Source organism: Labrenzia sp. THAF82 (assembly GCF_009363435.1).
Taxonomy (GTDB): Bacteria; Pseudomonadota; Alphaproteobacteria; order Rhizobiales; family Stappiaceae; genus Roseibium; species Roseibium porphyridii.
This window is the reverse complement of sequence record NZ_CP045354.1, coordinates 3,733,752-3,846,293: the sequence shown is the minus strand read 5'-3', so window position 1 is coordinate 3,846,293 and position 112,542 is coordinate 3,733,752. Positions and strand designations below refer to the sequence as shown.

The 112,542-nt window shown below is 53.5% G+C and carries 109 protein-coding genes and 3 tRNA genes (2 of these 112 running past the window's edge); 54 read left to right on the top strand and 58 right to left on the bottom strand.

Annotated features, from left to right (window positions below; all coding sequences use genetic code 11):
• A protein-coding gene (locus tag FIV00_RS17800; RefSeq protein ID WP_152502007.1) for a caspase family protein crosses the window boundary here: on the bottom strand, window positions 1–297 show its 5' portion. It extends 1,257 nt beyond the left edge of the window; the window shows 297 of its 1,554 coding nt (coding positions 1–297); it begins with the start codon at window positions 295–297; the stop codon falls past the left edge of the window.
• Between the two features lie 479 nt (window positions 298–776).
• Here FIV00_RS17800 and FIV00_RS17795 point away from each other — a divergent pair, with 479 nt between their 5' ends.
• Complete coding sequence (locus FIV00_RS17795) at window positions 777–1,631, top strand: hypothetical protein (RefSeq protein WP_152502006.1); 855 nt, start codon at window positions 777–779, stop codon at window positions 1,629–1,631.
• A 43-nt stretch (window positions 1,632–1,674) separates the two neighbouring features.
• Here FIV00_RS17795 and FIV00_RS17790 read toward each other — a convergent pair.
• Together FIV00_RS17790 and FIV00_RS17785 are read right to left on the bottom strand one after the other, a co-directional pair.
• Window positions 1,675–1,750 (bottom strand) — tRNA-Glu (locus tag FIV00_RS17790).
• 125 nt (window positions 1,751–1,875) lie between these two features.
• Window positions 1,876–2,316 carry a VOC family protein gene (locus tag FIV00_RS17785; RefSeq protein WP_152502005.1) on the bottom strand — a complete coding sequence of 147 codons (441 nt, stop codon included), beginning with the start codon at window positions 2,314–2,316 and terminating at the stop codon, window positions 1,876–1,878.
• A gap of 54 nt (window positions 2,317–2,370) precedes the next feature.
• Between FIV00_RS17785 and FIV00_RS17780 the strand changes: the two genes are divergently transcribed.
• The 3 genes from FIV00_RS17780 to FIV00_RS17770 all read left to right on the top strand — a co-directional run bounded on the left by FIV00_RS17780 (window position 2,371) and on the right by FIV00_RS17770 (window position 4,471).
• The gene (locus FIV00_RS17780) at window positions 2,371–3,135 is read left to right on the top strand and encodes a Sir2 family NAD-dependent protein deacetylase (RefSeq protein WP_152502004.1); all 765 of its coding nucleotides are present in this window, start codon (window positions 2,371–2,373) and stop codon (window positions 3,133–3,135) included.
• A gap of 151 nt (window positions 3,136–3,286) precedes the next feature.
• Window positions 3,287–3,868, top strand: coding sequence for a cold-shock protein (locus FIV00_RS17775; protein WP_152502003.1), 582 nt, complete (start codon window positions 3,287–3,289; stop codon window positions 3,866–3,868).
• A gap of 117 nt (window positions 3,869–3,985) precedes the next feature.
• The gene (locus FIV00_RS17770) at window positions 3,986–4,471 is read left to right on the top strand and encodes a DUF192 domain-containing protein (RefSeq protein ID WP_152502002.1); all 486 of its coding nucleotides are present in this window, start codon (window positions 3,986–3,988) and stop codon (window positions 4,469–4,471) included.
• A 134-nt stretch (window positions 4,472–4,605) separates the two neighbouring features.
• Here FIV00_RS17770 and FIV00_RS17765 read toward each other — a convergent pair whose 3' ends face one another.
• On the bottom strand, window positions 4,606–5,082 hold the full coding sequence (locus FIV00_RS17765) for a hypothetical protein (RefSeq protein WP_152502001.1): 477 nt from the start codon (window positions 5,080–5,082) through the stop codon (window positions 4,606–4,608).
• 256 nt (window positions 5,083–5,338) lie between these two features.
• On the opposite strand from FIV00_RS17765, the gene FIV00_RS17760 reads away from it, so the two are divergent.
• The 3 genes from FIV00_RS17760 to FIV00_RS17750 all read left to right on the top strand — a co-directional run bounded on the left by FIV00_RS17760 (window position 5,339) and on the right by FIV00_RS17750 (window position 7,276).
• On the top strand, window positions 5,339–5,896 hold the full coding sequence (locus FIV00_RS17760; RefSeq protein ID WP_152502000.1) for a hypothetical protein: 558 nt from the start codon (window positions 5,339–5,341) through the stop codon (window positions 5,894–5,896).
• 309 nt (window positions 5,897–6,205) lie between these two features.
• Window positions 6,206–6,282, top strand: a tRNA-Pro gene (locus tag FIV00_RS17755).
• 283 nt (window positions 6,283–6,565) lie between these two features.
• Window positions 6,566–7,276 (top strand): hypothetical protein, encoded by a 711-nt coding sequence (locus FIV00_RS17750; protein ID WP_152501999.1) that lies wholly within the window; start codon window positions 6,566–6,568, stop codon window positions 7,274–7,276.
• Here the strand turns inward: FIV00_RS17750 and FIV00_RS17745 are convergent.
• Together FIV00_RS17745 and FIV00_RS17740 are read right to left on the bottom strand one after the other, a co-directional pair.
• Window positions 7,248–7,754, bottom strand: coding sequence for a hypothetical protein (locus FIV00_RS17745; RefSeq protein WP_152501998.1), 507 nt, complete (start codon window positions 7,752–7,754; stop codon window positions 7,248–7,250). The genes FIV00_RS17750 and FIV00_RS17745 overlap by 29 nt on opposite strands.
• A 24-nt stretch (window positions 7,755–7,778) precedes the next feature.
• The gene (locus FIV00_RS17740; protein WP_152501997.1) at window positions 7,779–8,012 is read right to left on the bottom strand and encodes a hypothetical protein; all 234 of its coding nucleotides are present in this window, start codon (window positions 8,010–8,012) and stop codon (window positions 7,779–7,781) included.
• Window positions 8,013–8,343: 331 nt separating this feature from the next.
• On the opposite strand from FIV00_RS17740, the gene FIV00_RS17735 reads away from it, so the two are divergent.
• Complete coding sequence (locus FIV00_RS17735) at window positions 8,344–8,649, top strand: ETC complex I subunit (protein WP_152501996.1); 306 nt, start codon at window positions 8,344–8,346, stop codon at window positions 8,647–8,649.
• A gap of 136 nt (window positions 8,650–8,785) precedes the next feature.
• A tRNA-Arg gene (locus tag FIV00_RS17730) sits at window positions 8,786–8,862 on the top strand.
• Window positions 8,863–9,005: 143 nt separating this feature from the next.
• Here FIV00_RS17730 and FIV00_RS17725 read toward each other — a convergent pair.
• Entirely contained in the window at window positions 9,006–9,263 is a 258-nt protein-coding gene (locus FIV00_RS17725) for a hypothetical protein (protein ID WP_152501995.1), read from the bottom strand.
• A 228-nt stretch (window positions 9,264–9,491) separates the two neighbouring features.
• On the opposite strand from FIV00_RS17725, the gene FIV00_RS17720 reads away from it, so the two are divergent.
• Window positions 9,492–11,435, top strand: coding sequence for a BTAD domain-containing putative transcriptional regulator (locus FIV00_RS17720; protein ID WP_173006038.1), 1,944 nt, complete (start codon window positions 9,492–9,494; stop codon window positions 11,433–11,435).
• A gap of 6 nt (window positions 11,436–11,441) precedes the next feature.
• Here FIV00_RS17720 and FIV00_RS17715 read toward each other — a convergent pair whose 3' ends face one another.
• Both FIV00_RS17715 and FIV00_RS17710 read right to left on the bottom strand, forming a co-directional pair.
• Entirely contained in the window at window positions 11,442–11,723 is a 282-nt protein-coding gene (locus FIV00_RS17715; protein WP_152501993.1) for a hypothetical protein, read from the bottom strand.
• A 68-nt stretch (window positions 11,724–11,791) separates the two neighbouring features.
• Entirely contained in the window at window positions 11,792–12,082 is a 291-nt protein-coding gene (locus tag FIV00_RS17710) for a hypothetical protein (protein WP_152501992.1), read from the bottom strand.
• A gap of 255 nt (window positions 12,083–12,337) precedes the next feature.
• On the opposite strand from FIV00_RS17710, the gene FIV00_RS17705 reads away from it, so the two are divergent.
• A complete protein-coding gene (locus FIV00_RS17705; RefSeq protein WP_173006037.1) occupies window positions 12,338–13,741 on the top strand; it encodes a YcaO-like family protein in 1,404 nt (467 codons plus the stop codon).
• A 176-nt stretch (window positions 13,742–13,917) separates the two neighbouring features.
• On the opposite strand, the gene FIV00_RS17700 is transcribed toward FIV00_RS17705, so the two are convergent.
• Both FIV00_RS17700 and FIV00_RS17695 read right to left on the bottom strand, forming a co-directional pair.
• Complete coding sequence (locus FIV00_RS17700; RefSeq protein ID WP_152501990.1) at window positions 13,918–14,469, bottom strand: CAP domain-containing protein; 552 nt, start codon at window positions 14,467–14,469, stop codon at window positions 13,918–13,920.
• On the bottom strand, window positions 14,466–15,302 hold the full coding sequence (locus FIV00_RS17695; RefSeq protein WP_173006036.1) for a phosphodiesterase: 837 nt from the start codon (window positions 15,300–15,302) through the stop codon (window positions 14,466–14,468). The genes FIV00_RS17700 and FIV00_RS17695 overlap by 4 nt, the downstream gene beginning before the upstream one ends.
• A 163-nt stretch (window positions 15,303–15,465) precedes the next feature.
• On the opposite strand from FIV00_RS17695, the gene FIV00_RS17690 reads away from it, so the two are divergent.
• The 4 genes from FIV00_RS17690 to FIV00_RS17675 all read left to right on the top strand — a co-directional run bounded on the left by FIV00_RS17690 (window position 15,466) and on the right by FIV00_RS17675 (window position 19,353).
• The gene (locus FIV00_RS17690) at window positions 15,466–17,310 is read left to right on the top strand and encodes a glycosyltransferase family 39 protein (protein WP_152501989.1); all 1,845 of its coding nucleotides are present in this window, start codon (window positions 15,466–15,468) and stop codon (window positions 17,308–17,310) included.
• Window positions 17,294–18,205: a phosphatase PAP2 family protein gene (locus tag FIV00_RS17685; protein ID WP_152501988.1), complete on the top strand. Its 912-nt coding sequence runs from the start codon at window positions 17,294–17,296 to the stop codon at window positions 18,203–18,205. Before FIV00_RS17690 ends, FIV00_RS17685 begins: the two co-directional genes overlap by 17 nt.
• Window positions 18,202–18,963: a glycosyltransferase family 2 protein gene (locus FIV00_RS17680; RefSeq protein WP_152501987.1), complete on the top strand. Its 762-nt coding sequence runs from the start codon at window positions 18,202–18,204 to the stop codon at window positions 18,961–18,963. Before FIV00_RS17685 ends, FIV00_RS17680 begins: the two co-directional genes overlap by 4 nt.
• A gap of 75 nt (window positions 18,964–19,038) precedes the next feature.
• On the top strand, window positions 19,039–19,353 hold the full coding sequence (locus FIV00_RS17675; RefSeq protein ID WP_152501986.1) for a lipid-A-disaccharide synthase N-terminal domain-containing protein: 315 nt from the start codon (window positions 19,039–19,041) through the stop codon (window positions 19,351–19,353).
• A 114-nt stretch (window positions 19,354–19,467) separates the two neighbouring features.
• Here FIV00_RS17675 and metC read toward each other — a convergent pair whose 3' ends face one another.
• The gene (gene metC, locus FIV00_RS17670; protein ID WP_152501985.1) at window positions 19,468–20,646 is read right to left on the bottom strand and encodes a cystathionine beta-lyase; all 1,179 of its coding nucleotides are present in this window, start codon (window positions 20,644–20,646) and stop codon (window positions 19,468–19,470) included.
• Between the two features lie 461 nt (window positions 20,647–21,107).
• Between metC and FIV00_RS17665 the strand changes: the two genes are divergently transcribed.
• The 5 genes from FIV00_RS17665 (at window position 21,108) to FIV00_RS17645 (ending at window position 26,319) form a co-directional block, all read left to right on the top strand.
• Entirely contained in the window at window positions 21,108–22,127 is a 1,020-nt protein-coding gene (locus FIV00_RS17665) for an amino acid ABC transporter substrate-binding protein (protein ID WP_152501984.1), read from the top strand.
• 228 nt (window positions 22,128–22,355) lie between these two features.
• Window positions 22,356–23,561 carry an amino acid ABC transporter permease gene (locus FIV00_RS17660; RefSeq protein ID WP_173006246.1) on the top strand — a complete coding sequence of 402 codons (1,206 nt, stop codon included), beginning with the start codon at window positions 22,356–22,358 and terminating at the stop codon, window positions 23,559–23,561.
• Between the two features lie 13 nt (window positions 23,562–23,574).
• Complete coding sequence (locus FIV00_RS17655; RefSeq protein WP_152501982.1) at window positions 23,575–24,726, top strand: amino acid ABC transporter permease; 1,152 nt, start codon at window positions 23,575–23,577, stop codon at window positions 24,724–24,726.
• A gap of 69 nt (window positions 24,727–24,795) precedes the next feature.
• Window positions 24,796–25,599 carry an amino acid ABC transporter ATP-binding protein gene (locus FIV00_RS17650; RefSeq protein ID WP_152501981.1) on the top strand — a complete coding sequence of 268 codons (804 nt, stop codon included), beginning with the start codon at window positions 24,796–24,798 and terminating at the stop codon, window positions 25,597–25,599.
• Window positions 25,600–25,620: 21 nt separating this feature from the next.
• A complete protein-coding gene (locus FIV00_RS17645; protein ID WP_152501980.1) occupies window positions 25,621–26,319 on the top strand; it encodes a TIGR02117 family protein in 699 nt (232 codons plus the stop codon).
• 32 nt (window positions 26,320–26,351) lie between these two features.
• On the opposite strand, the gene FIV00_RS17640 is transcribed toward FIV00_RS17645, so the two are convergent.
• On the bottom strand, window positions 26,352–26,963 hold the full coding sequence (locus tag FIV00_RS17640; protein WP_152501979.1) for a TetR/AcrR family transcriptional regulator: 612 nt from the start codon (window positions 26,961–26,963) through the stop codon (window positions 26,352–26,354).
• Between the two features lie 72 nt (window positions 26,964–27,035).
• Between FIV00_RS17640 and FIV00_RS17635 the strand changes: the two genes are divergently transcribed.
• Both FIV00_RS17635 and FIV00_RS17630 read left to right on the top strand, forming a co-directional pair.
• On the top strand, window positions 27,036–27,848 hold the full coding sequence (locus tag FIV00_RS17635; protein ID WP_209006595.1) for an HD domain-containing protein: 813 nt from the start codon (window positions 27,036–27,038) through the stop codon (window positions 27,846–27,848).
• Between the two features lie 279 nt (window positions 27,849–28,127).
• Window positions 28,128–29,474, top strand: a complete 1,347-nt coding sequence (locus FIV00_RS17630) for a globin-coupled sensor protein (protein WP_152501978.1) — start codon at window positions 28,128–28,130, stop codon at window positions 29,472–29,474.
• A 19-nt stretch (window positions 29,475–29,493) separates the two neighbouring features.
• On the opposite strand, the gene sseA is transcribed toward FIV00_RS17630, so the two are convergent.
• The 8 genes from sseA to FIV00_RS17590 form a co-directional block, all read right to left on the bottom strand.
• Entirely contained in the window at window positions 29,494–30,339 is an 846-nt protein-coding gene (gene sseA, locus FIV00_RS17625; protein WP_152501977.1) for a 3-mercaptopyruvate sulfurtransferase, read from the bottom strand.
• Between the two features lie 9 nt (window positions 30,340–30,348).
• Window positions 30,349–30,822, bottom strand: a complete 474-nt coding sequence (locus tag FIV00_RS17620) for a GFA family protein (RefSeq protein ID WP_152501976.1) — start codon at window positions 30,820–30,822, stop codon at window positions 30,349–30,351.
• 21 nt (window positions 30,823–30,843) lie between these two features.
• The gene (locus FIV00_RS17615) at window positions 30,844–31,560 is read right to left on the bottom strand and encodes an alanyl-tRNA editing protein (protein WP_152501975.1); all 717 of its coding nucleotides are present in this window, start codon (window positions 31,558–31,560) and stop codon (window positions 30,844–30,846) included.
• Window positions 31,561–31,669: 109 nt separating this feature from the next.
• Window positions 31,670–32,587 (bottom strand): NAD(P)/FAD-dependent oxidoreductase, encoded by a 918-nt coding sequence (locus FIV00_RS17610; protein ID WP_152501974.1) that lies wholly within the window; start codon window positions 32,585–32,587, stop codon window positions 31,670–31,672.
• Complete coding sequence (locus FIV00_RS17605) at window positions 32,587–33,231, bottom strand: LysE family translocator (RefSeq protein WP_152501973.1); 645 nt, start codon at window positions 33,229–33,231, stop codon at window positions 32,587–32,589. Before FIV00_RS17605 ends, FIV00_RS17610 begins: the two co-directional genes overlap by 1 nt.
• A 127-nt stretch (window positions 33,232–33,358) precedes the next feature.
• Window positions 33,359–33,859: a hypothetical protein gene (locus tag FIV00_RS17600; RefSeq protein ID WP_152501972.1), complete on the bottom strand. Its 501-nt coding sequence runs from the start codon at window positions 33,857–33,859 to the stop codon at window positions 33,359–33,361.
• Between the two features lie 116 nt (window positions 33,860–33,975).
• The gene (gene cls / locus FIV00_RS17595; protein ID WP_152501971.1) at window positions 33,976–35,490 is read right to left on the bottom strand and encodes a cardiolipin synthase; all 1,515 of its coding nucleotides are present in this window, start codon (window positions 35,488–35,490) and stop codon (window positions 33,976–33,978) included.
• 29 nt (window positions 35,491–35,519) lie between these two features.
• Window positions 35,520–36,554 carry a cysteine synthase A gene (locus FIV00_RS17590; RefSeq protein WP_152501970.1) on the bottom strand — a complete coding sequence of 345 codons (1,035 nt, stop codon included), beginning with the start codon at window positions 36,552–36,554 and terminating at the stop codon, window positions 35,520–35,522.
• A 317-nt stretch (window positions 36,555–36,871) separates the two neighbouring features.
• Between FIV00_RS17590 and FIV00_RS17585 the strand changes: the two genes are divergently transcribed.
• Together FIV00_RS17585 and FIV00_RS17580 are read left to right on the top strand one after the other, a co-directional pair.
• Window positions 36,872–37,528: a ChrR family anti-sigma-E factor gene (locus FIV00_RS17585; protein WP_152501969.1), complete on the top strand. Its 657-nt coding sequence runs from the start codon at window positions 36,872–36,874 to the stop codon at window positions 37,526–37,528.
• 67 nt (window positions 37,529–37,595) lie between these two features.
• Window positions 37,596–38,402 carry an SDR family NAD(P)-dependent oxidoreductase gene (locus tag FIV00_RS17580; RefSeq protein ID WP_152501968.1) on the top strand — a complete coding sequence of 269 codons (807 nt, stop codon included), beginning with the start codon at window positions 37,596–37,598 and terminating at the stop codon, window positions 38,400–38,402.
• A gap of 34 nt (window positions 38,403–38,436) precedes the next feature.
• Here FIV00_RS17580 and FIV00_RS17575 read toward each other — a convergent pair whose 3' ends face one another.
• The 5 genes from FIV00_RS17575 to FIV00_RS17555 form a co-directional block, all read right to left on the bottom strand.
• Window positions 38,437–39,669: a cyclopropane-fatty-acyl-phospholipid synthase family protein gene (locus FIV00_RS17575; protein ID WP_152501967.1), complete on the bottom strand. Its 1,233-nt coding sequence runs from the start codon at window positions 39,667–39,669 to the stop codon at window positions 38,437–38,439.
• Between the two features lie 19 nt (window positions 39,670–39,688).
• Window positions 39,689–40,540 (bottom strand): DUF1365 domain-containing protein, encoded by an 852-nt coding sequence (locus tag FIV00_RS17570; protein ID WP_152501966.1) that lies wholly within the window; start codon window positions 40,538–40,540, stop codon window positions 39,689–39,691.
• On the bottom strand, window positions 40,537–41,832 hold the full coding sequence (locus FIV00_RS17565; RefSeq protein WP_152501965.1) for an NAD(P)/FAD-dependent oxidoreductase: 1,296 nt from the start codon (window positions 41,830–41,832) through the stop codon (window positions 40,537–40,539). The genes FIV00_RS17570 and FIV00_RS17565 overlap by 4 nt, the downstream gene beginning before the upstream one ends.
• Before the next feature lie 285 nt (window positions 41,833–42,117).
• Complete coding sequence (locus FIV00_RS17560; RefSeq protein ID WP_152501964.1) at window positions 42,118–42,717, bottom strand: hypothetical protein; 600 nt, start codon at window positions 42,715–42,717, stop codon at window positions 42,118–42,120.
• Between the two features lie 1,072 nt (window positions 42,718–43,789).
• Window positions 43,790–44,233, bottom strand: a complete 444-nt coding sequence (locus FIV00_RS17555; protein ID WP_173006035.1) for a MarR family winged helix-turn-helix transcriptional regulator — start codon at window positions 44,231–44,233, stop codon at window positions 43,790–43,792.
• Window positions 44,234–44,524: 291 nt separating this feature from the next.
• Between FIV00_RS17555 and FIV00_RS17550 the strand changes: the two genes are divergently transcribed.
• Window positions 44,525–44,752: a hexameric tyrosine-coordinated heme protein gene (locus FIV00_RS17550; RefSeq protein WP_152501963.1), complete on the top strand. Its 228-nt coding sequence runs from the start codon at window positions 44,525–44,527 to the stop codon at window positions 44,750–44,752.
• 180 nt (window positions 44,753–44,932) lie between these two features.
• Here FIV00_RS17550 and FIV00_RS17545 read toward each other — a convergent pair whose 3' ends face one another.
• From FIV00_RS17545 to FIV00_RS17525, 5 genes are read right to left on the bottom strand one after another with little or no spacing between them, the layout of a single operon-like run.
• Window positions 44,933–46,378, bottom strand: a complete 1,446-nt coding sequence (locus tag FIV00_RS17545) for a M81 family metallopeptidase (RefSeq protein ID WP_152501962.1) — start codon at window positions 46,376–46,378, stop codon at window positions 44,933–44,935.
• A gap of 19 nt (window positions 46,379–46,397) precedes the next feature.
• Complete coding sequence (locus FIV00_RS17540) at window positions 46,398–48,308, bottom strand: beta-N-acetylhexosaminidase (RefSeq protein WP_152501961.1); 1,911 nt, start codon at window positions 48,306–48,308, stop codon at window positions 46,398–46,400.
• A 4-nt stretch (window positions 48,309–48,312) separates the two neighbouring features.
• Window positions 48,313–49,113: an SDR family oxidoreductase gene (locus tag FIV00_RS17535; RefSeq protein ID WP_247649250.1), complete on the bottom strand. Its 801-nt coding sequence runs from the start codon at window positions 49,111–49,113 to the stop codon at window positions 48,313–48,315.
• Window positions 49,106–49,972: a MurR/RpiR family transcriptional regulator gene (locus FIV00_RS17530; protein WP_152501959.1), complete on the bottom strand. Its 867-nt coding sequence runs from the start codon at window positions 49,970–49,972 to the stop codon at window positions 49,106–49,108. The genes FIV00_RS17535 and FIV00_RS17530 overlap by 8 nt, the downstream gene beginning before the upstream one ends.
• 6 nt (window positions 49,973–49,978) lie before the next feature.
• A complete protein-coding gene (locus FIV00_RS17525; protein WP_152501958.1) occupies window positions 49,979–50,365 on the bottom strand; it encodes a RidA family protein in 387 nt (128 codons plus the stop codon).
• Between the two features lie 87 nt (window positions 50,366–50,452).
• Between FIV00_RS17525 and FIV00_RS17520 the strand changes: the two genes are divergently transcribed.
• The 3 genes from FIV00_RS17520 to FIV00_RS17510 are packed head-to-tail and all read left to right on the top strand — an operon-like array spanning window position 50,453 to window position 53,564.
• Window positions 50,453–50,974, top strand: a complete 522-nt coding sequence (locus FIV00_RS17520) for a hypothetical protein (protein WP_371419537.1) — start codon at window positions 50,453–50,455, stop codon at window positions 50,972–50,974.
• A 2-nt stretch (window positions 50,975–50,976) separates the two neighbouring features.
• Complete coding sequence (locus FIV00_RS17515; protein WP_152501956.1) at window positions 50,977–52,500, top strand: M81 family metallopeptidase; 1,524 nt, start codon at window positions 50,977–50,979, stop codon at window positions 52,498–52,500.
• Complete coding sequence (locus FIV00_RS17510; RefSeq protein WP_152501955.1) at window positions 52,497–53,564, top strand: D-TA family PLP-dependent enzyme; 1,068 nt, start codon at window positions 52,497–52,499, stop codon at window positions 53,562–53,564. The genes FIV00_RS17515 and FIV00_RS17510 overlap by 4 nt, the downstream gene beginning before the upstream one ends.
• 91 nt (window positions 53,565–53,655) lie before the next feature.
• Here the strand turns inward: FIV00_RS17510 and FIV00_RS17505 are convergent, their stop codons facing one another.
• The 8 genes from FIV00_RS17505 to FIV00_RS17470 all read right to left on the bottom strand — a co-directional run bounded on the left by FIV00_RS17505 (window position 53,656) and on the right by FIV00_RS17470 (window position 61,827).
• Window positions 53,656–54,783, bottom strand: coding sequence for an ABC transporter ATP-binding protein (locus tag FIV00_RS17505; RefSeq protein WP_152501954.1), 1,128 nt, complete (start codon window positions 54,781–54,783; stop codon window positions 53,656–53,658).
• Window positions 54,784–54,853: 70 nt separating this feature from the next.
• Complete coding sequence (locus FIV00_RS17500) at window positions 54,854–56,068, bottom strand: sugar ABC transporter substrate-binding protein (RefSeq protein ID WP_152501953.1); 1,215 nt, start codon at window positions 56,066–56,068, stop codon at window positions 54,854–54,856.
• Between the two features lie 41 nt (window positions 56,069–56,109).
• Window positions 56,110–56,952 (bottom strand): carbohydrate ABC transporter permease, encoded by an 843-nt coding sequence (locus tag FIV00_RS17495; protein WP_152501952.1) that lies wholly within the window; start codon window positions 56,950–56,952, stop codon window positions 56,110–56,112.
• The gene (locus tag FIV00_RS17490; protein WP_152501951.1) at window positions 56,949–57,839 is read right to left on the bottom strand and encodes a carbohydrate ABC transporter permease; all 891 of its coding nucleotides are present in this window, start codon (window positions 57,837–57,839) and stop codon (window positions 56,949–56,951) included. The genes FIV00_RS17495 and FIV00_RS17490 overlap by 4 nt, the downstream gene beginning before the upstream one ends.
• A gap of 8 nt (window positions 57,840–57,847) precedes the next feature.
• The gene (locus tag FIV00_RS17485) at window positions 57,848–59,014 is read right to left on the bottom strand and encodes a Gfo/Idh/MocA family protein (protein WP_152501950.1); all 1,167 of its coding nucleotides are present in this window, start codon (window positions 59,012–59,014) and stop codon (window positions 57,848–57,850) included.
• Entirely contained in the window at window positions 59,011–59,775 is a 765-nt protein-coding gene (locus FIV00_RS17480; RefSeq protein ID WP_152501949.1) for a copper homeostasis protein CutC, read from the bottom strand. The genes FIV00_RS17485 and FIV00_RS17480 overlap by 4 nt, the downstream gene beginning before the upstream one ends.
• Window positions 59,772–60,683 (bottom strand): ROK family protein, encoded by a 912-nt coding sequence (locus FIV00_RS17475; protein WP_152501948.1) that lies wholly within the window; start codon window positions 60,681–60,683, stop codon window positions 59,772–59,774. The genes FIV00_RS17480 and FIV00_RS17475 overlap by 4 nt, the downstream gene beginning before the upstream one ends.
• A gap of 262 nt (window positions 60,684–60,945) precedes the next feature.
• On the bottom strand, window positions 60,946–61,827 hold the full coding sequence (locus FIV00_RS17470; RefSeq protein ID WP_152501947.1) for an N-acetylmuramic acid 6-phosphate etherase: 882 nt from the start codon (window positions 61,825–61,827) through the stop codon (window positions 60,946–60,948).
• Between the two features lie 197 nt (window positions 61,828–62,024).
• Between FIV00_RS17470 and FIV00_RS17465 the strand changes: the two genes are divergently transcribed.
• From FIV00_RS17465 to FIV00_RS17430, 8 genes are all read left to right on the top strand, one after another.
• A complete protein-coding gene (locus FIV00_RS17465) occupies window positions 62,025–62,786 on the top strand; it encodes a GntR family transcriptional regulator (protein WP_152501946.1) in 762 nt (253 codons plus the stop codon).
• 4 nt (window positions 62,787–62,790) lie between these two features.
• Window positions 62,791–63,831, top strand: coding sequence for an SIS domain-containing protein (locus FIV00_RS17460; RefSeq protein ID WP_152501945.1), 1,041 nt, complete (start codon window positions 62,791–62,793; stop codon window positions 63,829–63,831).
• A complete protein-coding gene (gene nagA, locus FIV00_RS17455; protein WP_152501944.1) occupies window positions 63,828–64,979 on the top strand; it encodes an N-acetylglucosamine-6-phosphate deacetylase in 1,152 nt (383 codons plus the stop codon). Before FIV00_RS17460 ends, nagA begins: the two co-directional genes overlap by 4 nt.
• Window positions 64,980–65,201: 222 nt before the next feature.
• Window positions 65,202–65,759, top strand: coding sequence for a 2-oxoacid:acceptor oxidoreductase family protein (locus FIV00_RS17450; protein WP_152501943.1), 558 nt, complete (start codon window positions 65,202–65,204; stop codon window positions 65,757–65,759).
• 11 nt (window positions 65,760–65,770) lie between these two features.
• Complete coding sequence (gene porA / locus FIV00_RS17445; RefSeq protein WP_152501942.1) at window positions 65,771–67,036, top strand: pyruvate ferredoxin oxidoreductase; 1,266 nt, start codon at window positions 65,771–65,773, stop codon at window positions 67,034–67,036.
• Window positions 67,033–68,052, top strand: coding sequence for a thiamine pyrophosphate-dependent enzyme (locus tag FIV00_RS17440; protein ID WP_152501941.1), 1,020 nt, complete (start codon window positions 67,033–67,035; stop codon window positions 68,050–68,052). The genes porA and FIV00_RS17440 overlap by 4 nt, the downstream gene beginning before the upstream one ends.
• Window positions 68,049–69,686 carry an NAD(P)-binding protein gene (locus tag FIV00_RS17435; protein ID WP_152501940.1) on the top strand — a complete coding sequence of 546 codons (1,638 nt, stop codon included), beginning with the start codon at window positions 68,049–68,051 and terminating at the stop codon, window positions 69,684–69,686. Before FIV00_RS17440 ends, FIV00_RS17435 begins: the two co-directional genes overlap by 4 nt.
• A gap of 163 nt (window positions 69,687–69,849) precedes the next feature.
• Window positions 69,850–71,901: a trypsin-like peptidase domain-containing protein gene (locus tag FIV00_RS17430; RefSeq protein ID WP_173006034.1), complete on the top strand. Its 2,052-nt coding sequence runs from the start codon at window positions 69,850–69,852 to the stop codon at window positions 71,899–71,901.
• Window positions 71,902–71,903: 2 nt separating this feature from the next.
• Here the strand turns inward: FIV00_RS17430 and FIV00_RS17425 are convergent, their stop codons facing one another.
• From FIV00_RS17425 to FIV00_RS17395, 7 genes are all read right to left on the bottom strand, one after another.
• A complete protein-coding gene (locus tag FIV00_RS17425; RefSeq protein ID WP_173006033.1) occupies window positions 71,904–72,962 on the bottom strand; it encodes a S8 family serine peptidase in 1,059 nt (352 codons plus the stop codon).
• Between the two features lie 345 nt (window positions 72,963–73,307).
• The gene (locus FIV00_RS17420; RefSeq protein ID WP_152501937.1) at window positions 73,308–74,615 is read right to left on the bottom strand and encodes a TRAP transporter large permease subunit; all 1,308 of its coding nucleotides are present in this window, start codon (window positions 74,613–74,615) and stop codon (window positions 73,308–73,310) included.
• The gene (locus tag FIV00_RS17415; protein ID WP_152501936.1) at window positions 74,615–75,121 is read right to left on the bottom strand and encodes a TRAP transporter small permease; all 507 of its coding nucleotides are present in this window, start codon (window positions 75,119–75,121) and stop codon (window positions 74,615–74,617) included. The genes FIV00_RS17420 and FIV00_RS17415 overlap by 1 nt, the downstream gene beginning before the upstream one ends.
• 59 nt (window positions 75,122–75,180) lie before the next feature.
• Entirely contained in the window at window positions 75,181–76,194 is a 1,014-nt protein-coding gene (gene dctP / locus FIV00_RS17410) for a TRAP transporter substrate-binding protein DctP (protein WP_152501935.1), read from the bottom strand.
• 84 nt (window positions 76,195–76,278) lie between these two features.
• Window positions 76,279–76,902: a 3-isopropylmalate dehydratase small subunit gene (gene leuD / locus FIV00_RS17405; protein WP_152501934.1), complete on the bottom strand. Its 624-nt coding sequence runs from the start codon at window positions 76,900–76,902 to the stop codon at window positions 76,279–76,281.
• Window positions 76,899–78,305, bottom strand: a complete 1,407-nt coding sequence (leuC, locus tag FIV00_RS17400; RefSeq protein WP_152501933.1) for a 3-isopropylmalate dehydratase large subunit — start codon at window positions 78,303–78,305, stop codon at window positions 76,899–76,901. Before leuC ends, leuD begins: the two co-directional genes overlap by 4 nt.
• Window positions 78,302–79,105, bottom strand: coding sequence for a GntR family transcriptional regulator (locus FIV00_RS17395; RefSeq protein WP_152501932.1), 804 nt, complete (start codon window positions 79,103–79,105; stop codon window positions 78,302–78,304). Before FIV00_RS17395 ends, leuC begins: the two co-directional genes overlap by 4 nt.
• Window positions 79,106–79,250: 145 nt before the next feature.
• Here FIV00_RS17395 and FIV00_RS17390 point away from each other — a divergent pair, with 145 nt between their 5' ends.
• From FIV00_RS17390 to FIV00_RS17365, 6 genes are read left to right on the top strand one after another with little or no spacing between them, the layout of a single operon-like run.
• Entirely contained in the window at window positions 79,251–79,817 is a 567-nt protein-coding gene (locus FIV00_RS17390; protein WP_152501931.1) for a tautomerase family protein, read from the top strand.
• Window positions 79,814–81,508, top strand: coding sequence for a hydantoinase B/oxoprolinase family protein (locus FIV00_RS17385; protein ID WP_152501930.1), 1,695 nt, complete (start codon window positions 79,814–79,816; stop codon window positions 81,506–81,508). Before FIV00_RS17390 ends, FIV00_RS17385 begins: the two co-directional genes overlap by 4 nt.
• Window positions 81,505–83,568, top strand: a complete 2,064-nt coding sequence (locus tag FIV00_RS17380; protein ID WP_152501929.1) for a hydantoinase/oxoprolinase family protein — start codon at window positions 81,505–81,507, stop codon at window positions 83,566–83,568. Before FIV00_RS17385 ends, FIV00_RS17380 begins: the two co-directional genes overlap by 4 nt.
• Window positions 83,565–84,185 carry a cysteine hydrolase family protein gene (locus FIV00_RS17375; RefSeq protein WP_152501928.1) on the top strand — a complete coding sequence of 207 codons (621 nt, stop codon included), beginning with the start codon at window positions 83,565–83,567 and terminating at the stop codon, window positions 84,183–84,185. The genes FIV00_RS17380 and FIV00_RS17375 overlap by 4 nt, the downstream gene beginning before the upstream one ends.
• Entirely contained in the window at window positions 84,182–85,048 is an 867-nt protein-coding gene (locus FIV00_RS17370) for an oxaloacetate decarboxylase (protein WP_152501927.1), read from the top strand. Before FIV00_RS17375 ends, FIV00_RS17370 begins: the two co-directional genes overlap by 4 nt.
• On the top strand, window positions 85,029–86,414 hold the full coding sequence (locus FIV00_RS17365; protein ID WP_152501926.1) for an FAD-dependent oxidoreductase: 1,386 nt from the start codon (window positions 85,029–85,031) through the stop codon (window positions 86,412–86,414). Before FIV00_RS17370 ends, FIV00_RS17365 begins: the two co-directional genes overlap by 20 nt.
• Here FIV00_RS17365 and FIV00_RS17360 read toward each other — a convergent pair.
• Together FIV00_RS17360 and FIV00_RS17355 are read right to left on the bottom strand one after the other, a co-directional pair.
• On the bottom strand, window positions 86,394–87,875 hold the full coding sequence (locus tag FIV00_RS17360) for an aldo/keto reductase (RefSeq protein ID WP_152501925.1): 1,482 nt from the start codon (window positions 87,873–87,875) through the stop codon (window positions 86,394–86,396). The two genes, FIV00_RS17365 and FIV00_RS17360, sit on opposite strands and share 21 nt — an antisense overlap.
• 10 nt (window positions 87,876–87,885) lie before the next feature.
• Window positions 87,886–88,536 (bottom strand): GntR family transcriptional regulator, encoded by a 651-nt coding sequence (locus FIV00_RS17355; RefSeq protein WP_152501924.1) that lies wholly within the window; start codon window positions 88,534–88,536, stop codon window positions 87,886–87,888.
• A 114-nt stretch (window positions 88,537–88,650) separates the two neighbouring features.
• Here FIV00_RS17355 and FIV00_RS17350 point away from each other — a divergent pair, with 114 nt between their 5' ends.
• The 7 genes from FIV00_RS17350 to FIV00_RS17320 are packed head-to-tail and all read left to right on the top strand — an operon-like array spanning window position 88,651 to window position 94,762.
• A complete protein-coding gene (locus tag FIV00_RS17350) occupies window positions 88,651–89,058 on the top strand; it encodes a TIGR04076 family protein (RefSeq protein WP_152501923.1) in 408 nt (135 codons plus the stop codon).
• Complete coding sequence (locus tag FIV00_RS17345; protein ID WP_152501922.1) at window positions 89,055–90,137, top strand: aldo/keto reductase; 1,083 nt, start codon at window positions 89,055–89,057, stop codon at window positions 90,135–90,137. The genes FIV00_RS17350 and FIV00_RS17345 overlap by 4 nt, the downstream gene beginning before the upstream one ends.
• Window positions 90,130–90,903 carry an ABC transporter ATP-binding protein gene (locus FIV00_RS17340; protein WP_152501921.1) on the top strand — a complete coding sequence of 258 codons (774 nt, stop codon included), beginning with the start codon at window positions 90,130–90,132 and terminating at the stop codon, window positions 90,901–90,903. The genes FIV00_RS17345 and FIV00_RS17340 overlap by 8 nt, the downstream gene beginning before the upstream one ends.
• Window positions 90,896–91,624, top strand: coding sequence for an ABC transporter ATP-binding protein (locus FIV00_RS17335; protein WP_173006032.1), 729 nt, complete (start codon window positions 90,896–90,898; stop codon window positions 91,622–91,624). The genes FIV00_RS17340 and FIV00_RS17335 overlap by 8 nt, the downstream gene beginning before the upstream one ends.
• Window positions 91,621–92,535 carry a branched-chain amino acid ABC transporter permease gene (locus FIV00_RS17330; protein ID WP_152501920.1) on the top strand — a complete coding sequence of 305 codons (915 nt, stop codon included), beginning with the start codon at window positions 91,621–91,623 and terminating at the stop codon, window positions 92,533–92,535. The genes FIV00_RS17335 and FIV00_RS17330 overlap by 4 nt, the downstream gene beginning before the upstream one ends.
• The gene (locus tag FIV00_RS17325) at window positions 92,532–93,509 is read left to right on the top strand and encodes a branched-chain amino acid ABC transporter permease (RefSeq protein ID WP_152501919.1); all 978 of its coding nucleotides are present in this window, start codon (window positions 92,532–92,534) and stop codon (window positions 93,507–93,509) included. The genes FIV00_RS17330 and FIV00_RS17325 overlap by 4 nt, the downstream gene beginning before the upstream one ends.
• On the top strand, window positions 93,506–94,762 hold the full coding sequence (locus FIV00_RS17320; RefSeq protein WP_152501918.1) for an ABC transporter substrate-binding protein: 1,257 nt from the start codon (window positions 93,506–93,508) through the stop codon (window positions 94,760–94,762). The genes FIV00_RS17325 and FIV00_RS17320 overlap by 4 nt, the downstream gene beginning before the upstream one ends.
• A gap of 164 nt (window positions 94,763–94,926) precedes the next feature.
• Here FIV00_RS17320 and FIV00_RS17315 read toward each other — a convergent pair whose 3' ends face one another.
• From FIV00_RS17315 to FIV00_RS17285, 7 genes are read right to left on the bottom strand one after another with little or no spacing between them, the layout of a single operon-like run.
• Window positions 94,927–95,667, bottom strand: coding sequence for an amino acid ABC transporter ATP-binding protein (locus tag FIV00_RS17315; protein ID WP_152501917.1), 741 nt, complete (start codon window positions 95,665–95,667; stop codon window positions 94,927–94,929).
• Window position 95,668: 1 nt separating this feature from the next.
• Window positions 95,669–96,019 carry a RidA family protein gene (locus FIV00_RS17310; protein WP_152501916.1) on the bottom strand — a complete coding sequence of 117 codons (351 nt, stop codon included), beginning with the start codon at window positions 96,017–96,019 and terminating at the stop codon, window positions 95,669–95,671.
• Window positions 96,016–97,923: a propionyl-CoA synthetase gene (locus FIV00_RS17305; RefSeq protein WP_152501915.1), complete on the bottom strand. Its 1,908-nt coding sequence runs from the start codon at window positions 97,921–97,923 to the stop codon at window positions 96,016–96,018. Before FIV00_RS17305 ends, FIV00_RS17310 begins: the two co-directional genes overlap by 4 nt.
• Before the next feature lie 4 nt (window positions 97,924–97,927).
• On the bottom strand, window positions 97,928–98,668 hold the full coding sequence (locus FIV00_RS17300; protein ID WP_152501914.1) for an SDR family NAD(P)-dependent oxidoreductase: 741 nt from the start codon (window positions 98,666–98,668) through the stop codon (window positions 97,928–97,930).
• A complete protein-coding gene (locus FIV00_RS17295; RefSeq protein WP_152501913.1) occupies window positions 98,665–100,317 on the bottom strand; it encodes a hydantoinase B/oxoprolinase family protein in 1,653 nt (550 codons plus the stop codon). Before FIV00_RS17295 ends, FIV00_RS17300 begins: the two co-directional genes overlap by 4 nt.
• Entirely contained in the window at window positions 100,317–102,401 is a 2,085-nt protein-coding gene (locus FIV00_RS17290; protein ID WP_152501912.1) for a hydantoinase/oxoprolinase family protein, read from the bottom strand. Before FIV00_RS17290 ends, FIV00_RS17295 begins: the two co-directional genes overlap by 1 nt.
• A 5-nt stretch (window positions 102,402–102,406) precedes the next feature.
• Window positions 102,407–103,681: an FAD-binding oxidoreductase gene (locus FIV00_RS17285; RefSeq protein ID WP_247649249.1), complete on the bottom strand. Its 1,275-nt coding sequence runs from the start codon at window positions 103,679–103,681 to the stop codon at window positions 102,407–102,409.
• Window positions 103,682–103,800: 119 nt separating this feature from the next.
• On the opposite strand from FIV00_RS17285, the gene FIV00_RS17280 reads away from it, so the two are divergent.
• Complete coding sequence (locus FIV00_RS17280; protein ID WP_152501911.1) at window positions 103,801–104,202, top strand: rhodanese-like domain-containing protein; 402 nt, start codon at window positions 103,801–103,803, stop codon at window positions 104,200–104,202.
• A gap of 102 nt (window positions 104,203–104,304) precedes the next feature.
• On the opposite strand, the gene FIV00_RS17275 is transcribed toward FIV00_RS17280, so the two are convergent.
• Both FIV00_RS17275 and FIV00_RS17270 read right to left on the bottom strand, forming a co-directional pair.
• Window positions 104,305–105,075: an IclR family transcriptional regulator gene (locus FIV00_RS17275; protein WP_152501910.1), complete on the bottom strand. Its 771-nt coding sequence runs from the start codon at window positions 105,073–105,075 to the stop codon at window positions 104,305–104,307.
• 2 nt (window positions 105,076–105,077) lie between these two features.
• A complete protein-coding gene (locus FIV00_RS17270; RefSeq protein ID WP_152501909.1) occupies window positions 105,078–107,405 on the bottom strand; it encodes a molybdopterin-dependent oxidoreductase in 2,328 nt (775 codons plus the stop codon).
• Window positions 107,406–107,501: 96 nt separating this feature from the next.
• On the opposite strand from FIV00_RS17270, the gene FIV00_RS17265 reads away from it, so the two are divergent.
• Both FIV00_RS17265 and FIV00_RS17260 read left to right on the top strand, forming a co-directional pair.
• Window positions 107,502–108,659 carry a PLP-dependent aspartate aminotransferase family protein gene (locus FIV00_RS17265; RefSeq protein WP_152501908.1) on the top strand — a complete coding sequence of 386 codons (1,158 nt, stop codon included), beginning with the start codon at window positions 107,502–107,504 and terminating at the stop codon, window positions 108,657–108,659.
• Window positions 108,660–108,667: 8 nt separating this feature from the next.
• Window positions 108,668–109,303, top strand: a complete 636-nt coding sequence (locus tag FIV00_RS17260; RefSeq protein ID WP_152501907.1) for a VOC family protein — start codon at window positions 108,668–108,670, stop codon at window positions 109,301–109,303.
• 55 nt (window positions 109,304–109,358) lie between these two features.
• Here the strand turns inward: FIV00_RS17260 and FIV00_RS17255 are convergent, their stop codons facing one another.
• On the bottom strand, window positions 109,359–110,252 hold the full coding sequence (locus FIV00_RS17255; protein ID WP_152501906.1) for an MBL fold metallo-hydrolase: 894 nt from the start codon (window positions 110,250–110,252) through the stop codon (window positions 109,359–109,361).
• Window positions 110,253–110,599: 347 nt separating this feature from the next.
• On the opposite strand from FIV00_RS17255, the gene FIV00_RS17250 reads away from it, so the two are divergent.
• Together FIV00_RS17250 and FIV00_RS17245 are read left to right on the top strand one after the other, a co-directional pair.
• Window positions 110,600–111,640: an amino acid ABC transporter substrate-binding protein gene (locus FIV00_RS17250; protein WP_152501905.1), complete on the top strand. Its 1,041-nt coding sequence runs from the start codon at window positions 110,600–110,602 to the stop codon at window positions 111,638–111,640.
• 74 nt (window positions 111,641–111,714) lie between these two features.
• Window positions 111,715–112,542, top strand: the 5' portion of a protein-coding gene (locus tag FIV00_RS17245) for an ABC transporter permease subunit (protein WP_152501904.1). The gene runs 309 nt beyond the window's last position; only the first 828 of its 1,137 coding nucleotides appear in the window; its start codon is at window positions 111,715–111,717; its stop codon lies beyond the right edge, outside the window.

Genomic DNA, 112,542 nt, shown 5'->3' with positions numbered 1-112,542 from the left:
GACCTGGAGGCCATGCCCCGCGTAAAACAGAATCGCAATCTCTGCGCCATAAGCCTTCTTTGCGAAGTTCATGACGGATCTGCGCATGTCATTATAGGTCTGATCCTGACCTGCAACGACATCAAAACCCAGGCTACGCAGTTTGGTAGCCATCTGTTCTGCATCGTTGGCAGGATTGGGTAGCGGTACTGTGTGTTCGTATGCGCCGTTGCCGAGAACCAGGGCAACACGCTTCGCGAGCGCCGGAGCTGTCCCTGCGATCAGTATTGCCAGCACGGCGATCATTCGTGTGAACATTTCAATGTCCTCTCGTCGATCTTAGGTTGCCTGTCGGGTGAGCCGATCTTGTTTTCGAGGTCTTCGTCCTCTTGAAAGAAGACGTACCCCCTTTGGCAATTCAATTCTGTAATAAACGTCACAGGAACTGGAATTCCGAGTTCCCCAACCCCTGCACGCGGGAACCCGCTTGTCTCAAATGGCAAAGCTCCCTGGAATCCAGCCACGACTATAGACAATCAAGTATGAGAACGCCACGATTGCACGCACAATTTACCAGCAAATTTTGCAATGGGTTAAGCTGGGTGCCCCAAGGGCAGGGTGTTGCGACAAAGAGTGAGTACCTGAGCTGGGTTTTATGTCGCTGTTATGAGCGCTGACCACTGATTTGTGACAGCTGTCACGTTATTGGCCATGACAGCTCTGCTAGCCTAGCAGCATTGCAATTGATCTGTCCGGCAGGCTCTGACGATGAGCCCGCAAGATAGGGAGACCGTTAGATGGCTGGAAGTGCTGATATCCTCAAACACATGCTTGAAGAGCATGTCGAAGTGTTTCGCGAAGCAGCAATGCTCTATGAAGCAGCGATTTTGGTTCGGCGCACAAATACGGCAACGCTTCAACATATCGGCAAGGACTATGCGTTGCCAAAGCGTCTCGATTGTAAGGCGAAGACAGCAGATTTTGATGTCTTGCCATTGGGGAGCAAACCGTCGGCGACAAAACGCGGCTGCATTGCTGGTCTGGTCGTTGATCCCACACTTTTCGGTCCGTCCGCTTACAAGGAAGGGCGCTATCCCAAGGCTGTTGGAGAATGGAACAACTTCAAAGCTCGGCTGCGACCGGAAATGGATAGCTTCTTTCAACAGCAAACACTGACTTACATTCCCCATGGCGGGCTTTATTTCGTCGAACTCAATCCAAAGGATCCTTACTACGGCTGCGTGAAATTCGCCGCAAATTCTCTAATACGTGCAGGAAAATGCATTCACGGTGACTTTGACCTTTATGGCATCGTGGACATGAAAGAGCCCGAAAGGCTGCTGCGTGTGCGGGAGGAACGGCTGGGTATGGAGCACGCGCGATCGCCGAAATTCTTCGATGTGCAGCACTATGTGAACAACAAGATCGGCGTCACCATGGTTCTTCACGGTTCACAGGAAACATACGCCAGCGAACATGAAGACGATGAACTGGATATCTTCTTTCCAAACGGCCGGATCGCTTTTGCAGGGCCGACAGGGGCGGATATCGCCGAGTTTTACCAGACTGAATTTCCGGGAAGAACACTGTTCAGAAAAGATGATCCGGCCATTGAGATCAAAAGACGGTATGTTTCTCCGGGTGAGTTCTGACATCACACCGAGCAAAACGTCTCAAATTTCCCTGGAAGAAAAATGGCACGCCCAACGGGACTCGAACCCGTGTTTCCGCCGTGAAAGGGCGGCGTCCTAGACCGCTAGACGATGGGCGCGCGGTCGACACAGCTGCGTCGTGGGGAGGCTTATAGGCGGGAATGCTCACGCCCGCAAGAGCCTTGACGACAATTTTTTGCAAGCCCGGGAAACCGGGCTTGCAGATGTTGAAAACCGACGTGAATTACCACTCGCCCGTATTACCCATCGAGGCCCAAGGCTCTTTGATTTCAAGGGCTTCGCCTTTTTGCAGCAACTCAATTGAAATGTTGTCCGGCGAACGAACAAATGCCATGCGGCCATCGCGTGGTGGCCGGTTGATCGTGACGCCCTGTTTCTGGAGGTTGTCGCAGAAATCGTAAATATCATCGACTTCGAAAGCGAGGTGACCGAAGTTTCGCCCACCATCATATTCTTCCGGATCCCAATTGTAGGTCAGTTCCAAAAGTGGCGCGGCGTTGGCCTTGCCGGCGTCTACATCTTCAGAGCCGGCTAGAAAGATAAGGGTGAAACGACCCTTTTCACTTTCATGGCGGCGGAGTTCAGTCATGCCCATCTTGTTGCAGTAAAAATCAAGGGAATCGTCAACATTGGTGACCCGAACCATTGTGTGCAAATAACGCATATCCTACCCTTTTCCCAATCGAATGAGGTTGTCTGAAAGGCGAGTGACCGACCCATGAAGACCATCACAGGACTGGCCGAAGCTCGCAACTATGTCGCACAATTCAAGCGCGGTGCCTACCACCGGATCGTCGCTCTGACGGGTGCTGGCATTTCGACAGAATCCGGCATTCCGGATTTTCGTTCGCCTGGCGGGATATGGTCCAAACGACAACCGGTTCAATACCAGGATTTTGTAAGGTCGGAAGAAAGTCGTCTGGAAGACTGGGATCGACGCTTTGAAATGCAGGACTTTTTTCAAAAAGCTGAACCCAATGCAGCCCATTTGGCACTGACGTCGTTGGCCACAAATGGGTACATGAAGTGCTTGGTAACGCAAAACGTAGATGGGCTTCATCAGAAAGCTGGATTTCCTGACGACAGGCTGATTGAGATACATGGGAATTCAACCTTCGCAACATGCCTATCCTGCGGTGCGCGCGCGGAGCTGGAAGACCAAAGACAAACAGTTGAATCTGGGTTTAGTCCCAATTGTGTTAAATGTGGCGGGCTGTTGAAGGCCGCTGTCATCAGTTTTGGTCAGCAGATGCCGGAAGCAGCCTTGCAAAACGCTGCAGCGGCAGCACAGGAATGCGATCTCTTTCTGGTTCTCGGGTCGTCACTGGTCGTTCACCCGGCAGCTCAACTTCCCACTTTGGCGGCAGAGGCCGGTGCAGAATTGGTGATTCTCAATGGAGAAGAAACGCCACTCGATTCTTATGCTTCGACAGTCATACGCACACCCTTGGCACAGACTTTTGCCGAATTTCATGAAGAATAACGGAAAATCGAGCAAATGGTCTGTGGTTAGTCCGACAATTTCCCTTCTCGACACAAAGCACAATGTTATCCTTTTGTTAGGAATCAGCTAACGGGCGAGTCGAATTCTGCCTTTAGTTGAATGATGCGGACCAGAGACGGGACAAATGGCTATGGGGGTTAAAACCGCAGGGGAACCCCGCGCACTCGATACAATGACGGAAGATGTTGCCGTTGATGTTTTCGAGATCGCCGGAACGATTAAATGGTTCGATGTCGGTAAGGGCTACGGCTTCATTGTGCCGGACAGCGGTGAAAGCGACATCCTGCTTCACGTTACCTGCCTCAGGCGGGATGGATACCAAACCGCCTATGAAGGCGCACGCGTTGTGTGTGAGGTGCTTGATCGGCCTCGAGGACTGCAGGCGTTCCGCATCCTTTCCATGGATGAAACGTCGGCGACACATCCCTCGCAGCTGCCTCCGTCCAGAACACATGTTCAGGTGGTGCCGGAAGGCGGTTTTGAAAAAGCGACCGTCAAATGGTTCAACCGCGTGAAAGGATTCGGTTTCCTGACCCAGGGAGAGGGGTCTGAAGACATCTTCATTCATATGGAAACGCTGCGCCGGTTCGGAATCACGGAGTTGCGGCCTGGTCAGGACGTACTGGTCAGGTTCGGGACCGGACCTAAAGGGCGTATGGCGGCTGAAATCCGGCCGATGGGTGCTGGAACCCATATCCCGGCGTCTCATTGACGAATAGGCAGCTTATTTGATTTCAAGGGCCGGACATGTTCCGGCCTTTTTGTTTGGCAACGGTCTTTCTATGTATTCCAGTGTTGCAACAATTGCCGGTGAACGGAGCCCAAACGCATGATTTCCCACACTGTGGCTCACTCGGTCGTCTTGTCGTTTTTGTTGTTGTTTACTGCGACTGGCCTTTCACCAGCTACCGCTCAGGACGAGGTCGCGCCTCTGCCAAAAGAAACGCTGATCGTTCGCTCCGGCGACAAAGAGCACACATTCACGGTAGAAGTCGCCTCCACGGATCGGCAGAGAGCCCGGGGGCTTATGTTCCGTGAAGAGATGGCCACCGATCACGGCATGCTGTTCGTTTTCGAAGGCGAGGGGGACCGATTTTTCTGGATGAAGAACACACCGCTGCCACTCGATATCATCTACATCGATGCCAAGGGATGGATCGTGTCAATCGCGGCCGACACGACCCCGTTTTCTGAAGACGTCATTCCGTCGCGTGAGCCGGCAAAATACGTGCTTGAACTCAATTCCGGTGTCTCCGCTAAACTGGGCCTTGAGCCCGGTGACGGCGTTTCCAGCCCTTCTATGATGACTGAATAGTTTCTTCTGGATAATGCAGACGAGGCGTGTAGCGGAAACTTTGCGCGTATCGCTGCTTAAGCGTCACTTTCACGCTTACGGCGCGTATTGCCTTAGGCCGCTTTCCCTCGTGATTGTTACGAATTGGCACCAGCTCAGTCTTCGGGCCTCGGCATCAGGAAATTTGTGATTTCGATCACCATTTTATTCGACCTGGCAATGCTACGTTCGCCGTGTTGATCGACAGATTGTTGGTCACGCCGTTTGCGGCATCTTACCCATAGAACAATCATCGAATGCCAGCTTAAGCAGGCAAGTTTCTGGCTGGCAAAACACCTGGCTGTTCGCGCATGAATTGAAGCCGCGAAGCCATAGATGATTTTGAGAATCAGAGCTTCTTTCTGGTGCCGAGTTCGACCGACTTTTTTGTATTTGAGAGTAAGCAACATGAGTTCCATTTTTCCCGGTGCCGCCCGTAGCCCTGCACCCGGCGCGCCCAAGATGAAAAAACCGAAGTCCTTGATCTCAACCTGGCCGCCGAAAGACGCCGCTGCTGCCAGATGGGCAACCGACGGAAACTTCTGGACGCATGCACGCGCCGTTGGGCGCCAGAACCCCTGGGACTTGATCATTTTCAACTTCCAGACCCAGGACCCGCTCGAAGTGAATTGGTACTTACAAAACGCGGTCGGATGCTGGCGCCTTGACCCCAGCGGGAATTTCAAATTTGACAGTTCTCTAACGGCTGATGGCAAGGACGGAATAATATACGTCCCATCATCCAGTTGGGTCCCACCTGCACATTTCAGCAAAGGGTCCGGGGCTGCAACTTTCATGGCAGGTGTAAACAATTCTGCCGCAACAATTCTTAGGGATTTGTCCCGAAGAATGCCCACGATCAGTCATGGTGCGACGACCATGCGTGCGCAGGACTATCGGAAGATTGCCGAACTGATTGAAACCAATGCAATTACAATTGACGTCAATCCTGACCTGGGAGGACGCGGCGGATACCTGGACGACGAAAAAGCGATCAAGTTGCGATTCATGCCTAGGATAGGCAATGCGCGTCATGCCAGTACGCTCGCAAACGAAGCTGTCCACGCAGCGACCCATTTTTACGAAATACCGCACAACATGTTGAAAAACGAATACGTCTCAACTGTTGCCGGTGCGGTTGCAATGGGCGTGACGAGTGAGCGTGTCTTGCGGCGTTACATCAATCCTCGGCACTTCAAGAATTGGGGTTACTACTATTCAGGTTGGGTCTGGCTCAATGACTTTAAACCTCGTGGCGGCTGGTCGATTACCCTCGATGACCTGGACCATCAGTTCGAGCACCCATATTTGTCGACCACAGCGAACCCGGTGAGCGAGCTCAGGGTTTCGATGGCAGGCAGCTATGGCTGGAAGGGGAAGGTGGAAATCATACCTGAGTGGGACTGACCATCTGCCGAGGATAGCTGGACACTCATCGGTTGGGGGCTCTGGTGTGTTCAAACACAGAATTCGAATTGAATCGCGATCAAGTCCCAAGAAACTTGATCCTTGGTTGGTTATGAAGGCACCAGGCTAGAGCAGTTTCTTGCGCGGTCTCTCGGAATATTAGATCGAGAGGTGAGGGAACGAGCGTTCGATGCAGCCCTGAGTTCGATTGGCCTGTTGGACCTCTTTCCACAAGCCTTGGATTGCTCTTAAATTCTTCGCTCTTGACGCCAACGCCGAACGCGGATACACCCCTCGAAATCAACGGATCGGGGTATAGCGCAGCCTGGTAGCGCATCTGGTTTGGGACCAGAGGGTCGCAAGTTCGAATCTTGCTGCCCCGACCATTTTTCCCAAAATATTGGTTTGAACACAGGACTGCGCCATCGTGGTGTCGAGACTTCTGGCCTGTGTTTGCTGACGCGATTCTTTCTTTGGACGGGTTGGGAGCAACGGCGCATGCATTGCTGCTGCTAATCATAGGGCAATCATTGATTATGCCGGGATAACTTAGCGCGCTCACACAAGCGACCTTGTGCATCACGCCACAGAAGAACACTCTGGCACTCCGACGAATTTGATCCTTCAGGGGAGGTGCCTTCACAAGCTGGACGGCGCCAGGCAGGGCAGATGGGACCGGACCCGGACGAGCAGGGCACGCTGGAAATATCCGCGGCCATTGCCGCCATTCAAACCAGAATTCATAAAACCGGGCTGTCCTTGAAGGAGAGCGCGGATTTTGGGCTATTTGAAAAAACGATCCGATCCACCGAAGACAAATATCTGATGGAGGATTTCTCGCCCAGGTTCTTCGATCTTCATGGCGCGACTGCGTTCTGGATCGGCGCTTATAACAGCAGCGGCAATATTGTTTCCGTCCAGGCAGCCAAAGTGGAAGACCTTAAGGACAGGAGCCTCGCAGACCATTGGCAACAGCAGCAACGCAGAATGTTTGTCGACCCGAACCCACAGGTTCGTTTTGGCAGTGAGCATGCCCACGACGCCTATTTCATGCGTGGCAGGATCGTCTATCACGGAAATCTATGGCTGAGAGGTGACATTCGAGGCAAGGGACTGGCTGAACCGCTGACACAGCTTGGTTTCCTCGTTTCCTTGTTGAAATGGTCGCCCGATTATCTTTATGGCCTAATGGCGTCAAAGGCTGCAGAAAAGGGCTTTGGCGTCCGGGTTGGGTACCGCAGGTTTGTTCCGAGAGGTACGCACTGGCACATCGCGCCAGGCCACATCAGGCCGGATGACTGGCTCGTCTATTCGACCAGGAGCGACTTGTTCGGGCTGGCGAAATTGATCGTCAGGACGTTGGCTGAAGATCCTGAATGACGCCGAGATACGCACAGATCCGGTAGTTGGCTCTGATATGCGGACGTACGGCAATAATCAGTCGCTCGAAAGCAATCTCATATTCCTGTCCATCGACGGAAATAGGTGTCCTGGCATAGCCGTAATAGGGTCTGCCTGAGAGCGCACTGCGATAGCCTTCAGCTGACGCTCTTTCAAGGTCGGCATCAGGTGTGCGAAGTGCAGAGTTTGAGCCGGTCGAGGTTGCCCAATCGTCACCAAAAAGCTGACGTTGCCCACTTTCCTTGCCAACGTAAAAGATTGGCGGCGGTGCGAAATCGGTTACCTTGTCCGAACACAGGCTCAGGTGCGGCAAAAAAGGTTGCATTGTTTGCCTGAAACTACCGTCAGCGGACGTCATGACTGCCTCGTAAAAGCCAGCCAGCAACGGGTCAGCAAGGCCATTTTCAATGGCCTCGGTCCCGAGTTCCGTAAAAACTGTTTGTGGGCGGTTCAGCAAATAAATTCCGTGGTCAGTTCAGGGTTATCGATTGAAGGCTTTCAGAAGCAGGGACATGACATTTAAAAACTCATCCTGCTTTTCCGGGCTAAGTTCATCTACTTCGGACACACCATAATCCAGTGTCAGGATCATGTCCCACATTTCAGTCAGGTTTGCCTTGTCGATTGATGATTTCAGATTGACCGGTTTTGCGGCCGTTGGCTGAATGTGCTCCGGTATGGAGGCGCCCAGGTTTTTGAGAAACGGGTAATGCATAAGCCATCCTGTTGTGTTGTTCTTTTTGGTCCCGCCATACCCACATGAAAAGACCGGCTGTATCACGCATCTGTTTGTGCATTTGTCTAAGACGATCCCTTTTGATTGTTATTTTATTCAAAAGTTCACGTTAGGAGAGTTGATAGCACAAGTTGCAGCTTTCGTCATCTCACGTGATGTCACAATCCAACGAGTGGTAAACGCAAAATTTGCAATTTGGTTTGTTTTGGAGCGCCGTCAGAAGGCTAGGTGTTGACTTCCTTCCAAAAGGCAGGAAAAAGCTTGTGGAACAGAAGTGATACTCTGCGAAATCGTTTAAGGGCACAGGCACATGGTTGCGCGCATCTATCGTCCGGCAAAAACCGCCATGCAATCGGGCAAGGCAAAGACCCATCGCTGGGTGCTGGACTATGAGCCGGAGGCCGCGAAATCTGTTGAACCGCTTATGGGCTACACGTCTTCATCGGATATGAAGCAGCAGATCAGGCTCTATTTTGAGAGCCAGGAAGATGCGGTTGCTTACGCCAAACGCCACGGAATTCCGTATCGGGTGGAAAAAGCTCAGGAACGCAAGGTGCGCGGCGCGGCTTATGCGGACAACTTCAAGTTCAACCGGGTGGCACCCTGGACACATTGAGGTCTTTCAAGCTCTCGGACCGGTGCGAAATGTCGCGTAGGCGCCGATTGTTTGTTGAAAGAGGTTCTGCCTATTGCATTCCGACGTTGTTTTCAGCCGCTCAGTAAATTATCAGCAGCGTCAGAACAGCAAAAATGGCCCCGTAGCTCAGCTGGATAGAGCACTCGCCTTCTAAGCGAATGGTCGCAGGTTCGAATCCTGCCGGGGTCGCCACTTTTCCTTTTGTTTGTGTGGGACAATTTATGCGGGTTACTGCTCCATATCCCGATGTCCGGTCTTAAAAAAGTTTTGCTCAAAAAAATGCCGCACACCGGTAAGGCGCGCGGCAAGCTGTTGCTGCTTTAAGTGTGGAACCGTCAGGCGTTTTCTGACTTGGAGCTTTCCACACTTTGTTGCCCCACCATGAGCGGTGTGATCTTCGTCTTCAGGAGGCTGTCGAGATCCTCGGTTCCGTCTTCCAACGACTGCAGAGCCATGTCGAGGAAGTAGGAGCAGAAAGTCCGCCCGTCCTTGTCCGATTCCTTCTTGGTGTACCGGATCATGCGTTTAATCGCTTCAACTGCCGGTTCCTGTTGGGATTCGGTAAGGTCCGGTTTGCTGACTGTCTTTGACATTTTACTACCCACCAGTATTCGATTCGCCGTTTGCAGCTTCGCGCTGCGGTGACCATCCATTTAAATCATGCTGTTGCGGCGTGAAATAAGCGTGATAAGCTGTTGTTGTGTTTGCGGTTGCGTATTATCCGCGGTTGCGTGACCACGACAACACCGATGCTGATGTTCAAATACGGGGAATTGATGGCAAAGGCGTATTGTTTCGCTTGCCTAGGACGGCCCTTGCTGATGAGCAAGGACTTGGAGCCGGTCGCAGTCAAGACCCGTAAAGCCCTGGCAATCATGGCCTATCTGAGCCGGATGAGTGGACTTACTGCGCCGCGTGAGACACTGGCCGATCTGTTGTGGAGCGGTACGGACAGACACAAGGCGATGCAGTCGATGCGCCAAGCGCTGCGACAGCTCAAAACCGCAGAAGAAGCCGCGGGCATTGATGTTGTGCGCTCGTCGCCTGGTCATGTTCAACTTGGATCTTCCGCATTTTACACTGATTTGGACGAGGTGATGCGCCTGCTTGAAAACGGGCGCGCTTCCGATTTTCGTGAAGCCACAGATTTATGGCGCGGAGAGTTTCTGGCAGGCTTCGAAGATATTGACCCGGAGCTGAATGACTGGATCCAGGTTGAACGCGAACGCGTGCGTTCTGAAGTTTCAACAGCCGCCTTTCGGCATCTGGACGAGATATCTGTAGACGATGGCGGACAGCAGGTTGAGGCCGGAGGCAAGTTTCTTCTCACCATAGATCCTGCCTTTGAAGCCGCTCACCGTCTGCTTATCCGGCTCTACAAGAAGCTTGGCCAGCCCGAACGCGCTGAACAGCAGTTCAAGACCTGCGAGCGCGAAATGCGTCTTCATCTCGATGCGGAGCCTGATGAGGAAACACGGGCGCTTCTGATTGCGGAAGAAGCCGAAGGCAAAAGAGCTGGCGTTTCGCACCACCCTGGGGATATTGGTGCGACCCATAGTGTGCTTTCAAACAACGAAGAGGTCGTCAAGCTTCCTGAGATTTCAATTATCTCTTCATCGCTCCACAAGAAGGGTCTGAACGATGCAGTCCATCTTCGCGAAGAGATTGTCTCAGGCCTGTCTTCCTTCAAGTCTTTCGATCTTTATGAGTCGGAGTATTTCGGCGAAGAAAACTTTCCAAAACCGACACTGGTTCATGGTCATGAATTGGGCAGTTACCAATTGCGGTTCAGGCATGACGAACGCAGTGGAAAGATTGCGATCCAGTTTGAGGACCGCAGCAACGGGCAAATTGTCTTTAACGAAATCATTGACCTTGGTCTCTGGGACGGCATCGCTCCGGCAGCAAGTCAGGTCGTCAGCAGAATACATTCTTTTGCAACTTCAAGACTGAGAAATCCCTCCAACACCTCAATTTTCGCTCGTTGGTGCCAAGCCGAAGCATTGCTGTGGGATTTCACTCCACAGTCTGATGAAAAGGCAATGCGATTGCTCAATGACTTGGAGCGAACCAACGGTTCGTTTTCAATGATCTATTCTGGCAAAGCTTCAATCATCATGAAACAGGAACTTCATTTTCCGCTTCATGATAGGACAACGCAAGATGGCATGGGCGGTCTCTTGAATATGGCTGAGAAGGCTATAATTCTTGATCCTTGGCAAGCAACCAACCAACGTGTTTATGGTTGGGCTCTCATTTTGTCTAATCTACCGGACGAGGCACGGCGTGCCTTTCAGAATGCGGGTAGGCTAAGTTCATCAGACCCGGCAAATCTCATGTCTGTTGCCGAAGGTTTGGCGTTTTCCGGAGACGTGGAAGAAGCGCGCGCGACTGCCGAACGAGCCTTTAATCTATTCTCGTTTGTGCCGCGTGTATTCTATGAGTATCTCGCAAACATCTACTTCGCGTCGGATGACTATGAAAGCGCAATCACGCAAATCGAGCGCGGGGCAGGACTAAGTGTCGGGGGCTTAACGACTCGTGTCGCTGCGCTGATTTGTTCCGGAAGAGAAGACGAGGCGTTACAGACACTTCAGCGTTTTACGAACCAAAGAGCTGCTTTGTTGGATAGTGCACCAGAGTTCACAGCCGACCCTGTCACATGGCGTACAAGAGTGAATTTTTTCCAGGACAAAACTGTTCGTCAAAATTTCGACAAGGGGGCAGCTCTCGTCCAGAAATTCCTTTTTGAAGGAACAGGGTAGGTGAGCCTACTGCAGTAGCTGGCCCAGCTCTGACAGATATTGAGGATTGGATTGTGCCAGCTTCTTGCCATTTAATCTGAAAGGCAGGGCAATTGTTGATCGATCGGTTTCTGCTTCCACGACTTTGAATTTAAGAAGCTCTGTCGCTTGTTCTGGAAGACCAAGTTCTGACAGCACCTTATTCGGGTTCTCAACCAATTCTTTTTTGAGAACTGGGTCTAAGGAAGCCTTTGCAAGCAACTCACCCAAGGCTTTCGTATTTCTTTTGTAATGCGGGAACCGAGCCATTTTACCAACCTTTTGCCAGCAGCCACCCGGACACTATTGCCCGGGTAACAGCGCTGTTTCATCAAAAATTACTCAGGCAGATCTTCATAGAAGCAGCTTCCCAAGGCAGCTTTGCCGAGCTCTTCGAAGTATGTTTCGTCGCCTGCAGCAACTCGGGCTGTATCGATATTTGCCGGAATAACCAGATGAACCGTGTCGGCTGTGTCGGCGAGCAACTGAACATCTGAGGCAGCGCCAAGGTCGCCGAGAACTGCTTTCGGATCATCAATCAGTTTGGCGCGGTCATCAGCATTTTGAATGATTGCACCGAGTTTCGCGCCGAATTCCAGGTTTTTCTGTGAAGTAGTTTTGGCGTGCATAGTGAGCCTCCTGAAGTTAAAATTGCGCCGCGCCGTGTTAAATGTTGGGATGGTCACGCGGCTATTTGAAAATCAGTCAAACTTTAGTAAAAGTTGGTGGGTAATTTAACTTTACTAACGCTTGACTGACTTCGAGAATTACTAAATTCGATTTTAAATAGTGGCTCAATAGTAATTCAAATAATCTACAAGTGCTGCAATTATAGGATGAAGCAAAGTGTCCTATGGATACTTAAACTTGGTTGGCGGGTAGGTATGGCGGAGAAGTTGGACGGGTCGAAAATTCCGACTGAGTTGCGTGATGTGTCGACAGAAATTCTTTCCGATCTCCAGCGGGTCGGGTTGTTGCATCAAAGCCCGAATGATGGGCGCTCGGAAATTCAAATAGCCGATCAAAGCCTGCACCTCTTTCTTCCTTTTCTGACTTCGCACGACGTGAAACTGGTTCCTATGGAAGTTGAATTTTGTCCGGTTGCTTTCTGCACTGGTCTGTTGAACCTGGTTGAACATGTTGAAGATGAAGCGAAGAGGGCATCTCAAACTCTTCCCGGTGGAGGGCAAGGCTGGGAACGTCAAAATGCAGCTATAAGTTGTATTGGCGAGTTGGCTGAAAGAGTAAGCCTTTGGACTTGTGGGTATAAAGACGGAAGGGTTTTTTTAGGTAAGTCCGAACAACCAAAGGTAGCGTTTATGGACGTGATCGGGCTAAGTGATCGTCAGGAGCGCGCAGCAAGGACGCAGCTGCAGTTAGAGATGCGGAATGGAGCGCATGCCGCAGCGTTCTGGGAGGAGCTTTTTCAACGTCGAGTCTTCCTTAGAAACCTTATAAAAGACGAAGTATTGCCGTTTCCAAGTATCGGAATACTCTTCAAGGAATTGGAGCAGTTATCTGGTCGCGCCATGTCCTTCGCTTCCAGCGCAGGCTGTGCTGTTTGGTCGAGCCTGGAAGGTGCTCGAAACAGAGCCTTGAGGGAGTTGGTGGAAAGGGATGCCATCGCGCAAGCATGGTACAACCGCCTGGGGATAACTCTTCTGAGGGCGGGGTTTTTGAATGAAATCTTGCGCAATTCTCTGATCGAATTTTTAAACCAAAGATCGCGGCATTGGTGTGTCTTGTCGGTTGAAACTGACTTGGATATTCAGGTCGCCCTGGCGGTTTCGCATAATGGATCAGGTGGGCGCTGCGTTATTGGTTCGGCGGCAGCTGGTACGCTCGTTGAGGCGTGCGAAAGCGCTTTGCAGGAAATGCTCCAGGCTGAAAACTCTCTTGCCTTGATGGATCGGGCATATCCAGCCCAAACTGAAAGCGGCGGTTCGGCTGCACGTGTGCCGCGGCAACTGGCGTATGCTCGCAATAACTCGATCTTTGACGATTTGCCTCTGGAAAATGCAGCGACAGCAGATGAGAGGCAGGCGCTAGTGAGTTTTTCCAGCGACGACCTGTTGCAAAGCTGTTTTGACCGGAAATTGCGTATCTACGAGTTTGATGCCACGCGCCCGGACTTGAAAATTCCTTGCGTAAAACTCGTTTCACCGGACCTTTGCACTTGGGAACCGCGATTTGGCAAAAGACGCCTTTATGAGGGTGTTGTTGAGCGCGGTTTGAGAGCGACACCAGGAACAGAGGAAGAGTTCGCGTCGAGGCCATTTCCGTTCTAACAGGCTTTGAAATCGTCATTTGACAATGTAGCGCACGCGCGATACTAAAAACATGACTTTCGTACTCAGGTTTAGTGCGGCGTCCGGGTGGTCCTCGGATCACCCGATCTCTGGAAGAAACTCATGGTGGGGGCGACCCCGCCATTTTTTCGTTCATGGATCAGGGGTTTTGACAGCTAACGCGCCGTTGGCCGCCCGTCTTCATTAGGACGCGACAAGGTCATGACCCAGAAGTTTCGCCATTTTCCGGTGTTGCGATTGGTCCGCGCGATACCGACGCGGGTTACATAAGGGTTGAGCAGATTTTTGTTGTGCCCCTCAGAACCCTGCCACCCCTGAAAGGCAGCATTCAGATCGGCATATCCAGCGCCGAGATTTTCCGCCCCTGCATAGTTTGCGTATCCGGCTTTATCCAATCTTTGAGACAGACCGAAAGCGCTGTGTGCCCACGTGTCCATGCTGTCACGTTCGGCAATGTGACGTGCCATGTCCTGCGATACAGAATCAAGTTCCGGATCGTGACGTAGCGGCGGACGCCCGTTCTGTTGTCGATATGTGTTTATCATCGACAGCATTTGAGATTTATCGACGGTCTGATCTGTAAGGATGGTCTTGTCTTCAAGTTCACTGCCGCCCGGCAATGCTCCGCAGGCCGTGAGCACAAGAGCCAAAAAGATAAACATGCCTGGCCATAGGCCGAGCCTTTTCGCACGAGCGATTTCTATCATGCCTCGTCACCCGGCCATACAACACCTTCATCGGCAAAGAAATGATGGGGGCCAGGGAACGCCTCAACATATGCCATGTGAGAAACCACTCCCGTCGCCTCAGAATGGTAGTGAAGAAAATAGGCTGGGGGCTCGAAATTGAACAAGGCTGGCCCGTTTTCTGTCAGGTCGAGAACGACTTGATGACCGGTGCTGGGAGCAAGCGTCATCACCTTTCCGGCAAAACTGGCAATGATTGGCCTGTGAAGGTGACCACAAATGATCCTTTCAACATGGGCATGTGGCGCTATGACCTCCGCCAGAGCGTCCGCGTCAACCAGACCCATGTTGTCCATGTGAACGATGCCGGAGAGTGCCGGTGGATGGTGCAGGGCAAGCAGTGTTGGAACCTGCGTTTCCTTCAAACGGGAGTCCAGCCATGCCAGTTGCCAGGGACCCAGCTCACCCTTAGGACTTCCAGGCAAATGGCTGTCCAGTGCGATCAACTGTACATTGCCAATTTTTGCGGTGTAGCAGATCTTGCCGTCGCCCGTTTCGGAGATCCCCGGAAAACTGCTCATTTCACGCCGCATGCCGCTGGTGCTGTCGTGATTACCAGGCAGAAGGAAGACCGGCATGTCGAGACGGGAGAGCAGTTCTCGTGCAACGGCATATTCACGCGGGTCGCTTCGGTCGGTCAGATCCCCGGTTATGACAAGAGCATCCGGTTGTGGATCAAGAGACTTCAAAGACCTAATGGCTCGTTCGGCAAACATGTTCGTGTCTGAAACCCGATAGCACGCCAGGCCTCTTGGTCTCAGGTGCAGGTCGGTCATATGGGCAATCAAAGTCATGGGAAACCTTGGGACTCAAGTGAGGAAAAAACAAAATGGACGATAGCGAACACACCGCTCAGAGCAAGCTCTTGTTTCCCTTTTTGAAAAGCTCATGTAGGAGAAGCTCTGTGGCAACGGGCTGGCGGGCGTGGCTTGAGTGAGACATCGGAATTGAAACCAGATGGCAGATGAAACTGTAAAGCCGAAGGACCAGGTAGAGGTCTCTTCCGACGAGCAAGATGCGTCGTCTGAGCAAACGTCAGTAAACGACGGTCAAGAACAAGACACTCAAACGCCACTTCCAAAACCGAAGAAGCCGATTTGGCTGCACATTTTCGGTCACGATATCACCGCACCGTTTCTGCTTCTGCTGTTGTCTCTCGTGCTGTTTGTTCCTGGTCAATGGACAGTTCCACCCCTAGATCGTGACGAGCCGCGCTTTACTCAGGCAACAAAGCAAATGCTTGAGACGCAGGATTACATCGATATTCGCTTCCAGGAACAGGCCCGCCACAAGAAACCCGTCGGCATCTATTGGCTACAGGCTGCGGCAGCAAAGATATCCGGCAAGGATGCCGAGGCCCCGCTGTGGGTCTATCGGTTGCCGTCGATAATAGGTTCGACCATTAGCGTTCTCGCTGCATTTTGGCTCGCTCGTGCCTTTATGGGGCCAGCCGGCGCGTTGCTTGTGGGAGGGTTTACGGCGCTTGCTATCATTGTGGGTGTTGAAGCAAGGCTAGCGAAGACTGACGCCGTGCTACTGGCAACAATCATCATTGCGCAAGGGGCTCTGGCGCGGATTTGGCTGAAGCAGCAGAGCCAACGATTGTGGACGCTGAGTTTTGTTTTTTGGACAGCATTTGCCGCAAGTATCCTGATCAAGGGGCCTGTCGGCCCGATGGTCATCGGTCTTACAATTGTCGGTCTAATGGCCATGAAGCGTCAGTTCGCCTGGTTCAGGGCTGCTTCTCCGCTCGTCGGCCTTGTCTGGACTATCTTGCTTGTCTCACCCTGGTTGGTTGCCATCTGGATAGCAACAGACGGAGCCTTCTTCACCGAAGCGATCGGAAAGGACCTTCTTGGCAAGGTTCGAGAAGGGCAGGAAAGCCACGGAGCGCCGCCGCTAACACATCTTGGCGCGATGCTGGGCGTGTTCTGGCCGTTGCCGGCATTCTTCCTGATTGCGTTGCCTTTGATCTGGCGCGAGCGGAAAAGCCCGCTGGTGGTATTTGCAACAGCATGGTTTCTGCCGAGTTGGGTGATCTTCGAGCTTGTCGCGACCAAATTGCCTCACTACACGATGCCGCTCTTGCCAGCGCTTGCCTTACCGGTTGCTGCCGCGCTGATTGAGGGGGCAGGGGCGAATTCCAAGAAATCGGTCCGCTGGATTGCGGCGATACTTCTTGCGGTGCCTGCGCTTGGTCTGGCAGTGGCGTCATTTGCAGGTCCGTTTGTACTTGGCACCTGGCCATCGCCTCCGGGTGCCGTGATTGTCGCTCTTGGCGCAATGTTCGCAGTTGCAGCAGCTTCAAGGATCCTTCGTGGTCCTGCGCTCTATTCGTTGCCTGCGGTCACAATGGCTGCCGTCTGTGCTGCCATCGGCGTTTGGGGCTTTGTCGGTCCGGCACTCACACCGATCTGGGTGAGCCCACGCCTGGTGGCTGCGCTCGACGAGGTTCCTGGCTGTGCGGATGCTTCTCGCCGACAGGTCGTAACTTCTGGCTTTCACGAACCCAGTTTCATCTTCCTCGAGGGCACTGCAACAAAGATCATTTCACCCAAAAATGCGGCCGAGTTTTTGAATGAAGCTGCATCTGCTGAAAAGGGATCTTGCCGGATTGCTGTCATAGAAAGCCGGGAAGAAGCTGCGTTTTTGGCGGCCTCCAAGGAGATTGGCCTTGTGCCCGAGGTTCGAAAAAGGGTAGACGGCCTCAATATCAATGGTGGCGATGACGTCGATATCGCGCTTTATCAGAATGTCAAAGCGGTCACAGGTACAGAAGAAAGCGATGCAGAACAGCAGTAATTATGTCCGGCATATTCTTGCACGCATGCGCGGGAACATGCGTCGGGCTGCTATCCTGCTTTCCGGTCGAAAGGGCCGGGCGATGCAGAACCGTGACCCGTTGCCGCCTGGACAAAGACCTCAGGACATCCTGGCTGTGTTGCTGCTGACCGTCGGGATTGCAGTGGTGGCATTCGATATTCCGACCTATCCCTGGCTACAGTCTCTGCCGGGTGAATACAGATCAGCATTCCGTGCTGTTACCGATTTCGGCAAGGCAGACTGGATCCTAATCAGTACTGGTGTGACGTGCCTGTTTCTCCTGGCCCTGGACGCCGGCCGGTATGCCTTCCGGCTGCGAATGGCAATCGGGTCGATTTTCACCTACAGCGCCTTCATCTTTTATTCCGTTGCCGCAACAGGCCTGTTGGCGATTGCCTTCAAGTGGTCGCTCGGACGGGCGCGGCCAAAACTCTATGAGGAAGTAGGGCCGGTTCGGTTCGATTTTCTGGCGTTCGATGGAACTTTCACGAGTTTTCCTTCCGGTCACTCGACCACAGTCGCAGCGCTGGCAACCTCGTTGGCTTTCATTTTTCCGGCCTATCGCTGGCTGATCATAGCGGCTGCTTTCTGGCTCGCTTTCAGCCGGGTCATGGTTGGGGCTCACTATCCAAGCGATGTCATCGCCGGAACGTTGCTCGGTATGACCTTCACATTCTTCACTGTCCGCGCCTTGGCACGACGCAGGATCGGCTTTCATCTGTCTGCTGCCGGAAAAATAGAACCGAACATGAATGTCAGGTCTGCCAGCGCTTGCGTGCGGGCAGTGTGGCAGGTTCTGCGTGGTCAACGTGGGGCTGATCGCGTTCCGATGGAGCAGTCGGCGGCAGAGCAGACGGAACGGACAAGCGCATGACACAAAGTTATCTGGAAGCCGTCGCCGCCAACAAAGGGGCGCTGGCCGTAACAGTGGTAGTGCCTGCCAAAGACGAAGCAGAAAATCTGCCGATCCTTTTGAATGAAATCGAAACGGCCCTGTCTGGTCATTCATTTGAAGTGATCGTCATTGACGATGGATCTTCCGACGGCACGGACATTGTTCTCCAGGACTATGCAGCGACTCATGACTGGTTAAGGCCCGTGCGGCATGAAACGTCCTGCGGTCAAAGCTGCGCCGTGCGCACCGGTTTGTTACATGCGCGCGGAGATGTCGTAGCCACCATCGATGGCGATGGTGAAAACAATCCGGCTTACATACCCGATCTTCTGGATGCCTTGAATGCAGCGGGCCCCTCCGTTGCTCTTGCGGCCGGACAAAGGCTCGGCCGAAAGGCAAGCCTTGCCAAGCGCTATGCGTCGAAATTTGCGAACAAACTGCGTGGGGGCATTTTGAAAGACAACACTCGAGACAGCGGGTGTGGCCTGAAGGCTCTTCGTCGGGAAGTTTTCCTTCAACTGCCTTATTTCGACAGCTGGCACCGTTTTCTACCGGCCCTCGTAATCCGCGAAGGATATGGGGTGACACATATCGATGTTCAGGATCGAGAACGTCGACATGGAACCTCGAAATATGGAATATTCGACCGCGCTCTTGTCGGTGTTCTGGACCTCTTCGGTGTTTGGTGGTTGCGACGCCGTAGGAAAAAAATTCCTCAAGTCCGTCCTCTGACCTGATCCTCACCGCATTCTGGCTTCAAATAGACCAAGTTGCCGGGCAATTGGCCCGAAGAACCTGACTGGACCTGCCTCATGAACGCTCTTGTTGATTGGCTAAACGCCGTTTTTGTCGAGCAATTCGATTTCTGGATCGTGCTGGGTTTTGTTGCTCAGTTCATGTTCATGATGCGCTTTGTCATTCAATGGATAGCTTCGGAGAGGGTTGGCAGATCCATCGTCCCAGTCGCGTTCTGGTTCTTTTCCATTTCGGGTGGTTCTTTGCTTCTGGTGTACGCCATTCAACGTCAGGACCCGGTCTTCATTGCAGGGCAGGGCCTGGGCTTGCTGATCTATTTCCGAAACCTCTGGCTTATCTTCAAAGAAAAGCGCAACGACCCGACGATTTGAGGCAAGTGAGCAGCCGCTGGGTCTAGAACGATCGCGATTGAGGGCAAAAGAGCTTGCAACGCTGTGAGCGTTCACCCACAGCGTCTTCAATATTTTCGGTAAATTTTTTGCCGATTAGTCGAATGCCTCGGTCAAAGCCTGTTCCATATCTTTGATGAGATCTTCCGGATCTTCCAAGCCGATATGCAGACGAACCGACTGAAGGTCTGGATCGAATGGCGCAACAGTTCTTTGACCCTTCAATCGAACCGGAATGGCCAGGCTTTCAAACCCACCCCAAGAAAACCCAAGACCAAAAAGTGTAAGTGTGTCCAAAAATTTGAACGCTTGCTCTTCACTGGTGCCTGACACGAAGTCAAATGCGCAAAGCCCCGAGCTGCCGCTGAAATCCCGACGCCAGATTTCATGGCCCGGGTCGTTTGCAAGGGCAGGGTATTTGAGAGCTCCAATTTCAGGCCGTCCGCTCAACCAATTCAAGATTTCCATCGTGTTGCGTTGGTGGCGCTCTAGCCGCACCGAAAGCGTGCGAAGTCCGCGAAGACCCAGGAAGACGTCGTCTGGCGCGGCATGACAGCCCATGGCACCATAAAGAGTGTGGAGCTTGCCCCATGCACGCTCGTTTGCAGCCACAGTGCCCAGCATGACATCGGAATGACCGACGATATATTTGGTGCCGGCCTGGATCGACAGATCCACACCAAGCGACAAAGGTTGGCAAAACAGCGGGCTCGCCCAAGTATTGTCCATCAGGACAGTTGCATCGATCGTGCGTGCCGCGGCAGCAATGGCTGGAACGTCCTGCATTTCAAAGGTTAGTGAACCGGGAGCTTCTGTGAAGACCGCTGTTGTTTCCGGTCGAAATAGAGACCTGATTTCTTCACCCAACGAAGGGGCGTAATATTCGACTGTGATGCCGAGACCTGGCAGTACCGTGTCGGCAAAATGGCGTGTCGGTCCATAAGCCGTATCGGCAATGAGGATATGATCGCCAGCCTTCACACAGGAAAGAACGGCAAGCGCGATGGCGTTCAGCCCAGAGTTTGCAATTTTGACGCCTGCCGCCCCTTCGATCTCCGCAAGTGCGCTTTCAAGCGAATCTGTCGTCGGATTTCCTCTTCGAGCATACGAGTAGGTCTGCTGTCCCGTCACAAGAGTTTTGGTGTCAGGATACAAAACCGTCGAAGCATGAACCACCGGGGGATTGACGAACCCGTGAAATGCCAGTGGGTCTCGACCTGCATGGGCAAGTTTGGTGTCGGCTTTGAGAGCCGAAGTGGATTTTTGCGATGACATGGATGCTCTTGAATGCTGATCTGGGTAACGCCACAACCTGACGGTGGGCAGGAAGCGACACTTTAGTCATTCGACCATCGCCTGCAACCGGGTTGTTGCGCTCAAGAGTAGTGATCGCATCCCATAAAACTCAAGCTAAAGTTAACGGTGACGTTGCGGGAATTAAATGGATTGAACTCTTTTTGGGCATTGAATGATTTCGTTTTAGACATGTTCGTGTTTTGTGCAGCTGTTTCAGTGGCAATTGTTCCAAGGCACTAGAATTTTGACGAGATAACTGCAGCAAGTACTTGACCCGAACGGCTAAATGCCATCGTATGGGGTCGTTGGGTTGGGACGGGAGACTTCTGGAGGAAACAGTCAGCAAGGCTGCATACTGTCCGGATAGCGAGACAGGGAAGACGTCTTCCGAATAAGCCCGACAAGACAAAGTATGGGTAACAAATAAAGGCTGCATATCCATGTCCAATAAAATCCTTCCGCTCGTACTCGGCGCTGCTATGGGAGTCGCCGCAACGACGGCTGCGGGTGCAACGACGCTGGAAGACGTCAAGGCAAAAGGCTTCATTCAGTGTGGCGTGAGCCAGGGCCTGCCGGGTTTCTCTAATCCGGATTCTCAGGGGAACTGGACCGGGCTTGACGTTGACCTTTGCCGCGCAATGGCTGCTGCGGTATTCGGTGACGCGTCCGCTGTTAAATTCACTCCGCTGTCCGCTAAAGAGCGTTTCACCGCTCTGCAGTCCGGCGAAGTTGACGTTCTGTCCCGTAACACCACCTGGACCATGTCCCGCGATACTCAGCTCGGTCTGAACTTCGCTGGTGTGAACTACTATGACGGTCAGGGCTTCATGGTTCGCAAGGACCTCGGCGTTACGTCCGCTCTGGAACTCTCCGGCGCTTCCGTGTGTACAAACACGGGCACGACGACTGAGTTGAACGTTGCTGACTACTTCCGTGCGAACAACATGCCGTACGAAATCGTCGCTTTCGAAAAAGCAGATGAAGTTGTTGCTGCATATGACGCCGGCCGTTGCGACGTTTACACCACGGACGCTTCCGGGCTGTATGCTCAGCGCCTGAAGCTGACCAACCCGGGCGACCACATGGTTCTGCCGGAGATCATCTCCAAAGAGCCTCTGGGTCCGGTTGTTCGCCAAGGCGACGATGAGTGGTTCAACATCGCAAAGTGGACCCTCAACGCAATGCTGAACGCTGAAGAGCTCGGTGTTACGTCTGCAAATGTTGATGAAATGAAGGCTTCCGACAACCCGTCCGTCAAGCGTCTGCTTGGCGCAGAAGGTGCGTTCGGTGAAGCTATCGGCCTGTCCAATGACTGGGCTTACAACATCATCAAGAACGTCGGTAACTACGAAGAGTCCTTCAACGCAAACGTTGGTCCGGACACTCCGCTCGGCATCTCCCGCGGTGTTAACGCACTGTGGAATGCTGGCGGCTTCATGTACGCTCCGCCGATCCGCTAATCCTCTTGTAATTTGAGGATTTCAGGGGTTCCGGCGGTCTACTGCCGGAACCCTCAATAAATTCCGCGCATCAAAACTGGAATAATCCAGTAACGCGTGGGGGAACAATCTGCTTTCGCCGACTGGGGAGCGCAAAAGCGCAAGACGTGAAGCAGATATGGACACGTCAGAGGAGAGGCTTCGTGCCGGGCTCTTTCGTGACAACTTGGGCGAGGTTCTATGTCAGTAATGGAGCAGGACTCGGCGGGGGCGCCGGCGCGTGCTTCGCTGTTGAACGATCCCAAAGCCCGTGGCCTTTTTTACCAATTGGTATTGATCGTCGCGTTGGTGACTTTGGGATACGTCATCGTTACGAACACGATAGCCAACCTGGAACGGCAAAACATTGCCTCTGGTTGGGGTTTTCTGGAAAACACTGCCGGTTTCGGCATCATTCAGTCTTTGTTTCCCTATTCGGAAACATCAAGTTACGGCACGGCCCTTCTGGTCGGTCTCTTCAACACAATACTTGTTGCCGTTGTCGGCATCTTCTTTGCCACGATCTTCGGTTTCGTCATCGGGATCGCGCGGCTCTCCAACAACTGGGTCATCAGCCGGCTGGCATATTGCTACGTTGAGCTTGTCCGAAATGTCCCGCTGCTGCTACAGATCTTTTTCTGGTATTTCGCGGTTTTGCGCGCTGTTCCGGGAAAGCGTGAAAAGTGGTCGCTGTTTGATACCATCCACTTGAATATTGGTGGTTTGAGATTGCCAAAGCCGATCTGGGAGCCTGGTTCCCATATGATCGGCATTGCGCTGATCGTGGCCATCATTGCCTCAATCGTCATCTCCAGGTGGGCTCACAAGCGCCAGGATGCCACCGGGCAGCAATTCCCGATGTTCTGGACTGCTGTCGGCCTTATCGTCGGTCTGCCGGTGCTGGCTTACCTCGTTATGGGCATGCCGATGTATTGGGAGCATCCCAACTTCGTTGAAACCGGACCAATCCTGCGTCGTGGTTTTGAGTTGAATGTCGGTATCAACGTCATACCGGAGTTTTTGGCTCTTACCGCTGCTCTTGCGATCTACACCGCCGCCTTCATCGCCGAGATTGTGCGTGCAGGCATTCAGGCTGTCTCGCATGGTCAGACGGAAGCCGCTCATGCGCTGGGGCTGCGTAACGGTCCAACACTGCGCTTGGTCGTCATCCCGCAGGCAATGCGCGTGATCATTCCACCGCTGACCAGTCAGTATCTGAACTTGACCAAGAACTCTTCTCTGGCTGTAGCCATTGCCTTCCCGGACCTTGTGTCCGTCGGTGGCACGGTTCTCAATCAGACAGGGCAGGCAATCGAAATCATTGGCATCTGGATGGGAGTTTACCTTTCGCTCAGCTTGCTCACATCCGCCTTCATGAACTGGTATAACCAGCGCATGGCGCTCGTGGAACGGTAAGGAGCGCTTGATCATGTCAGACACAAAAATGTTCCAGATAAGAACCGAGGAGGCGCCGCTTTTGCCGGCGCCGGTCTCGACCACCGGTGTTATTGGCTGGATGCGGCAGAACCTGTTCTCATCCATAAGCAACACCATATTGACGGTCGTCGGAATTCTGATCGCTTATTCGATCGTGGCACCCTTCGTTCAGTTTGCACTAGTCGATGCAGTCTGGAATGGCGAGAACCGCGAGGCATGCCTTCCCCAGGACGGTGCGCATGGCGGTGCCTGTTGGGCCTACGTGAAAGCCTATCTTCCGCAGTTCATCTACGGACGGTATCCCACTGATGAAATCTGGCGGGTAAACATCGTCTACGCGTTGTTCATTCTGCTTCTGGTGCCGCTTGCCTGGCCAAGTGCACCTTTCAAACGCACCAATGCCATCCTGTTTCTGGTGGTCTTCCCGATCGTGGCGTACTTCCTGTTGACCGGTCTGGTCATTGGCGGTTCCGTGATCCTGCCGATCGTTGAAACAGCCCGCTGGGGAGGGTTGCTTGTCACGCTCGTCATTGCGGTGACAGGTATCGTTGCCTCGCTGCCCCTCGGGATTGCGCTCGCGCTTGGCCGTCGGTCAAAAATGCCGATCATCAAGATGGTCTCCATCATCTTCATTGAGTTCTGGCGCGGTGTGCCGCTTATCACGGTTCTGTTCATGTCTTCCGTGATGCTGCCGTTGTTCCTACCGGAAGGCGTGACCTTCGACAAATTGCTGCGTGTGCTCATTGGTGTGACACTGTTCTCTGCAGCTTATATGGCGGAAGTGGTCCGTGGTGGCCTGCAGGCTATTCCCAAGGGTCAGTATGAAGGTGCGATGGCACTAGGACTGAGGTTCTGGCCGATGATGTATCTCATCATTTTGCCACAGGCCTTGAAACTGGTGATCCCGGGCATTGTGAACACCTTCATCGGTCTGTTCAAAGACACCACGCTGGTCTTGATTGTCGGCATGTTCGACCTGCTTGGTCAGATCCAGTCATCCTTCACGGATCCGACCTGGTCGACACCAAGCCAGGGTCATACCGGCTATCTCTTTGCAGCCATTGTGTTCTTTGTCTTCTGCTTCGGCATGTCGCGGTACTCCATATTCATGGAGAACAAACTGCACACAGGACACAAACGCTAGGACCGAGTTTCCGGGGCGCGCGCCAGACCGCAGCGCCCCGGCCAAAAGACACTCATGGAGTAAAGTCTCATGACTGAGAATGCAGTAAACCCGGAAGAGATCGCTGCAGATCGTTCCAAGATGCAGATTTCCGAAACGGATGTCGCAATCGAAATCAAGAACATGAACAAGTGGTATGGTGACTTTCACGTCCTGCGTGACATCCACCTGAAGGTTATGCGCGGCGAGCGGATTGTCATTTGTGGGCCTTCCGGCTCGGGAAAGTCGACCATGATCCGTTGCATAAACCGTTTGGAAGAGCACCAGGCCGGCCAAATCATTGTCGATGGCATTGAGTTGACGGACGATCTCAAGAAGATCGATGAAATTCGTCGGGAAGTCGGCATGTGCTTCCAGCATTTCAATCTGTTTCCACATTTGACAATCTTGGAAAACTGCACCCTGGCCCCGATCTGGGTACGCAAGATGCCGAAGAAGGAAGCTGAAGACATCGCGATGCACTACCTGGAACGCGTCAAGATCCCCGAGCAGGCCTTGAAATACCCTGGGCAGTTGTCCGGTGGTCAGCAACAGCGCGTGGCCATTGCGCGGTCCTTGTGCATGAACCCGAAGATCATGCTCTTCGATGAGCCTACATCTGCTCTCGATCCGGAAATGATCAAGGAAGTTCTGGACGTGATGGTCGGTCTTGCCGAAGAAGGCATGACGATGCTCTGCGTGACCCACGAAATGGGCTTTGCGCGCAAGGTGGCAAACCGCGTGATTTTCATGGATGCAGGTCAGATCGTTGAACAGAACGAGCCTGAAGACTTCTTCACCAATCCGCAGCATGAACGGACAAAACTGTTCCTGAGCCAGATCCTGCACCACTGATCAAGGCCGGAATGAAGTAGAATGATCAAGCTGGTCAGGCGTGCGATCGTAGGACTTTGTCTGGTCGCTATCCTGCTGGTTTTATTGATGGGTCTCGGAACGCTTGTTCCGAGACCCCTTTTTGACTCTACCCGAGCCGAAGCCAGCGGATCGGACAAAAATCGGACAATTCTGGTACTCTCCAATCCGATCCATACTGACATCGCCCTGCCTGCTGACCCGGATGTTCTTGAAACCTTTTCATTTGTTTCTGACGCAGGCCTGTCTCTCGACTATCAAGGTGTGTTCTGGGTGGTCTTCGGATGGGGAGGGCGATCTTTCTATGTTGAGACACCAACCTGGGGACATCTCAGACCTGGTCCTGTCATTGATGCGCTGACCTGGGACAGGTCAGTCATGCATGTGAGGAGAACAGGGCCCATAGCCGTCGAGCTGGAAAGCGTCCGCGAGGTGCATCTCTCAGAAATCGAATTTGAACGGTTACTGGACCACATAAGGTCGAGTTTCGAATTGGACGGAGATGGCGGTCCAATCCCCATACCGAATGCTGCCTATGACGCGCACGATTTCTTCTTCTCCGCCAAAGGCGGGTTCAATGCTTTGCTCGGCTGCAATACCTGGACCGCCAGAGCCCTTCGGTCAGCGGGGCTGCAAACGGGAACCTGGACACCTCTGCCAATGACGTTGAATTGGTCACTCGATTTGCACAATCATCCTTAGGGGACTGGGGTTGTCATGAAACTTGCCAAAGCCTAATCCGGTATCAGCCTGTCGACGGCACTGGAAGACAATTTCTTCAGTTTTTCAGGGTCTTCGCCGGAGCGCGCACGTATCGAGAGGCCGTGGAGCACCAGTGCAAGGTGTTGTGCAATTTCCTCCGCCTGGGCATCACACATAGATCCTTTGGTCTCGTGCAATATGAGGCGAGCAAATCCGGTGTCCATGCGCAGAAGCACATTTCCAAGCGCCAACTGGAAATCCGGGTCCTGTGGCGCTTCCGAAGGAAGCGTGGAAACAGCAAGGCATCCATGAGCTGCGGCGGTAAGGTCACTCTTTCCTGTGTAGAGGTCCACTGCCGCCGCCATGATGTCTTTCATGCGGGCCTTAGCGCCTGTCGCCCGAGAGCCTGCCTTGCGTAAATGAATTTCCATGCGGTCCGCAAAGCGCTCAATTGATTTGAGAAACATGTCCTTCTTGCTGCCGAATGCAGCGTAAAGACTGGGTCTGTTCAGACCCGTTGCCTCTGCGATCTGGTCAAGACTGGTGGCGGCATATCCATGCCGCCAGAAGACCTTCATGATCAGATCAAGGGTCAGATCTTCATCAAATTTTCGCGGCCGACCGCGTTTGACAGGTGGTTCCATTTTTTACTGTTTCGCACAAAAAGTTCGACATGTCTATTTATGTGCGATACGGTACAAAAAAAGGAGTGCCGCATGAATATGAACTGCGAAACCGCAATATCAAACGAACCTATGGGCACGGTTGCGTGGGGAAAGCGTTTGGGTACCTACAGCAAGGGACGTCTCACGCGTCTGGAAAAAATTCAGGTTTTGGGCAATCTTGGTCGAATGGCCTTGCTTGAAACTGCTGACGTTCTCAAGGAGCGAGCGGGGATGTTGAATGCCTTTGGCATGGATCTCGATGGCCTTCAGCCGCCAGACACTGCACTCACCCGAGATGCGTTTGACTTTGCAGATGATGTCCAGGGGCTGGAATTGATGCGACACAGCTGGCGCACTTACTATTGGGCCGTTTTGTTCGGCAAACGCGCAGGGTTGAATACGGATCTTGAGTTGTTGTTCTCGGCAGCCATTCTTCACGATGTCGGGCTCGCAAGGGACAGGGTGTCAGAACCGGGAGACTGCTGTTTTGTGCTCTACGGGGCGGAACGCTGCAAACAGCATTTGGTGGGTAAAGGTCATGATCGGGCAAAAATCAGGAAAATAGCGGACGCTATTGGCTTGCATTTAAATGGCTATGTCAGCAAACGGCTGCACGGCGCCGAGGCGCATTTGCTTTCCCGAGGTGCCATGTGTGATGTCTTCGGACTTGGGCGCCGCAGACTGTCAAGTCGGACGCGAAAGCAGATTTTTGCTGAGCAGCCAAAAGGAAACTTGATCGATGATTTGGAAATTTGGCCAGGTCACCATCTTTCTGGGACGCGCGCGGACTTTCTCATTCGGCTCAACCATAAAGACAAGAGTACGTCCCGACCCAGTAGAAAAATGCAACCAAAGGAAGTTTAGGCATTTGCTGGAATTTGCGAGCGCATGCCGGCTAAGAACGGTTATCCCACGTCTGGAAAACTTGATCGAAAACGAATCAAAAGCTCGGATTTAAGCCAAAACGGGCGAAGCTAAGTTGGTTGTGTCAAGGTAGTATCTAAATTTTTGATAGATAAAAATAGCAATTGAGAATTGGTATTTTTTCACAGTACCATTGAGAAAAATAGCAATTAAAAATACAATTTAAAGTTTATTCAGATTTGCACGGTGAAGTTGTGTTGGCTAGAGGGGTTATCCAACATGAAAGCTGTGGCAGACGATTTTGCGGTTCGGCTGGAATTTGCGCAGATCGACCAAAGTACGATCGTATCTCTTCAAAAAATTTGGCCGGTGATAAAGCCGGATTTGGATTCGATCCTTGATGATTTTTATCTTCATCTAAGAGGTCAGCCAAAGTTGGCCGAACTGGTTGGAGAAATGCAGCCACGTCTGGTGTCAGCGCAAAAAAGCCACTGGGAAAAACTGTTTATGTCGGGTTTTGACCAGGACTACCAGGACAGCATCAACAGAATTGGCCATGTGCATTGTCGAATTGGATTGGAACCCAGATGGTACATTGCCGGCTATAGGTTTGTTCTGACGCGCCTTCACGCAGGAATTATCAAGAAGTATCGCCGCAGTTTTAGAGACATAAGCCAATTGCTGGATGCCGTAACCACTGCCGTAATGCTTGATATGGAATTGGCAATTTCGACCTATGAGGAACGGTTGCTGCAAATTCGTGAAGCTCAGACGGCCCGGTTGAACGAAGCGATTGAAAGCTTTCAAGGAAAGGTGGAAACGCCGTTGGAGGATGCTGATGAGGGTGCCCGTATTGTCGCCGGTCAAGCGGAAGAATTGACATCAGTGTCCGCGTCCGCGCTTAACCAGGTCTCGGCAGCGGAAGCAGCGGCAAAGAACACCAGCTTGAGTGTCCAGACGGTTGCAAGCGCGACAGAGGAACTGTCCAGCTCGATACAGGAAATAGCAAAGCAAATAACAGGTGCCTCTGAGATCGCCAGTCAAGCAGCAGGAGGAACCGAGCAGTCCAGCCTCAAGGTTTCGAGTCTCGCTGGTGCAGCACAGAAGATCGGCGACGTTGTGGGTCTCATCCAGGCCATTGCCGAACAAACAAATCTCCTTGCACTCAATGCGACGATCGAAGCCGCTCGAGCAGGTGATGCAGGACGCGGCTTTGCTGTTGTGGCGAGTGAGGTGAAAACGCTGGCTGAGCAAACCGCCAATGCAACGGAGGAGATCAGTCAGCAAGTTTCGGAAATTCAGTCATCGACAGAAAGTTCCGTTGCTTCAATTCATTCGATTTCGGAAGTTGTCAGGCAGTTGGACGAAATGACGGCCTCAATCGCGGCTGCGGTCGAGGAGCAAGGTGCAGCAACCAGGGAAATATCCGAAAGCATACAGTCGGTGTCTTCGGGCGCGAAGGAGCTTGACGAAAATATTTCGGGCGTCGGCATGGCCATTGGAACGTCGGACAAGGCAGCTGCCAGATTTTTGCAGGCGGCTGAAAAGGTCAACACAAGCGCCAGTTCAATTTCGCTGGAAATCAGATCTTTTTTCGAGGAATTGAAAGCAGATACAGGAACTTGATCGGTGAGGTCTGTCGCATTCAGTCCGATTTGGTAGCAACGTCAACATCTTCACGGCTGCCCCATTCCGCCCAGGACCCATCATAAAGAGCCAAGTCTCGCGTTCCCAAGATGGATAGTGCCAGGGTCAATATTGCGGCAGTAACACCGGAACCACACGTCGTCGTCACGGGTTTTTCCAGGTCTATGCCAGCATTTTTAAAGGCCGCTTCGAGGCCGGGTCGGTCCTTGAAGGTACCATTTTCACCGATCAACTGGGTAAACGGTAGATTGTACGCCCCAGGCATGTGGCCTGAACGCAGTCCCACGCGGGGTTCCGGTGCCTTTCCATTGAACCGGTCGAAAGACCGGGCATCAAGAACCTGCCTGGATCCCGTAGCAAGCGCGGCCTTTATGTCGGCAAGGTCTGCTACAGCACCGTGGTTCAGCCGCGACGTGAAATGACTCTGAACTCGCCGCTGTTCCTTGTCTTCTTCAGCCCGCCCTTCAGCTCGCCATTTTGGGAAACCGCCATCCAGCACGAACACACGTTCCGCGCCCATGGTTCGCAAGGTCCACCAGACTCGTGGGGCCGAATAGAAGCCAAAATCATCATAAACGACCAGAGTTTGACCATCGCCAATCCCCAGCTTCCGCATCGCGGAGGAAAAGACATGCGGTGCCGGCAGCATGTGCGGAAGATCGGAGTTTGTGTCACAGATTTCGTTGACATCGAAGAAGACTGATCCTGGAATATGGGCATTCGGATATACCGGTGGCGCGTCGGGGTGCGTAACCGGTGGCATCCAGGCGTTGACTACGACCAAATCGGGAGACGCGAGATTGTCTGCAAGCCATTGGGTTGAAACAAGCGGGTGTTCAGTCATTGGTGGATCTCAGTCTTCGTAAAGGTCATGGGATTTGTGCCATTCTTCAATCGACAAGTCCGGATAACGCTGGAAGTGAACATGTCCGGGACCGTCTGGGACATCAATCCAATCAGGTTTGAACTCGAGCATGATGTGTAAGGTCTCGGGTGCACGTGGCAATGGCGTGTCGATGGCCCCAGCGTGAGGGTGGATCAGCTCCGGCCAACGTGGATCCCATAGCCAGAGATGCGAGCCGCAAGACTTGCAAAAATGTCGCTCTGCTTGGCTCGCCTTTCCGTCAACAACAGCATTGTAGACACCCTTCGCATCAGCACCACGTATCTTGATGCTGTCGGCCTCTGCCATCAGGTTTATCGCATAGCCTCCGCTGCCACCGACCTTCCGGCATATCGAACAGTAACAGCGCATGTAAGGGTAAGGCGTTTTGCTCTCCATCTCAAAGCCGATGGAGCCACATTGACAGCTGCCCGATAATTTCATCTTGTCATCCAAACAGGTTGATCAGTCCATCAGTCGAATTCGTACGCGTCTGTTTTGCTTGCCCTTGTTCTCGATCTTTCCGAGCGCCAGTTGACCAATCTCGGAAGTACGGCTGACATGCGTTCCTCCACAGGGTTGCAAGTCGATGTCGGCACCAATCCTGACCAGACGCACTGCACCTGATCCTCTTGGTGGTTTCACCGACATCGTTTTGACGAGACCCGGATTGGCATCGAGTTCAGCATCTGTGATCCACTCGCTTGTTACGGTGTGATCACTTCCCGCGAGATTGTTCAGCGTTTCCAGAAGCGTGTCCTTGTCGATGGCCTCAGAGCCCATGTCGAAATCGAGACGGCCCTCGGACTCGCCAACCTGTCCACCTGTAACCGGATAGGGCAGAGCGACCGACAGAAGGTGCAACGCGGTGTGCATTCTCATCAGTCGATAGCGTCTGGTCCAGTCTATGTGTGCTGTCACACTGGAACCGTCAGGTGGGACACCCTGGTCTGCATTCGGAACGTGAACGATCGTTGTCTTGTCATCGTCATAGACGGTTGTGGCGATCTCGATCTGGCTGCCATCCTCAAGTTCCAGATATCCGCAATCGCCTGGTTGACCACCACCCGTGGCATAGAAGACGGAGCGATCCAGCAGGATACCGCCCCGGTCATTTACGCCGATTACCTTGGCTTCGCATGTTCGTAGATAGGCGTCGTCACGAAACAAAGGTGTTGTCATGTGTTTATCCCGATATTCCCAGCCATCAGATCATCAGATGCCTGCCGGCCATGAAATTGGTTTAGGTGTAACCTGTCCATAAGGCACGCGCCATTCTCATTGCTGCATGTCATTTTTTGAAACATAGATCCATAACAATCGTTGCTGCAGCCATGTTTCCCATGTGTAGCGCTGTTGGTGTGTTTTGATGACCAGCGTATGTGATGTCTCCGGCCGCATAGATGCCTGACACTGACGTTCTAAAACCCTCATCGACACCAACGTAGCCGTCAGATGTGAGCTGCAGATCCAGCGCTGTGACCAACTCCGTTTGTTTCTGGAATGGAAACACCAGCATGCAGTCGATAGCGATTGGCTGCTGATCGGAAAAAACAGCTTCAGTCAGCGATCCGCCCGTGCCGTTAACCGCAACCGGAAGGGCCTCGCATATGCTGATGCCGAGGCTTTCAAACTGGGTGCGACGCTCCTCTGTCAGATGCAGTGAGGGGTCAATGAAATAAGTTAATTCATTGGACCAGTGCCGATAGACCTCGGCTGCATCGAGGACTTCCTGACGATCGGCGTAGATGCCCCATCGCGTATTACGCCATTCATATCCATGGCAAAATGGGCAGTTGATTATGCTGGACCCCCAGTAGTCAGCCAAGTTGGCAACGTTCGGATAGATGTCGACCATACCCATCGCGAGCAAGACTTTGTCGGCAAAAACGGAGGATCCGTCCGAAAGGTCGAGCTGAAAACCGCTGGCTTGGTTCTGAAGCGCAGTTGCATCGGAATTTCTAAAACGCGCAAACGGATAGGAAAGAATGTCTTTGCGTATTGCGGCGCGAACTTCTGCAGGGGAGTTGCGGTCCATGCCGGGCAGGGCAGCGACGAATGGAGAGGCCGTGTTGCGTGGCGCTGTACCATCTGAAGATATGACAATCGTCTCTACCATTGAACGTGAGAGCGTGAGCGCACAGGCAAGTCCCGAGGGGCCTGAACCCAGAATGGCAACTGTCGTCCGGTCCGACGTGTTAGTGGACATCAGTTGTTTGCCTTTGCAATCATGAGCTTGATTGCAAAACTGCCCATAATTCCAGCGAACGCCCAGTCGAAAAAACGCATCGCTTTTGGTGACTGCTTCAAGAACTTAGCGAATGTACCGGCGCCAAGCACCATCAGCGCGCAAATTGGCATTCCAAGCAAAACAAAATAAGCGCCAAGAAACAGCAATTTACCAACGGCATTGGGATCACTCGCACTTATAAATTGGGGCAGGAAAGTTACAAAGAACAATACGATTTTCGGATTGAGTATGTTGACGCCAAGACCTTGAAGCCAGATTTGATAAAAGGGTTGCGTCTTCGCTCCGGCAGATTCAATCGCAAGCGCTGAGCCATGGCGAAGTGTTCGGTAAGCAAGCCAGATAAGATAGGCGGCGCCCACAATTTTCAAAAGAGTAAAGGCGAGCTGGGAGGCAGCCAGTAGCGCTGAAACACCTATTGCTGCCAGAATTGTATGGATGACAAGACCGACGGTAACGCCGAAAACGGCGGTTAAGCCCGCACGGCGACCCTGGGTCAGCGTTTTGCTCATAAACAAGGTCATGTCCGGGCCGGGCGTTATGGTCAAAACCAATGCCGCGGCTGTGAAGGCGAGCAAAGTGGTCATATCCGGTACAAAAGTCATGGCTTGTCCTGCAGTGCAACGGTGGCAACCACACCAACGTATCAGACTATCAGGAACACTTGCACCTGCTGGACCTCTATCCTTTGCGGCAATCGGTCATCAACACGAGCAGGGCTGTCCTTTTCAATCATCGGCGCTTTCCGAATTGTGTCCGACGGGCTGCATGTGTTGGTAGAGACGCTGCTGAACGAACCTGATGTTCAGTGCCGGGCACTGATGGCGCGGACGCTCTTGATCGTGATTTCGTGCCGGACAAGCTTCTGATGAGAATAATCAGCGCGAAGATCGGAAAAGCGACTGCCGTCGCAATTCGGTTGAAAAGGTAGTTCTGTCCGACGTCTGAGGTAATTCCACCCGTCGAATTTCCGCGCATTAGTTCAACAGTCTCAGGTGCTCCAAACGAAAGAAAGAAATAATCCTGATCCAACTCCTTTTGCTGGAAAACATAGTCGTAGCTGCAATGATGGAAGATGAACAAATTCGATCTGCATCGCCGGTTTTCGGTTGGAATGTAGGCGGGAGACAGTGTTTCCGCCTTTAATTTCAGATCTTTGACGATTGACCCGTCTGTGAAGAAGAAAAACGGCCCTGCAAGCACTAAGGCAAGGAAAAAGACAAGCGCTCTCATGAAAACCTCAATCAGAAATGGGTTGTGCAACCTGAATGCAACCCGTTTAAGATTGAATGAATCTGGTCTCACAGATTCCGTTAACGCGACAGTTTTTATGCCGGTCGAGGTAAAAATTACAAAATCGGCGACAGGAGACGAGCGCCCTGAGCCAGAACCTGAAAAATGTAACTGCGAGACTGAAAGGCATCAGGCCAGGTTAGTCTGGCATTTTGAAAGTCAGTTTCGAGCATGCTCTCCACGTTTCGAATTGTTCGTTCATGTGTGAACCAGAGCGTGAGTTCAAAATTGATCTGAAATGAGCGATTGTCGAAATTCACCGTGCCAATCGAGACCAGGTCTTCGTCCATCAAAGTGACCTTCTGATGCAGGAAGCCCTCGGAATAGCGATAAACCTTGACCCCGCGTTGCACGAGGATGTGCTCATATGCATGGCTTGCCAGCCACACAGTCCAGTGGTCCCGTTTTTCAGGGAGCAGTATGCGAACATCAACGCCCCGCATGGCTGCGGAACAAAGCGCTGTTTGGACATCAAGCGAAGGTACGAGATAGGGCGTTGTGATCCAAAATCGCTGTTTTGCTTGAGCTGCAGCCTCGACAAATGCGATCGCGCACTCTTCCAGTTTGTCGGCCGGCCCGGTCGGCATGACAAGAACGGATTCATCTCCAGGCATTGGTATTTCAGTGACTTGTGGCAGCTCGATGCGTTCGCCGCTTGCCCAAAGCCAGTCTTCGACGAAGGACAAGGCGCAAGCAACAGCGGCAGGACCTTCCACGCAAACATGCGTGTCGCGCCAATGGCCAAACCATTTGCTCCGTCCGACATACTGGTCCGCAACGTTGTGTCCGCCGACGAAGGCAATCCTGAAGTCGGTAACAACCAGTTTTCGATGGTTGCGATAATTTAGGCGCATCGGTCCAAGCAGGCGCAAGAAGCGGTGATTTTCATTAAAACCGCAAACATTGACCCCAGCGTCTTGCAGGCGAACGATGAATTCGTTCGAAAGTGAATGGCTTCCGACATCGTCGTAAAGAAAGCAGACTTTCAACCCGTCCTTTGCACGCGCAATCAATGCGTCGGCCATCTCCCGGCCGAGCTCATCGTCATGAATGGCAAAAAACTGGAAAAAGATACTGTGGCTGGCCTCTTCGATGGCCTGCTTAATGGCTGTAAATGTCGCCGGTCCGTCAATTAGAAGGTTCGTCTTGTTGCCCGCCAGAAATGGAACGCCAGCAACACGGGACAGAACGGGCCAGTCCCTCGTTTCTTCGTGGTCTGTCAATCCAAGTTCGTCGGCGCGACGTGCACGTTCAGCCCGGCCAAGCGTTGCCTGGATTTTCGCGTAGTCCGCAAAGGAGCGCCAGCCAAAAACGAAATAGAGCGGCACCGTAATGTAGGGAATGAAAAACAGGGACAGAAGCCAGGCGACGGATCCTTGGGATGTCCTTGAGTTCATGACCTCCCGAACGGCGCATATTCCTGCCGTAATATAGATCAAAGCGACGAAGGCTGCGACCAATCCGAGATTGTTGGCCACCACATCCAAAATGCTGATATCTGTTACGGCATCCTGAATAACGGTTTCGGCCGCAGCTCCATCCCTATCTAGCGCTTGGGGTTCCGGCTCCATTTATCGTCGGTCTCAAAGGTTCAAGCGTGTCACGCAAACGGGGGCTCGATGTTGACGGTCCGCTCAAGCCAATGGGGAACTGTCAGGTTCTTCGATCTCAAGAAGTCCGGATTATAGAGCTTCGACTGATAACGGGTTCCGTGGTCGCACAGGATGGTCACGATGGTTTTTCCTGGCCCCAGTTCCTTGGCCAGGCGCCGAGCGCCAGCCAGATTGATGGCGCTTGAGCCGCCAAGCAGAAGGCCTTCGTTTTCAGCGAGGTCGAACACCAGGGGCATCGCTTCCTCGTCAGGAATTGTATAGGCGTGATCCACCTTAAGATCTCCGACGATTGCAGTCTTGCGGCCAAGACCAATTCCTTCTGAAATTGAACCACCTTCTGAAGCAACTGCTTCGCCGGTTGTGAAAAGAGACTGCATAGCAGCGCCTCGCGGGTCTGCGCAGCCGATGACAATGCCCGGTTTGTTCTCCTGCAGAAACTTTGAAACACCGCCAAGGGTTCCGCCGGAACCGACAGCGCAAATGAACCCGTCAACCTTGCCGTCTGTCTGGGAGAGAATTTCTGGGCCGGTCGTCAGATAGTGGGCTTTGCGATTGTCCAGGTTGTTCCATTGGTCCGCGAAGATCACCCCATTGGGCTCGCTTTTTGCCATGTCTTCAGCAAGGCGACGGGCAACATGCTGATAGTTGTTGGGGTCCTTGAAAGGCTTTGCTGGCACTTCGACGAGTTCCGCTCCGCAAAGTCGAAGCATGTCCTTCTTCTCTTGGCTCTGCGTTTCAGGAATGACGATGACTGTTCGGTAGCCTTTTGCGCTTGCAACGAGCGCAAGACCGATCCCGGTGTTACCAGCAGTGCCCTCGACGATGACGCCGCCCGGCTTGAGGTCTCCGCGAGCTTCGGCCTCCAATATCATCTGGCGCGCCGGGCGGTCCTTGACCGACTGCCCGGGGTTCATAAATTCAGCTTTGCCAAGAATTTCGCAACCCGTTTCATCTGATAGGGCCTTGAGTCGGATAAGTGGCGTGTTGCCGATCGCATCAACAACTGAAACGGACACAGACATTTAGTACTATTCCTGGCTGAATGGGCAGTTCGAATGAACCGGCCAAAAGTCTTGAGGTGAGCTCCGGACGCTAAAGCTCCTGAGGAGGTTGTTCAAGATTCTATGTAAGTCTCTTGGGCATGGAATGCCATAATTGGCGGGAAACACACGGGTGAATTTCTCCAGATCGATTGAAAGTCGTCGCCGAGTTGTTCTCATGCCCACCTAGATCAGGATTTTGAATCGGTTATTTATAGTGTAGACAATGATCTGGAAAAGGTTGTTACGCGTAATGGCTACAAAGCAACCTGGGCTCGCGGAAATATATGAGAGCGGTAATGGAAAAGAATGTGACTGGCATGGATGAGCTGCTAGCCGGATATGCGGCTGGAAGTCTGTCCTATCCAGCACAAGCCCTTGTCGGCGCGCATTTGGAATTGAGCGACCGGAACCGTGGCTATGTGTCGTCCCTGGAAACCCTGGCCGGGGTGGGGCTTGACGATGCCGCGCCGATTGATATTTCAAATCGCGACGCGGCTTTGTCTGCAATATTCGATGGTGACGACACGCTGCTGAACGACAACGTCCCGCTTTCGGGTACGCATTCGGAAGCCGCGAGTGATGTTCCTGAATCGCTCCTGTCTATCGTCGGCACCTCCATGGACAAGCTTCCCTGGAAAACACTTCTTCCAGGTGTAAAAGAATGCAAGTTCGGGGAGATTGACGGCTGTGTGAGCAGTCTTCTGTGGGTGCGTGCCGGGCGGGCAATGCCGTCGCATACACACCACGGAACCGAACTTACCCTTGTTCTCAAAGGCGGGTTCAAGGATGAGGACGGTCATTATATTTCCGGCGATGTCGCATTCGCTGACGGGGATGTCGACCACAAGCCCATCGCTGACGAGGGTGAAGACTGCATTTGCTTCGCAGTGACTGCCGGTCGTCTGGAACTGACCGGACCTGTGGGCCGCTGGTTCGCACCTTTCATGCGATAATTTCACATAATCAGATCCACTCTCCAGGCGTTTTGCGTAGACAGTGTAAACGCTTGGAGAATTCAACTTGAGAAACCAAAACTACGTTGCAAAACCGGATGACGGCTGTGCGTGGGTGACAGGCGCAAGTTCGGGCATCGGCAAAGAGCTCGCACTTGATCTTGCCCGGTCCGGATGGACGGTGGCTGTCACTGCCAGATCTTCAAAAGACCTCGAAGCTCTTTCCATTCAGGCACAGAACCTACCCGGATCCATTCACCCTTATCCTGGTGATGTATCCGACACGCAATCAATGTCGGACATCTGCAAGTCGATCCTGGCTGGTATCGGAAAAATTGCGTTGATGATTGCCAATGCCGGCGTCTATCTGCCCCAGGATGGGCTGAAGGCAGAGGCAGCTGCTTTCAAGAAGAGTTTTGACGTCAATCTGATGGGCACAGTCAATGTCTTGTTGCCCGTGATTGAAGCGATGAAGCCGGAGGGCAGGGGGCAGATTGCCGTCGTTTCCTCTGTTGCCGGGTATAGCGGCCTACCGACCTCAGCCGCTTATGGCGCTACCAAGGCAGGGCTCATAAATCTCGCAGAATCCCTGAAATTCGATCTTGATCGAGCCGGTATTCGCATTCAGGTCGTCAATCCAGGTTTTGTCGACACACCGGCAACGCGTTCAAACCCTTTCCCGATGCCGCATCTCCTAACGGTTGAACAAGCGGTTCAAAAAATTAGAGAGGGTCTGGAAGATAGCAAACGCTTCGAAATCGCGTTTCCAACGATCTTTGTGCTTCAGCTCAAGTTTTTGAAGCTGTTACCTTATCGGCTCTATTTTGCCTTTATGTCGCGTGCGACTGGTTGGAACAAGAAAAAGGCCGGGTAAATCCCGGCCTTTTCCTTGTCTTCTGCGATTTTGGTCAGGGCGCTTTCACGTACACCATCTGTCGCACATCGATGTTGCCTGAGCGGAACCCGGCTTCACAATAGTGCAGATAAAACTCCCACAAACGCTTGAAACGCTCGTCGAAGCCTAGTGGGCGGATTTTCGGCCAAGCCTGGCGGAAACTGTGCCGCCACTCAGCCAACGTGCGCGCATAGTCCTGACCGAAAATTGTCTGGTCTTCGAGATCGAGCCCGAGTGACTTGCCAATGTCTTTCAATCGGCCGGGAGGAGGCAACATTCCACCAGGGAATATATAGCGCTGAATGAAGTCGGTTCCGCGCCTATAGTCCTCAAACATCTTGTCTTGAATGGTAATGATCTGAAGACCTGCTTTACCACCGGGTTTCAGGCATTTGGAGAGCTGTTCGAAATAGGTCGGCCAATATTTTTCACCAACCGCTTCAAACATTTCGATCGAGGCTATCCGGTCGTAGACGCCGCGTTCATCTCGATAATCCTGGAATACGACATCGACTTTTTCGTTGAGGCCAGCCTTGTAGATCCGTTCGCGTGCATAGTCGAATTGTTCCTGCGAAATGGTCAGGGCTTTTACGTGAGCACCAACGGTCTTTGCAACATGTTCTGCAAAACCTCCCCAACCACATCCGATCTCCAGAACCTGATGCTCCGGACGAATGCCTGTTTGCCGTACAAGCGAAGCATATTTTTCCGCTTGGGCTTGCTCCAGGTTGTTGGTTTCATTGCTGTAAATGGCTGAGGAATAGGTCATCGAAGGATCGAGCCATTCCTTGTAGAACGCGTTTCCAAGATCGTAATGCGCGGAGATGTTGCGTTTCGATCCTCGTTTCGTATTGGCGTTCAACCAATGACGAAGGGAGAGCAGGAAGCGCGAGAACGGCCTGCCTTGCAGAGCCTCCAGCGTGGATTCCTGATTGATGCAAAAGACCTCGAGAAAGGTCGTAACATCAGGTGAGGACCAGTAACCTGCCATAAAGGCTTCTCCGACCCCGACATCGCCTGCTTGTACAACCATTCTGAAGAAACGCCAGTTGTGGATCTTCAAAACGCCGTGCGGACCGTTCTCGCGGCCTTCAATCAGATAGCGGCGACCATCGGGAAACTGAACTTCCAATGAACCGTAGCGGATCTTGACGGCAAGATTTGCTGCCATTCGAGCGAGGCGGGGAGTGCCCTTCAACTCGCTGCGAAGGTTGTCTTGTGTCAGAACAATAGGCTCACTACTCATGGCAGAACCTCTTGAAATGTTATTCATTTGATGCCAGCGAGGCGTGGCGGTTGTGCCGATCCGGCCCCCCATCCAATGCATCCTGCGCGGGCCGAGGGTGAAATGGTACACGCTTCCGCCAAATTTTAAAGGCTTCCCAATGGATGGCGGCCATGATTTTGAAAGTCAGAAATGGCACCCGCAGGCATTCTCCAAGTATGGAACCTGTCGAGAACTTCTTTCTTTCCCCGGAAAACGTTGCTGAAAGAATTGGACCTTTGGCATCCTTTTCCAGAATCCGTACGCGAACACTATCGCCCGGTGGCAGCATCCTGAAAAAATAGTGTTGCTGCATGCTCAGGAACGGAGACACATAAAACTCCTTACGCTGTGTCTGTCGAACACCGGCGTCGGACATCTGGCCCGGTTCCACGGGGAGGGCATAAGTGTGCAGTCCCCCGAATGTATTGCGAACTTCGTAGACGACACCGGTCAACATCTCATCTTCGTCGTAGGCGTAGTAGACACTCAAAGGGTTGAAGCCGTAACCAAACAGTCGCGGATACGCCAGAAGCAATATCCGTTTTGGGGCGGCAACGCCCTTATCTGCCAACAACATCTCTACATGCTGCCTAAGACAGCTACCGTCTCGAGGGCCGTGGTCCTTGTGGTGAAACGACAGCAAGTTGAACTTGTCGACCGAAAAGAGCCAGCTGCTGCGCGATGCCTCTTTCAAGCGATCGAGATCCAACAACATCGAGAAGACCCGATAGTCGAACCTGTGAGGCTTCGGCTTCATGCGATGATGCATGACCGAACCCGGATAAAGCGAGACTGCGTTTTCAGGCGCAGGCCCGTTGTCGCGTAACCTGTTGTTCCGCGATGAGATCATTCGGCAGCTTCCAGAAAGGTGTCATTGTCCTGACGTTCCCAGGGCAATTGAGCCCCAAGCGATCTGGCTACACTCAGACCGGACGAAAGCCCGTCTTCATGGAAACCGTGGCCACCCCAGGCACCGCAGAACCAGGTGTTCCTGACACCTTGAATATCTCCCAGGCGCTTCTTGGCCGCCAGCGCGGACGCATCGAATTGAGGGTGATCATAAATGTATTTGGCGAACGTCTTGTCTTCGTCCGGCGCTTCGAACGGGTTGAGCGTCACAAACACAGGCTTGCTACGATCAATGTTCTGCAATCGGTTCATCCAGTAGCTCACCGTTACGTCGCGTGTTTCTCCCGCTTCACGGTCTGACATGTAGTTCCACGATGCCCAAACGCGTTTGTTCTTTGGCATCAAAGCTTCATCGCGATGCAGGTAGACTTCATTTGGACGGTATCGGATTGATCCCAAAATTTCGCGTTCTTCCGGACTTGGGTCGCCGAGCATGGCCAGGCTTTGATCCGTATGGCTCGCCAGGATCACATGATCAAACACGTCAGTATGGCCAGTGGTGTCTGTGACGATAACTTGCCCGTCTTTACGGAGAATCTGAGTGACAGGTGTTCCCAATCGGATTTTTCCAGCCAAGGGCGCGATGAGACGGCTGACATAGTTTCGGCTACCGCCGGAGATCGTGCGCCAAAGCGGCCTGTCGGTGGAAAGCAGGCGGTGATTATCGAAGAAGGCGACAAAGCTTTCTGCGGGATAGGCGCGCATTTCGTTGATCGGAGTCGACCAGATAGCGGCTCCCATGGCGAGCAGATAGTCGTTGATGAAGCCGCTCGAATAGCGTTCTTCTTCGAGGTAGCCACCGAGCGTCTTTCCGGAAAGTCGTCCGGCCTTCAAGTCTTCAACCGACGCCTTGTTAAAACGAAAGATGTCACGCAGCATACCCAAAAAGCGTGGAGAGAAGATGTTTTTGCGCTGTGCGAATATCGTGTTGATAGAGTCGCCCGACCATTCGAGTTGGCCCCTGTCGGCGGACAGTGCAAAACTCATGTCGCTGATTTCACTGGCAACGCCAAGATGGTCAAGCAAAGCGGTAAAATTGGGGTAATTGAGTTCGTTGTAAACAATAAATCCCGTATCGACGGACATTTTTGTGCCGTCATAGTCAATGTCTTCTGTCGCGCTGTGCCCCCCAGGGCGGGTCCGCTTCTCGTACAAAACTACATCGTGTCTATCGCTTAGTGCCCAAGCTGCGCTGTTTCCGGAAATACCGGAGCCGATGACGGCAATCCGCATGTTTGTTCCTTTATGTGACTGGGCAGGCCTCTGAAGGTTCTCGCCATGGTGAAACTGTTTTTTGTTTTCTTACCCACTTACGGCTCTACAGGAAGCGCGGATCACGCAGGCCAATGAATTTTAATATATTTTTGTGATTGAGTTTGAACTACACCATTGCTTGGCGGATTGCAGCAAAGGTTGGCTTGAAAGAAAAAACGCCCGACCAATAAACTGGTCGAGCGGTCTTTCCAACAATCCGGCAAGCCCGATTTTCGCAGGCTGCTTGAGAAGTTTGTCTTGTCATCAAGCCTGGATGGTATCGACAATCCAATTCCAGGCAACTTCAACACGGACTCTGGCGGCGTCGAAAAATGCGACCACCTTGTCCCAGACCATCTGTCCGAAGTCGGCAACATGAAGCATGGGGCCTGTTTTCGGATCCCGCTCTTCACCGGATTCGATCAGTTCGACAGTGGTAGCGTCCAGCCCGTCATTGACGACACGACGGGTCACAGTCAACGCTCCTTCGGTCACGAGCCTGGACTCATCTTTGCCGGCGACGACTGTGTTCTGGTCCATGGCGCGAACAACTACAGCCCTTCCATCCGGAAGCAGGTGAGTCTCGTTCGTGCTGACTTCGGAATCGTAAATGACTTCACCATAGGAATCGATCAGTTCGACCCAAACGGCCTTACGACCATCAAGTTCGATTTCACCAACCCAGATCGTGAGCTCACTTTCCAGTGGGTCCATTTGATCCAGTGATGCTGACGCTACCGTCACGGCCAGACGGTCTTCAGGCAGCGTTATCGTTTCCTGAGGTAATGGCGCTGCGGCTGCGCTTCCCGCCAAGGCGAGGATGAGGCCAAGCGCAAATGTTCCTGCTCTGGTATTCCGTTGCATGTTCGCCTCCCAAGGCAAATACAACTCTATTTTACCGCGCCTGAGACTTTATTTTGGTCCTTTTGGACTCTTCAGCCTTTTCGGCAATTCCGTCTATTGCGGATGCGCCCCTAGCACGCGGCCACGATTTAGCCATTATCGCACCACAATCTCGCAATTAAGTGTAATAAAGATCACAAAATCGGTTGATTCCGGTTACTTTCAGTTAATAAGTGTGGTCTGCAGGGGTCAATTCAAGAAGCGTCACGGGTTTGTGAGCTAAAATGACCTGTAAAAACTGCCAATATACGTAGCGTAACTTTCTTGACTGTGACTTTTTTACAATGGTTGCATTCAGTATGTGTCGTGCAAATACAGGTCAGTTTTCTTTACCTAAATTCCGATGATTGTTTGTGTGCACCGGTATTATAGCGCCTGATTGTACGGCATGCTTGGGAGCAATTTGGAAAGCGAAGTCTTCAAATGAAAACTCCGCCGGATCTGTCCGGCGGAGCTCTCTCGGGAACAATACGGTCGATGGGGTTACGTATCGCGATCCCGTTGTGCCTCTCAGGCCTAATTTGCGGTGTTATTTGCTGCCGCTTAAGGGTTCAGGCCGGAGGCGAAGTCTTCGATATCGGAATGAAATACCAAGTCGCTGGGGAGAAAGAATCCACCTGTTGAATTTGTTCTACAAATCCAACAGAGATGAGTGCTCAGTCACATTCAACCCTGTAAAAATTGACAATAAAAATAGAGATGTGGATTTTTTGTGTCTATAATCTGGCAACTAAATAACGGAAAACAAAAGGGAATGAACACTTTGCTGGGTGCTGTTGCTTTTTTTTGTAGCCTTAATTAATTGCGCCGGAAAGTTAGGCGAAACTGAATTGTTTGTTGTTTATTGCTGCCAAGGGGGCTGAGCTTCAAGAGTCTAAGCCGTTGTGCGATCTGAAGGTTTTAAGCCCAATAACTTCTGCAGAAGCGTTATTCGAGGGTGCGCAAAAGCTGTCTTGCCCGTCTTGAGCGTAGAGCGGCATCTCAAGAAATGACTAGGTGCTGTGCCAGTCGAATCTTTCAGTGGTCCAAAACGCTAGTCACGAGCAATTTTCGCACAGATCCGAATGACTTGTTGCGCCTCAGCCACGGTTAGGCCAGTGCGTTCAAATACATCCAGGGAAATATCACAGCACTTGGCCCAGGTTTTATGGCCTGCCTCGGTCAGTGCGATAATCTTTTGACGTTCGTTTCCCTCCTGAATTTGGCGGATCAGGAGACCCTTGCTTTCCAGTCTTCGAAGCATTGGTGTCATTGTTGCCTTTGACACTTCCAGGCGGCGGGCAAGTCTGGAAATCGAAATGCCGTCTTCTTCAGCCAATGCCATCAAAACCAGATATTGCGAATACGTCAGATCATAGGACTTGAGGAGCGTTTGGTAATGCTGACCAACCGCGTTCGATGCTGCGTAGAGGGCGAAGCACAATTGGTTGTCTAGCCTGATCTTCGGTTTTTCGTTCGGTTCGGTTCGATCGGGCAATGGGTTCAGGCCTTTGATCTCGTGTGGATAAGAGTTGGTAACATCGCGTGAGTTTCTCGCAAGATATTTTTGTTGCAAAAAGTAAGCAAGCAAACTATTAGATAGTTTATTAAATGGGTAAGTTCAGAACACAGTGTGACTGGCCCTGGTTACCGGCAGAGTGTTGTCGCTGGTTTTCCAGGCCTTCGACTGGACGTGAATTTGTTGCTGGGGGAAGGCAGCGCCTGTGTTGAGCTTCTTTCGCAGTGCCACTGAGCACCATTGATCAATCATGAACAGAGGGAGTTATTCATGAGCTGGCTACCGAGTTTGAAAACTGCCACACCCGAAGAAGGCTACAGCCTCGCGATAAAGATGTCGCGAATGGCCGTAAAAATGACCCAACCGGACGACGAGATCAGAAGCAAGCTTCGCGCTGATTATGCCAATAATGCTGACAGCCTGACGATGGCGTCTCACGTCGTTGCGACGAACTTTCAAACCGTCGCCCAGGCCAACAATTTTTGGATCCAGTCCTAAACACTCACAACGCAATTCTGCGGATGGTTGATCACTGATCATCCGCTGGTTGCAACAGCATTCTGAATTACGCCCCAGTGGCTGCTCCGTGCACAGTTTGAAGGTTAAAGGTGTTCTTGTTTGGCATGGTGAAACGGCAAAAAGCAGCAGGGAAACTGCGACCGGCGCAATTTCATGGACTTACGGTGCTTTGTTCGCAACTCTTGCAGAAAGCCTTGCCGTTGGCAGCCAATCGAAGTCTTGTTGAAATGGAAAGGATGGTGATTGGCGCTGTTCGTTTTGCAGAGCGCGGATGTCCTGATTTACTGCTCCGTTTGTCAGTGCCATTCGTGGCGGACAGGCGATCGGCGCTAGTTCAGGGGACAGATATCCAGATTTAACAATCAGGTATAGGGCGCTGGTGGGGTCGATACCGAAAGCTTTGAAATCATCCAGCTTGTGGAATGGACGGCGAAATTCCGACAGGATCACGAGGTTCTTGGCAACCTCGAGCAACACCTCTCTCGACTTGGTGTCAGGATCGCCGCGTTTCAGTTGCACTTTCGCTTGGCACGCCACGGTTGGGCAGGAGCTTCCATGGGCTCCTCCAATCATGAGATCAAGCTCGGTATCAATTTCAGACCACCAAGCCGCCTCGACCGCTTCCGGGTCTGCAATGCCGGCGAAAACTCCACCTTCCATACCTTTTTCAAGCCAGAGGTGAAGCACGTCCGTCCTGTCCCCTACGCCTCCACCGGTCGGGTTGTCGCCACTATCTGCGAGTATAAAAGGATGAGTTTTGCAGTCCCTGGCATCTGCCAGGCAGTCCTCAAGTGACTTCGTTGGAACGCCAATCCGGCAGTTCTCACGATTGTTCCAATAACCGGCCGCGATGAGTTCGGCAGCTTTCTTGGTCGCCGCGGGATCTGTACCGGTCACAACGGCAGAAGCTGTCGCTCTTTCAGTATCGGCCCAAACGTAGCCTACCATCAAATTGCTGTCTTCTACGCCGTCAGATGCGTCAAACAACGGCAAGCCCGTGTAAAGCGACTTCATCGGTTTGTCTTCAGTGCTCGTTCGCTCCCCGGGATGAAGAACTGGTACCGGCACCCAGGCAACACATCGTTTGGGGCCGCCGTTAAGTTGGTCTATCAACAGATTGGCAGCGCGTTGGTGGGTTTCCTGAACGTCAATATGGGGAGCTGTCCGATAGGCGCAGAAAATATCGATCTGATCTATGATTTTTTGGGTCAGGTTACCGTGTAAATCATAGCTGACCGCAATCGGTGGATTTGGTCCGACGATTTTCCGAACAGCTGAAATCCAATCACCTTCCGCGTCGTCCAAGCCGACAACATGCATTGCGCCATGCATGATCAGAAGTACACCGTCGACGGGAAGACTGTCCTCAAGCTGTTTCAGAAAGTCTCTTTTAAAGGATTGATAGCAGGCCGCATCGACTGGACCTCCAGGGACAGAACGGGCATGAAAGAGGGGTTGAAAGGTGATTTCGGCAAACCGGCCACTTGCCAATCCTGCCTCTCTCATAAGGTCTTCGCCGCGAACAATCTTAAAGTCGTCTGCGGTTTGGATCAGAGGAGAATAAGTGCTGCATTCTGTATGGATACCGCCAACCGCTACTTTCATCGTTCGCCTGTCGTCTTATTCAAAGGGTAGGGAAGATCGCACTTGCCGCTGCAAAGCGTTGCCAATTTTTCCGGTCAGGTGACGTCCAACCTGATTCCGCAACAGCATAAATTCTCGGAAAGACCATGTGATTGAAAAGCGCGTTGTCAGTGAGGTGCTCACTCCAGATGCAGGCTTGAACACCTTTCAATTGGTTCAGTTTGCTCTCATCAAGACCGTCTGAAGGCTCATAAGCATAGGATGCTTCAGGCGTGGAAACGCCAGCCCAGCTTGCGCCAGGTTCCCTCCAACCGGAGGCCTGAACCATGTCGAGATAATAGTGTTGCCCAGGCGTGCTGATCACATCGTAGCCCTGGTCAATCAACTCCTTTGTCACCTCGCGCTTTTGCCAGGCCATAAGGAGGACGCCGTCCGGATCTATTCCGCCACCGTGTGATACCTCATCCCATCCGGCAAGTTTCTTGCCGTGCTTTGCGAGGATCTTGCGCACTCTGCCCATGAAATACGCTTGCAATTCCAGCGTTCCGGTGAGGTTCTCTTCACTCATCAACCGCTGTGCTTTGGGCGACTCCAGCCAGGAGTGGACATCAACCTCGTCGCCGCCAATATGAATGAATTCGCTGGGAAACAGGCTTGCGACTTCCGCGAACACCTTTTCCAGAAAGTCATAGGTTTCATCCATCGCCGGGTTAAGCGCGTTGTTGGGATAGCCCTGAATGGAGTGATAGCTGTTGTCGGGTTCGGCCTGATCGGCAAATTTGGGATAGGTTTTCAGGACCGCGGTTGAATGACCCGGTACATCGATTTCCGGAACGATATCGATGTTGAGATCAATCGCGTGGGAAACGATGTCTCTGACATCATCCTGAGAATAAGATCCTTCGTAAATCTCTGATGAAAACCCGAGTTGCCCAACTTGTTGGCAACCAGGACCGCGTTTGGCTCCACTGCTTGTGAGTTCAGGGTAAGCCTTGATCTCAAGACGCCATCCTTCGTCATCTGTCAGGTGCCATTGCAGAACATTCATGCGGCCCCAGGCCAGAAGGTCGAGCAGGCGAAGCACTTCATTCTTCTGTCTGAAGTGGCGTGAAACATCCAGATGCGTTCCTCGCCACCCAAACCTGGGAGAATCTGCAATCGTCCCCGTAGCGGGAAAGCGGTAGGTGCCTGGGTCGACATAAGCGCCGTAGGCGATTTGTGCCAGCACGGTCAAACCATAGTCGCGGCCTGGTTGCCCTCCATAGCTGAGTACCGCCTGGTCGTCCGAAAACTCGATGCCGTAGGCTTCGTCGGACAGAGCAACATCATGCCTCAAGACAAGTGCGTGTGTATTAGCAGAGGCTGAAAACCTGAACGGAAAGGGGGCGTCTGGAAACAGGCGCTTTGAAAGACCGTTTATTTTTGCAGCTGCCGCCTTTTCTTCAGACGTTCCTTCAGACAAATGGAATGCCGTTATCTTGTCTGTCCACGCCGAAACACCGATTGACTGGGGCCAAGGCACGATATGGATTGGCAAGTCCACCATGCCGATTGGCACATTTCTGCGCTCACCGGTATCTGAATCCGGTGGCGTATCGAGATCATTGCAGAGGACCTCGATAATTTGACCAAATACGGTGATATAGGCTGATTTTGGCCCATCAAGTCGGTGACGGGCCGGATTTACGAGGCCTTGAACAACGAAGTTCCAGCTCTTTCCTGGCTCAAGCTGAAACCCGGATGGCGGTGAGAGCTCATGAAAATTGGCAATGCGCGTCAGACCTTCCGCATTTTCCAGAGATGCGTTTGCGGCTGCGCGTGTCATTGCTGAATATGCGAGCGTGAAGGATTGCAGCGTCTTCTTGCCCGTATTGGTCAGGCTAAACTCCAGGCGCGCATCTGCGAGGTTTTCTGCGGGACGATAGAAACAGTCGAGGACAACTTCGGTCATGAATTCAAGTTCCGTCAAAGTCGGGCGATTGCGTAAACGTTCTGGGGAGGGCGGGGGAACCAGCAGTCAAGCCGCTGTCGACAGGAAGGCAGACGCCGGTGATGCATCTTGCCGCTGGACTCAACAAAAATGAAACAGCCTCGGCAATATCGGCCGGTTCCGGAAGTGCTTTGAATGGGTACCAGCGAAGAGCTTCTTCAAAAACTTTCGGATTGTCCGACTGTCTTGTTTTCCAGGCCTGAGTCTTCACGGTTCCGGGGGCGACGGCATTTGCCCTTAGTCCATATTTTCCGTATTCGACAGCGATTGCTTTTGTCGCGTGTATCAACCCTGCCTTGGCCGCACTGTAAGCAGGATGACCATAGGTCCCAAGCCCGTTCACCGAAGCGATATTGATGACGTTGGCATGCCCGCAGGCAATAAGATCATCTTCAAGCACCTTGAAACAGTTGAGCGCAGCTTCCAGGTTCAGACCAACGTCCTGCGCCAGATCTCCCCGTGTCATATGTTGGAGCGAGAGCGCGCTTGCCGCCCCGGCGTTGTTGATCAATGTCTCGACGGAACCAAGCGACCTGGCAAATACCGCCAACTCGACAAGACTGTCAGCGCTTGTCAGATCAAACGGAAGTCCCGACGCTCTGAAGCCTTGGTCTTGAAGAGATCTGACTGTCTTTTCAAGGCCGTCTTGGTCCAGGTCGACCGCAGCAATGGTGTAGGTGTTTGCCAATTTCTCCGCAATGGCGGCACCAATGTCACCAGCGGCACCTGTAACGACGGCGACCGGTTGTGAAGTCAGTTCAGTCACCAAGTGCCTCCTTGTCATCCTGATCACGGGTATTGGTAAGCTGATGTTTGACCCTACGCAGGGTCTCACGAGCTTCATCTCCGCGTCTCACCGCAATCAAAGTCGAAAGCAAATCGACGACAAAGAGAAACGCATAACGACTGCAGCTTGGTCTTAAGATGTTGTCGCCCTCCGGCAGATCGATCCCGATGGTGATATCAGCAAGAGCTGCAACAGGGCGATCAGGCCGGGTGAGTGCAATTATGGTCGCGCCATACGTTTTGGCAGCTTCAAGCGCGCGGGCCATCTGGACATTGCGTCCTGAGACGGAAGAAGCCACGACAACATCTCCGGGGCGCAAGGTTGCCGCGTGCATAAGCTGCATGGCGTGATCGGTAATGCTGACAGTGCGCAATCCGAGGCGGAAGAAGCGGTTCTGTATCTCGTCTGCAACCATCGACGAAGTGCCGCCAGCACCATAGGCTGCAACAAGGCCGGCATTGCTGAGCAGCTCTGCCGCATTCTGGACCGTCTCCATATCCAACGCGGACCTGGTATTTGCGGCCGTTTCCTGGAGCTGAACCATAAGACTGTCGGCAATGTCTTGCGGAGCCTCGGAAGCGGCATTGGTCGCAAGATAGCGGGTGCCGGCAAAAGTGACCTGGGCAACCTGCACCTTGAAGGCCGTATAGCTTTCACACCCAAGTCTGCGGCAAAACCGCGTCACTGTCGGCGGCGACACGCCAGCACGTTCGGCAAATTCGGTAATGCCCGCGTTGACGATAAATTCTGCGTCTTTGCGTAATATCGACGCCAGAATCCGTTCCGACTTTGACAGTTCAGGTTCAACACCCTGCAACACCGACAGAATGTCCCGCATAACCGATCAATCCGGTTTCTTGTAAGCGATACAGTCGATTTCCACCTTGCAGTCGACCATCATGGACGCTTGGACGCATGCGCGTGCGGGCGGATGCTCGCCAAAATAGGATTTATAGACTCCATTGAAAGACCAGAAGTCTCGCGGGTCATCAAGCCAAACACCAACACGAACAATGTGTTCAAGCCCGTATCCGGCTTCCTCCAGAATGGCGATGACGTTCTTGATTGTCAGATGTGTTTGTTCAACGATGCCGCCATTTACGATCTCTCCATCTTTCATTGCGACCTGTCCGGAAACATGAAGCCATCCGTCGGCTTCTACAGCGCGCGCAAAGGGAAGATTTTGGCCGCTGGCTCCTGATTTGTCGGCTCCATATCGCGTAATGCTCATTTCAAGCTCCAAAATGAAAATGATTTACATAGTGGTTTGACATTGGTTTCATTTCACTCCTATATTTTGGAAAAATCAACCATACAAATGAAAATGGTTTCCGAAATGCGGGATAAATCTGAAAATCAAATCAATCCATTCTCGGGTCAGGATCCCGATCGCGCGGAAATCTGGGAAATGCTCGTTGAACGAGATATTACAGCCTTTCTCGCCGCCGACTGGGATCTCGTTTCAAACGACTTTGAGGAAGCTGCATTTTTCGGTATCGACGGAAAGAAGGTGGCCAATCCAGATGAATGGCAACTCGGTTTTCCCGATCTCGAAACCTATAAGAATGAATGGCTTCGTCAGGCAGAGGAATTTTCCAAGACCGATTTTGCGGAAGACACAAGAGCCGCGATCTTCAATGCAACCCGATTGACCAATATCGAAATCAATGGTTCCCGGGCCATTGCTCGCAAGAAATTCGATGGTCGGATCAAAAAGGCAGATGGTAGCGAAGACCGTTTGCTTTGGCAGACACTTTACTATTGCGTCAAAAACGACGGACGCTGGAAGATTTGCAGCTTTACAGGCTACTTGCCAAATCCGCTCGGCACTGCAATCTGAAGATGACCCAACGACGTGCCTTCACAGCCGTATTGGCAACAGAAACCAATACATTTTCACCAATTCGCATCGATATCGACGCTTTTGAAGCGTCTTTGCTCGCGCGTCCAGGTGAGCATCCAGACACACCGACACTGTGTTCTGCGGTAGTGACCGTTGGCCGGAAATTTGCCGAGGACAATGACTGGCAACTTATTGAGGGCACTTCCGCCTGGGCGGATCCTGCTGGTCTGGTGTCGCGTGACTGCTATGAGCTTCTGCGGGATGAAATCCTTGAACAGCTGAGAACCAACGGTCCTTTTGATGTTCTTGTCCTCGGCCTGCACGGCGCGATGGTTGCAGCAGAATATGACGACCCTGAGGGAGACTTCCTCACGAGGGTTCGGAAGATTGTTGGACCGACTGTTCCCATCATTGCGACCATGGATCCGCATAGTCATCTGACCCGCAAACGGGTGTCAGCAGCCAATGCTTTGATCGCCTTCAAGGAATTTCCTCACACCGACTTTGTGGAAAGAGCTGAAGATGCCTGGCGCCTTGCCGGAGAGACAGTTGCCGGTCGCACGCAGCCCGTCATGAGTGTTTTCGATCCCAAAATGATCGATGTGTTTCCGACAAGCAAAGAACCAATGCGCGGTTTCGTCGATGAGATGATCGCACTCGAAGCCGGAACCCCTGGCATTCTGTCGCTCTCGCTTGTTCATGGTTTCATGGCAGGTGATGTTCCGGAAATGGGTTCGAAGATCCTTGTGGTCACTAATGATGATCGCCTGTTGGGGGACCGGGTTGCAAAGGAACTTGGAGCGAAGCTCTATAGCTTGCGGGGCAAGGTCCGAAACCCTGAACTGACCCCCAGCGAAGCATTCGACAAAGCGCTTGGCTGTAAAGGGTGTCCGGTCACGATTGCTGATATGTGGGACAATCCGGGTGGGGGAACGGCAGGAGACTCGACGATACTTCTCGCTGAGGCCTTGAGACGTGGGATCACCGGGATCGCGTTCGGCAGCATCTGGGACCCGATTGCCGTCAAGCTCTGCCATGCTGCAGGCGAGGGGACGTCGATGAAACTTCGGTTCGGTGCCAAATCTGCACCCGAAACCGGAAATCCAATAGACGCTGAAGTGGACGTCATTCGCAATGTGAAGAATGCGACGCAGATCTTTGGAGACAGCATCGTCCCGATCGGCGATGCCACCTGGATCAAAGTACATGGGATCGACGTAATCTTGAACTCAACGCGAGCCCAGTGTTTCGATACAAGTCTCTTCACCAACTTTGGTATTGAGTTGGCGGATCTCAAAATAGTGGTCGTTAAATCGACCAATCACTTTTACCGGTCTTTTGCCGAAATCAGTCCGCTCATACTGTACTGCTCAGCTGGGCAGCCCTATCCGAATGATCCAAGAAAGACGCCTTATGAAAAGGCGCCTCGCGACATCTGGCCGATCTTGGACAACACGATGGCACCAGCTGAAGACGAGCAGGGAAACTTGAAAGCGACCGGCCGTTCAGGAGGCTTATTATGAGTGTCGGATACTCCATAAACGACTTGCTTACACCAGTCGTCGTGATCGATGAAACGGTCATGGAATCCAACATCAATGTCGCGCAGCAGTATTTCAATCGGATCGGCCGAAACTTCAGGCCTCACATCAAGACTCACAAAATACCCGCTCTTGCGTCATTGCAGGTCGCAGCAGGAGCAAAAGGTATCAACTGCCAAAAAATCAGCGAAGCTGAGGTATTCGCAGACGCGGGTTTCACAGACATCCTGATCACTTTCAACATGCTTGGTGATGCGCGATTGGACCGGCTCAAAGCACTGAATGCAAAGGTGGACCTTCAGGTGGTTGCCGACAACGGTCTTGTTGTTGAAGGCCTTGCGACCCGCTTTAACGAGAATGCCCCTTTGAAAGTGTTGGTCGAGTGCGACACCGGTTCGGAACGAAATGGCGTCCAGACACCGGAAGAGGCGGTAGAGCTTGCCAAGCAGATTGACCAAAAATCCGGTCTTACGTTCCATGGTCTTCTGACGTATCCAAAACCGTCGAGCGAGGCTGACGTTGAGGCGTTTTTCGCAAAGACAATCGACCTCCTGAAGCGCGAAGGGCTTGAGTGTCCGGTTGTTTCTCACGGTGGATCACCCAGTCTCTTTGATTCAGACCTGGTCAAATGTGCCACTGAACACAGAGCTGGCACATACATATTCAATGATCGCTCGATGGTGCGCGCTGGAATGTGCGACTATGAGGATTGCGCCATGCATGTGATTGCCACGGTGGTGTCCAGACCTACCGAGAACAGGGCCGTGCTTGACGCCGGTTCCAAAGCACTCACATCCGATCTGCTCGGCTTTGCCGATCATGGTCGGATGATCGGCTATCCAGAGGCCTCTATCGCGAAATTGAGTGAGGAACACGCCGTTGTCGATCTGAGCAGGTCGCAACAGAAACCTCAAATTGGCGAGCGAGTGCGGATCATACCCAATCACACATGTGTGGTTTCAAACATGTTCGACAAACTGGTTTTTCATCGGGACGGAGTGGTGACGCGCATTGAGCCCGTCTCTGCTCGAGGGCAAGTCGTCTAGGGCAATTTCGAAAGAAAAATTGCCCCGTCCTCCAGACGGCTTGCCCGATATTTGCACCTGCAATCAGGTCTACTACTCGGCCTGCGTTAGATCAGATTTGCATTTTGGCGGGGTCAAGATCTGACAATGCGACCCTGCGTTCGAACGCCACGCCATTTTCTTCAAACAAATGGCAGTCAGACCCGTTTAGACCCATTGCGACCGGCGTGCCGACCCTGGCAGGCGCAGAGCCCGGCAACAAAGAGCAAAATGTGTCTTTTGCTCCGTCCACCACACTGTAGGTGACTGTGTGGATACCGAGATGTTCAACCACGTTCGGGACGACTTCGATAGAAGCGTCGGCAGGGTTCAAGGTCAGGTCCTCGGGTCTGATGCCGAGGGTAAGGGTTTTACCCGAAATGTCGTTGTTGGCTGATACGCCAACCAGCAACTCTTGCCCATTCGGCATGGTCACTCTTGCGCCTTTTTCGTCAGATCCTATCCCTGTCACTTTCAGGAAATTCATTTTCGGGTTGCCGATGAAACCGGCCACAAAGAGGTTCTGCGGTTTGTGGTAGAGATCAAGTGGTGTCCCGACTTGCGAAATAACACCCTGATCTAGAACGACAATTCGGTCAGCCATTGTCATGGCTTCAACCTGATCATGCGTCACATAGATCATGGTAGCGTCGAGTTCGTCATGGAGCTTGGCAAGTTCCACCCGCATTTCTGCCCGCAGCGCTGCGTCCAGGTTGGAAAGTGGTTCGTCGAACAGGAACACCGATGGTTCCCGAACAATTGCACGACCGATCGCAACCCTTTGTCGCTGGCCGCCCGAGAGCTGGCCGGGACGGTGCTTTAGCCGTTCTTCCAGTTTGAGAATACGTGCAGCCTGGTGAACCTTCTGCTCAACCAGATCGTTGGAGAGCTTTTCGACCCTGAGCGGAAATGCAATGTTCTCGTAAACGGACATATGCGGATAAAGCGCGTAGGACTGAAACACCATGGCGATGCCACGTTCGACCGGCGGAAGGTTGTTGACCGTCTTGCCGCTGATCTCTGCGGTGCCACCGCTGATTTCCTCCAGCCCGGCGATCATGCGAAGCAACGTGGATTTGCCACATCCCGAAGGTCCGACGAATACAACAAATTCGCCATGACTGATGTCCAGTGAAACGCCCTTGATCACTTCCAGGTTGCCGAAGGATTTACGGACGTCATCGAGGCGTAGTTCGCCCATCGGAATTCCTCATATGTCTGAAAAGGTCCGGGCCCTCAAGAATGAGGGTCCGGACGAGTTTGCGGGAGGATTATTTGAATTCTTCCAGTTCCTCAGCGGCAAATTCCACCGCTTCGGACGGGTCGACATCGCCAGAGACAACGCCTTGGACAGCTTCGTTGATCGTGTCCTGAAGACCGACATAATCGGTTAGGAACGGCTCCGGTCCGCCTGTCGGAATTGCATCAAGAAATGCAGCCCAGGTCGGATCTTTTTCAACGAGGCCCTTCACCTCAGGCAGGTCACGCAGTGGCGTGAAACCTTCGGCCAGTTCAAAGGCCATCTGGTTTTCCGGATTGGTCAGCAGTTTTGCAAGAGACAGCGCCTGCTCTTCAACACCGCTTCCTTTAAAGACTGCCAGGGAATCCGTGATCAACAGCGTACCAGGTTTCCCACTCGGACCCACCGGGATCGGAGCGACACCCCAGTTGACAGAGTCGCCAACCTGTCCGCGTTCCCACGGACCGGAAATAAACATGCCGATCTTTCCTTCGGAAAAGAGCGGACGCAGCTTTGCGCGGTCATAGGCGATGGGGCCAGGTTGAGAGACGCCGGCCATCTTGCCGTAGAAGGCAAGCGCTTCCACGTTGTTCGGCGAGTTGAAGACGATCTCGCCGTCGCTGTTAATGACTTCACCGCCGTTGGTGTAAACGTAGTTCATGAACTGGTGCATGGTGTTGTCAAAGGACGCTGCAGCCAGACCGAACCCGTCGGCGTCTGTCTTTTCCTTGATTGCCGAAGCGGCATTGTACATTTCGTCCCAGGTTTTGGGCGGCGTTTCTGGATCAAGTCCAGCTTCTTTGAAAAGGTCTTTGTTCCAGTAAAGGGCCTTTGTCGAAAACGCGCGCGGTAAACCCCACTGCTGACCGCCGGCAGTAATTGTGCCGAGGATCGGCGGAGCATACGTCGCCTTTTCGTCTTCGGTCATGTTCACCGGAATGATCAGATCGTTGGCGGCCAGCTGCTTAAGCGTGCGAGACCCCATATAGGCGATTGCCGGCGGGTTACCCGCACTTGCAAGCGTCGTGGATTTTTCCTGACACTGACCCCAGGGAACAAATTCCACTGTGACATCATATCCAGGATTTGCAGACTTCCATTCCTCGATCAGCTGCGCCTGGAGCGGGATGCCCGCACCTGTATCGTCGCCGCAGTTGATCATGTTGATCATCTTGTCTTCCGCAGCGGCTGCGCCGGTCAGACCGACTGCAAACACGCTTGCCATCAAAATGGACTTCATAGTCATTTTCCACCTCCGGTTATTGTGTGTGGGTTGCTATGCGGGACTTACTCCTTCACGGCACCGGCGGTCAGGCCCGCGACGATGTAGCGTTGGAGGAAGACGTAGAGGAGCAGCACTGGAAGGATGCCGACCAAACTTGCAGCCATCAGTTCGTTCCATACGACCGTTTGGCGGCCAAAGAACTGGAACAGTCCGACTGGGAGCGGGTTGAGCTCATTCACCGAATTGAAGGTGAGAGCAAAGATGAATTGTTGCGCGTATGCCGCAATGAACGTTGCGATAGCGACGACCATGATGCCGGGCAGGGCGATTGGCAGTATGACCCGGATCATGGTGTAGAGTTTGCCGGCGCCATCAACCCAGGCAGCTTCTTCAAGCTCTCGCGGTATCTTCATTAGGTAGGAGCGCAGCAACCAGATACCTGTCGGGATAACAAACGCAGTGCCTGGAACAATCATCGCGAAATAGGTGTTCAGAACACCGAGCTGCTGCATCACCTTGTATAGCGGGATGATCAGAACCGCGCCGGAGACCATGTTCACGGCCAGGAAACCTGCGAGTAGGCCGGTGCGTCCGGAGAACTCAAATCGTGCAAATGCATAAGCAGCCGGAACGATGGCCAACAACCCGCAAATGGTGATCGCACTGGAAATGAAGATCGAGTTGACCATGTAGCGCGCTAGTAAAGGAACGCTGCTCCACATTTGCCAGTAGGCTTCGAACGTCATGTTTTCCGACAGAAACCGATAGGGGATCGAAAACAGCGACTGCATTGGTCGCAAGGACACGGTGAAAGCGGTGATGAACGGCGCGAGAATGAAGGTCAAAAACAGGGCGAGCCCGGCATAGATCAATACAAACTCGTACCAGCGATACTTGTTGATCATACCTCTTTGTCCTTCTTGGATAGCCTGGAAATCATCAGGAAGTAGAACGTTGAGAACAACGACAGGAAGACCACGATCATGACGGCACGTGCTGCGCCTTCGCCGTATTTGAACCGGCTGATCGCAGTCTTGTAGGTGTCGATAATCATTGTCGTGGTCGCGTTGCGAGGACCGCCTTCCGTCAGGATCCAGATGATGTCGAAAGAATTGAAGGTCCAGATGGCGGACAACAACGACATCGTCGCGATGGCTGGCATAATGAGCGGCAGCGTTATGCGGCGAAAACGATAGAACCTGGAAGCTCCGTCGACCCACGCCGCCTCGTGCAGGTCAGGCGAAATAGCCTGCATTGCCGCCAGTAGATAGACGGTGACAAGCGGGGTTCCGATCCAGACATCCGTGACAATGGTCGAGAAGAAGGCAGAAGACTTGAAAGCCAGAAATTCGAATGGCCCTTCAAGCAGTCCAATGGACTGACCAATTCCGGAGATCATTCCGAACTGCCCGTTATACATCCAGCCCCAGATGAAAACGCCAATCGGGATTGGGATGATCCAGGGAGGCATCACCAATACACGCATTAGAGTTTTGCCGGGAATGGCAGCGTTAAGAAGCACTGCTCCGAGTGTTCCGACGACTATTTTGAAAATAACAGACAGGGCCATCCAATAGAATGTTCGCGCGATTACCTCCGGAAAACGCCGGGAAAACATCTTTTCGTAGTTGGCAAAACCAACATAGTTTTCGACAGGCCGCAGCGAGGCATCAGTGAAGGACAAGCGGATCGTCTCCACAAGAGGCCATGCGACTACGATCAACGTCACAACTGTTGCCGGTATCAGCAATAGGTACGGGAAATAGTCAGTTTTTCGAGTGTTGAACGCCATTGTCCCCTCTAAGCCAACCCATAGCTGTCAAATTGGTCCCAGGTATCTTTCAAGTCGATAACGGTGCGTGTGTGACGTGCTTCATCGAGTTTGATTGCAGTGAGCCCTGCTTCAAGCGCATCAAGAACACCGACTGGCAACCCGCCGCCGTTTTTGAAGTAGTGAACGAGGTCCTTTGCCATAGCTTCGTCAGCGCCGTAGTGACCGTCGCGCGCTTCAGCGAGTTGCGGTTTGTCGACAAGACGTTTCGATGTCAGCGCATCGTGCACCAGGAAATAGTTCCGGATGAAATCACCTTCTGCCATGCCCTTGGTGCCCATGATCGCAAAGCGCCGAAACTCATCGGGGACATACATGTTTGTATGAAAGCAAAGGTTCGCGCCGTCTTCATATTCAATCAGTGCTGTCTGGTAGTCGATGATGTCACCATCTGAATCGAAGTCTGCGTTTCCGCCACCCCATCGAGGTGTGAACGGGTCGACACGGCCTGAGACTTCTGGTGCAGGGAAGCTATGGTCCTGTTCGGGACGGTTTTCCGGAACGAAGCTCTTCCGGCCACCGAAACTGGAAACATATCTCGGACGGCATCCGACGACGCCTTGATAGAGATCGAGGTCGTGGCAGCATTTCTCGAGCATGAAGCCACCGGAATTCTTCTCATAACGGCGCCAGTCCCGCATGAAAAAGGAGCCATGGTAAGGACCGATATGTTCTGCAGCCTCGATTGAAACAACTTTACCGATCTGACCTCCGTCCAGGCTGCGCCGAAGTTCGGTGTATAGCGGCGAATAACGCAAGACCAATCCGACAAGTACTCGTTTCGCTCCGTCATTCGCCTTCATCAATGACAGCAGCTCAAAGGTTTCCTCTTCGCTGACGACAACCGGTTTCTCGCAGAAAATGTAAGGCACGTCGGATTGAAGAGCTGCCCGGAGGTGGTCGAGGTGCATGAAATTTGGAGAACCGATCATCAGGAGATCAAGGTTTTCCTTTGCCAGCATATCAACGGGGTCTGAATAGCTTCTCAGGCGTTGCCCGGATTTCTGCTCAACATGTTTCAAGCCGGCAGGGGTAGGGTCCACATAGACTGCCGGTTCGAGGTCCGTGGACACATCCTGAAGGCAATTGCTGACATTGGCTATTCGGGCGCCAAGGCCAAGGTAACCGGTCTTCATGCTGCGGCCTCCAAATATTTGTCCATGGCATCTCTCAATGCACGCACGAGCTTCGCATCTGTTGATCGGACGCCGGTTTTGGCAACAAAGCCGAGTTTGTTTTCAAGGGCATCGGGCGACGGCGCATCCACATAGGAGGCACAAGATGCGTGGAGTTCTCGGACGCCCGCGTGCAGAAGAAGTCTCTCTGCACTGGCCGCTGAAACACCGGAACCTGCCATGATCGAAATCCGGCCCGCAGCTTGTTTGACGGCAGCTGCGAGTGCGTCGCGGCCAAGATCCGCTGTCGAGGCCTGGCCGGAAGAAAGAATGCGTTCAAACCCGAGTTCGATAGCGGTTTCCACCGCTATTGAGTAATCCTTCACTGTATCGATTGCGCGATGAAGGGTGACGGGCAGTGTTGTGCTTTCAATAGCTGCAGCCAGAAAGTCTCGATCCAACTCGCGCCGTTCGGTAACAGCACCAATGACAACCCCTTCCAGACCAGCGCTTTCGGCCATCTGGATATCGCGCAACATCAGTGCCTTTTCTGCGTCCGAAAAATAGAAGTCGCCTGCACGCGGTCGGATCATCGCATAAACGTCAACAGGCAGCTTTGAGGCTGCCGACATCATCCCGGCCGATGGCGTCAGTCCGCCGTCGCCCAGTGCTGCACAAAGTTCAATGCGATCAGCTCCACACTCTGCAGCCGTCCAGGCGCCTTCAAGAGTGTCGACGCAAATCTCGAGGATGAGGTTGTCGTTTGAGGGGGGTAAACTCATGCGGCCCACTCCCTGAACGACATGCGGGCAACGATACCCGCGCCCTGCAGGCCACCATTTTCCGCAAAATGGCCTTTCAGAACCAATGCCTGATCATATTTCGCCAAGACAATCTCGCGGGTCTTGCGATCAATCAGATCAAGCAAAGTGGTGTCGTTGGAAAGCCCCCCGCTAACCGGAATAACGTCAGGTCCAAGCGTATTGACGAGGACTGAAAGAGCACGGGACAGAAGGGTTGAATAAGCATCAATCGTTGACGCGGCTTTCACATCTGCCTGGTGCCATGCCTCGGTGATTTCCTTGCTGGAAGCGGTAATGCCGTGAAGCGACTGGTGGATCCTTTCCAGGCCGCGTGCGGAACAGACCGCGTCGATGCAGCCAATTTGACCGCACCCGCATGCATAGTGACCGATACCCTTCAACTGGCCACCTGCGGTCGGGTCCAGAACGGGACCATGCCCCCATTCACCTGCTATGCCGCCAAAGCCCTTTACCAGCTTGCCATCTATGACAAGACCACCGCCAACGCCGGAACCCAGAATAATACCGAACACGACGGATCGACCTCTGCCGGAACCGTCGACGGCTTCGGCAAGCGCGAATGCATTTGCGTCATTTGTGATGACAACGGGGCGTCCCAGAGCTCTTTCCAGATCGGACAACACGGGACGTCTGTGGAGGCAGGGAATATTTGCAACGTCGGCAATTCCAGACCGTTCATCGAATGCGCCGGCAAGTGAGATTGAAATTGGAGTGCTCGCACTTTCGGCGCACGAGTGAATGGCGCTAACAAAAGCTTCCCAGTCGGCACCGGGCGTAGCGACGCGGCCGTTTTCTATAACGGAGCCATCTTCACGCAGCGTCCCGTGCCGAATGAAGGACCCCCCAATATCGAAACAGGTGATCATCGCCTGTATTAACGCCTCTGGATCTATTTGTTTGTGTCCATTTATAATACCAATATGCAACCAATTGAGGTGTTAGTAAACCAAAAAAATAATTGGCCTGATTTTTTTAACGATTATGGCCGTGAGGCAGCGCCCGTTTCAAGCAGCGCAATCAGCCAACGAACAACTGAAATATTACTGCGCGCGAACGTGGAGCCAACTGCCTGAATAGGGAGGAGCTTGTCACGAATTCACAGAATTGGATGAGCGAGTGGGGTGCAGATCAGAGCAGGGCGCGCAGGTTGCCGTCGTATCTATTCAGGATGTCTTCCGCCTTATCGACGCTGACATCCTCCCGAATCATGACAGCTGCGATTTTTACCCGACCATTGGCCTGACTTAGAGCATTGGCTGCGGTTTCTTCGGTGCAGCCGGTCAAATCCTGCAGCATTCTCTGGGCGCGAGACCGCAGTTTTTCATTGTCGGCAACCAGGTTGACCATATGGCCGCGTACAGCGTGACCGAGCCTCAGGGCAACCAGAGTTGACAGCATGTTGAGTGCGGCCTTTTGCGCGCTCGCTGCCCCCATGCGCGTTGAGCCTGCAATGATTTCAACGGGGGTGTTTAACAAGACCGGATAGTTCGATTGCTTGGCGAGCGGGGTGTCGGGATTGTTTACAATCGCGATTGTCTCAGTGCCTGCTTTTGCGGCGGCCTGAAACGTGCCGAGCGTATAAGGCGTTGTGCCACTTGCTGAAACTCCGATCAAAATGTCGCCGTCGCCCAGACCGCTTTGATCAAAGTCTTGAATTCCCAACGCGATGTCGTCTTCGTGCGCGCCGGCAAGGTGAAGAAGATTCTCAACGCCGCCAGCGTAAAGCATGCGCATCCGATCGGCAGGGAAGCCGAAAGTACCTGGCAGTTCCAGGCAATCTGAAAGCGCGGTCAGACCGGCGCTTCCAGCGCCTGAATAGCCAATCTTGTTTCCGTTCTGGGCTGTTTCTTGAAGGGCTTTTGCCGCATTGACAATTTGCGGTAGCGCAGGACCCACGGCTTTCAACGCTTCCATCTGCCGCTCAAGCAGCAAGGATAGAACTTCTTTGTCAGATCTGTTTGAAAGACCGATGGCAAGCGGGTCTCGGTCTTCTGTGGTCGGCAGCGTCATGTTCCGGGCTCAGGTCACTTAAGCGGTCGGTTGGCGATCAATTCAAGGCTATCAGCGTGATCTTGCTCGCATATCTCCGTTCAAAGGGCAGTCCCAAAGGTTAATGAAACACCTTTTAGCACTTGATTTTCGGTTTCGATAGAGTTTAAATTGGTATCTGAAAGGTATTATTCTTCTCGCCCAAGGCATCTTGTTTCATGACAAACTTCATCTCCATGCTGGAAAACGATGACTGGTTGGCCAGTTCAAGCGGGCCACGCTATCTCCAGCTTCGTCGACGCATTCAGCAGGCGATTGACGATGGTGTGCTGAAGGAAAACGAGCCGCTGCCTTCGGAGCGTGAAATCGCTTCCATAACCGATCTGTCTCGCGTGACTGTGCGCAAGGCTGTTGCTGGTCTTGTGGAGGACCAGATCGTTGTTCAAAAACGCGGCAGCGGTTCCTTTGTTGCGCCCAAGGTTCACAAGGTGGAACAACGTCTTTCGAGCTTGACTTCGTTCAGCGAAGACATGGCGCGCCGTGGTCTTACAGCAAGCAGCGAGTGGTTGCGTCGGGGGCTCTTTCCCGCTTCGCCCGAAGAAATTTTTACACTTGGCCTGACATCGGGCCAGCGCGTTGCGCGGGTTGACAGATTGCGCAAGGCAGATGGAACACCAATGGCAATCGAACGGGCCTCGCTGTCGGAAAAGGTCCTGCCTAATCCTGAACGCGTTTCGACGTCTCTTTACGCGGTGCTGCGATCGACAGGGCTGCAGCCCGTACGCGCCATACAACGTATCTCTGCCCGCAATCTTGAATCGATGGACGCTGAAATTCTCAATGTTCCCGTTGGTTCAGCCGGACTTAAGATCGAACGCGTCTCCTACCTCGCTTCCGGACATGTCGTCGAGTTTACCCGCTCGGTCTATCGCGGCGACGCATATGATTTCATTGCTGAACTGCAAATGTCGGATGACTGATTTAATGAGTGAACTGCTAAACCCTTCCGCCCAAACGCACATGCGGCAGGAGATCGAAGAAATCCCTGACGTTGCGAACAGATTGCTGACTGAGGGCCGCGCTCACATTCGCGACATAGCGAAGCGCGCTGGCACACCCGTGTTTCTGGCGAGCGTGGCGCGGGGGTCTTCGGACCATGCCGCGACGTTCCTGAAATACGCATCTGAGATCTATCTTGGTCTCGCCATGGCTTCGCTTGGACCGTCAGTGTCTTCGATTTATGGCGGCAAAGTTCGGCTTGATCAGGCGCTGGTGATTGCGATCTCTCAGTCCGGTGCAAGCCCGGACATTCTATCGGTGGTGCAAAGTGCGAAGGAGCAGGGGGCATTCACAGTTGGTTTGACCAACACAGCTGACAGCAAACTGGCGGAACTCTCCAGTGCAGCGCTGGACATTGGCGCAGGTCCGGAGCGCAGTGTTGCTGCGACGAAAACCTTCGTGAATTCCGTGGTAGCCGGATTGATATTGCTTGCAGAAATTGGGGGAGATGAAAGACTTCTGAGTGCGCTTGCAAAGTTGCCTGTCGCGTTTGAGGACGCAATTGGTATCGATTGGCGGCAACTGGCAGAACCGATTGAAAAACGTGGTTCGCTCTATGTAATCGGGCGCGGCCCAGGGCTTGCGATCGCCAACGAAGCGGCCTTGAAATTCAAGGAAACATGCCAGGTGCACGCAGAAGCCTATTCGTCGGCAGAAGTGATGCACGGACCTGTTTCGATTGTCGAAGGTGGGTATCCGATTTTGGCGCTCGGGGTGAGGGATGCTGCTGAGGCCGGACTGGCAGAGGCGGCGGATGTCATGTCGGCTCAAGGGGGCAGTGTCTACGCAACCACGAACCTTGTTAAGCGCGCGCACAGACTTCCGTTTGTCTCCACCGACCACGCGATCACCGACGCACTTGCTCAGATTGTCTCCTTTTATGCATTTATCGAGTGGTTTTCGCGGCAACGCGGGTTCAACCCGGATGTACCAAAGCATCTGAAAAAGGTGACGCAGACAGTATGACTGGACTAACTGCCTACATCAGCAGCAGAATATTTGATGGTGACATCTTCCACGAAGATGCTGCACTTCTGGTGGAAGGTGGGTGCGTCAAGGCAATTGTGCCTCTTGTTACTCTTCAGGCAGACCAGCCGAAGATTGACCTTGGTGAATGCACGCTGGGACCCGGTTTTGTGGATCTTCAGGTCAATGGCGGCGGTGGACTGATGCTGGGCGACGTGGACTGTGTGGAAGATATTGCGCGCATCTGTCACGCTCATCTGAAGCTTGGCACTACTTCGCTGACACCAACCTTGATTACCGATAGTCCTGAGGCCACACGCAGAGTGCTCAAGCTCGGAATTGAGGCGTGGGCCAAAGGTGTCCGCGGTTTCCACGGACTGCATTTGGAAGGCCCTCATCTTTATGCAGGCAGAAAGGGAGCGCATGACGCTTCCTTGATCAGGCCGATAGACGATGAAGATATGGATCTCTATCTCTATGCAGCCAGTCAATTGCCATCTTTGATGATCACGGTTGCGCCAGAAACCGTAACTCTAGGGCAGATCAGCCAATTGGCGGGTGCCGGTATTCACGTCAGTCTTGGACATAGCGGCGCCTCTTATGAAGAGTGTTCAACAGCTGCCAATGCTGGTGCGGCCTGCGTGACGCATCTTTTTAATGCCATGAGCCCACTTCAACATCGCGAACCTGGGCTTGTTGGGGCTGCGCTTGATCTTGGAAGCTTGAGCGCGGGCTTGATAGCCGACGGTGTCCATGTTGATCCCGTTGCAATCAGAATTGCGCTTGAAGCCAAATCCGGACCGGGCCGGATATTCCTTGTAACAGATGCCATGTCTCAAACCGGCACTGATGTGACTTCGTTTCATCTCGGTGGGCGTGAAATCTTCAGGCAGGACGGCAGGTTGACACTCTCCGACGGGACGTTGGCAGGCGCAGACATCGATCTCCCTTCGTCTGTCGCGAATCTCGTTGAGAGTGTTGGCGTAGATGTTGAGACGGCGCTCGCCATGGCGACCAGCTACCCGGCTGATATCATTGGCCGCCCCCTTGGACGGTTGAAGGTGGGGTATCCAGCAGATTTTGTATGCCTTGACGATGACTTCAGGATTGCCGGCGTCTGGCTTTCCGGTCACACCTTGAACGACTGACGGTCGTCAAGATTATGTCACGTGGTCTCCATTGACGACTGACTTTTGGCGTGTCTGCCGACCTTCCAAATCAACTCAAACCAGCATTCATTTCTGGGTTGCAGACGACAGCCTTTGAAACGATTGAGACATGTCAATGTTGACGGTCGCCTGCGTTTGTACTCTCCCAAGCGTTGCCTGACGACCAGCTGTCGCCAGCATGTTCCAATCGGGGGAGAGGTCTTGTTCCAGGTACGATTTCATGGCCGGGGCGGCCAGGGCGTAGTTACCGCCGCCGAACTCCTGTCCATCGCAGCATTCAAAGAGGGTAAGCACGCGCAGGCTTTTCCGAGCTTCGGGTCGGAACGCATGGGAGCACCCGTTGTTTCCTACTGTCGAATAGCAAACACGGAAATTCGGTCGCGCGAACCGGTATCACAACCCGACGCTCTTGTTATTCAGGATCCGACACTCATTCACTCTGTTGATTTGTTCGCAGGGCTCAACGGTCAGGGCTATGTCTTGATCAACTCCCAGCAAACTTTCGAAGAGCTGGGAATTGACGACTTTGCAGCTGAATTTCCGGACAATCACTTCCGAGATGTCGGCGCCAGCGAGATTGCTCGAAAACATATCGGCCGGCCGCTTCCCAACGCAGCATTGCTTGGCAGCCTCGCAGCTATGAGCGGCGAGGTGTCGATTGCGGCTGTCGAACAGGCAATTTCCCAAAAATTTCCCGGGCAGGTCGGTGCAGCCAATATCGCTGCCGCACGCGAGGCCTACGACGTCGCAGTAGGATAGGAGAGGGTGAAATGCTCAAACAGATTGAAGGATCTGCTGCCGTGGCACAGGCCGTCGCGCTTTGTCGTCCGGAAGTGGTTTGCGCCTATCCGATCACGCCACAGACCCATATTGTTGAAGGTGTTGGAGAGCTTGTAAAATCCGGGGAACTGGAAAATTGCGAATACATCAATGTTGAATCGGAATTTGCTGCGCTTTCCGTTGCTATAGGAGCTTCCGCAGCCGGCGCTCGCGCCTATACAGCGACCGCAAGCCAGGGTCTGCTGTTCATGGCGGAAGCCGTTTACAATGCTTCGGGTCTAGGTTTGCCGATCGTCATGACACTCGGCAACCGTGCGATAGGTGCACCAATCAACATCTGGAATGACCATACAGACGCAATGTCCATGAAGGACGCGGGTTGGATCCAGCTATTTGCAGAAACCAATCAGGAAGCTGCTGATCTGCATATTCAGGCATTCAGACTTGCGGAAGAACTCAGCTGTCCGGTGATGGTCTGCATGGACGGGTTTATTCTGACCCACGCCTATGAACGCGTTGATATTCCAACCCAAGAAGAAGTCGACGCATTTCTGCCGGGCTATGAACCCGTGCAAGTTTTGGACCCCGCCGATCCCTATTCGATTGGTGCCATGGTTGGACCTGAGGCATTTACGGAAGTCCGCTACCTGGCACATCGCAAACAAATGCAGGCGCTCGATCTCATTCCGCAGATCGGAACCATTTTCAAAGACGTCTTTGGCCGGGAGTCCGGTGGTCTTTTGCATTCCTATCGCACAGAGGGCGCAGACACCATTTTTGTGGCAATGGGGTCCGTCAATGGAACCATCAAAGAGGTCGTCGATGCTGAAAGGGAAGCTGGTAAGAGTGTCGGGTCGGTTTCAATCTGTTCGTTCCGTCCGTTTCCACTTGAAGAATTAAAGAGCGCTTTGAAAGGTGCAAAGCGGGTCGTCGTAGTCGAAAAGAGCCTGGCTCCCGGCCTTGGAGGTGTTCTCGCATCAAACGTGCGCATGGCACTCAGAGAGGTTCCACTTCCCGTACAGACTGTCATCGCCGGCCTTGGAGGCAGGGCGATCACCATGAAGGGTATATCCGAAGTGCTGCACGCAGCTGAGAACGGATCATTGTCAGATGTGACGTTCCTCGGTCTGGAGCAAGCCGTCATTGACAGGGAAATTGCGCGATCGGCGGAGATGAGACACGCCGGGCCGACGGCTGAAGGAATTCTCAAAGCCATTCAAAATCGTCCGGCTGCAGAGCGGAGTAAAGCGTCATGAGCGAAGATACGGCCTTGCAACGGGTGAAATTCTATCAGACCGGGACGCATACTGTCGGCAATCGTTTGATGGATGAGGACAAGCGAAGCGTACAATCCTCCATTGATCGCTCGAATGCGATTACGTCCGGACACCGGGCCTGCCAGGGATGCGGCGAAGCACTGGGCGCGCGTTTTGCACTGGATGCCGCCATGCGCTCATGCGATGGCAATATGGTCGCGGTAAATGCCACCGGGTGCCTGGAAGTGTTCACGACACCTTATCCTGAAACCTCTTGGCAGATCCCTTGGGTTCATTCCCTGTTTGGAAATGCGCCTGCAGTCGCAACAGGTGTCGCGGCAGCCATGCGGCGGAAAGGCCGCGCCCAGACGAAGGTCATTGCGCAGGGCGGAGATGGTGGAACAACGGATATCGGCTTCGGCTGCCTGTCAGGAATGTTCGAGCGAAATGACGATGTGCTCTACATTTGTTACGACAATCAGGCCTATATGAATACCGGCGTACAGCGCTCGTCAGCGACACCGCCAACTGCACGAACAGCGACGACGCCTGCTGTGGGGGAAGCGCCGGGCAATGTATTCGGCACAGGCAAAAACCTGCCTTTGATCGCCATGGCGCACAACATCCCTTATGTGGCAACCGCCACCGTTGCGGACCTGCATGACCTTGAAACCAAGGTGACACGCGCCATGAACATGTCCGGCTCCCGATACATCCATGTGCTGGTGACATGCCCGCTTGGTTGGGGGTCTGCAACGAACCATACAATTCTGCTGGCGAGACTTGCAGTTGAAAGTGGATTGTTCCCGCTTTTCGAGGCAGAGGACGGGGCTGTCGTTAGAACGCAAAAAATACGCAAGAAGGTGCCGGTTGAAGACTATTTGAAACTCCAAAAACGGTTCGCACATCTGTTTAAGAAAGATCGTGAAGACGTTGATCGAATAGCAGCAATACAGAAAATGGCCGATGCGAACATCGACCGTTTCAATCTTTTGGGGGAAAGGTCGGCGCCATGACACACGAGTTGCCATTTGCCATCACGTTGGATCCCAGTACCAGTCTTGCAAACAAGACAGGTTCCTGGCGAACCGAGCGCCCCGTCTACCTGGATCGGCTTCCGCCTTGCAACCACACATGCCCGGCGGGCGAGAACATTCAAAAGTGGTTGTTTCATGCTGAGGAAGGCGACTATGAGCAAGCCTTCCAGGTAATCATGGAAGACAACCCGATGCCTGGCGTCATGGGACGAGTCTGCTATCACACCTGTGAAACCGCGTGCAATCGCGGGCAGCTGGACGAACCAGTCGCAATTCATGCCATTGAAAGGTTTCTCGGCCGCATGGCCTTCGAGAAGGGCTGGACACCCAGGTTCACGGCACCTGATACAGGAAAAAAGGTCCTTGTTGTTGGTGCGGGGCCGAGCGGGTTGAGTGCTGCTTATCATTTGCGTCGTCTCGGCCATGATGTGACGATCCGGGAAGCCGGTCCAATGGCGGGTGGAATGATGCGGTTCGGGATCCCCAAGTACCGCTTGCCGCGGGATGTTCTGGATTATGAGATCCAGCGAATACTGGATACCGGCGTCCAACTGGAGCTCAACAAAAAGGTGGAAGACATCGAAGCGGCTTTCGAGAACGAAGGCTTTGATGCGGTTTTTGTGGCTGTCGGTGCTCATTTGGCAAAGCGTATTGATATTCCCGCACATGCGGCCGGAAAGATCCTGGATGCGGTGAGCGTATTGAAGGAGATGGAAACGGGTGGCGAGCCCCCGAAACTGGGACGACGCGTGATCGTCTATGGGGGTGGTAACACCGCGATGGATGTCGCTCGAACTGCCAAGCGCCTAGGCGTCGACGAGAGCATGATCGTATACAGGCGTTCTCGCAAGGAAATGCCTGCGCATGACTTTGAAGCAACAGAGGCCGAGGACGAGGGCGTTCTGATGCATTGGCTACGAACAATCAAAGAGGTCGATGGCACCAGCGTCACAGTCGAAAAAATGCAGATCGACGAAAACGGACGACCTCAACCGACAGGCGAATTTGAAACCATCGAAGCCGACACTCTTATTTTGGCGCTCGGCCAGGATGTCGATACCAGCTTTCTGGAGAAAGTTGAGGGTGTCGAGATCGCAAGAGATGGTGTTGTGACAGTCAATGCCCAGATGATGACAGGTCGGGCAGGTCTGTTTGCGGGCGGTGATATGGTGCCGGCAGAACGGACTGTGACGGTTGGCGTCGGCCACGGCAAAAAGGCTGCACGCAATATCGACGCTTGGCTTCGTGGGAAGGCATACGAACCACCTTTGAAACCCGAGCTGGCAGCATTTGAAAACATCAATCCCTGGTACTATGACGATGCTCCGCAAAGCAAACAGGAACAGCTTGATCCCGTTCGCAGGCAAACCGGATTTGAAGAAGTTCTCAAAGGTCTGACCGAAGACAACGCGCTTTACGAGGCACGGCGCTGTCTGTCTTGCGGCAATTGTTTTGAGTGTGACAATTGTTACGGCATTTGCCCGGACAACGCGGTCGCAAAACTCGGGCCTGGCAATCGGTTTGAATTCAACTACGACTATTGCAAGGGCTGCGGCATGTGTGCCTTGGAGTGCCCATGCGGGGCCATCAAGATGGTACAGGAAGGCAGTTAGATCTTCGACAATTGCAACGAAGCGTGCACGTGGACTGGAAGGCAATCAACGCTATCGGCTTGCCAGTGTCGCTGCGGATTGGGTTTTGCGCACAAGGTGCTAAGGTTGCTCCCTCTTAGCCGTGCGGGACATTTCCGCCGTGTAACACCCCCGGAGCATGCCGATGCCACGTTGTTTTTCTCATGCGGTTTTCTGTTTGGTTCTGAGCTTTTTCGGGCTCATGACCGGCCAGGCAAAAGCGTCGCCTGAAGGAGCTCTCGCGCATGTGGTGTCGGTGCTGCCGGTGTGGCCTGGACACGAACGGGGCGGACAGGGCGCTCGTCCCGGCCAGGCCCCCGAAGGCAGTGGGGTGGTGCTGCGTGAGGGTGTGATTGCTACAGCCTGGCATGTTGTGGAACCAGCCCGCCGCATAGATGTCCGATTGCATGACGGTCGCATAATTCCTGCGCGTCTTTTGGCACATGATGCCGCCACTGACATTGCGCTTCTGAAGGTCGAAGAAACACTGCAACCAATCGCAATCGCGCCACCACCCAACTTGGTCCAACCCGTTTGCGCTATCGGCAACGCCTTCGGTCTGGGGCTGTCACTCACCTGCGGTGTTGTCTCGGCCAAGAGTGTCAGCAATGCCGGTTTCAATGAAATCGAGGATTTCGTGCAAACCGATGCGGCTGCGAATCCCGGCTCTTCCGGAGGTGCGCTCGTGGACGCAGAAGGAAGGCTGGTCGGAATGATGTCAGCGATTTTCGCTTCGGGTTCCGACACAAATATCGGCGTCAATTTTGCCGTTTCAACAGAGCTGTTGATACGTGTTGCCGATGCGTTGCTGGATCAAGGAGAAGTTGAGTATCTGGATGCGGGCTGGCAGCTCACGAGAGCAGACCGCTCCGCCGTTGCGCTGGTTGCCGCGCCAGTCGTTCGCGCTGTTCAGTCGGATGGAATGGCCGGATCAGCCGGGATAAGAGTTGGCGATTTGATCCTTGAAGTGGGCGGTCGCAGGGTCCGAACACCGCGCGATGCGAAGACGGCCCTTGCCCTGATTTCCAAGGCGCAAAAAGAAGTCCAGGTGCTGTATCGCCGCGGCGATGATAATCTGCTTGCGACACTTTCGTTCGCGGTCTCTGAACCGTCAAAGTCTGCCAACGTTAAAGCAGTGACTTCGCTGGAAACAGACTGTCCGCATCCCGCCGAAATTTGTCAGTTGAGACAGGCGGTGTTTCCGATCTCAAGTTTTGACCCGGTCGGCAGTGCGACGCGTATCGCTGAAGATCTTTTGGTGACCAATCGGCATGTGGTCGGGGATCAAATTGAGGCAACGGTTCACACTCCGAATGGTCCGTTGAAAGCCCGGCTGGTCCCTTCTTCTTACCAAGGTGATCTTGTCCTGCTGGAAGTAGAGAACCTTCCGGATACGGGCGTCATTCCCGAACTCGACGTTGCAACAGGCACCTCAGACCGATACCGCGTGATCGGTGCCGACATCGCCCGACGAGAAGTGCGGGTCTTCGATCCTGGAGATCTCATCGCCTTACCGGAGAAAAGCGCACAATTGGGCCGACTTCACGTTGGCGCTCATATGCAGCCTGGTGTGAGCGGGGGCGCTCTTGTAACCGAAAACGGTGCTTTGGCCGGAATTGCCGTGGGTGGTGGAGATGGACGCTTTGAAGCCATTCCAGTGGCAGATGTTCGTGAACTTCTGGTGCTTCGGGACGATAAGGATGCAATTCGTTTGACCGAAAGCCTGGGCGTTGACTTTGTGGCATGTGAAGAGGCGATGGAGAGTGCAGCCACTCAATCTGTCAAAGACACTGTTCTGGCTGATGTGACAGACATCTGCTCAAGATCTTCCAACCATGGACAATTGCTGAAAGCGGGGCGGATTCTGGCGCAGACCGGCGCTTTTGATCAAGCGATTCGCATTCATGGCGAAGCGGTCGATCAGGTGCCGAACTCGATCAACTCAAGAATGTCACTCCTCGTGTCGCTGCAATTGGCCGGACGCTTTGAAGATATGACAGAACATGCACGGCGTTTGATGGAATTGGCACCCGATGATCCTCAAGCTCTTAGATTTTCCATTCAGTCAGGCGTCTGGGGCAATGAACCGGAACTGGCTGAGGAGGGCTATCAGGCGTTGTTGAAGGCGGACCCAAGACAGGCACAGGCAGCAAGGCGGTTTATTGACAACGCGCCACCGACGCCGCCCCGCCGCTGATCTCAGTCTAGTGTCGGATCAGGTATCCACCCGGCAGACACAACGTCCCGGGCTTCAAACGGTGAAGGTGTGGCAAATGACAGTATCTGTGCCTTGAGGTCTTTGGCCGACAATCCGGGATCTTTATGGAGCAGTCTTGCGGCCAGAGCGGCAAGTCTCGGGACAGCATAGCTCGACCCGGATGTAACGCCAGACGCACCGCGAAAGTCTGTCACTGTCAGGTTCTCGGCTGGCAGCATGATATCGACGGTGTTGCGACCCCAGTTTGAACCGGACGCCAAACGCCCAAAGTTGTCCGCCGACGTAACGGTAATGATGTTTTCAAGCGGGAGTGCGGCTGGATAAACTGGCTCCTGGTCGATGTTTCTCCCGTTGTTTCCGGCCGACACGATGGCAAGTATGTTCTTGTCTTTCATAGAGTCGGAAAAGGCTGTCCAGTCGTCCAGATTGTTGCTCCCGAGGGGCATAGCCAAAATTCTGACCCCGTCTTCCGCGGCTTTCTGTACGATATCAGCCATACGGCTCATGTCCGGCCTTGGATACCGAAATGGCACCAGCGTTGCGTCAGGTGCTTCGCGGGCCAGGATCGAGGCAACGGCAGTGCCGTGGCGGATCGGCAAGAAGGCACCCCTTGAAGTGTCTCCGTCATATGGCCAGGGATCGAGGTCCCAAAAATCGTACCCGAGCGGAACACCGTTTAAATCGCGAGCAAGCCGCTCACGGAACAAGGGCAGGTCATAGGCCAGTCCTGAATCGACAAGTGCAACCCGCACACCACCGGTATCAGACCCTGAAGGCCAGGGTGCCTGAAGCGTTTCACTCCATCTCAGTGTTTCAAGATCACCATCCAGCTGATCGAGAAAGATCCATGGGCTCGTACCATGACGAATTACGCGCCCTGATTGGATGACGCAATTGCCGTCAGCAATTGCAAGCAAGTGAGCCTGCAGCTTAGGGCCCGCTGCTTCAAAGTAGCTTGCACGAAACTGTCGGGTTTGCCCATTCACCAAACGAGCCTCCAGTTGAAGCTCATCGCCTTCCGGTAAAGCCAAACGGATCATTATTCGTACTGGGGATTGGCTGTTTGGCTGTCGTTTTTCTTCCAACAGCCAGCTTTGCGGCACAAGTTCCTGAATGTCCAAGCCGCTCAATTGCGGATTGCCGCAGACCTCCGCAACGGCTTGTTGAACCCAATCAACAGGCTTGAGATCGGACTCTCTAACTGTTTGTGCAATGACCGTTGAGCAAAAGAACAAAAGCAAGATTATCGGGAACCCAACGACCCTTAAGCAAACTCCATTCATGTCTTGCCCGAGTTTCACGCTGGGTCCTTGGGTATTGAACATCTAACGTCACAAAATAGATCAGCAGGCTACGCTATCAAACTAGCGTTGCTCGGTGCTCGTCTAAAGGCCGGGCAACCAAAGTGCGAGTTCAGGAAAAACGACGAGAAGAACCACGAGCAACAGCGAGCAACCGATAAACGGAAAGGCGGATGTGTAAATCGTGCGCATGCTCGTTCCAGGTGGCGCAACGCCCTTCATAACAAACAGCAACAGCCCGAACGGGGGTGTTGTAAAACTGATCTCAAGCGCCAACAGCATGATCAGGCCAAACCATATCGGGTCAAAGCCAAGGTTCATTGCCAGAGGAAAGAATATCGGCACGGTCAAGAGCATGATGGAAATCTGTTCCATGAACATGCCGAGAAGCAACAGCACCGCAAACATGACCATAAGCATGGCGATTGGTGCCAACTCAAAGGAAATAGCCCAATTGACCAATCCGCGCGAAGCACCGGAAAAGGCGAGAAGCTGGCTGAATGTCGCAGATCCAAAAACAATCAGATAGGCCATCAGCGTTACTTTCAAAGCACCTGTCACGGACTTGCGCATCGCCTCCCAAGTCAGGCACCTGAAAACGGCTGCAAGGATAATCACGCCGAGCGCGCCGAAGGCGGCCGCTTCGGAAGGTGTCACGAAACCGTTGATCATCAAGATGATGATGACGACCATAACGCCAACCATTGGCACGACTTCGCGCAGAAGCAGTGTGACCTTACTCATGAAAGACAGTGGTTCAACGTCGTAAGCAGGGGCCGCGTTCGGATCCAATCGCGTTTGAAGCCAGATCGTGCCGATATAGAAAAACGCCAGGATCAACCCGGGTATCACACCGGCGATCAGCAACGCTCCAACGTCAATTTGCGCCAGTGTGGCCAGTAGAACTGCAAGTGCAGAAGGCGGGATGATGATTGCAAGGCCACCCGTTCCCAGGATTGGGCCGATGCTCATGTGAGGCTTGTATCCACGCCTGTTCATCTCCGGCACCATAAGTGAGCCGAGCAGAGCAGTTGAGCCCATCGACGATCCGGACAATGTCGAGAAAGCCGTCCCTCCCAGGACGGTAACATAGCTCAGCCGGCCGGAAAGGCGACCCAGCAGTCGGTCGATCGCATTGAACATGCGCCCGCCAAGGCCCGTATGAAAAAAGATTTCTCCCATAAGCAGAAACAAAGGGATCGGAACAAGGGCGAATTTCGTCAGTGAACCAAGGCCATTGTTGAGCAACTGCCCGATGCCGCGTTCACCACCCATGAACACCCAGGCGCCGATGATGTTCGCGGCGAGAAACGCCAGCGCAACCGGCATGCCCATGGCCATGAGTAATACGATTACCCCGATCAGCAGGGCCAGCGCTTCGTACCATTCCATTATTCGTGGATCCCCGCTTCGCCGGTGTGCATGAGATCGGAGCCCGTTACAAAGCGGAAGAATTCAATTGCCATCAAGCCGAAGCTTACGGGGAACGCGACTGTCAGCAGCCATCGTGGATAGTAATAGGCGCGGGTGTCATAGTCACCGCGTTCAATATTTTTCAAAAACAGTTCCAGCCCCTTCCAGGCTAGAATGATGCACACAACCACACACGCAAATGCGACCAACCGACTGACAACACGGCGGGACGTTTCAGGCAAGATTGAGGTGACCAGCTCAATGTGAACATGCCCCTTTTCGCGTACCAACCAGGGTGCACCAAGCATGGTCATGTAGAGCAGTCCATATTCAGAAGAGGTGAAAAGCCAGGCGAAGGGTTGAAGGCCAAGATTGCGCATCAGAACCGAAACCACGACCGATACCATCAGCCAAACAAGCGTGGCTCCGGCGACAAAGGCCATGGCATTGATCAATAACCTGTAAGACCTAATAAGACCGCTCATAAAAAAAAAACCTGGATGCCAGATGAGCAGGCCCGCTGCTAAGCGGGCCTGCTATTCACTTATTTGGCCGAATTCAGATCGTAGAACAGTTCGATCAACCGGTCATAGTTTCCGGTGCCACCTGGCTGTTCTGCCATCAGGCCCTTCATCCGCTCCCAGGTCTTTTCACGCGCGGCGGCGAGGTAATTGGCCTTGGCTTCTCCTTCCAGGGAGATAGCTGTCATGCCCGCAGCATCGAGAGCAGCAAAGTCTTCATCGCGTTTGGCGCGAAGGGCTTCAACGCTATCCTTTTCGTGCTGGATGGCGACGTCCTGAAGGATCTTTTTGGATTCATCGGAAAGAGAGTTCCACTTCTCAAGATTGACGATGACGCCAAGGTCTGTGGAGAAAAAGCAGGGCTCGATGCGATAGTTCAGGAACTCGTTCCATTTCAGGTCGATGAGACCGATCTGGGTCCAGCCAGTTGCATCAACAACGCCGCGCTGAAGGGCGGAATAGACTTCACCAGTTGGGAGATCGATAACCTGTGCGCCGAGGTAGTTTGTAAAGAACGCATTGTAGACGTTGTTGCCGCGCAGTTTCAGGCCTTCAACTTCAAGGTTGCCGTCCTTGTCAAAGGTTGGCTCGTCTCTGGTCCAAAGATTGTAGCAGACCCCACTGTCGAACCAGCCAAGGTACTTCAATCCCATCTTTTCCTGATGGATCTGATCGATAAGCTCAATGCCGCCGTTTTCACGGGTTTCGACTGCGGTCAGGTTGGACGCGACCATGGCATCTTTTTCGGGAAGTGCTCCGCCATAAAACGAACCAGGCGTATAGACCATGTCCACAATACCATCGCGAACCGCGTCAGGCTGCTGGAACATACCGATGGCCTCAGGACCCCCACGGACTTCAATTTGCACCACACCCTTTCCGGCTTCGTTCACTTTGTCCACGAAGGACAGGAAGCTTTTGGTGTAGATCAGCGTTTCTGGAAATGCGTGAACTGCTGTGATTTTGTCTTCCGCCAGTGCTGAGGCAGAGAACAGAGCCGAGCCGGCGACAAGACCGGCAAGTATTAGTCTTTTCATAGTCTCACTCCACTTTAGGGTTGGCTTTATGCCTTATCCCTCTGGTTCTCAGGCAATGCCCTGATGCTTAGGTTGTTGGTTGCTTCAACATCGTTGTCGATTTGCCGTGGGAAGGATCCACGGCGTCGATTGCTCAAGATTTTTCTTATGTTTTTTAATGTCTTGGCTGCGCTGCAAGGTCAGATCAATGTCGTCCCAGCCATTGATCAGTTTTGTCCGCCAGGTCTGGTCGAGTTCAAAACCTATTCTGCAGTCACCAATGCTGATGTGACTTTCCTCCAGGCAAATCTGCGCGCGCATTGAAGTCTCATTCAATAAGCCAATTAATGTGATGTGGTCCGCTGGAGATATTTGCGCGGGCAGCATCCCGTTGTTGATTGCGTTGCTAGAGAATATGTCACCAAAACTCGGTGCGAATACCGCTCGGATTCCGGCATCAACCAAAGCGTAAACAGCAGCCTCGCGGGACGACCCACTGCCAAAGTTGCGCCCGGCAACAAGTATGCTGGCGTTTCGGAAACGGTTCAGCGGGAAATGTGGGTGTTCGTTGCCATCGGCATCCCGGCGAAGATCATGCAGCAGGAACTTACCATAGCCTTCATCGCGCGGTGTCGACATGAACCTGGATGGAATCAACTGGTCCGTATCGACATTGTGAGCCGGCAAAACAATCGCGTGGCCTTCGTGTTGCGTCCACCCTGAGGTCATATCAACCGCCCCTTCAAGAGTGGTCGAACGTCGGTGATTTCTCCTGTTACAGCCGCAGCGGCCACCATTGCAGGCGACATCAGATGCGTCAGTGAACCAGGTCCCTGGCGTCCGCGAAAGTTGCGATTGGTGGACGAAGCACACCTTTTGCCAGGTTGGACAAGATCTCCATTCATACCGACACACATCGAACATCCAGGTGAAGCCCATTCAAGTCCGGCGTCGATGAAAACCTTGTCCAGGCCTTCCTGTTCCGCTTGTGTCTTGACCTGTGCAGACCCTGGAGAGATGAGCCCTGGCACCTTGGCTGTTCGACCTGCAAGGACGGCAGCTGCAATGCGCAAATCCTCAATGCGCCCATTTGTGCAGGAGCCAACAAAAACCTGATCGATCGGCGTGCCCTCGATCGGGCGACCTGCAGACAGCTGCATGTAGTCAAGCGCATCTTCGACAGACTGTGCCTTGCCGTTCACAAGCGATTTCGGATCCGGTATCGCCGCTGTCACGGGAATAGCTTGGTCCGGACTGGTACCCCAGGTGACTGTCGGTGCTATGTCATCGCCGCTCAGATGGACTTCTTTGTCAAAATGAGCGTCGTCATCGGAGCGGAGCTCGCTCCAGGCCTCAACAGCCGCTTCCCATTCTGCGCCGGTAGGCGCGAAAGGCCGTCCTTCAACATAATCGAATGTTGTCTGGTCTGGTGCGATCAGACCGAGCCTTGCGCCTCCCTCAATGGAGAGGTTGCATAGGGTCATGCGCCCTTCCATTGTCAGGTCGCGAATGGCGCTGCCACCATATTCGATCGCGTGACCACGCGCACCGTCCGCACCAAGAGCAGCAATCCAGTTGAGGGCGAGGTCTTTTGCGCTCACGCCAGGGCCAAGCTGGCCATCAATCCAAATGCGCATCACAGCAGGCTTCTTTTGCCAAATCGTTTGCGTGGCAAGTACGTGAGCGACTTCAGTTGCTCCGATGCCGAATGCGAGCGCACCGAATGCCCCGTGCGTGGACGTATGGCTATCGCCACAATTGATCAGAAGGCCGGGCAGGGTCAGTCCCTGTTCAGGTCCAACGACGTGCACAATGCCTTGACGTGGATCGTCGATGTCAAACAATTTCAAACAGTGTCGGCCTGCGTTTTTTCGCAGTGTCTCGATCATGTACTGAATCTGAGGGCTTGATATCCGTTGGCGGTCACGTGTTGGCGCGTAGTGATCTACAACTGCGAATGTCAGGTCCGGTTCGGCAACAGCAATCTCACGAACCCGAAGCTTATTGAAGGCATGATGGGAACCCTCGTGGACAAGGTGCCTATCAACCCACAGGAGCGAAGCGCCGTCCTCTCGCAAGACGATTTCATGCGTGGCCCAAAGCCTGTCTAAAAGCGTGCGCGGCAACGTCATGCTTGTTCACCGGATGGTTTGCCGATTGCCGGTTCCCAATGGCGCGCACTTTCCTCTCCAACGCGGGTGAGAGGCATTTCAAGTCGAAACATATCCGGGCGGTAGAGACCTGAGAGAAACTCAACTCCATTGTCATTTACGTCGCGCACGACCCGGCGGAGCGATAGCAAAGCCGATCCAACCGCAATGCCCAGTGCCTCGGCAACCTCGGGTCCGGCCAATGTTGCCGACACAGATTGGTGGGCGTCCTTGATGTGGACACCGCTCAACTCGAGAAGTTTGAATAAAGGCGTTGTGGCAAGATCGTTTTCTGAATAGTTGCTAGCAATCGTGGCCGGCACATATGTCGTAAGGTGAGAGAAGGGGATCTCGTCCGCGCTACGTACGCGAGTTGCTATTTGAACCTGTTCCTTTGGGTCCAATCTAAGAGCGTTCGCGACGAATTCCGGTGCGGCACCATATGAAAAAGACAACAGGCGCGCCGTAGTGGATTGCCCCATTTCGACAAGCTGCGGCATCAGCGTTGCCAGGTTCATGGCCATCGGCTTTCCCGATTTGCCGGACGTGCTGACCGTTGTTCCGCTGCCGGCCCGCCGGACAATCAGGCCTGCTGCTGCTAACGCATCGAGTGCTCTTCGAACAGTTACCCGAGATACGGCATATATCTCAGCAAGCTTTTGTTCGGGCGGCAGGTTTTCACCGTCTTCAAGACGGCCGTCGGCGATTTGGTCGCGCAGGGAGAGGTAAACCTGACGTGCCTTGGCTCCATCTGGAAGCAATGATTTTTCAGGTTTATTCACGCCGTAAAGTCCTCTTTGCAACGCGTTCAATGTGACAGCAGGTTTTAAAAAGATCAAGCTTCTGTATGTTGGAATACAAAATTTCTGTATTAACAAGAGAGAATAATCTGTATTATAAATAGTACAAATTTGTCACGGAGGCGGTATGCCGATTGTCGAGCTGCATGTCCTGGAAGGTTATGGGACGGATGAAAAGCGTCGGTTGCACACGGCATTGACCGATGCAGTTCGGCTTGTCGTTCCCGCCAGCCCCGATGCGATCACAGTAATGATCCACGAAATGAAAGCTGCCAACTATTCGCGCGGTGGCAAACAGCGCAAAGGAGCGCCGGCCCTTGGTGATGCAGGGGAGATAGTCAGGGCTTTTCTTAAGACCATGGAAGCTCGTGAAATCGAGGCCGCACGAGCGTTTCTAGCAGAAGACTTTGCCATGTTTTTTCCCGGTGCTCAGCCAATGCATGAGCTCGAAACGTTGATCAAGTGGGCGACGCAGCGCTACCGCTTTGTCAAGAAAGCTTACTTGGGTTTCGATGTCATGCAGAGTTCCGGGCCTGAAGTTCTGGTTTATTGCCGGGGCACGCTGTCGGGCGAATGGCTCGACGGAACGCCATTTGAAAACATCCGTTTTATCGATCGATTCGAACTGGTGAAGGGCAAAATCAGCCGCCAGGACGTTTGGAATGACATTGCTGAAGTAAAGGCAGGTTTATGAGCGATATTGACCCCATCACCTTGTCGGTTTTGGCGGGGCGCATGGAACAGATTGCGGATGAAATGGACGCAACGCTGTTCCGGGCGGCTTTCAACCCGATAATTGCCGAGGCACATGATGCCAGCCATGGTCTCTACCATGCCGATACTGGAGACACACTGGTTCAAGGCAAGTCGGGTCTACCGATTTTCGTTGGCGTGATGGCCTTCGCAGTCAAGGCGGTCATCGAAAAGGCAGCCTCCGAGGGAGACTTGCAGGACGGGGATATTTTCATCTTCAATGACGCGCATATTGGCGGAACGCACCTGTCTGATATGCGTCTCGTCCGGCCGTATTTCCGGGACGGTGAATTGTTTTGTTATCTTGCTTCGGTCGGGCATTGGCATGATGTCGGAGGGGCCGTGCCTGGCAACTACAACCCTGCTGCCACTGAGGTATTTCAAGAAGCTTTTGTGCTTCCACCGGTGCGGCTTGCCCGTGCTGGTGTCATCAACCAGGACATCATAGACATCCTTCTTCGCAACACCCGGCTACCGCAATCCGCAATGGGAGATTTGAACGGGCAGCTGAGTGCGCTGGACCTCGGCACAAAGCGAATGGATGAGTTGATGGAGGAGTATGGTGCTGAAACAGTTGGGTCGGCGCTAGATTCCTTGGGTCATCGCGCTGAAGCTCTGATGCGGTCTGAATTGAAGGAACTGCCAAACGGACGCTGGGAAGCGGAAGACTATCTCGACAATGATGGCATAACGGATGAGCCACTGGCCATTCGCGTAGCGCTTCAGATCAGCGACGACAAAATGACGCTCGACTTTTCCGGTTCGGCGGATCAATGCGCAGGGCCGGTGAATATCGCGCTGCCAACCACTGTTGCGACTGCCTATGTCGCGATTAAACACATCTTTCCGACCCTGCCGGCAAACGCTGGCGTCATGCGGCCCATCGATGTGATCGTGCCTGAAGGGTCGTTGCTCTCAGCCGAGTTTCCGGCCCCGACCGGTGGCTATACCGAAACAATCCTTAGAATGATTGACGTCATTTTTTCAGCCTTTGCAAAGGCAGCTCCCGACCGTGTTGTCGCAAACGCCTATGGCACCATCAATGCTTTGTCTATCGCCGGAAAGAGAAGCAATGGCCAGCCTTGGGTGATGTTCAGCTTCTATGGAGGTGGACATGGCGGGTCGCCGGAAAGCGATGGTCTCAATCACGGCAATGCACCGATTTCAACCGCGACCATTCCACCGATGGAAATCCTTGAGGCCGCCTATCCGGTGATGTTTCGAAAGTGGGCGCTAAGATCTGACAGCTCAGGAGCCGGCAAGCACAGAGGAGGGATGGGGGCAGTCTACGAGATAGAGGTGCTGGAGGAAAACGGAGCGGAAGCATTCCTGTTTGGCGAGCGGGGGCGTTTCGCGCCCAAGGGGATTGCGGATGGACAAGACGGTGCGATGAACAGGTTTTCCTTCGAACAGGATCACGGTTGGGAAACACCGCCACTAGCATCCAAAATGCGGGGTATCAAATTGCGCCAGGGTCAGGGCGTGCGTCTGGAAACACCTGGCGGCGGTGGTTACGGAAAAGCCGAGGAGCGCGTTGCTGAAGATGTTGCCCGTGATGTTGCCCGAGGCCTTGTGAACCCAGCTACAGCAGACCGCCTATACGGAGTTGCCTGGCGGGAGGTCTCCCAATGAGTGTGCGCATGATTGGCGTCGATGTCGGCGGCACTTTCACGGACGTCTTTGTTTTGAACGAAACGGATGGCAGTGCGTCCGTTGCTAAGGTGCCGACAACCCGTCCAGATCAGTCAGGCGGATTTCTGGATGGTATCGCCCGACAGGTTTCTGACCTTGCCGGGATATCTGTCGTGGTTCACGGAACAACAGCAGGAACAAACGCCTTGCTCGAGCGCAAGGGTGCAACCACAGGCGTCATTTGTACCGAAGGTCTGCGAGATGTTCTGGAAATGCGTCGCCGAGACCGGCCCCGTACCTGGGGCTTACGCGGAGATTTCGAACCGGTCGTGGATCGGCGCAATCGTCTGGAAGTTCCTGAAAGGACGCTTGCCGACGGTTCAATCCGCACTCCGGTCGATCTTGAGGCTGTTAGGGCCGCTGCCAAACAATTGAAAGAGCAAGGCTGCGAAGCGGTTGCGATCTTGTTTGCCAACTCATATGCAAATCCACAAAACGAAACGGCTGCAGTCAATGTCGTGCGCGAGATCTGGCCGAACCCTCATGTCTCGGCGTCTTCGGAGATCCTGCCGGAAATCCGTGAATTCGAGCGATTTTCCACAACAGCCCTGAATGCCTACCTGCAGCCCGAAGTTTCCGGGTATCTGGATCGTCTGGAGGGTGCGCTCAAGTTGGGCGGTTTCGACGGCGAATTCATGATTGTGCAATCCAACGGCGGGGTCATGGCAGTGGATACTGCGTGCCGTTTGCCGGTACGCACTGCTTTGTCAGGTCCAGCTGCCGGAGTGATCGCAGCCGGTTACATTGCGTCTTCAGCTGGCTTCGACAATGTCATTACGGGAGATATGGGCGGAACCAGTTTTGATGTGTCCCTGATCTCTCAAGGTCACTCAATGCTGTCACCGCAAACTTCCATTGATTTCGGGATGGTTGTTCGTACACCGATGATCGAAATTACGACGATCGGGGCTGGTGGCGGGTCGATTGCCTGGGTTGATAAGGGAGGGCTCCTCAATATCGGACCGGAAAGCGCAGGTTCTGATCCAGGGCCGGTGGCCTATGGTTTGGGCAACACGCGGCCCACGGTAACCGATGCGAACGTCGTTCTTGGTCGGATCGACCCTGAAAATCCAATTGGCGGCAAGCTTGCCAGGCTTGATGTAGATGCTGCGGCAAAGGCTATCGACAAACATGTCGGCGAGCCTCTTGGGCTTGAAACACTAGCGGCTGCCGAAGCAATTCTTCGCGTTGCCAATTCGCGCATGGCTGGCGCCATCCGGTTGGTGTCCATCGAGCGAGGTTTCGATCCGAAACACTTCGCATTTATGCCATTTGGTGGTGGCGGGGCGTTGCATGCAGGCGCAATGCTTGCCGATGTCGGGATCGCCAAAGCTATCGTGCCCCGATATCCAGGTGTGACATCGGCCATGGGGTGCGTCATTGCGGATATGCGCCAGGACTTTGTTCAAACGATCAACTCTCTGGTTTCAGCGCTGGACGAGGAAGCTCTTGGTCAGTTCATGCAGGCGCATTCCGATCGTGGACAGGCAATGTTAGATGCGGCACGCACCAACTTCGAAGCACGCGAGTACAGCTTTGAGCTGGATATGGCTTATGTTGGGCAGACACACACTGTCTCCGTGCCACTGGACATTCAGGTTAAAGACGGAGTGGTTTTTCCACCAACTCGATCTGAAATCGAGGTCGCCTTCGATCGGGTCTATGAAGGCACGTTTGGAAGGCTGTTGAAGAACGGTATTCGCCGGATTCTTAATTTGCGGAGCGCAGTCACCGGCAAACGCCCCAAATTTGACTTGAAAACGCTCGCGCCAGCCGTTGAAGGTGCTGTCTCTCCGAAAAACAGCCGGCAGGTTCATTTCGATGACACTTGGCATGACACGTTGATTTACGACCGACTAACGCTTCCAGTTGGTGCCGTGATCCAAGGACCGGCCATATTGGAACAGCCCGACACAACGGTTCTGGTTGAGCCAAATCTTCAGGCACGCGTCGATGCTTTTGGAAACACCATTATCGAACCCACGGAGGTCCCATCGTGAATGAGCCGACAAACTGGGATCTGGCCAGGACGGCACTCCTGACGATTGATCTGCAGAACGACTTTCTTCATCCAGAAGGAGCCTACGGTCGGGCAGGACAGCGCGCAGATTCAATAGCTGCACTTCCGAAACGCATTGCACCTTTGGTAAAAACTTTGCGGGATCGTGGAGGTCACTATATCTCGGCGCAGTTTACTCTAGTACCCGATGCGCGCGGGGAACCGCTCATCGCGCCTCACTTGAAGAAACTGCGCCCCTTTCTCGGCAAGGGAGACTTTGCACCGGGGAGTTTCGGCAACACGCTGGTAGACGAACTTTTCCCGGCGGATTTCGTAGTGGAGAAGGTGGCCTATTCGGCATTCTATCAAACCAGGCTTGAGTACATCATGAGAGCTGTCGGTATCGATAACCTTATTGTCGGTGGCATCGTGACCAACGGCGGCGTTGCGTCCACTTTGCGAGACGCACACTTGCGTAACATCGACACGATGCTCCTGACCGATGGCAGTGCGGCATTCAAGGATGATGTGCACCAGGCAACACTCCTGTCGCTTGCAACGGTCACTCACCAGATGAGCTGCAGAGATGCGTCAGCCTGGTTGGAGGCAGCCGCATGAGCCTTAAATCTCGTCTTCAGCAAAGCAACATTCTGGTTGCCCCTGGTGTCTATGACGGCCTCACGGCGTCCCTGGCTGCAGCCGCCGGGTTTGAAGCGCTTTATTTGAGTGGCGCAGCTGTTTCCTATACTCGTCTTGGCCGACCGGACATCGGTCTGACAGCAGTCACCGAAATGGCTGACACGATGGCGTTGATCGCGGACCGAACTGAATTGCCGGTGATTATCGATGCAGATACCGGGTTCGGAAATGCGCTGAACGCACAGCGCACCATGCGCCTATATGAGCGAGCAGGGGCGTCCGCACTGCAGGTGGAAGACCAAACCTACCCGAAGCGATGTGGACATCTGGCAGACAAGTCCCTGATACCAGCCGATGAGATGGCGGGTAAGGTCAGAGCAATGGCAGATGCCCGCAACTCTGAAGACACGCTGATCATTGCACGCACTGATGCAATTGCGGTTGAAGGCTTTCAGGCTGCGATAGATCGCGCTGACGCATACCTTGAAGCCGGTGCTGATGTGCTTTTCATCGAGGCTCCGCAATCGCGGGCACAGCTCACAGAGATCGCACAGATATTTGCCCCTCGCGTTCCCTTGCTTGCCAATATGGTGGAAGGTGGAGCAACGCCGATCACCGGAGCTGACGATCTGGAAGAACAAGGATATTCGATCGTCATATTCCCAGGCGGGATCGTACGCGCGATTGGACGGACGGCGGTTGAGTACTATGAAAGCCTTCGTCAGAACGGCAGTAACCGGCCCTTTGCGGACAAAATGTTCGATTTCAACGGGTTGAATGACGTGATCGGCACAGCTGACATGCTTGCCAAAGGCGTTGCCTATGACCGAAATGACAGTTGATGTCGCCGCACCGCCTGACGCATTCGATCTAGATTGCGAGACCTTGATTGTCGGTGCAGGCGCTGCCGGGTTGGTTGCCGCTCTCGCGGCACATGAAACTGGGCAATCAGTATTGGTTGTTGAAGCAGACGCTGTACCCAGTGGGTCAACTGCGCTTTCTGCAGGACTCATTCCCGCTGCTGGCACCAAGCTTCAGACGGCACAAGGTATTGAGGATGATGCGACGCTCTTTGCTGCGGACATTCAGGCAAAGGCAAAGCATGAGAACGAGCAGTTATTGGTTGAGCGCCTGGCGAAAAACGCCGGACCAACAATAGACTGGCTCAGCGACAGGTATCAGCTTCCGTTCTCGGTCATAACGAACTTTGAATATCCAGGCCATAGTCGTCACCGAATGCACGGGTTGCCGACGCGATCCGGAGCCGAATTGATCAATGCTTTGAGGTCAACCTGCGAACGCTGCGATATCGATATTATTTGTGAGCGTCGTGCGGCGCGTCTTTTTTGCAAAGACGGGAATGTTCTGGGTATTGCGGTCAGACGTCCCGATGGCGGTGCCGAGACTATCGGGTGCAAAAAACTGATCCTTGCGTGCAATGGTTTTGGCGGTAATCGGGACCTGGTTCGCCAGCTCCTGCCTGACATAGAAGGCGGACTTTGGTTTGGCCACGACGGCAATCGGGGGGAAGCGCTCCTTTGGGGGCAAGAGATTGGTGCTGAACTAAACAATCTGGGAGCCTATCAGGGACATGGCAATGTTGCTCACCCGCATGGAATCTTGATCACTTGGGCCGTGATTGCTCAAGGAGGTGTCCAGGTCAATCGCGATGGTTTGCGGTTCTGGAACGAAGCACAGGGCTACTCTGAAGCTGCACGTGCGGTGCTGGCACAGCCAGAGGGGATTGCTTTCACCATTTTTGACAGTCGAATTGCCGCAATTGCCAGGCAGTTTGAGGACTTCAAGCAAGCTGAGGGCGTTGGTGCGGTTAAGGTCAGCGAAACACTGGAAGGACTGGCACAAGAACTGGGCTTGCCCGTCGAACCGTTTTTGAAAACGATGGCGACGCTTCCCGCAAGGGGGAAAGACGAATTCGGTCGTGAATTCGTATCGGAGCAACTCGCCGCTCCATTTTGTGGGGTCCGGGTCACCGGCGCATTGTTTCACACACAGGGCGGTCTGCGAACGGATGAAAACGCACGCGTTCTCCGAACAGACGGAACCGTTTTTCCCAATCTGCATGCCTGTGGCGGTGCCGCCTGTGGTGTGTCGGGCCGGTCTGACAGCGGCTATCTTTCTGGAAACGGATTGTTGAGCGCCGTTGTCCTTGGTCGGCTTGCAGGGCAATCAGTCGGACACAGCAGATGACCCGACCAGCGAAGCTTCGGCTTCAATTTCAACCCTGTGATCTCCAATAAGTCCTGCAACAACGACAAGCGTATTTGCAGGTTTGATATCGGAAAACACACGTCCATGTGCTTTCGAAATGTCGAGGACATCGTCTTCGTCAACGATGTAGATGCGCGTGCGGACAACATCTTGCGCCGACGCCCCCAACGCTGAAAGTGCGGCAAGTATCTTGTCGAGGATATAGGTCGTTTGAGCCGCCGCATCGCCAGGCGCAACTGCGCGAGACAAGCCTGCAACAGCTGTGGTGCCAGAAACCAGGATCCGGTCACCGATCCTGTGGGCACGACAGTAACCGGCGATTTCTTCCCAGTCCGATCCGGTTAAAACGCGGGTTGCGCCGGGTCTATGATCCACAGGCACGGCACTATGTGCCAAGGGCATTTCCGCCAGGTGATGGCTCAAGTCTCCTGACGCCGTTAAAAATGGTGGCCGTCTGTATTCATCACCACAATCGCCGGGAACTTCGTGAGTGGTTTTGAACGCTTGGTCGAGACGTTCCCGGTCTTCTGTTTCCAGCGCGAAGGAAAACAGTTTGGCATTGTCGGTAATGTGTTCGCTCTCACCAAGGCGAGCACCAACGATGACGCCTGCAACCGCGGCCTGTTCCAGTACCCAGCGTGTCGCGACATTTGCCAATGAAACTTGGTGTTTTGTTGCAACTTCTGAAGCTGCCTCAAGAATGTTCTGGAATCCGGCCCACCCCCCGGTGGCGTCGATGAACCGTTTGTATTTCATCTTCGACCAGTCCGTCAGATCCAATGGTTCTGGCTGGCCAAGCCAGCGATCGGACAGGAAGCCGCCACACAAGGTGCCATAGGCCAGAAGGCTTACATTGAAAGAGGCACAAAGGTCTGAAAGTTGGCCCAGCGCACGGCGATCGACCATCGAGAAGGAAACCTGATTTGTCGCAAGAGGGATGCCGTCAGCAAGAGCAAGTCGCAAATGCGCAGCGTCGAAATTTGTGACGCCAAGGGCTTTAATCAAGCCTTCTTCTCTTAGCCTGGTCATTTCATGAAGCGCGTCGAGCCATGCTGGGTGTTCAAAGCTCCACCAGTGAAACTGCAACAGATCGATACAATCGGTTCCAAGCCGATCCAGCCGTTCCTGAACGCCAGCACGAACGATTTCCGGGGTCATTGGGCCGGGTTCCGGGCACCATTTTGTACAAATCTGCGGTTTGCGAGCGTCTTGATGGCGAGTGAGCAGGCGGCCCGCAATGAGTTCTGCACTGCCGTAATGATCGGCCATGTCAAACGTCGAAAAACCGGCGTTGAAATAGGTCTCAAGGTGGTCAGCTGCCTTGTCCGGGTCAAGCAGGTCACCGGTCTTTTCGATATCGGCAACTTGCCACAAACCTGTCACAAGTCGGCTGATTTCCAGTTCACTTGAAATGGCATGGCGCAGGGGCGCAGCGGTCATTGAAATTCTTTCAGGTTTCCGGAAGCAGCAATTTGAAGCTTCGTTCGATATCCAGGGCGAGGGCCTTTTGAGCTGCCTTGCGGTCATTTTTTCGCAAGGCGGCAATGATCTCTTCGTGATGAATGTGTTCAGGTATCTCGTTGGCGGCCTTTTCCTTTACCACCAGATTCAGGAAGGCTCCGTATTGCAACCACAGGGCTTCGACCAACGGCAGGATAACTCTTGAACCGGATTGTCTATATAGACTGAAATGAAAGTCATAGTTTTGCTTCAGATCCGGCATGTCGTCTGCTGATCTGGGAGCAACAATAATGCGTTCAAGTGTGTCGATGGCAACGTCGTCGATACGGTCCATTGCTTCTTCCAGCAAAAGCGCTTCCAGTGCCAGGCGTGCTGATTTGAGTTCACGCATTCTGTCCGCGTCAAAAGGGGGGACCTCAAGCGTTCGGCTTGGCGTATCAACGAGCGCGCCCTCGGCAACCAGTCGGCGGACAGCTTCACGAACTGGTGTCATGGATGTGCCGAGCTGATCTGCGAGCGTTCTAAGGCTCACCGTTTCTCCGGGTGCAAAAGCACCCCGGGTGAAGGCCTCATGTAAGGCTTCATAGGCGCTTTCTCTCAGCTTCGATTGATCGATCCGCGCGATTTTGGGTTGGCTCATCCCTGTTCCTTCGACCCTTGACGGGTTTCTTGCCTTGACAATTTCAATTTGAGATATGGTATAAAATATCACAGATCACACGCAAGGTGCCAAAACAAAAAAGTGAGGGGCGCGGTGACGGACGAACGCGCTGACAAAGACGAATTGAAGACAGGTCGTGAGGCTGGATTTTGGCTTTATGACCTGAAAGTCGAAACAGTGCTCGATGGCCGTACGCCTGTTTGTCGCCACATTGAGGGCGAAAGTTTCAGCGTTGAGGGAGAGGCGCTTGTGTTCTCAGAAGGCCAGCGTGTGTCCATGTACGCACTTGCCGCTGTCCTCCCTCTGCTTCCAGCCAAGCAACGTGAGACTGATGACAACGATTGGATGAGCACTGACGCAGAGGTGGCTTGTCCTGACCCCCATTGTGGCGGCCGATTTCGGATCACTCGGACGGAAAGAAGATGGTTCAGTCATTCCGGCACCACGGGATTGCCGGACAGCCGCGGAACGCCGTATTGGCAGAAGGACCAGGGAAAATGACGGTCGAAACTGCCGAGCTTCGCCCAGGCTATTCCATCTCGAGGGTTATCAAAGGCGGGTGGCAACTTGCTGGAGATCACGGACCCGTTGTCACGGCTTCGGCGGTCGCAGACATGGAAGCTTTTCTCGACAATGGCATAACCAGCTTCGACTGCGCGGATATCTATACCGGCGTAGAAGAAATGATTGGGAGTTTCATTGCCGATGTGCGTCGGCGGCGTGGGTCTGCTGTTGCCGATCTTGTCCAGGTGCATACGAAGTTGGTTCCCGATCTTGAAAGACTGGCAGGTCTTGCCTCCCACGAGATCGAAGCAATCGTGGACCGGTCACTCCAACGACTGCAAATAGAACGGCTGCATTTGGTGCAATTCTATTGGTGGGACAGGAGCCTCGGGTCGCCTGTACAGGCGATGGAGGTTTTGAAACGCTGCCAGGAGAAGGGCAAGATCGCTCATCTCGGCGTCACCAACTGGGATGTTGAGGAAACGGTTCCCTACCTCGACGCTGGTATCGATCTTGTGTCGACACAGGTCCAGTATTCTCTGCTTGACCGTCGCCCTTCTGTCGACCTGGTGCCCTGGTGCGCCGCACACGATATTAAACTCTTGTGTTACGGAACATTGGCCGGCGGATTTCTGACCGATAGGTGGCTTGGTGTGCCAGACCCCGGTTTCTCATTTGAAAACAGATCCTTGGTCAAATATCGCCTGATAATTGACGAGTTCGGATCCTGGGCGACTTTTCAGGAGCTTCTTGCCTTGCTCAAGGAGATCGGTGAGCGCCATGACACGACTCTCAGTTCCGTTGCCACGCGGTGGGTTCTCCAACAGCCCCAGGTCGCGGCCGCAATTGTTGGCGCCAGATATGCACGGCATTTGCCGCAAACCCTTGATGTGTTCCGATTTGAACTGGATGACGGTGATTTAAAGAGAATCTCGGATTTTCTTGCGCGAGCACCAGGACCACAGGGTCCGGTATTTGCCCTCGAGCGCGACCGAAATGGACGGCACGGTCGTATCATGAAGTACAATCTCAATCATCGTCCGGACGACGCTGTGATGGGTGCAGCAAATGGCTGAAGCTATTCTAAGCCTTTCCGGTATCAGTCGCTCCTTCGGTGAATTCAAGGCAGTTGACAACGTTACGATTGAAATTGAGACCGGGTCCATCACGGGATTGATCGGTCCCAACGGTGCCGGGAAGTCGACACTGTTCAATGTGGTCGCCGGAGAATTGTCCCCGACAACGGGTTCTATCAAGTTGTTCGGGAATGATGTTACCGGCTTGCACCCCGATCAACGGTTTGAATTAGGCCTTGGGCGCACATTTCAGATTCCCAGACCCTTCAAGCGTATGAGCGTTTTGGAAAATGTCATGCTTGCACCAACAGGCCAGACAGGTGAGACGCTTTGGGGAGCGGTTTTCTCCCGTGGCCGTATCGGGGACCAGGAGCAGCGCATTCGAAGAAAAGCGCTGGAAGTATTGGATTTTCTGACACTTCGTCACCTGGCGGATCAACCGGCAGGGAAGATCTCTGGTGGTCAGATGAAACTTCTTGAACTCGCGCGGGTGTTGATGGGCGACCCCAAGGTGATCCTGCTGGATGAGCCCGCAGCTGGCGTCAATCCGGTGCTGACAGAGACGCTGATTGAGAAGATCGAAGAGCTGAACCGCGGCGGCAAGACCTTTCTCATCATTGAGCACGACATGGATTTCGTTATGCGGCACTGCGATCCCGTTGTGGCCATGGCCGAAGGCCGCGTCGTTTTCCAGGGGACATCTTCCGAGGCACAGTCCAATCCTTTGCTGCTCGATGCCTATCTGGGAGCACCGGTCGATGCCTGAGGCCCTCCTGGAAATAACCGCTGTGACCGCGGGTTACGTCCCGGATTTGCCGATACTTCGGGAAGTGTCTCTTCTCGCCAACCACGGCAAGTTGACCGTAATCATTGGACCCAATGGTGCAGGAAAGTCGACCCTGATCAAAGCGGTTGCCGGTCTGCTGAACGTGGACACAGGAAAAATCCGCTTCGAGGGCAGGGATGTTACTGGTTTGTCGCCGGATCTGCTCACCCGAAACGGCATCGCCTATGTGCCGCAGACGGACAACGTCTTTCGAACCATGACCATCCAGCAGAACCTTGAGGTCGCTCTTTCAGTGCAAAAGGATCCATTGGACAGAGTTGAAGTGTTGTTCGATCGCTTCCCTGTACTCAAGGAAAAGAGGCGCGAAAAGGCGGGTTCACTTTCCGGTGGCCAGCGACAGTTTCTGGCGGTTGCAATGGCGCTTGCCGTTGAACCTCGTTTGATCCTCATGGATGAGCCATCCGCTGGCTTGTCTCCCAAGGCTTCCGAAGAGGTGTTGGACCACGTTAAAGGACTGACCCAACAAGGTGTTTCTGTCTTGTTGGTCGAACAGAATGTGAAACAGGCACTAAAACGTGGAGATCATTGCTACGTTTTGGCGGAAGGTCGAAACCAGATAGACGGGCCTGCAGAAGACCTCCTTGAAGATCCGGCTCTCGGACGGATCTATCTTGGCGGTGAAAGGAGAGGGGCGGCATGATCCAGCATCTTGTCGACGGTATCCTGGTGGGCTCATTTCTTTCCCTGGGCGCAATCGGCCTGACCATGGTCATGCATATCTTGCGCTTTGCGAATTTTTCTCACGCAGAGTTGCTGTCGATCGGCGCTTACTGTGCACTTGTTTTCGACAAGCTTTTCGAAAGTCTTTCGCCTGTGTTATCCGCCAAAATCGGTCCTCTTTCGATGACGGCGGCGCTGGCTCTATCGATCCTTATCTCGATGGCGCTGACTGGGTTGAGTGCTGTTGCCATAGACCGTCTTGTATTCAGACGCGTTCGAGAGAAGGGTGGTGAACTCTCGATGGTGTTCGCGTCCTTTGGCATGTCGCTTGTAATTCGAAACGTCATCGGATTGATTTTCGGACTGTCCAGCGAGCTCTATTCACGTGACATAGCGTTCGCAATGGTGATTTCACGCGATCCGTTGTTGTTGGTGAAACCCGATCAGGTCTTCGTCCTGATCGCGGCGCTGCTCATCATGTTTGCGCTTTATCTGGTTCTGTCGAGAACAAGGTTCGGCTTCGCCTTGCGCGCCATAGCCGAGAATCCAAGCCTTGCTCAAGTGCACGGCGTGAACTTGAAACGTATGATCGTTGCGGTTTGGCTGATTGGCGGTTCGCTTGGAGCGATCGCAGGGGTTTTCTACGGTCTCAGTTATCAAATCACGCCAGTGATGGGGCGCGATCTGGTGCTGCCGATTTTTGCTGCAACAATCGTTGGCGGCATCGGCAGTGTTTATGGCGCGGTACTTGGCGGGTTTATCGTCGGTGTCGCATCAAACGTTGCGCTCGTCATACTTCCTTCGGGGTACAGCCCATCAGTTCCGTTCCTGATGATATTGCTGGTCCTACTGATCCGGCCAAATGGTCTCTTTGGGGAGGCCCGCGCGTGATCGGTGTCGTTTCCTATCTTGTGTTTTTCACAACAGTGGCTGCCATATTGGGCATCGCGGTCATGGGCCTGAACCTGCAATGGGGCAACACGGGACTGTTCAACGGCGGTGTGGTGGCTTCTTTCGGTGCAGGTGCATATGCGACGCTCATGCTTGGTGGTCCGCCGCAAGATGGTCATTTCGGCGGTTTCGGCCTCAGCTATCCGCTCGCCTTGGCTGGGGGCATGCTTGCCGCTGGTGTTCTTGCCTGGGTCGTCGGCAAACTGACATTACGACTGCGCCACGACTATCTGGCGATTGCGACCTTCGGGGTGGCGGTCGCATTTGAAAACGTGATGAGAAATGCGACCACGATCACAGGCGGGGCGCAGGGCATACGTGGTTTCGAGCGCCCCTTGAGAGCACTGCTTGGTGATGGTTTTACCTACAATGTGGTGTTTCTGGCTGGCGTGCTTGTCACACTCTTGCTGGTCTATGTGTTCTTGGAACGGTTGACCGTATCACCCTTCGGCCGGTTGTTGCGCGCAATCCGGGAAGATGAAACCGCCGCCAGATCACTTGGCAAGGCACCGGATCGTATCCGTTTGATTTCATTTGTGACCGGGTCGGTGATCATAGGTCTATCCGGTGGGCTCTATGCCACCTTTTACGCCTTCGTCAGTCCGCAAGATGTTCTCCCCATTCTGACTTTCCAGATTTGGGCAATGCTTATCGTGGGTGGTGCAGGAAACACCAAAGGCGCATTGGCAGGAGCGTTCTTAATTTGGGGCGCTTGGACGTTTTCGGGTTGGGCGTTGTCGCGCTTCGCACCTGTTGAAGCACAGCTTTACACCGGATCAATCCAGTTTGTGCTGATCGGTCTGGTTATCGTCGGCATGCTGCTCTGGAGACCTCAAGGTCTCTTCCCCGAGCGGCTGGTCGTTTCTCAACCCGGTCAGAACCGGGAAAAGACACAAGCAGAGGGGTTCACATGAAAAAGCTACTAACATTAGCGGCCTTCGCGGCCGGCATGTCGGGTCTGAGTGTCAGCGCTCAAGCACAGGACTGTACGACAAAGGTCGGAGCAGTGCTGCCAACTTCGGTGGATTGGGGTCGTCCCATAGCCGAGGTGGCACAATTTGCGGTCGACCAGGTCAACGAAGCCGGCGGTGCGGCCGGCTGCAAAATCGAAATGGTGTTGCGTGACACCCAGGTCGACCCGAAAGTCGGCGTGGACGCTGCCAAGGCGCTTGTCGATCTTGAGGGTGTGAATGTATTGCTTGGCGCGGTCTCGTCTGGTGTCTCCATGCCTATTCTGACGTCCGTGACGGCCCCTGGTGGCGTTATGCAAATGTCCTGTTGTTCTTCCTCCACTGCCTTCACCAAATTGTCGGAAGAAGGCAAGACCAATGGCCTTTGGTTTCGGACATTTGCGACGACCGCGGTTCAGTCCGCCATGGGTGCAAAAGTTGCTGCCGATAAAGGCTATAAGTCAGTCGCCATTCTTTATAAGAACGACGACTGGGGACAGGATATGGCGCGTTTGATCGCCGCCGATTTCGCTGCAGCCGGTATCGATGTCACAGGGTCTGTGGCGATCAATGACGCCCAACCCTCCTATCGTGCTGAAGTTACGGAAGCTCTGGGTGGTTCGCCTGATGCCATCTACCTGGCGCTCTATCCGAACGAAGGAACTTCGGCGGTTCGTGAGTGGATTTCACTTGGCGGAACTCAAAACATGATCCTGGCGAACTCTCTGAAATCGGATGAATTCAGGGACAATGTCGGGCTTCAGTATCTTGAAAACGCACTGGGCACAGACACCGCATCACCGCGTGTCGCCAGCGCAGATGCTTTTAAGGCTGCTTATGTCGAAAAGTTTGGTTCCGAACCGAACGGGCCAGGGCTTGCAAACAGTTTTGATGCCGCAATGATCGCGCTTCTTGCAATGGAAGCAGCTGGTGCCAATGCATCGGGTGCTGATATTGCTGCAGCCGTTGCCAAGGTCACTGACCCGGATGGCGCGCCGGTAACGGCAGATGTTGCAGGCTTTACGACGGCGAAGGAAACGCTAGCAGGCGGCGGAACGGTGAAATATCAGGGGGCAACCGGCGACGTGCGGTTCGACGCAAATGGCGACGTTTCCGCTCCGGCCGTTATCTGGAAGTTCACCGACAGTGGTACTGACGAGGTGGAATACCTCTCACTTGGTGAAGTCGACACTTTCATTGCGTCGCTGAAGAAGTAGAAACTTTGATTGAATGCCCGGCGCACAAGCGTCGGGTATTCATTGCTCCGGTTTCTCGGCCTGCTTTGCTGACGCTTGACAAAAAAGAACCCGGCCGAGAGGCCGGGTTTCAGTTGGCTGCAAAAATAAGCAGCTTCCGGTTGGGGAGGAAGATACCAAAAGAGCTAGTGGGTCAGCACTTGCTCCAGAAACAGTTTCGTTCTCGGATTTGTGGGGTTCTCGAAGAATGAAATCGGATCGGCTTCTTCGACGATTTGCCCTGCATCCATGAAGATCACTCGGTCTGCGACACGTTTTGCAAAGCCCATTTCGTGGGTTACGCAGATCATGGTCATGCCTTCTTTTGCAAGAGTTTCCATGACATCCAGAACTTCGCCGATCATTTCAGGATCGAGAGCCGAGGTCGGTTCGTCGAACAAGAGAATGTCTGGCTTCATGCAAAGTGCTCTTGCAATAGCAACACGTTGCTGTTGCCCTCCGGACAGCTGACCAGGATACTTTTGAACCTGATCCGCAATCCGAACCTTTTCAAGATACTGCATGGCATGCGTTTCTGCCTCGGCTTGACTTTCTTTGCGCGCAAGCACCGGAGCCAGCGTACAGTTTTCGAGAATGGTCATGTGCGGAAACAGATTAAAATGCTGAAAAACCATGCCGACGTCACGGCGAAGCAATTCGATGTTGTGTGCGTCGGCGTATATCTCGTCGCCATGGATCAGGATTTCTCCCGATTGGTGCTCTTCAAGCTGATTGATTGTTCTGATCATGGTCGATTTGCCTGAGCCGGACGGACCGCAAACAACAATTTTTTCGCCTTTGGTGACCGACAGCTCGATGTCTTTCAAGGCGTGGAAACTTCCGTAATACTTATTCACATGTCGGAGTTCGACGGCAGGTATTTCCATTTTACGTTTCCTCCTTGATGGCGGCGGTCACGATGATCTCGACTTTCAATACATCCCTGGCAAGACGCGCTTCTCCGCACGCGCGTGCAGGCGCGTGGCCTTCCGGCACCCATTGGTCCCAGACCGCATTCATTTCTGGGAAATCGGCCATATCAGCGAGCCAGACGATGGCCTGCAGGATGTGCTCGCGATCCGACCCTGCTTCGACAAGCAGGGCGTCAACTCTGGACAGGCAGTCACGTGTTTGGTCCGCAACTGTATCGCCAGCACCGACCTGTCCACACAGATAAGCAACGCCATTGTGCTTGACGATCTTGCTCATGCGCGTGCCTGTATGAAGCCGCTCAATCATTTAGAAGCCTTTCTGTATCCGCGATTGGCAAGGACACTTGAAATTTCGTCCAGGATGGCTGGGTCATCGATCGCAGCCGGCATTTTGAACGCCTCGTTGTCGGCAAGTTTCTGCATGGTTCCTCGCAAAACCTTGCCTGATCGTGTTTTCGGCAGACGCTCGACTTCCATCGCGGTCTTAAAGGCCGCGACCGCGCCGATTTTTTCTCTGACAAGAGAAACGAGTTCTCGCTCCAACTCGACGGGGTCTCGGCTTGCACCATCGTTTTGGACAAAGAAACCGATAGGCAATTGCCCCTTGAGCGCGTCTGCCGCTCCCACGACAGCGCACTCGGCAATGTCTTGATGTGCTGCGATGACTTCTTCCATAGCGCCGGTTGAAAGGCGGTGACCGGCGACATTGATGATGTCGTCCGTGCGAGCCATGATGAAAACATATCCGTCTTCATCGACAATTCCGGCATCAGATGTCGCGTAGTAACCTGGAAAGTCTTCCAGATAGGCTTTGTGGAAGCGCTCTTCCGCATTCCATAGTGTAGGTGTTCCCGATGGGGGCAGGGGCAGCTTGCAGACAATGTTGCCAAGCGTTCCAGCAGGTAACTGACGACCTTCATCATCCAGCACTTCAATCCTGTAGCCGGGCATTGGGACGCCGGGTGAACCAGGTTTGACGGGAAGGACACCTAGGCCGACTGGATTGCCAGACATTGGCCAGCCCGTTTCGGTCTGCCACCAATGGTCGACTACCGGGCGTTTCAGTTTCTGCTGCGCCCATTCGATCGTTGCCGGGTCGGAGCGTTCACCGGCCAGAAACAGGGTGCGGAAATGGTTGAGGTCGTGCTGGTCGATGAGTGCACCTGAAGGGTCTTCCTTGCGGATCGCGCGAAACGCTGTCGGTGCAGTAAACAGAGCTACGACCTTGTGATCCTGAATAACCCTCCAGAAGGCACCTGCGTCAGGTGTCCCGACCGGCTTTCCTTCATACACAACCGTCGCACACCCATGGAGGAGGGGGGCGTAACAAATATAGGAATGGCCAACGACCCAGCCGACATCCGAGGCAGCCCAGAACACTTCGCCCGGTTTGACGTCATAGTGGTGTTCCATGGACCATTTCATCGCGACCATGTGGCCGCCCGTATCTCGCACGACACCTTTGGGCTGTCCGGTGGTCCCGGATGTATAAAGAATATAGGCAGGGTCTGTCGCCAGGACCGGAATACATTCCGGCAGCGTTCCCTTTGTTGCACCCACTTCCGTTGAATAGTCGAGATCCTGCCCATCGATCATATCGGCAGTCAGCGCGTCGCGCTGCAAGATGATGCATTTTTCGGGCTTGTCCTCGGACATCGCGATAGCGGCATCAAGAAGCGGTTTGTAGGCAACGATCCGGTTTGGTTCAATGCCGCAAGATGCAGAGATGATTACCTTTGGTTTGGCGTCTTCGATTCGTGTCGCCAGTTCGGCGGCTGCAAATCCGCCGAAAACGACAGAGTGAATTGCACCCAGTCGCGCACAGGCCAGCATCGAGAAGATGGCTTCCGGAACCATCGGCATATAGATGATGACCCTGTCACCCTTGTCGACACCGTTTAGCCGAAGAACTTCAGCCAGTGCTCCAATCTCTGACTGGAGATCATGAAAGGAATACCGCTTGACGGCTTGGGTGACGGGACTGTCATAAACCAAGGCGAGTCGATCGCCGTTTCCAGCGGCAACATGCCTGTCGACTGCGTTCCAGCAGGTGTTGCAGACACCATCGGGAAACCATCGGCCATAGGCGCCCATATCAGGGTCGAACGCCGTTTCAGGTGCTTTTATCCAGTCGATACTGCGCGCCGCATTCATCCAGAAACGTTCAGGATCGGTGGACCATTCGGCGTAGGTTTGCTTGTAACGACTCATGGGGTCAGACCGTATAGTTCAAGCCAAGGCGACCACCGTCGACATAGATTGTCTCCCCGGTGATATAGCTTGCTTTGTCCGATGCGAGGAAAGCGACGGTGTCACCGATTTCACGGGCCGTTCCGACACGGCCAATTGGGGTTCGTGACATGACCTTGGCAAGCGCTTCCGGGTTGGCGTTTACCCCGGCCATCATTTCGGTATCGATTGATCCCGGGCCAACCGCGTTTACTCTGATGCCATGCGGTGCCAGCGAAAGCGCGGCAGCCTTGGTCAATTGCATGACACCGCCCTTTGAAGCGCAATAGGCCGGAATTGCCGGTATGGCGACCTGTGCGTTGATAGACGACATGTTCACAATTGCGCCACGAAGGCCTTTGTCGACCATCGTTTTTGCAGCACGTTGTGTTGCGTAGAATACTCCGACCAGATTTACGTCGATGACCTTGTTGAAGTCCTCAAGAGTGTATTTGAGGAAATCGCCAGGCAGCGCTATCCCTGCGTTGTTGACGAGAACTGAAATCGAGCCCACCTCGGCTTCTATCTTGTCGAACATTGCAGCAATCTGGGACATGTCGCCCATGTTGCAGAGGTAGCCGTGACCACCCAGCTTGGCAGCGGCTTCATGCACGCTTTCCTGGATGTCAGCCAGCACCACCTTGCAACCGTCTTCGGCCAGCGCTTCAGCGCAGGCAAACCCGATACCCTGTGCCGCACCGGTGATAAGGGCGATTTTCTCGCTCATGAATTTTCTCCAGAATATCCGTAGTCTTGCTTGGCCTGTGTTGTAGAGATCATCTCTGCTTCAACGTCGGCCGCAATGTTTGCTTTGTCTCGTTTCGAGGGATCGCCAAAGCCACCACCACCCGGCAAACTGAGGCGCAAACGTTGTCCGTTTCGCACTTGCTGTCGGCCTTTCGACTGCAACTGGGTTCCGTCCGTCAGTTCTACGCGCCCGGAAGCTCCCGGCTGACCGCCTTCGCGTCCTCGCGCTGGATTTTTGACGCGGTCGAACATCGCGTTGAACCAGAAGTCATAACCTTCGCGTGGTTCGATCTCGATAACCTGACCGAGGCCACCCCGGGTTGCACCGGCGCCCCCTGAGTCTTTTCGAAGATCCTTGCGCCAGACCGTGATTGGACCGACATGCTCTGTTGCTTCGACACTCATTGTCGAAACACCAGACGGAAATGCCGTTGCCGACAAGCCATCCACGGTCGGACGGGCGCCGGTGCCGCCGGAATTGAACATCAGGATTTCGGCATTCTCCAAGCCACTTTCAGGATCGCTTGCACGCGCGGAAATCTGAATGTTCCAGAGAGCGGAGGCTCCTTCGGACGGCACAACGCCGGGCATTGCCTGATGCAGCGCTCCCAAAACGACGTCGGGTACGAGATGCCCCAGCACATGCCTTACCGAAACCGGAGCAGGCCGTTTTGCTGCCAAAATGCAACCTTCAGGAGCGGAAATCTCAAATGGCTCCAGTGAGCCGGAATTGTTCGGTACGGCTGGAGCGATCGCACATTTGAGACCATAGCAGGCATAGGCTCTGGTATAGACTTCAGGGACATTGACGCCGAAGGCACTCATGCCGCTAGTGCCGGAGAAATCTGCGGTGAGGCGGTCTCCTTCAACCTTGAGCGTAACCACCATTTCAACCGGATTGTCATACCCGTCGACGGTCATTGTGTGTTGGTAAGTGCCGTCAGGCACTTTCTTGATTGCTTCTTTGGTTGCTTTCCGGCTCGCCTCCATCAGGAAGTCGGACAATCCTTCGAGATGATCTATCCCGAACTCGTCCAGCATCGCCTGTAAGCGTCTGTCACCAGCCTCGTTGCACGCTGCCAGTGAATACATGTCACCAACGGTTTGGTCCGGTGTGCGCACATTTGCTCTTATCAGGGAAATAAGAAGCGGGTTGACCGTGCCCCGCTCTGCAAACTTCGTGATCGGAATGAGAAGACCTTCTTCAAAGACTTCGCCCGCATCGGGGCCGAAGCCGCGCCCACCAATGTCGACCACATGCGCCGTGCAGGCAAAAAAACCGATATGAACACCCTTTCGAAACACCGGTGTAACAACCGTGATGTCGTGAAGATGGCCTGTTCCAAGCCAGGGGTCATTCGTTATGAAAACATCGCCTTCAAAGATGTTTTGCATGCCGATTTCGCGAACGAAATGCGTAACGCTTTCCGCCATGGCGTTTACGTGCCCGGGCGTGCCAGTGACGGCCTGCGCCATCATACGACCGTGCCGGTCGAAAAGCCCGGCTGACAGGTCACCAGCTTCACGCACAGAGGTCGAAAATGCTGTTCTGATAAGCGTGGTTGCCTGTTCTTCGACAACAGCGATCAGGCGGTTCCACATGATCTGATAGTCAATTGCGCTCGGCATTATCTGACATCCTTCCGGATCAACAAAAGACAGCCATCGGATTGACCAACAGCCCTATAGGCCGCGGTAACTATTGTTGAAGTCTCAGCTTCAATGATGACTGCAGGACCTTCCACGACGTGTCCCGTGGTCATTGAACTCCGTTTGACTTCTTTGGCCTCAACATCCTTGCGCAGCGCAGCGTCAAAGATGATCCGCGTCCTGGTGATGTCGGCTTCAACTGAGCTGTCCTGTCGATGAACCGCATCGGGCTCAGGCAGGATGGATTTCACAATCAAGGACCAGTTCGTAATTTCCGGGGCAAGACCGTCGATCGTGCGACCGAAAAGCGTTCGGTAGGCATCTTCGAAAGCGGCGAGGATGGAGGGTTCATCGCCTGTTGCGAACTGTTTGTGCGGCAAGGGGACCGGAATTTCCCACCCTTGTCCCGAATAGCGCATAAAGGCCGTCAGTTTGGTCGTTGTCCGGCCTCCCTGAATTCCGGCCTCAACAAAGTCCCTGGCTTCGGTCTCCATGGCGCTCAGCGCTGCGTTCACAGCGTCCGCATCGAACTCAGACAGCGTTTGAAAAAGGCCACGCGTTGCCTCATAGCTGAACGGTGCACGCAAGAACCCGATGGCGGAACCAACGCCGGCTCCCGGCGGGATTAACAAGGCACTGATACCAAGCTTTTCGCAAAGCCGGCAGGCATGCAGGGGAGCGCCACCCCCAAAGGCAATCATCGTGAAGTGTTCGATGTCACGTCCATTTTCAACCGTATGAACGCGTGCCGCATTGGCCATGTTCTCATCGACCATCTCCGTTACTCCAAAGGCTGCCTCGGCAACAGCGATGCCTTGGGTGCAGGCAACCCGATCAGCGAGCGCATTTTGGGCATTCTCCAATGAAAGTGGAATTGCGCCACCTGCGAAATTGTCGGGATCCAGCCTGCCGAGAACGAGATTTGAATCCGTCACCGTCGGTTCCACGCCACCGCGCTGATAACAGGCGGGGCCGGGTTCGGAAGCAGCCGAACGGGGTCCAACCTGAATACGCCCCATCGTGTCGATGGAAGCGATTGAGCCACCTCCCGCACCGATTTCGACCATTTCCACGACAGGGGTGGATACGGTCATGCCCGAGCCCTTCTTGAAACGATAGGTGCGCGCAACTTCGAAAGTATTCGCCGTTTTCGGGGAGCCGTCTTCGATGAGGCAGATTTTCGCTGTTGTTCCCCCCATGTCGAACGACATGACTTTGTCGATCCCATGGGCACGCGCGAACTCAGCGGCAAAGATGGCACCGCCTGCAGGGCCTGATTCCAAAAGCCTCACCGGTTGCTCTGAGGCAGTCTCGACGGAAATCAGACCTCCGCCCGAATGTAGCATGAAGACAGGCGCATCGATGTTGCTAGCGCGCAATTTTGCAACAAGCCGGTTCAGGTATGCGGATACCTGAGGCTGAACGTAAGCATTCGCAATGACAGTGTTGAAACGAGGCAATTCACGCATCTGTGGTGAAATGACAGATGACAGAGAGATAGAAAGGTCTGGTGCAAGTTCCCTGAGGGCTTCAGCCATCATGGCTTCATGGGAATTGTTGGCATAAGAATGCATGAGACCCACGGCAACAGCCTCATAACCACCGGCAACAATCCTTTCGGCCATGGCCTTGGCCTCCGCGGGATCAAGTGCCAGAAGCACTTCTCCTTGTGGTCCAATACGCTCGTTCAACGTGAACCGATTTTTTCGGGGAACGAGAGGTTTGGGCAGCTCAAGGTTCAGGTCGTATTGCTCGAAACGGTTTTCAGACCGCATCTCGACAACATCTCGGAAGCCTTCGGTTGTTATGAAAGCAGTCTTCGCACCGCGACGTTCGATCAACGCATTGGTGACCAGAGTTGTTCCGTGAATGACCTGACTGATGTCAGAGAGCGCAATGTTTGCCTTTTGCGCGGCAGTTTCAATGCCTTTCAAAATTGCGCGTTCGGGTTCGGCATAGTCGGTCAATACCTTACAGGTGGCCATACCTCCGGCATGGTCGAGAGCAACATCGGTGAACGTACCACCAATGTCCACGCCAACGCGAATGTCGGACATGTTCATACTATTCAGAACCCTTTGATGAATTGATTGGCCGTAAAGGCAATATTGTAAAAGCGCGACATCAGCGGCGCGCTTGTAACCGCAGCAACATCAGTCATTGGAAGGGGCAGGTCTGCCGGGTTCATTCCGGTCAACAACCCTGCAATGCCTTGTCCAAAGATAGTGCCTGTTGTGATCCCGCGGCCGTTGTACCCGATTGGGGTGTAAAGCCCTTCGTCCAACACGTGAATTCTCGGCAGATGATCAGGCGTCATCGCAATCTGGCCATGCCAGGCTTCTTCGAATTTGATGTCGCCAAGATCGGGAAAGAGCCGAGACAACTGCTTTCTTGCCCATCGTTGGGATAGACCGCTGGACTTGTCGCCGATGACTTTGCCCATCGACCCGATGATCAATCGGTCGTCATTGTCTCTTCTGAGCGAGAACATCACGGGAGCTGTGTCCCACAGTCCTTGTCTTTCAGGCAAAATGTGCGACGCGCGCTCTCCCAGCGGCTCGGTTGCCAGCTGGAAGTAGTGGATCATCGTGAAGGTTTGCTTCAAACCGGGCCACAGATCATCTGTATAGGCGTTGGTGCCAAGAACCACGGCCTTGGCGTCCAGTTTTCCTTTGTCGGTCTGTACGCTCCAGGTGCCGTTGGACTTTGCAAGCGAAGTGACCTTCACGCCTGTCGAGATTGTTGCGCCTGCTGCAGTCGCGGCCCGCGCCAGGCCACGGCAGTAGCCCATCGGGTTGACCGTACCTGCACGGTGGTCGACAAGACCGCCGTGAAAGACGCGGGTTCCGATTTTTTCAGAGATCTCTTCGCGGCCGAGCAGATCGACCGGCTCACCCAGCGAATTCCATTCCTTCCATCTGGCTTCCAGGTCGCGAAAACCGGATGGTGCATGAGCAGCGTGAATGGTCCCGTTGCGTGTTGCCTCACACCTAATTTGATATTTTTCGATCAGATCGAAAACCATTGCAGGGCCATCGCCAAACCGCTGCAGAAAGCGTGGGCCATAAGTTGCGCCTAGCTTTTCTCGCACTTGCGTTGGCGGTAGCCAGATCCCGGCATTGACCAGGCCGACATTGCGTCCAGATCCGCCAAAGCCGACATGATTGGCTTCGATAACACAGGCGGAAAGTCCAGCTTCAGCACAATGAAGTGCTGTTGAAAGCCCCGTGAACCCACCACCGACTATGACAACATCGAATGTTTCACCGTCCGGCAGGCGACCTTCCAGGTCACGCTCCTCGGCAGAAACATCCCAAAGGGAAATCGGCATTGTCCGTGTCACAGCAATAGCCTCCTGTTTACGGCGACACAAAAATTTGCGCCTATAGGATTACTTGCAAACAACAATGCCGCGTGTCAATATAAGAAATAAATGTTTTATATACCGGAACAGTGAGTGAGATGAAAAAGCTTTCCAAGAATTCCGCCAGCATGGTCGCTGAGGCTCGGTCCCGCATTGAAGAAGTCGAAATTCAAGACCTGATCAACATGCTGGATGACCCCAATGTCGTGGTGGTCGATATACGAGACGTGCGTGAGCGCCAAAGGTCTGGTTTTATTCCTGGAAGTGTACATGCCCCCCGAGGAATGGTCGAATTCTGGGTCGATCCGGAAAGCCCGTATTTCAAAGAGATTTTCGGCGAGGACAAGAAATTTGTCTTCCATTGTGCGTCCGGTTGGCGGTCAGCACTGACAGTCGCAACGCTTCAGGATATGGGATTTGAAGCATCCCATCTGCGGGAAGGTTTCTCACAATGGGTAAAGCAAGAAGGCCCCGTCGAGATGCCTGAGCCCAAATCCTGATCTGAAATTCGGTTCAGGCTTTTTTCCGCGCGTGAATATGATTTTGACCGGCACAGTGCCGGTCTCGTGTCCATTGGATGGGTCTTGCTAGAACCGGAGATTTCAGACGCGTGTTAGTTTGCGGGAAACGGCCTCGGCAGCGTGCGCAGAAAGAGCGCCAAACCGTTCCTCTCCGTTTTCTGGAAGATTGACGTTTGGAACCGAGATGCCGATTGCAGCGACCGCTTCGCCATCAGGCAGCTTGATTGCCGCCCCGAAACTTAAAATCCGGTCGCGAAATTCTCCGGTATCATAGGCATAGCCGCGCATTCTCGTTGCTTCGATGTCTTCGTCCAGCTGGCTCAAGGTTGTCATCGTTCTGCCGGTAAAGCCGGGCAGTGGCTCGGAAAGCTTTTCGCGCAGTCTTTCATAGTTGGCAGCCAGGATAGCTTTGCCGGTCCCAACGCAATGGATGGGCGCAGATCCGCCAATCGGGTTCCAGGAGCGAATTGGCTTCTTGCTTTCGATCTTGTCGATATAGACGACGTTGAATTGTTCTGGCACAGCGAGATAGATAGTTTCACCGGTTTCATCGGCGAGGTAGGCCATCTCCGGCGCTGCGAGTTCTCTAAGATTGAGACTGTCGACGGTCGAGCGTCCGACTTGCCACATCTTGAGTGTGACCGCATACGCTCCGTCCTCTCTTTGCGTAACGTAGCCGAGCCGTGAAAGCGTCTGCAGCAGTCGAAAAGTGTTCGACTTGGTCAAATCCAGCGAACGAGAGATTTCAGTAACGCCGAGTGCGCTTCGGGTTTCTGCCAGCTTTTCAAGTATCGCCAGGCCTTTGGAAAGTGTGGAATCTACTTTTGCTTCAGTCGCTTTTTTTTCTGACATTTTCACGTTTCGCTGGTCATTTTCGGCACTGTAGCCGACGCATCCGCAAAGGTAAATCGCGGGGGAGTATGGGCTTCAACTTCAGGTGCCTGACCTTCGATCGGCAATATTTCAACATAGGCGGAGTGAGCTGCGGGGCTTTGGGTGAGGGAGGATGTTCTGAGGTCATGGGTAAGGACGTTGGGGTTGCCGTGGCGGTCCCGATGGTGCGGATCTTCAAACTCCGGGTCATACCAGGCACCGGTCCATAGGAAGGCGCAACCAGGACGAATGTCGTCTGTTATTCTGGCCCCCGCAAGGCATCGGCCTCGATCGTTTCGCAGTTCGACAATGTCTCCGTCCTTGATTTTTCGAATTGCAGCGTCTTCCGGATGAAGCAGGACCGGTTCGCGTTCTTTTATTTTTGCCGCAAGGCTGGTCGCGCCATTGTCGAGCTGACTGTGCAGCCGCGTTCCAGGCTGACCTGAAAGCAGCGAAAGCGGATAGCGTTCCGCCAATCCAGTTTCCTTGTCTCTTGGTTCAAACCAACTGGCGTGGCCGGGACAGTCCTGCAAATTCATGTCAGCAATCGTCTCTGAATACAATTCGATCAGACCTGATGGCGTCGGCAGTGCATTGCCGTGTGGGTCTTCGCGAAATTCTGCCAGAAAAACCTGATTGGGCGACGGGTCTGGCAACGTCACAATGTCTCCATTCAAAAAGGTGCTCCAGTCTGGTAGATCAATGCCTTGGTTTGCTGCTGACTGCCTTGTTTCGTCCCAGAGGTGCAACAACCAACCAGTTTCATCCAGACCTTTGGAAAAGTTCTGGTGGTTACCCAGCCGCTTTGAGAGAGCGCAAAAGATCTCGAATTCGGTAAGAGCCTCTCCTGGAGGTGAAACAGCTGCAGGCATCGGAATCAGGGCATTGTCCGATTTGCCTGCACCGAAATCGTTTCTTTCCTGTGGTGCTGCAACAGGCAAAACGATGTCCGCATGCCTAGCAGTCGCGGTCCAGTTCATTTCATTGACGACAATTGTTTCCGGTTTTGAAAAGGCCCTGCGGAGCCTGTTGAGATCCTGGTGATGGTGGAATGGGTTACCACCGGCCCACCAAACCATTTTGATGTCTGGAAATGTCCGCGTCGCCCCAAGGTACTCATATTTCCCGAGTGGGTTGAGCAACATCTCAGATATCATGGCGACAGGGATGCAATCAGACACTGCGGATCTTCCCTGCGGGAGGGCACCGGGTCGAAACGGTCGTTCCATATTGCCGATATTGCCGTTGACGCCATACCCGATTGTAAAGCCTCCACCCGGAAGTCCAATTTGCCCAAGCATCGCTGCAAGCGAAATCGTCATCCACAACGGTTGTTCGCCGTAATCAGCGCGCTGCAAACTTGCAGCACAGGAAATCATGGTCCGTTTCGACGCCATCTCGCGCGCAAGACTGCGCAAACTTTCTGACGGAATGCCTGAGATGCCTTCGGCCCAGGCAGCGGTTTTCGCTACTCCATCCGTTTCTCCAACCAGATAGGCTGCGAACCTGTCGAAACCGGTGGTGTATTTGTCGAGGAAAGCCCTGTCGTGAAGGTCTTCAATCAGAAGCGTGTGGGCAATTCCCATCATGACCGCGACATCTGTTCCTGGAAGCGGAGCGAGCCACTGGGCCGGAATGTCTGACGAAAGGTCACTGCGGATCGGGCTGAAATTCACAAATCGGACGCCTGCGTCTGCACAGGACTTAAGATTTGTTTCGATCCTATGCCGGGAGATGCCGCCATCGCTGACTTGCGTATTGCGTGTGGCCAGGCCGCCGAACAGGACAACGAGGTCGCAATGCTCCGCTACAACGGTCCAACGCGTTGCTTGTGCGACATGTCTGCGATAGTCACCCAGGATGAAGGGCATCAAACCCAATGCTGCATTGTAGCTGTAATTGCCTTCAGAACGGACAAAACCGCCTAGAGTGTTCAGGAAACGTTTCAGCTGGCTTTGTGCATGATGGAAACGGCCTGCACTTGACCAGCCATATGAGCCGGCAAAAATGGCATTGTTGCCATAAGTGCTCTTAACTCGGTTGATCTCGTCTGCCAGCAGGTCAGTCATTTCAGACCAGGACAGTTCGACAAAGGCATCTTCACCGCGTCTTGCGGAGCCTGGACCGTTCTCCAGCCAGCCCTTTCGAACAGCGGGTTTCAGAACACGCGCCCGACCGTTCAGGCTTTGTGCAATGTTGCCGGAAATTTGAGAAGGATTCGGATCGTCGGGATGAGGAAGAACCGAGACAATGCGGCCGTCGGCGACATTAACGTAGCCTGGACCCCAATGATTTGACGTCAATTTCATTTTGTTTCGCTAATCAGAACGAATTTTCCATATATTGACACACTTAATGCCGAGTGTCATCATTTCAACACGTCGCAATTTCTGGAGCCACCCAAAATGACAAAAACTAACCTGGCGGATGCCCTTGTGCATGGCGCTCGGCCGGGCGGACCTGTCGGAAAACAGGTGAATTGGCCGGTCGAACTCGGTTCAACGGTGGTTTTCAGCACGCTCGAGGAATTCGAGACCGCAAAAGAAGCCCGCTTTGAGAACGGCACTCCTTACTACGGCCGATATGGAAATGATGCCACGTTTTCACTTGAGCGCCTGCTGGCCGAGTTGGATGGGGCCCACGGTGCAACATTGACGTCATCGGGTGTCTCGGCGATCACGTCAACACTGCTCGCTCTGGCAAGGCCCGGTGATCATCTGCTGGTGGCGGATAATCTCTATGGCAATACGCGGGCGTTCTGTGACGGCCTTTTGGTGTCTATGAATGTCGACATCGAACCGTTTGACCCAATGGAGTCCATTGGTGAGAAGATCCGGCCCAGCACTTGCGCTGTCATGGCTGAGGCTCCAGGCTCCGGAACATTCGAAGTTTGTGACCTGCCTGAAATCGTGCGTCAGGCCAATGAAAGCGGGGTACCGGTTGTTTTTGACAACACCTGGGGATCGCCGGTTTTCTGTAATCCACTAAACCTCGGCGCAGATGTCGTTGTCTATTCAGGATCAAAACACCTTTGTGGACATTCCGACGCGATGCTTGGTGTTATTGCTGCCACTGAAAAATACCACAGTCGAATACGCCGAACAGTCATGTCGCTCGGAGACAAGCCAGGTGCGCAAGAGGTTTTTCTGGCGCTCAGGGGTCTGAGAACGCTCAAGATGCGCATGGAACATCAAAACAAAGCCGGCATTGATATGGCTTCATGGCTTTCGGACTTGCCGGAAGTAGATCGATTGCTGCACCCGGCGTTTGACAGCTGCCCCGGTCACGAAAACTGGAAAAGAGATTTTTCTGGCGCTGCCGGATTGTTTTCGATCATTTTCAAACCATGTCCGGAAGCCAATTTCCGCGCCTTTGTCGACGCATTGACATGTTTCGGAATAGGCGTGAGCTGGGGGGGATATGAGAGCCTCGTACTCCCAATGACAAGCGAACGCAGCCGCAATCTGGGGCAGGGTCCTCTGCTGCGCTTCAACATTGGATTCGATGATCTGGAGACCCTGAAGGCAGATGTCACTCAGGCTCTAGAATTTCTTCAGGGGTAGTTTCAAAGATGCAAAACAAAATCGACCATATCGCCATTGGGTGCAAAGACCTCGACAGTGGCGCAGAAGCGATGGAGACAATCCTCGGCGTTGCAGTACCACGTGGGGGAAAGCATGCGGCCATGAGTACGCACAACTGCGTCATGCAAGCGGGCAATGAAAGCTTTTTCGAATTGATTTCAATTGACCCTGAAGCACCGGAACCCGGACGCGTTCGCTGGTTCACATTGGACAACCCAGGCACGCAGCGCAGGCTGGACGAACGCCCGCGTGCGCTGACGTGGGTCGTAAACACCAGCGATCTTGATGCTGTCGTCGCAACCAGTCCGGTTGATCTTGGAGAAATTGTCGACTTCGCCCGGGGCGACAGAACCTGGCGCTTAACGGTTCCAAAGGATGGAAGCCTGCCGGGAGAAGGTCTGTTGCCAGCGTTTATCGAATGGTCTCCTGGTCCACATCCATCGACGGGTCAACAAGAGCTCGGCGTTCAGCTTCAAACAATCAGACTGTCACATCCCGAGCCTGAACAATTTGTATCGCTGCTCAAGGCGCTGAATGTTGATCACCTTGCGGAGGTGGTCAAAGGAGAGCCAGGGCTTTCATTCGCTCTGAAAACGCCTAATGGCGCCGTCGTGGTGGACTAGGTTAGTCGCCGGTCTATGGCAGTTGAACTAAAAAGGGCGGGATTTCTCGCCCTTTTTAAAGCCCATTCACGGGAACCTTCAAGAAGGTTCGACCGGTCTCATCCGAAGGCGGCAATTGTCCGGCACGCATGTTGACCTGCAGGGACGGGATGATCAGCTTCGGCATCGCCAACTGTGCGTCCCGTTCTGTCCGGAACTTGACGAACTCATCTTTGCTTTTGCCGCCACCGACATGAATGTTGTGCTCTTTTTCCTCACCGACAGTTGTCTCCCACTGGATCTCACGGCCATTCTGCCCATAGTCGTGGCACATGAAGAGACGCATATCGTCCGGAAGGGCAAGAACCTTCTGAATTGAATCATAAAGCGTTGCCGCATCACCTCCGGGAAAGTCTGCACGAGCGGAGCCACTGTCAGGCATGAACAGCGTATCTCCTGTAAAGGTGGCGTTCCCCATGACGTGAACCATGCAAGCTGGAGTGTGGCCGGGTGTGCACATGACCATGGCGGTCATCTCCCCGATCTTATAGGTGTCTCCATCTTTGAAAAGCATGTCAAACTGACTGCCGTCGCGTTGAAATTCCGTGCCTTCGTTGAAGATCTTGCCGAAGGTCTCCTGGATAACGGTGATCTTTTCCCCAATGCCGAGTTTGCCACCGAGCTGACTTTGAATGTAGGGCGCACCCGAAAGGTGATCGGCATGCACATGGGTCTCAATCAACCACTCCAGCTCAAGTTGGTTGTCGCGGATGTGGGCTATGATCTCATCGGCATGATCATAGGTGATGCGTCCGGCTGCATAATCGATGTCCATGACACTGTCGACCACGGCACAGGCTGAAGACGCTGGGTCCTTGACGACATAACTGATTGTGTTTGTCGCCGGATCAAAAAAGGCTTTCACTTCAGGTTTGACGCTCAAGTCGACCGGGTAATTTGAACCGCTCATTCGTGTCTCCTCATATGCCATTGCGCCGAGTGTGCGGACCGGGACCAACAACTGTCAAATACTTGGCACGCGGAAAAATCAAATTCTGTAAGGACCCGGTTTGCTGTCCACGCTTTCTGCTGTGGGGCGACTAGATCCTAAAATTGGCTGGTCCCAACCAGTTTCAACCACCTGCACATGCCTAGTAATCATGCGCTCATTTCAAATTTTGCTCATTTCCCCGCCAGTTTCGCAGAATTTCGATCAGTTTTTCCGCGAATTGGAGAATTCACTTGACTCATTTTTGAGTGTTCGTAACCTACTAAATGGAACAAGTGTTCCGATATATAAAACAGGGAACAGCTAAAATGGCAACCAGTATTGCAAAAATCGCCTGCGCGGTTGCGTTCGCAGCAGGTGTTGCAGCCCCGGTTACCGCGTTTTCAAAAAGCGCGACAGTGACGGAGATCGAAGAGCGGGGCACGCTCCTTTGTAGTGGTCACAACGGCAGCTACTTCGGGTTTGTGGAGGTGAACGACAAAAACGAATGGAAAGGGCTGGACATTGATATGTGCCGTGCCCTCACGACAGCGATCCTGGGGGATCCGGACAAGGCCCAAATCGTTCCCTTGAGCTGGGCTCAAAGGTTCCCCGCTCTGCAATCCGGCGATGTTGACGTCATCATCAAGGCAACCGGTTGGACCATGGGCCGCGATACAGAGGTCGGTCTGCAGTTCAGCCTGCCGTATTTTTTCGGTGGCACGCAATTCATGGCACACGGCGACCTTGGCATAACCGAGGCGAAGGAACTTGACGGTGGAACAATCTGCGTTGAGGCCGGCACCACGATTGAAAGGCTCGCAGGCAACTATCTGAAAACCATCGGTGTTGACCACACTATGGTGTCGTACGAAAAAGCATCGGAACTGCGCGCAGCTTACCTTGCAAACCGTTGCGACGCCTTTGCCGCCTGGGGCCCATTCCTGGCTGTCCTGCGGGCAACTGAGCTCGAAAAGCCGGATGCCCACATCATCTTGTCAGACCAGCTGTCCAACGAACCGATCGCTGCCGCGATGCGTCAGGGCGACGAGGAATTCGTCGACATGGTCAACTGGATGATTGCTGCACTGCTGATCGCCGAAGAAGAAGGGGTGACTTCCTCAAATGTAGAAGAAATGGCAGCCAATCCACCTAACCCGAAGATCGCACGGCTTTTGGGCGTCGATCCGGGCATGGGCGAACGTCTGGGCATCCGGGATACCTGGGCACGTGAAATGATTGCAGCTACCGGAAACTTCGGGGAAATCTACGACCGTAATCTGGGTGAGGGGTCTCCTTACAAACTTGACCGTGGCCTGAACAACCTCTGGAGCCATGGCGGCGTTCTTTACGCCCCGATCCTTGACTGATCCGTGTTCGCGAGGCGGCAAGGCATTTTTGTCTTGCCGCTTTTCTATTGTGTTGCGGCAAGGAGGATCCGGGAATGGATGCTGCGGCTCTCAAGACCAGGCGGAAACGCCGTGAACTGATATTGCAGACGTTGCTGGTTGTTGTGGTAGCCCTGATCGTCTGGGCTGCGATTTCAACCGCGCAAACGAAACTGGACGAGCTCAACATGACGAGCGGCTTCGGTTTTCTGGAACGGGCAACAGGTTGGGCGTATTCGTTTTCATTGATCGACCGATCTATTGACGACAGTTACTCCAGAACGCTGTTGATCGGCTTCATGAACACATTGTTCCTCGGGCTGATTTGTATTGTGCTTTCCACCATCCTCGGGTTTGCGATCGGCACTGCCAGGGATGCACGCCAACTTGGCCTCAACGCGGTCGCAACCGTCTATATCCAGCTCTTTCGAAACTTGCCGCTGATACTGCAACTCGTGTTTTGGTACGCGGTTTTGATCCACATGCCCGGGCCTCGGCAGGCATATTCACTGGGGGATGCACTGTTTCTCTCAAACAGGGGTCTGATGCTGCCAGCGCTGAATGTTTCGCCGTCAGCAGTACTCGGAATTTTCGCCTGCCTGGTCCTGCTTGGGTTCGTTATCTTTCGACTGAAGAGCCTTCAATTCCTTCACAAGCTTGGCCTTTGGTTGGTTGCCGGTATTGGTCTGACGCTGATCTTGGCTTCCATGTTCGCACCGGCGGATTCCTCAATTTTCTCAATTCCGGCGCAGAAGGGATTGAGGTTTCAGGGCGGCCTGACGGTTTCCATCGAACTTGTTGCCATGATCCTTGCGATCACACTTTACGGTTCTGCCTATATTGCCGAAGTGGTGCGTGGAGGACTTCACGAAGTGCCGAGCGGC

Excerpts from the sequence above, each read along its gene's own strand:
- FIV00_RS17305 (WP_152501915.1), bottom strand. The coding sequence starts at position 97,923 with ATGAGTCGTTACAAGCAAACCTACGCCGAATGGTCCACCGATCCTGAA.
- FIV00_RS17710 (WP_152501992.1), bottom strand. The coding sequence starts at position 12,082 with ATGCACGCCAAAACTACTTCACAGAAAAACCTGGAATTCGGCGCGAAA.
- FIV00_RS17290 (WP_152501912.1), bottom strand. The coding sequence starts at position 102,401 with ATGAACATGTCCGACATTCGCGTTGGCGTGGACATTGGTGGTACGTTC.
- FIV00_RS17665 (WP_152501984.1), top strand. The coding sequence starts at position 21,108 with ATGTCCAATAAAATCCTTCCGCTCGTACTCGGCGCTGCTATGGGAGTC.
- FIV00_RS17705 (WP_173006037.1), top strand. The coding sequence starts at position 12,338 with ATGGCGGAGAAGTTGGACGGGTCGAAAATTCCGACTGAGTTGCGTGAT.
- FIV00_RS17495 (WP_152501952.1), bottom strand. The coding sequence starts at position 56,952 with ATGATCAACAAGTATCGCTGGTACGAGTTTGTATTGATCTATGCCGGG.
- FIV00_RS17490 (WP_152501951.1), bottom strand. The coding sequence starts at position 57,839 with ATGGCGTTCAACACTCGAAAAACTGACTATTTCCCGTACCTATTGCTG.
- FIV00_RS17760 (WP_152502000.1), top strand. The coding sequence starts at position 5,339 with ATGCCCACGATCAGTCATGGTGCGACGACCATGCGTGCGCAGGACTAT.
- FIV00_RS17320 (WP_152501918.1), top strand. The coding sequence starts at position 93,506 with ATGAAAAAGCTACTAACATTAGCGGCCTTCGCGGCCGGCATGTCGGGT.
- sseA (WP_152501977.1), bottom strand. The coding sequence starts at position 30,339 with ATGACTGAACACCCGCTTGTTTCAACCCAATGGCTTGCAGACAATCTC.
- FIV00_RS17685 (WP_152501988.1), top strand. The coding sequence starts at position 17,294 with ATGCAGAACAGCAGTAATTATGTCCGGCATATTCTTGCACGCATGCGC.
- FIV00_RS17355 (WP_152501924.1), bottom strand. The coding sequence starts at position 88,536 with ATGAGCCAACCCAAAATCGCGCGGATCGATCAATCGAAGCTGAGAGAA.
- FIV00_RS17715 (WP_152501993.1), bottom strand. The coding sequence starts at position 11,723 with ATGGCTCGGTTCCCGCATTACAAAAGAAATACGAAAGCCTTGGGTGAG.
- FIV00_RS17260 (WP_152501907.1), top strand. The coding sequence starts at position 108,668 with ATGCAAAACAAAATCGACCATATCGCCATTGGGTGCAAAGACCTCGAC.
- FIV00_RS17610 (WP_152501974.1), bottom strand. The coding sequence starts at position 32,587 with ATGTCCACTAACACGTCGGACCGGACGACAGTTGCCATTCTGGGTTCA.
- FIV00_RS17255 (WP_152501906.1), bottom strand. The coding sequence starts at position 110,252 with ATGAGCGGTTCAAATTACCCGGTCGACTTGAGCGTCAAACCTGAAGTG.
- FIV00_RS17540 (WP_152501961.1), bottom strand. The coding sequence starts at position 48,308 with ATGACCGAAGTTGTCCTCGACTGTTTCTATCGTCCCGCAGAAAACCTC.
- FIV00_RS17765 (WP_152502001.1), bottom strand. The coding sequence starts at position 5,082 with ATGATCAAGTCCCAGGGGTTCTGGCGCCCAACGGCGCGTGCATGCGTC.
- FIV00_RS17365 (WP_152501926.1), top strand. The coding sequence starts at position 85,029 with ATGACCGAAATGACAGTTGATGTCGCCGCACCGCCTGACGCATTCGAT.
- FIV00_RS17295 (WP_152501913.1), bottom strand. The coding sequence starts at position 100,317 with ATGCCGAGCGCAATTGACTATCAGATCATGTGGAACCGCCTGATCGCT.
- FIV00_RS17655 (WP_152501982.1), top strand. The coding sequence starts at position 23,575 with ATGTCAGACACAAAAATGTTCCAGATAAGAACCGAGGAGGCGCCGCTT.
- FIV00_RS17475 (WP_152501948.1), bottom strand. The coding sequence starts at position 60,683 with ATGATCACCTGTTTCGATATTGGGGGGTCCTTCATTCGGCACGGGACG.
- FIV00_RS17300 (WP_152501914.1), bottom strand. The coding sequence starts at position 98,668 with ATGAGCGAGAAAATCGCCCTTATCACCGGTGCGGCACAGGGTATCGGG.
- FIV00_RS17370 (WP_152501927.1), top strand. The coding sequence starts at position 84,182 with ATGAGCCTTAAATCTCGTCTTCAGCAAAGCAACATTCTGGTTGCCCCT.
- FIV00_RS17315 (WP_152501917.1), bottom strand. The coding sequence starts at position 95,667 with ATGGAAATACCTGCCGTCGAACTCCGACATGTGAATAAGTATTACGGA.
- FIV00_RS17720 (WP_173006038.1), top strand. The coding sequence starts at position 9,492 with ATGAGCAAGGACTTGGAGCCGGTCGCAGTCAAGACCCGTAAAGCCCTG.
- FIV00_RS17250 (WP_152501905.1), top strand. The coding sequence starts at position 110,600 with ATGGCAACCAGTATTGCAAAAATCGCCTGCGCGGTTGCGTTCGCAGCA.
- FIV00_RS17635 (WP_209006595.1), top strand. The coding sequence starts at position 27,036 with ATGAATATGAACTGCGAAACCGCAATATCAAACGAACCTATGGGCACG.
- FIV00_RS17750 (WP_152501999.1), top strand. The coding sequence starts at position 6,566 with ATGGGACCGGACCCGGACGAGCAGGGCACGCTGGAAATATCCGCGGCC.
- FIV00_RS17265 (WP_152501908.1), top strand. The coding sequence starts at position 107,502 with ATGACAAAAACTAACCTGGCGGATGCCCTTGTGCATGGCGCTCGGCCG.
- FIV00_RS17440 (WP_152501941.1), top strand. The coding sequence starts at position 67,033 with ATGAGCGAAGATACGGCCTTGCAACGGGTGAAATTCTATCAGACCGGG.
- FIV00_RS17545 (WP_152501962.1), bottom strand. The coding sequence starts at position 46,378 with ATGAAAGTAGCGGTTGGCGGTATCCATACAGAATGCAGCACTTATTCT.
- FIV00_RS17570 (WP_152501966.1), bottom strand. The coding sequence starts at position 40,540 with ATGATCTCATCGCGGAACAACAGGTTACGCGACAACGGGCCTGCGCCT.
- leuC (WP_152501933.1), bottom strand. The coding sequence starts at position 78,305 with ATGACGTTGCCGCGCACGCTTTTAGACAGGCTTTGGGCCACGCATGAA.
- FIV00_RS17675 (WP_152501986.1), top strand. The coding sequence starts at position 19,039 with ATGAACGCTCTTGTTGATTGGCTAAACGCCGTTTTTGTCGAGCAATTC.
- FIV00_RS17530 (WP_152501959.1), bottom strand. The coding sequence starts at position 49,972 with ATGCGGGACATTCTGTCGGTGTTGCAGGGTGTTGAACCTGAACTGTCA.
- FIV00_RS17485 (WP_152501950.1), bottom strand. The coding sequence starts at position 59,014 with ATGAAGACCGGTTACCTTGGCCTTGGCGCCCGAATAGCCAATGTCAGC.
- FIV00_RS17480 (WP_152501949.1), bottom strand. The coding sequence starts at position 59,775 with ATGAGTTTACCCCCCTCAAACGACAACCTCATCCTCGAGATTTGCGTC.
- FIV00_RS17725 (WP_152501995.1), bottom strand. The coding sequence starts at position 9,263 with ATGTCAAAGACAGTCAGCAAACCGGACCTTACCGAATCCCAACAGGAA.
- FIV00_RS17510 (WP_152501955.1), top strand. The coding sequence starts at position 52,497 with ATGAGTGTCGGATACTCCATAAACGACTTGCTTACACCAGTCGTCGTG.
- FIV00_RS17385 (WP_152501930.1), top strand. The coding sequence starts at position 79,814 with ATGAGCGATATTGACCCCATCACCTTGTCGGTTTTGGCGGGGCGCATG.
- FIV00_RS17430 (WP_173006034.1), top strand. The coding sequence starts at position 69,850 with ATGCCACGTTGTTTTTCTCATGCGGTTTTCTGTTTGGTTCTGAGCTTT.
- FIV00_RS17645 (WP_152501980.1), top strand. The coding sequence starts at position 25,621 with ATGATCAAGCTGGTCAGGCGTGCGATCGTAGGACTTTGTCTGGTCGCT.
- FIV00_RS17310 (WP_152501916.1), bottom strand. The coding sequence starts at position 96,019 with ATGATTGAGCGGCTTCATACAGGCACGCGCATGAGCAAGATCGTCAAG.
- FIV00_RS17640 (WP_152501979.1), bottom strand. The coding sequence starts at position 26,963 with ATGGAACCACCTGTCAAACGCGGTCGGCCGCGAAAATTTGATGAAGAT.
- FIV00_RS17340 (WP_152501921.1), top strand. The coding sequence starts at position 90,130 with ATGGCTGAAGCTATTCTAAGCCTTTCCGGTATCAGTCGCTCCTTCGGT.
- FIV00_RS17660 (WP_173006246.1), top strand. The coding sequence starts at position 22,356 with ATGGAGCAGGACTCGGCGGGGGCGCCGGCGCGTGCTTCGCTGTTGAAC.
- FIV00_RS17380 (WP_152501929.1), top strand. The coding sequence starts at position 81,505 with ATGAGTGTGCGCATGATTGGCGTCGATGTCGGCGGCACTTTCACGGAC.
- FIV00_RS17415 (WP_152501936.1), bottom strand. The coding sequence starts at position 75,121 with ATGAGCGGTCTTATTAGGTCTTACAGGTTATTGATCAATGCCATGGCC.
- FIV00_RS17690 (WP_152501989.1), top strand. The coding sequence starts at position 15,466 with ATGGCAGATGAAACTGTAAAGCCGAAGGACCAGGTAGAGGTCTCTTCC.
- FIV00_RS17335 (WP_173006032.1), top strand. The coding sequence starts at position 90,896 with ATGCCTGAGGCCCTCCTGGAAATAACCGCTGTGACCGCGGGTTACGTC.
- FIV00_RS17525 (WP_152501958.1), bottom strand. The coding sequence starts at position 50,365 with ATGAGCATTACGCGATATGGAGCCGACAAATCAGGAGCCAGCGGCCAA.
- FIV00_RS17695 (WP_173006036.1), bottom strand. The coding sequence starts at position 15,302 with ATGACTTTGATTGCCCATATGACCGACCTGCACCTGAGACCAAGAGGC.
- FIV00_RS17650 (WP_152501981.1), top strand. The coding sequence starts at position 24,796 with ATGACTGAGAATGCAGTAAACCCGGAAGAGATCGCTGCAGATCGTTCC.
- FIV00_RS17785 (WP_152502005.1), bottom strand. The coding sequence starts at position 2,316 with ATGCGTTATTTGCACACAATGGTTCGGGTCACCAATGTTGACGATTCC.
- FIV00_RS17280 (WP_152501911.1), top strand. The coding sequence starts at position 103,801 with ATGAAAAAGCTTTCCAAGAATTCCGCCAGCATGGTCGCTGAGGCTCGG.
- FIV00_RS17470 (WP_152501947.1), bottom strand. The coding sequence starts at position 61,827 with ATGACGCTGCCGACCACAGAAGACCGAGACCCGCTTGCCATCGGTCTT.
- metC (WP_152501985.1), bottom strand. The coding sequence starts at position 20,646 with ATGTCATCGCAAAAATCCACTTCGGCTCTCAAAGCCGACACCAAACTT.
- FIV00_RS17515 (WP_152501956.1), top strand. The coding sequence starts at position 50,977 with ATGACCCAACGACGTGCCTTCACAGCCGTATTGGCAACAGAAACCAAT.
- FIV00_RS17585 (WP_152501969.1), top strand. The coding sequence starts at position 36,872 with ATGGAAAAGAATGTGACTGGCATGGATGAGCTGCTAGCCGGATATGCG.
- FIV00_RS17390 (WP_152501931.1), top strand. The coding sequence starts at position 79,251 with ATGCCGATTGTCGAGCTGCATGTCCTGGAAGGTTATGGGACGGATGAA.
- FIV00_RS17565 (WP_152501965.1), bottom strand. The coding sequence starts at position 41,832 with ATGCGGATTGCCGTCATCGGCTCCGGTATTTCCGGAAACAGCGCAGCT.
- FIV00_RS17700 (WP_152501990.1), bottom strand. The coding sequence starts at position 14,469 with ATGATAGAAATCGCTCGTGCGAAAAGGCTCGGCCTATGGCCAGGCATG.
- FIV00_RS17275 (WP_152501910.1), bottom strand. The coding sequence starts at position 105,075 with ATGTCAGAAAAAAAAGCGACTGAAGCAAAAGTAGATTCCACACTTTCC.
- FIV00_RS17435 (WP_152501940.1), top strand. The coding sequence starts at position 68,049 with ATGACACACGAGTTGCCATTTGCCATCACGTTGGATCCCAGTACCAGT.
- FIV00_RS17420 (WP_152501937.1), bottom strand. The coding sequence starts at position 74,615 with ATGGAATGGTACGAAGCGCTGGCCCTGCTGATCGGGGTAATCGTATTA.
- dctP (WP_152501935.1), bottom strand. The coding sequence starts at position 76,194 with ATGAAAAGACTAATACTTGCCGGTCTTGTCGCCGGCTCGGCTCTGTTC.
- FIV00_RS17590 (WP_152501970.1), bottom strand. The coding sequence starts at position 36,554 with ATGTCTGTGTCCGTTTCAGTTGTTGATGCGATCGGCAACACGCCACTT.
- FIV00_RS17795 (WP_152502006.1), top strand. The coding sequence starts at position 777 with ATGGCTGGAAGTGCTGATATCCTCAAACACATGCTTGAAGAGCATGTC.
- FIV00_RS17330 (WP_152501920.1), top strand. The coding sequence starts at position 91,621 with ATGATCCAGCATCTTGTCGACGGTATCCTGGTGGGCTCATTTCTTTCC.
- FIV00_RS17345 (WP_152501922.1), top strand. The coding sequence starts at position 89,055 with ATGACGGTCGAAACTGCCGAGCTTCGCCCAGGCTATTCCATCTCGAGG.
- FIV00_RS17270 (WP_152501909.1), bottom strand. The coding sequence starts at position 107,405 with ATGAAATTGACGTCAAATCATTGGGGTCCAGGCTACGTTAATGTCGCC.
- FIV00_RS17680 (WP_152501987.1), top strand. The coding sequence starts at position 18,202 with ATGACACAAAGTTATCTGGAAGCCGTCGCCGCCAACAAAGGGGCGCTG.
- FIV00_RS17505 (WP_152501954.1), bottom strand. The coding sequence starts at position 54,783 with ATGGGCGAACTACGCCTCGATGACGTCCGTAAATCCTTCGGCAACCTG.
- FIV00_RS17775 (WP_152502003.1), top strand. The coding sequence starts at position 3,287 with ATGGGGGTTAAAACCGCAGGGGAACCCCGCGCACTCGATACAATGACG.
- leuD (WP_152501934.1), bottom strand. The coding sequence starts at position 76,902 with ATGACCTCAGGGTGGACGCAACACGAAGGCCACGCGATTGTTTTGCCG.
- FIV00_RS17500 (WP_152501953.1), bottom strand. The coding sequence starts at position 56,068 with ATGACTATGAAGTCCATTTTGATGGCAAGCGTGTTTGCAGTCGGTCTG.
- FIV00_RS17460 (WP_152501945.1), top strand. The coding sequence starts at position 62,791 with ATGAGTGAACTGCTAAACCCTTCCGCCCAAACGCACATGCGGCAGGAG.
- FIV00_RS17780 (WP_152502004.1), top strand. The coding sequence starts at position 2,371 with ATGAAGACCATCACAGGACTGGCCGAAGCTCGCAACTATGTCGCACAA.
- FIV00_RS17360 (WP_152501925.1), bottom strand. The coding sequence starts at position 87,875 with ATGACCGCTGCGCCCCTGCGCCATGCCATTTCAAGTGAACTGGAAATC.
- cls (WP_152501971.1), bottom strand. The coding sequence starts at position 35,490 with ATGGAGCCGGAACCCCAAGCGCTAGATAGGGATGGAGCTGCGGCCGAA.
- FIV00_RS17550 (WP_152501963.1), top strand. The coding sequence starts at position 44,525 with ATGAGCTGGCTACCGAGTTTGAAAACTGCCACACCCGAAGAAGGCTAC.
- FIV00_RS17615 (WP_152501975.1), bottom strand. The coding sequence starts at position 31,560 with ATGACAACACCTTTGTTTCGTGACGACGCCTATCTACGAACATGCGAA.
- FIV00_RS17600 (WP_152501972.1), bottom strand. The coding sequence starts at position 33,859 with ATGAGAGCGCTTGTCTTTTTCCTTGCCTTAGTGCTTGCAGGGCCGTTT.
- FIV00_RS17465 (WP_152501946.1), top strand. The coding sequence starts at position 62,025 with ATGACAAACTTCATCTCCATGCTGGAAAACGATGACTGGTTGGCCAGT.
- nagA (WP_152501944.1), top strand. The coding sequence starts at position 63,828 with ATGACTGGACTAACTGCCTACATCAGCAGCAGAATATTTGATGGTGAC.
- FIV00_RS17425 (WP_173006033.1), bottom strand. The coding sequence starts at position 72,962 with ATGATCCGTTTGGCTTTACCGGAAGGCGATGAGCTTCAACTGGAGGCT.
- FIV00_RS17575 (WP_152501967.1), bottom strand. The coding sequence starts at position 39,669 with ATGAGTAGTGAGCCTATTGTTCTGACACAAGACAACCTTCGCAGCGAG.
- FIV00_RS17620 (WP_152501976.1), bottom strand. The coding sequence starts at position 30,822 with ATGAAATTATCGGGCAGCTGTCAATGTGGCTCCATCGGCTTTGAGATG.
- FIV00_RS17560 (WP_152501964.1), bottom strand. The coding sequence starts at position 42,717 with ATGCAACGGAATACCAGAGCAGGAACATTTGCGCTTGGCCTCATCCTC.
- FIV00_RS17770 (WP_152502002.1), top strand. The coding sequence starts at position 3,986 with ATGATTTCCCACACTGTGGCTCACTCGGTCGTCTTGTCGTTTTTGTTG.
- FIV00_RS17520 (WP_371419537.1), top strand. The coding sequence starts at position 50,453 with ATGAAAATGGTTTCCGAAATGCGGGATAAATCTGAAAATCAAATCAAT.
- FIV00_RS17630 (WP_152501978.1), top strand. The coding sequence starts at position 28,128 with ATGAAAGCTGTGGCAGACGATTTTGCGGTTCGGCTGGAATTTGCGCAG.
- FIV00_RS17735 (WP_152501996.1), top strand. The coding sequence starts at position 8,344 with ATGGTTGCGCGCATCTATCGTCCGGCAAAAACCGCCATGCAATCGGGC.
- porA (WP_152501942.1), top strand. The coding sequence starts at position 65,771 with ATGCTCAAACAGATTGAAGGATCTGCTGCCGTGGCACAGGCCGTCGCG.
- FIV00_RS17605 (WP_152501973.1), bottom strand. The coding sequence starts at position 33,231 with ATGACTTTTGTACCGGATATGACCACTTTGCTCGCCTTCACAGCCGCG.
- FIV00_RS17740 (WP_152501997.1), bottom strand. The coding sequence starts at position 8,012 with ATGCATTACCCGTTTCTCAAAAACCTGGGCGCCTCCATACCGGAGCAC.